General features: G+C 37.3%; 96 protein-coding genes, 4 pseudogenes and 1 other annotated feature (2 of these 101 cut by a window edge). Of the genes and pseudogenes, 84 read left to right on the forward strand and 16 right to left on the reverse strand.

Translation table 11 applies throughout. The features are described from left to right. From recJ to thiI, 7 genes are all read left to right on the forward strand, one after another. Window positions 1-67: the end of a single-stranded-DNA-specific exonuclease RecJ gene (recJ, locus tag HOY35_RS01325; RefSeq protein ID WP_172210217.1), read on the forward strand. 2,192 nt of this gene lie to the left of the window's left edge; only the last 67 of its 2,259 coding nucleotides appear in the window; the start codon falls outside the window, past its left edge; it ends in the stop codon at window positions 65-67. A 41-nt stretch (window positions 68-108) separates the two neighbouring features. After that, a complete protein-coding gene (locus HOY35_RS01330; protein ID WP_172210218.1) occupies window positions 109-621 on the forward strand; it encodes an adenine phosphoribosyltransferase in 513 nt (170 codons plus the stop codon). A gap of 216 nt (window positions 622-837) precedes the next feature. Beyond that, on the forward strand, window positions 838-1,779 hold the full coding sequence (metA, locus tag HOY35_RS01335; RefSeq protein WP_172210535.1) for a homoserine O-succinyltransferase: 942 nt from the start codon (window positions 838-840) through the stop codon (window positions 1,777-1,779). Between the two features lie 217 nt (window positions 1,780-1,996). Beyond that, window positions 1,997-2,629, forward strand: a complete 633-nt coding sequence (locus HOY35_RS01340) for a DnaD domain-containing protein (protein WP_172210219.1) — start codon at window positions 1,997-1,999, stop codon at window positions 2,627-2,629. Window positions 2,630-2,641: 12 nt separating this feature from the next. After that, window positions 2,642-3,295: an endonuclease III gene (nth, locus tag HOY35_RS01345; protein ID WP_172210220.1), complete on the forward strand. Its 654-nt coding sequence runs from the start codon at window positions 2,642-2,644 to the stop codon at window positions 3,293-3,295. A 280-nt stretch (window positions 3,296-3,575) separates the two neighbouring features. Continuing rightward, window positions 3,576-4,724, forward strand: a complete 1,149-nt coding sequence (locus tag HOY35_RS01350; protein WP_172210221.1) for a cysteine desulfurase family protein — start codon at window positions 3,576-3,578, stop codon at window positions 4,722-4,724. Between the two features lie 15 nt (window positions 4,725-4,739). After that, window positions 4,740-5,948, forward strand: coding sequence for a tRNA uracil 4-sulfurtransferase ThiI (gene thiI / locus HOY35_RS01355; RefSeq protein ID WP_172210222.1), 1,209 nt, complete (start codon window positions 4,740-4,742; stop codon window positions 5,946-5,948). A 63-nt stretch (window positions 5,949-6,011) separates the two neighbouring features. Here thiI and HOY35_RS01360 read toward each other — a convergent pair whose 3' ends face one another. Continuing rightward, window positions 6,012-6,569, reverse strand: coding sequence for a CYTH domain-containing protein (locus tag HOY35_RS01360; protein ID WP_172210223.1), 558 nt, complete (start codon window positions 6,567-6,569; stop codon window positions 6,012-6,014). Between the two features lie 132 nt (window positions 6,570-6,701). On the opposite strand from HOY35_RS01360, the gene HOY35_RS01365 reads away from it, so the two are divergent. From HOY35_RS01365 to HOY35_RS01375, 3 genes are read left to right on the forward strand one after another with little or no spacing between them, the layout of a single operon-like run. Further along, window positions 6,702-7,385, forward strand: coding sequence for a GTP pyrophosphokinase family protein (locus HOY35_RS01365; protein ID WP_172210536.1), 684 nt, complete (start codon window positions 6,702-6,704; stop codon window positions 7,383-7,385). Further along, window positions 7,360-8,190, forward strand: coding sequence for an NAD kinase (locus tag HOY35_RS01370; protein WP_172210224.1), 831 nt, complete (start codon window positions 7,360-7,362; stop codon window positions 8,188-8,190). The genes HOY35_RS01365 and HOY35_RS01370 overlap by 26 nt, the downstream gene beginning before the upstream one ends. Continuing rightward, window positions 8,180-9,079: an RluA family pseudouridine synthase gene (locus HOY35_RS01375; RefSeq protein WP_172210225.1), complete on the forward strand. Its 900-nt coding sequence runs from the start codon at window positions 8,180-8,182 to the stop codon at window positions 9,077-9,079. The genes HOY35_RS01370 and HOY35_RS01375 overlap by 11 nt, the downstream gene beginning before the upstream one ends. 116 nt (window positions 9,080-9,195) lie before the next feature. Here HOY35_RS01375 and HOY35_RS01380 read toward each other — a convergent pair whose 3' ends face one another. Then, on the reverse strand, window positions 9,196-9,771 hold the full coding sequence (locus tag HOY35_RS01380) for a TetR/AcrR family transcriptional regulator (RefSeq protein WP_172210226.1): 576 nt from the start codon (window positions 9,769-9,771) through the stop codon (window positions 9,196-9,198). Between the two features lie 159 nt (window positions 9,772-9,930). On the opposite strand from HOY35_RS01380, the gene HOY35_RS01385 reads away from it, so the two are divergent. Next, the gene (locus HOY35_RS01385) at window positions 9,931-11,160 is read left to right on the forward strand and encodes an aminopeptidase (RefSeq protein WP_172210537.1); all 1,230 of its coding nucleotides are present in this window, start codon (window positions 9,931-9,933) and stop codon (window positions 11,158-11,160) included. A gap of 269 nt (window positions 11,161-11,429) precedes the next feature. Here HOY35_RS01385 and HOY35_RS01390 read toward each other — a convergent pair whose 3' ends face one another. Beyond that, window positions 11,430-11,873, reverse strand: a complete 444-nt coding sequence (locus HOY35_RS01390; RefSeq protein ID WP_172210227.1) for a flavodoxin — start codon at window positions 11,871-11,873, stop codon at window positions 11,430-11,432. Window positions 11,874-12,126: 253 nt separating this feature from the next. Between HOY35_RS01390 and map the strand changes: the two genes are divergently transcribed. Genes map through HOY35_RS01405 form a run of 3 tightly spaced genes read left to right on the forward strand, consistent with a single transcriptional unit; the run spans window position 12,127 to window position 14,246 of the window. Continuing rightward, a complete protein-coding gene (gene map / locus HOY35_RS01395) occupies window positions 12,127-12,891 on the forward strand; it encodes a type I methionyl aminopeptidase (RefSeq protein WP_172210228.1) in 765 nt (254 codons plus the stop codon). 55 nt (window positions 12,892-12,946) lie between these two features. Beyond that, complete coding sequence (locus HOY35_RS01400) at window positions 12,947-13,855, forward strand: YihY/virulence factor BrkB family protein (protein WP_172210229.1); 909 nt, start codon at window positions 12,947-12,949, stop codon at window positions 13,853-13,855. Beyond that, complete coding sequence (locus HOY35_RS01405) at window positions 13,836-14,246, forward strand: hypothetical protein (protein WP_172210230.1); 411 nt, start codon at window positions 13,836-13,838, stop codon at window positions 14,244-14,246. Before HOY35_RS01400 ends, HOY35_RS01405 begins: the two co-directional genes overlap by 20 nt. Before the next feature lie 573 nt (window positions 14,247-14,819). Here HOY35_RS01405 and HOY35_RS01410 read toward each other — a convergent pair. Together HOY35_RS01410 and HOY35_RS01415 are read right to left on the reverse strand one after the other, a co-directional pair. Continuing rightward, a complete protein-coding gene (locus HOY35_RS01410) occupies window positions 14,820-15,224 on the reverse strand; it encodes a hypothetical protein (protein WP_172210231.1) in 405 nt (134 codons plus the stop codon). Between the two features lie 16 nt (window positions 15,225-15,240). After that, the gene (locus HOY35_RS01415) at window positions 15,241-15,696 is read right to left on the reverse strand and encodes a YueI family protein (protein ID WP_172210232.1); all 456 of its coding nucleotides are present in this window, start codon (window positions 15,694-15,696) and stop codon (window positions 15,241-15,243) included. A 184-nt stretch (window positions 15,697-15,880) separates the two neighbouring features. On the opposite strand from HOY35_RS01415, the gene HOY35_RS01420 reads away from it, so the two are divergent. Next, window positions 15,881-17,050, forward strand: coding sequence for a pyridoxal phosphate-dependent aminotransferase (locus HOY35_RS01420; RefSeq protein ID WP_172210233.1), 1,170 nt, complete (start codon window positions 15,881-15,883; stop codon window positions 17,048-17,050). Window positions 17,051-17,106: 56 nt separating this feature from the next. Here HOY35_RS01420 and HOY35_RS01425 read toward each other — a convergent pair whose 3' ends face one another. Both HOY35_RS01425 and HOY35_RS01430 read right to left on the reverse strand, forming a co-directional pair. Next, a complete protein-coding gene (locus HOY35_RS01425) occupies window positions 17,107-17,412 on the reverse strand; it encodes a DUF1827 family protein (RefSeq protein ID WP_172210234.1) in 306 nt (101 codons plus the stop codon). A 145-nt stretch (window positions 17,413-17,557) separates the two neighbouring features. Further along, the gene (locus HOY35_RS01430) at window positions 17,558-19,798 is read right to left on the reverse strand and encodes an ATP-dependent Clp protease ATP-binding subunit (protein WP_172210235.1); all 2,241 of its coding nucleotides are present in this window, start codon (window positions 19,796-19,798) and stop codon (window positions 17,558-17,560) included. A gap of 360 nt (window positions 19,799-20,158) precedes the next feature. On the opposite strand from HOY35_RS01430, the gene HOY35_RS01435 reads away from it, so the two are divergent. The 12 genes and pseudogenes from HOY35_RS01435 (at window position 20,159) to HOY35_RS01485 (ending at window position 33,143) form a co-directional block, all read left to right on the forward strand. After that, the gene (locus tag HOY35_RS01435; protein ID WP_172210236.1) at window positions 20,159-20,425 is read left to right on the forward strand and encodes a phosphocarrier protein HPr; all 267 of its coding nucleotides are present in this window, start codon (window positions 20,159-20,161) and stop codon (window positions 20,423-20,425) included. Then, the gene (ptsP, locus tag HOY35_RS01440; protein ID WP_172210237.1) at window positions 20,425-22,155 is read left to right on the forward strand and encodes a phosphoenolpyruvate--protein phosphotransferase; all 1,731 of its coding nucleotides are present in this window, start codon (window positions 20,425-20,427) and stop codon (window positions 22,153-22,155) included. The genes HOY35_RS01435 and ptsP overlap by 1 nt, the downstream gene beginning before the upstream one ends. Before the next feature lie 661 nt (window positions 22,156-22,816). Further along, entirely contained in the window at window positions 22,817-24,169 is a 1,353-nt protein-coding gene (dnaB, locus tag HOY35_RS01445) for a replicative DNA helicase (RefSeq protein WP_172210238.1), read from the forward strand. Window positions 24,170-24,193: 24 nt separating this feature from the next. Continuing rightward, window positions 24,194-24,907: a 16S rRNA (guanine(527)-N(7))-methyltransferase RsmG gene (gene rsmG, locus HOY35_RS01450; protein ID WP_172210239.1), complete on the forward strand. Its 714-nt coding sequence runs from the start codon at window positions 24,194-24,196 to the stop codon at window positions 24,905-24,907. Between the two features lie 561 nt (window positions 24,908-25,468). Next, a complete protein-coding gene (glmU, locus tag HOY35_RS01455; RefSeq protein WP_349627485.1) occupies window positions 25,469-26,851 on the forward strand; it encodes a bifunctional UDP-N-acetylglucosamine diphosphorylase/glucosamine-1-phosphate N-acetyltransferase GlmU in 1,383 nt (460 codons plus the stop codon). 51 nt (window positions 26,852-26,902) lie between these two features. Next, window positions 26,903-27,427, forward strand: a pseudogene (locus HOY35_RS13370) (nucleoside triphosphate pyrophosphatase); the annotation flags it as partial. Window positions 27,428-27,436: 9 nt separating this feature from the next. After that, window positions 27,437-27,898 carry a peptide-methionine (R)-S-oxide reductase MsrB gene (msrB, locus tag HOY35_RS13375; protein WP_213173239.1) on the forward strand — a complete coding sequence of 154 codons (462 nt, stop codon included), beginning with the start codon at window positions 27,437-27,439 and terminating at the stop codon, window positions 27,896-27,898. Between the two features lie 2 nt (window positions 27,899-27,900). Further along, entirely contained in the window at window positions 27,901-28,485 is a 585-nt protein-coding gene (ruvA, locus tag HOY35_RS01465; RefSeq protein WP_172210241.1) for a Holliday junction branch migration protein RuvA, read from the forward strand. 11 nt (window positions 28,486-28,496) lie between these two features. After that, window positions 28,497-29,510: a Holliday junction branch migration DNA helicase RuvB gene (gene ruvB, locus HOY35_RS01470; RefSeq protein WP_172210242.1), complete on the forward strand. Its 1,014-nt coding sequence runs from the start codon at window positions 28,497-28,499 to the stop codon at window positions 29,508-29,510. A 2-nt stretch (window positions 29,511-29,512) separates the two neighbouring features. Next, on the forward strand, window positions 29,513-29,977 hold the full coding sequence (locus tag HOY35_RS01475; protein WP_172210243.1) for a low molecular weight protein-tyrosine-phosphatase: 465 nt from the start codon (window positions 29,513-29,515) through the stop codon (window positions 29,975-29,977). A gap of 309 nt (window positions 29,978-30,286) precedes the next feature. Then, window positions 30,287-31,303 (forward strand): tryptophan--tRNA ligase, encoded by a 1,017-nt coding sequence (gene trpS / locus HOY35_RS01480; RefSeq protein WP_172210244.1) that lies wholly within the window; start codon window positions 30,287-30,289, stop codon window positions 31,301-31,303. 67 nt (window positions 31,304-31,370) lie between these two features. Further along, window positions 31,371-33,143, forward strand: coding sequence for a hypothetical protein (locus HOY35_RS01485; protein ID WP_172210245.1), 1,773 nt, complete (start codon window positions 31,371-31,373; stop codon window positions 33,141-33,143). 458 nt (window positions 33,144-33,601) lie between these two features. Here the strand turns inward: HOY35_RS01485 and HOY35_RS01490 are convergent, their stop codons facing one another. After that, window positions 33,602-34,240, reverse strand: a complete 639-nt coding sequence (locus tag HOY35_RS01490) for a YigZ family protein (protein ID WP_216656306.1) — start codon at window positions 34,238-34,240, stop codon at window positions 33,602-33,604. A gap of 104 nt (window positions 34,241-34,344) precedes the next feature. On the opposite strand from HOY35_RS01490, the gene HOY35_RS01495 reads away from it, so the two are divergent. The 8 genes from HOY35_RS01495 (at window position 34,345) to HOY35_RS01530 (ending at window position 45,260) form a co-directional block, all read left to right on the forward strand. Beyond that, a complete protein-coding gene (locus HOY35_RS01495) occupies window positions 34,345-35,628 on the forward strand; it encodes a DEAD/DEAH box helicase (RefSeq protein WP_172210246.1) in 1,284 nt (427 codons plus the stop codon). Between the two features lies 1 nt (window position 35,629). Continuing rightward, on the forward strand, window positions 35,630-36,310 hold the full coding sequence (locus tag HOY35_RS01500) for a ComF family protein (RefSeq protein WP_172210247.1): 681 nt from the start codon (window positions 35,630-35,632) through the stop codon (window positions 36,308-36,310). 139 nt (window positions 36,311-36,449) lie between these two features. Further along, window positions 36,450-36,995 (forward strand): ribosome-associated translation inhibitor RaiA, encoded by a 546-nt coding sequence (gene raiA / locus HOY35_RS01505; RefSeq protein ID WP_172210248.1) that lies wholly within the window; start codon window positions 36,450-36,452, stop codon window positions 36,993-36,995. Window positions 36,996-37,469: 474 nt separating this feature from the next. Continuing rightward, entirely contained in the window at window positions 37,470-38,417 is a 948-nt protein-coding gene (manA, locus tag HOY35_RS01510; protein ID WP_172210249.1) for a mannose-6-phosphate isomerase, class I, read from the forward strand. A gap of 220 nt (window positions 38,418-38,637) precedes the next feature. Next, window positions 38,638-41,229, forward strand: coding sequence for an ATP-dependent chaperone ClpB (gene clpB, locus HOY35_RS01515; protein ID WP_172210250.1), 2,592 nt, complete (start codon window positions 38,638-38,640; stop codon window positions 41,227-41,229). Between the two features lie 442 nt (window positions 41,230-41,671). Further along, window positions 41,672-42,838 (forward strand): nucleotide sugar dehydrogenase, encoded by a 1,167-nt coding sequence (locus HOY35_RS01520; protein ID WP_172210251.1) that lies wholly within the window; start codon window positions 41,672-41,674, stop codon window positions 42,836-42,838. 216 nt (window positions 42,839-43,054) lie between these two features. Beyond that, window positions 43,055-43,972, forward strand: coding sequence for an aldo/keto reductase family oxidoreductase (locus HOY35_RS01525; protein WP_172210252.1), 918 nt, complete (start codon window positions 43,055-43,057; stop codon window positions 43,970-43,972). 625 nt (window positions 43,973-44,597) lie between these two features. Then, a complete protein-coding gene (locus HOY35_RS01530; RefSeq protein ID WP_172210253.1) occupies window positions 44,598-45,260 on the forward strand; it encodes a CPBP family intramembrane glutamic endopeptidase in 663 nt (220 codons plus the stop codon). On the opposite strand, the gene HOY35_RS01535 is transcribed toward HOY35_RS01530, so the two are convergent. Further along, window positions 45,238-45,453 (reverse strand): ferredoxin, encoded by a 216-nt coding sequence (locus tag HOY35_RS01535; RefSeq protein ID WP_172210254.1) that lies wholly within the window; start codon window positions 45,451-45,453, stop codon window positions 45,238-45,240. The genes HOY35_RS01530 and HOY35_RS01535 overlap by 23 nt on opposite strands. A gap of 259 nt (window positions 45,454-45,712) precedes the next feature. Between HOY35_RS01535 and HOY35_RS01540 the strand changes: the two genes are divergently transcribed. From HOY35_RS01540 to rpoN, 22 genes are all read left to right on the forward strand, one after another. Further along, on the forward strand, window positions 45,713-46,237 hold the full coding sequence (locus tag HOY35_RS01540) for an SAG1386/EF1546 family surface-associated protein (RefSeq protein ID WP_172210255.1): 525 nt from the start codon (window positions 45,713-45,715) through the stop codon (window positions 46,235-46,237). A 300-nt stretch (window positions 46,238-46,537) separates the two neighbouring features. Beyond that, window positions 46,538-47,212, forward strand: coding sequence for a (d)CMP kinase (cmk, locus tag HOY35_RS01545; RefSeq protein ID WP_172210256.1), 675 nt, complete (start codon window positions 46,538-46,540; stop codon window positions 47,210-47,212). A gap of 39 nt (window positions 47,213-47,251) precedes the next feature. Then, window positions 47,252-47,385: a sequence feature (ribosomal protein L20 leader region), on the forward strand. A 48-nt stretch (window positions 47,386-47,433) separates the two neighbouring features. Beyond that, on the forward strand, window positions 47,434-47,988 hold the full coding sequence (gene infC, locus HOY35_RS01550) for a translation initiation factor IF-3 (protein ID WP_172210257.1): 555 nt from the start codon (window positions 47,434-47,436) through the stop codon (window positions 47,986-47,988). 83 nt (window positions 47,989-48,071) lie between these two features. Further along, on the forward strand, window positions 48,072-48,272 hold the full coding sequence (gene rpmI / locus HOY35_RS01555) for a 50S ribosomal protein L35 (protein ID WP_172210258.1): 201 nt from the start codon (window positions 48,072-48,074) through the stop codon (window positions 48,270-48,272). Window positions 48,273-48,345: 73 nt separating this feature from the next. Next, window positions 48,346-48,705, forward strand: a complete 360-nt coding sequence (rplT, locus tag HOY35_RS01560) for a 50S ribosomal protein L20 (RefSeq protein WP_172210259.1) — start codon at window positions 48,346-48,348, stop codon at window positions 48,703-48,705. A 244-nt stretch (window positions 48,706-48,949) separates the two neighbouring features. Continuing rightward, window positions 48,950-50,002: a heat-inducible transcriptional repressor HrcA gene (gene hrcA / locus HOY35_RS01565; protein WP_172210260.1), complete on the forward strand. Its 1,053-nt coding sequence runs from the start codon at window positions 48,950-48,952 to the stop codon at window positions 50,000-50,002. An 82-nt stretch (window positions 50,003-50,084) separates the two neighbouring features. After that, the gene (grpE, locus tag HOY35_RS01570; protein WP_172210261.1) at window positions 50,085-50,639 is read left to right on the forward strand and encodes a nucleotide exchange factor GrpE; all 555 of its coding nucleotides are present in this window, start codon (window positions 50,085-50,087) and stop codon (window positions 50,637-50,639) included. A gap of 43 nt (window positions 50,640-50,682) precedes the next feature. Then, complete coding sequence (dnaK, locus tag HOY35_RS01575) at window positions 50,683-52,521, forward strand: molecular chaperone DnaK (RefSeq protein ID WP_172210262.1); 1,839 nt, start codon at window positions 50,683-50,685, stop codon at window positions 52,519-52,521. 340 nt (window positions 52,522-52,861) lie between these two features. Next, window positions 52,862-54,007: a molecular chaperone DnaJ gene (dnaJ, locus tag HOY35_RS01580; RefSeq protein WP_172210263.1), complete on the forward strand. Its 1,146-nt coding sequence runs from the start codon at window positions 52,862-52,864 to the stop codon at window positions 54,005-54,007. 216 nt (window positions 54,008-54,223) lie between these two features. After that, on the forward strand, window positions 54,224-54,643 hold the full coding sequence (mraZ, locus tag HOY35_RS01585) for a division/cell wall cluster transcriptional repressor MraZ (RefSeq protein ID WP_172210264.1): 420 nt from the start codon (window positions 54,224-54,226) through the stop codon (window positions 54,641-54,643). A 39-nt stretch (window positions 54,644-54,682) separates the two neighbouring features. Next, window positions 54,683-55,648, forward strand: coding sequence for a 16S rRNA (cytosine(1402)-N(4))-methyltransferase RsmH (gene rsmH / locus HOY35_RS01590; RefSeq protein ID WP_172210265.1), 966 nt, complete (start codon window positions 54,683-54,685; stop codon window positions 55,646-55,648). Continuing rightward, window positions 55,641-56,015, forward strand: coding sequence for a cell division protein FtsL (gene ftsL / locus HOY35_RS01595; RefSeq protein ID WP_172210266.1), 375 nt, complete (start codon window positions 55,641-55,643; stop codon window positions 56,013-56,015). Before rsmH ends, ftsL begins: the two co-directional genes overlap by 8 nt. Then, window positions 56,015-58,288 (forward strand): penicillin-binding transpeptidase domain-containing protein, encoded by a 2,274-nt coding sequence (locus HOY35_RS01600; RefSeq protein ID WP_172210267.1) that lies wholly within the window; start codon window positions 56,015-56,017, stop codon window positions 58,286-58,288. The genes ftsL and HOY35_RS01600 overlap by 1 nt, the downstream gene beginning before the upstream one ends. A 163-nt stretch (window positions 58,289-58,451) precedes the next feature. Further along, complete coding sequence (mraY, locus tag HOY35_RS01605) at window positions 58,452-59,420, forward strand: phospho-N-acetylmuramoyl-pentapeptide-transferase (protein WP_172210540.1); 969 nt, start codon at window positions 58,452-58,454, stop codon at window positions 59,418-59,420. Between the two features lie 257 nt (window positions 59,421-59,677). Beyond that, on the forward strand, window positions 59,678-60,898 hold the full coding sequence (locus HOY35_RS01610; RefSeq protein WP_172210268.1) for a pyridoxal phosphate-dependent aminotransferase: 1,221 nt from the start codon (window positions 59,678-59,680) through the stop codon (window positions 60,896-60,898). Between the two features lie 241 nt (window positions 60,899-61,139). Then, window positions 61,140-63,950 carry a sigma-54-dependent transcriptional regulator gene (locus HOY35_RS01615; RefSeq protein WP_172210269.1) on the forward strand — a complete coding sequence of 937 codons (2,811 nt, stop codon included), beginning with the start codon at window positions 61,140-61,142 and terminating at the stop codon, window positions 63,948-63,950. Between the two features lie 213 nt (window positions 63,951-64,163). Continuing rightward, window positions 64,164-64,604 carry a PTS sugar transporter subunit IIA gene (locus tag HOY35_RS01620; RefSeq protein WP_213173234.1) on the forward strand — a complete coding sequence of 147 codons (441 nt, stop codon included), beginning with the start codon at window positions 64,164-64,166 and terminating at the stop codon, window positions 64,602-64,604. Then, window positions 64,601-65,089 carry a PTS system mannose/fructose/N-acetylgalactosamine-transporter subunit IIB gene (locus HOY35_RS01625; protein ID WP_216656307.1) on the forward strand — a complete coding sequence of 163 codons (489 nt, stop codon included), beginning with the start codon at window positions 64,601-64,603 and terminating at the stop codon, window positions 65,087-65,089. Before HOY35_RS01620 ends, HOY35_RS01625 begins: the two co-directional genes overlap by 4 nt. Before the next feature lie 21 nt (window positions 65,090-65,110). Beyond that, window positions 65,111-65,911 carry a PTS mannose/fructose/sorbose transporter subunit IIC gene (locus HOY35_RS01630; RefSeq protein WP_172210271.1) on the forward strand — a complete coding sequence of 267 codons (801 nt, stop codon included), beginning with the start codon at window positions 65,111-65,113 and terminating at the stop codon, window positions 65,909-65,911. A gap of 18 nt (window positions 65,912-65,929) precedes the next feature. Continuing rightward, window positions 65,930-66,757, forward strand: a complete 828-nt coding sequence (locus tag HOY35_RS01635) for a PTS system mannose/fructose/sorbose family transporter subunit IID (RefSeq protein WP_172210272.1) — start codon at window positions 65,930-65,932, stop codon at window positions 66,755-66,757. A 102-nt stretch (window positions 66,758-66,859) separates the two neighbouring features. Beyond that, entirely contained in the window at window positions 66,860-70,213 is a 3,354-nt protein-coding gene (locus HOY35_RS01640; protein WP_172210273.1) for an S-layer homology domain-containing protein, read from the forward strand. A gap of 433 nt (window positions 70,214-70,646) precedes the next feature. After that, the gene (rpoN, locus tag HOY35_RS01645) at window positions 70,647-71,924 is read left to right on the forward strand and encodes an RNA polymerase factor sigma-54 (RefSeq protein WP_172210274.1); all 1,278 of its coding nucleotides are present in this window, start codon (window positions 70,647-70,649) and stop codon (window positions 71,922-71,924) included. A gap of 415 nt (window positions 71,925-72,339) precedes the next feature. On the opposite strand, the gene HOY35_RS01650 is transcribed toward rpoN, so the two are convergent. Both HOY35_RS01650 and HOY35_RS01655 read right to left on the reverse strand, forming a co-directional pair. Further along, complete coding sequence (locus HOY35_RS01650; RefSeq protein WP_172210275.1) at window positions 72,340-73,080, reverse strand: amino acid ABC transporter ATP-binding protein; 741 nt, start codon at window positions 73,078-73,080, stop codon at window positions 72,340-72,342. 41 nt (window positions 73,081-73,121) lie between these two features. Next, window positions 73,122-74,486, reverse strand: a pseudogene (locus tag HOY35_RS01655) (amino acid ABC transporter substrate-binding protein/permease); the annotation flags it as partial. Window positions 74,487-74,933: 447 nt separating this feature from the next. Here HOY35_RS01655 and uvrB point away from each other — a divergent pair. From uvrB to HOY35_RS01710, 11 genes and pseudogenes are all read left to right on the forward strand, one after another. Beyond that, window positions 74,934-76,913 (forward strand): excinuclease ABC subunit UvrB, encoded by a 1,980-nt coding sequence (gene uvrB / locus HOY35_RS01660; protein WP_172210543.1) that lies wholly within the window; start codon window positions 74,934-74,936, stop codon window positions 76,911-76,913. Window positions 76,914-76,941: 28 nt separating this feature from the next. Beyond that, on the forward strand, window positions 76,942-79,758 hold the full coding sequence (gene uvrA / locus HOY35_RS01665; protein WP_172210276.1) for an excinuclease ABC subunit UvrA: 2,817 nt from the start codon (window positions 76,942-76,944) through the stop codon (window positions 79,756-79,758). Between the two features lie 106 nt (window positions 79,759-79,864). Then, a complete protein-coding gene (rapZ, locus tag HOY35_RS01670; protein ID WP_172210277.1) occupies window positions 79,865-80,749 on the forward strand; it encodes an RNase adapter RapZ in 885 nt (294 codons plus the stop codon). Further along, complete coding sequence (yvcK, locus tag HOY35_RS01675; RefSeq protein ID WP_172210278.1) at window positions 80,746-81,708, forward strand: YvcK family protein; 963 nt, start codon at window positions 80,746-80,748, stop codon at window positions 81,706-81,708. The genes rapZ and yvcK overlap by 4 nt, the downstream gene beginning before the upstream one ends. A 36-nt stretch (window positions 81,709-81,744) precedes the next feature. Further along, on the forward strand, window positions 81,745-82,665 hold the full coding sequence (whiA, locus tag HOY35_RS01680; protein ID WP_172210279.1) for a DNA-binding protein WhiA: 921 nt from the start codon (window positions 81,745-81,747) through the stop codon (window positions 82,663-82,665). Window positions 82,666-82,838: 173 nt separating this feature from the next. Then, window positions 82,839-84,122, forward strand: a complete 1,284-nt coding sequence (tig, locus tag HOY35_RS01685; protein ID WP_172210280.1) for a trigger factor — start codon at window positions 82,839-82,841, stop codon at window positions 84,120-84,122. A gap of 194 nt (window positions 84,123-84,316) precedes the next feature. Continuing rightward, window positions 84,317-85,642, forward strand: coding sequence for an APC family permease (locus HOY35_RS01690; protein WP_172210281.1), 1,326 nt, complete (start codon window positions 84,317-84,319; stop codon window positions 85,640-85,642). A 52-nt stretch (window positions 85,643-85,694) separates the two neighbouring features. Then, complete coding sequence (locus HOY35_RS01695; RefSeq protein ID WP_172210282.1) at window positions 85,695-86,771, forward strand: Mbeg1-like protein; 1,077 nt, start codon at window positions 85,695-85,697, stop codon at window positions 86,769-86,771. A gap of 87 nt (window positions 86,772-86,858) precedes the next feature. After that, window positions 86,859-87,178, forward strand: a pseudogene (locus tag HOY35_RS01700) (inorganic diphosphatase). A gap of 233 nt (window positions 87,179-87,411) precedes the next feature. Continuing rightward, window positions 87,412-88,923: a DEAD/DEAH box helicase gene (locus HOY35_RS01705; RefSeq protein WP_172210283.1), complete on the forward strand. Its 1,512-nt coding sequence runs from the start codon at window positions 87,412-87,414 to the stop codon at window positions 88,921-88,923. Window positions 88,924-89,230: 307 nt separating this feature from the next. Continuing rightward, the gene (locus HOY35_RS01710; RefSeq protein WP_172210284.1) at window positions 89,231-91,069 is read left to right on the forward strand and encodes an acyltransferase family protein; all 1,839 of its coding nucleotides are present in this window, start codon (window positions 89,231-89,233) and stop codon (window positions 91,067-91,069) included. Window positions 91,070-91,082: 13 nt separating this feature from the next. On the opposite strand, the gene HOY35_RS13420 is transcribed toward HOY35_RS01710, so the two are convergent. Both HOY35_RS13420 and HOY35_RS01715 read right to left on the reverse strand, forming a co-directional pair. Further along, window positions 91,083-91,352 carry a GIY-YIG nuclease family protein gene (locus HOY35_RS13420; RefSeq protein ID WP_249641444.1) on the reverse strand — a complete coding sequence of 90 codons (270 nt, stop codon included), beginning with the start codon at window positions 91,350-91,352 and terminating at the stop codon, window positions 91,083-91,085. Beyond that, window positions 91,342-92,091 (reverse strand): tRNA1(Val) (adenine(37)-N6)-methyltransferase, encoded by a 750-nt coding sequence (locus tag HOY35_RS01715; protein ID WP_249641445.1) that lies wholly within the window; start codon window positions 92,089-92,091, stop codon window positions 91,342-91,344. Before HOY35_RS01715 ends, HOY35_RS13420 begins: the two co-directional genes overlap by 11 nt. A 214-nt stretch (window positions 92,092-92,305) precedes the next feature. On the opposite strand from HOY35_RS01715, the gene HOY35_RS01720 reads away from it, so the two are divergent. The 4 genes from HOY35_RS01720 (at window position 92,306) to HOY35_RS01735 (ending at window position 99,453) form a co-directional block, all read left to right on the forward strand. Further along, the gene (locus HOY35_RS01720) at window positions 92,306-92,923 is read left to right on the forward strand and encodes a 1-acyl-sn-glycerol-3-phosphate acyltransferase (protein WP_172210285.1); all 618 of its coding nucleotides are present in this window, start codon (window positions 92,306-92,308) and stop codon (window positions 92,921-92,923) included. Window positions 92,924-92,990: 67 nt separating this feature from the next. Further along, complete coding sequence (locus HOY35_RS01725; protein WP_172210286.1) at window positions 92,991-93,971, forward strand: nucleoid-associated protein; 981 nt, start codon at window positions 92,991-92,993, stop codon at window positions 93,969-93,971. Between the two features lie 64 nt (window positions 93,972-94,035). Beyond that, on the forward strand, window positions 94,036-94,923 hold the full coding sequence (locus tag HOY35_RS01730; protein WP_172210287.1) for a deoxyribonuclease IV: 888 nt from the start codon (window positions 94,036-94,038) through the stop codon (window positions 94,921-94,923). A gap of 174 nt (window positions 94,924-95,097) precedes the next feature. Further along, on the forward strand, window positions 95,098-99,453 hold the full coding sequence (locus tag HOY35_RS01735) for a PolC-type DNA polymerase III (protein WP_172210288.1): 4,356 nt from the start codon (window positions 95,098-95,100) through the stop codon (window positions 99,451-99,453). Between the two features lie 155 nt (window positions 99,454-99,608). Here the strand turns inward: HOY35_RS01735 and HOY35_RS01740 are convergent, their stop codons facing one another. The 3 genes from HOY35_RS01740 to HOY35_RS01750 form a co-directional block, all read right to left on the reverse strand. Next, complete coding sequence (locus HOY35_RS01740) at window positions 99,609-100,256, reverse strand: FusB/FusC family EF-G-binding protein (RefSeq protein ID WP_172210289.1); 648 nt, start codon at window positions 100,254-100,256, stop codon at window positions 99,609-99,611. A gap of 287 nt (window positions 100,257-100,543) precedes the next feature. Next, the gene (locus HOY35_RS01745; RefSeq protein WP_172210290.1) at window positions 100,544-101,908 is read right to left on the reverse strand and encodes an MATE family efflux transporter; all 1,365 of its coding nucleotides are present in this window, start codon (window positions 101,906-101,908) and stop codon (window positions 100,544-100,546) included. Window positions 101,909-102,502: 594 nt separating this feature from the next. Further along, window positions 102,503-102,703, reverse strand: coding sequence for a cold-shock protein (locus HOY35_RS01750; RefSeq protein ID WP_172210291.1), 201 nt, complete (start codon window positions 102,701-102,703; stop codon window positions 102,503-102,505). A 159-nt stretch (window positions 102,704-102,862) separates the two neighbouring features. Between HOY35_RS01750 and HOY35_RS01755 the strand changes: the two genes are divergently transcribed. The 12 genes and pseudogenes from HOY35_RS01755 to HOY35_RS01810 form a co-directional block, all read left to right on the forward strand. Next, entirely contained in the window at window positions 102,863-103,387 is a 525-nt protein-coding gene (locus HOY35_RS01755; RefSeq protein WP_172210292.1) for a 5-formyltetrahydrofolate cyclo-ligase, read from the forward strand. A gap of 91 nt (window positions 103,388-103,478) precedes the next feature. After that, the gene (locus HOY35_RS01760; protein ID WP_172210293.1) at window positions 103,479-104,162 is read left to right on the forward strand and encodes a rhomboid family intramembrane serine protease; all 684 of its coding nucleotides are present in this window, start codon (window positions 103,479-103,481) and stop codon (window positions 104,160-104,162) included. Window positions 104,163-104,208: 46 nt separating this feature from the next. Further along, window positions 104,209-104,406: a YqgQ family protein gene (locus HOY35_RS01765; protein WP_172210294.1), complete on the forward strand. Its 198-nt coding sequence runs from the start codon at window positions 104,209-104,211 to the stop codon at window positions 104,404-104,406. A gap of 4 nt (window positions 104,407-104,410) precedes the next feature. Then, window positions 104,411-105,385, forward strand: coding sequence for an ROK family glucokinase (locus HOY35_RS01770; protein WP_172210295.1), 975 nt, complete (start codon window positions 104,411-104,413; stop codon window positions 105,383-105,385). A 45-nt stretch (window positions 105,386-105,430) separates the two neighbouring features. Then, entirely contained in the window at window positions 105,431-105,823 is a 393-nt protein-coding gene (locus HOY35_RS01775; protein ID WP_172210296.1) for a rhodanese-like domain-containing protein, read from the forward strand. Between the two features lie 210 nt (window positions 105,824-106,033). Then, window positions 106,034-107,707 carry a formate--tetrahydrofolate ligase gene (locus HOY35_RS01780; protein WP_172210297.1) on the forward strand — a complete coding sequence of 558 codons (1,674 nt, stop codon included), beginning with the start codon at window positions 106,034-106,036 and terminating at the stop codon, window positions 107,705-107,707. Between the two features lie 126 nt (window positions 107,708-107,833). After that, entirely contained in the window at window positions 107,834-108,610 is a 777-nt protein-coding gene (locus HOY35_RS01785; protein ID WP_249641446.1) for a DNA/RNA non-specific endonuclease, read from the forward strand. A 232-nt stretch (window positions 108,611-108,842) separates the two neighbouring features. Then, window positions 108,843-110,933: pseudogene (gene pnp / locus HOY35_RS01790) on the forward strand (polyribonucleotide nucleotidyltransferase); the annotation flags it as partial. Window positions 110,934-111,311: 378 nt separating this feature from the next. Next, a complete protein-coding gene (locus HOY35_RS01795; RefSeq protein ID WP_172210299.1) occupies window positions 111,312-111,764 on the forward strand; it encodes a hypothetical protein in 453 nt (150 codons plus the stop codon). A gap of 20 nt (window positions 111,765-111,784) precedes the next feature. Next, window positions 111,785-113,833: an InlB B-repeat-containing protein gene (locus HOY35_RS01800; RefSeq protein WP_172210300.1), complete on the forward strand. Its 2,049-nt coding sequence runs from the start codon at window positions 111,785-111,787 to the stop codon at window positions 113,831-113,833. 21 nt (window positions 113,834-113,854) lie between these two features. Continuing rightward, on the forward strand, window positions 113,855-114,838 hold the full coding sequence (locus HOY35_RS01805) for a glycosyltransferase family 2 protein (protein ID WP_172210301.1): 984 nt from the start codon (window positions 113,855-113,857) through the stop codon (window positions 114,836-114,838). Between the two features lie 23 nt (window positions 114,839-114,861). Beyond that, window positions 114,862-115,343 carry the start of a glycosyltransferase gene (locus HOY35_RS01810; RefSeq protein ID WP_172210302.1) on the forward strand. Its footprint extends 502 nt past the window's final position, so 482 of the gene's 984 nt are visible here — the first part of the coding sequence; the start codon lies at window positions 114,862-114,864; its stop codon lies beyond the right edge, outside the window.

Here is a 115,343-nt window from a genome sequence, read left to right on the forward strand (position 1 = left end):
AAAATTTTTTGCACTAGAGGATGTTCAAATCATTTATAAAAAAATAGTAGATGGATTAGAAGATTAATGCCTTATTAATCTGAAAATTATCATAAGGAGAATTTATTAATGGATTTAAAGAAATATATTGCGACAATTAAAGATTACCCTGAAAAAGGCATTTTATTTCGTGATATTACGCCCTTAATGGCAAATGGTGAGGCATTTTGCCAAGCAACACATGAGATTGTTGAATATGCTAAGGAAAAACAGATTGATATGGTTGTTGGTCCAGAGGCGCGTGGCTTTATCGTTGGCTGCCCAGTTGCATATGCGCTTGGGGTTGGCTTTGCGCCAGTTCGTAAACCGGATAAATTGCCAAGAGCAACTGTTCAAGCAGAGTATGAAAAAGAGTATGGAACAGATATTCTTACCATGCATCAAGATGCGATTCAACCAGGCCAGCGTGTCTTAATTGCTGATGATTTATTGGCAACTGGTGGTACGGTTGTCGCAACGATAGAGATGATTGAAAAATTAGGTGGGATTGTGGCAGGCTGTGCCTTTTTAATTGAATTAGATGAATTAAAGGGCCGTGAGAAAATCAAAAATTATGATATCAAGACATTAATGCACTTCTAAATTTTGATATAGTTATTTACTATGGCGAGCAATAGAATAATACTTTTTGTCATTGGCTAGCAAACATCATAGAATGTTAGTATGGCAGTTTTATATCCAGAAAAAAGAGATTAAAAAGCTGTATAACTTGTGAACAATGGATTTTTCCTTTATAACGGTTAGTACGGTTTTTTTTGGATTAGCTATAGTTTTAAATAAGAGAAATGAGGAATGCAAATGCCAATTAATGTGCCTGCTGGCTTACCAGCAATTCAAGAGTTAAGAAAAGAGAATATCTTTGTAATCAGCGGTTTAAGAGCGCAGCATCAAGATATTCGGCCTCTAAACATTCTAATTTTAAACTTGATGCCAAGAAAGTTAGTGGCAGAAACTCAGCTGCTGCGTTTATTATCAAATTCGCCTTTACAGATTAATATTGATTTACTTTATATGGAAACACATGAAACCAAAAATACAGCCAAAGCACATTTAGATAGTTTTTATTACGGCTTTGATGAAATAAAGGATAAATCATACGATGGTTTAATTGTGACTGGTGCACCTGTTGAAAAGCTTGATTTTGAATCTGTTGATTATTGGAAAGAGCTTACTCAGGTTTTTGAATGGCGGAGGACCCATGTTTATTCGACACTTTATATCTGCTGGGGCGCGCAAGCAGGTCTTTATTATCACTATGGTATTGACAAGCATCTGAGAAGAGACAAGCTTTCTGGCATTTATTCGCAAAAAATTGAGCCGATTGCTACTAATATCGAGCTGTTTAGAGGCTTTGAAGAACAGTATTTTTCACCACATTCTCGGTACACAGAAGTAGTTGAATCAGAGGTCAGGGAAAAATCAAATTTAGAAACTTGGGTTAAGGATGAAAAAGCAGGCTTATCAGTAATTGGCTCAAAGGATTTAAGGGAAATCTACGCCTTTGGTCACCTTGAATATGACAAAGATACTTTGGCATATGAATATTGGCGTGATCAAGCCGCTAATTTAAAGCCAGATATTCCGGAAAATTATTTTATTGATGATCAGCCAGAGAAGGGAGCCAGCTTTAAATGGAGTATGGCTGCCTCACTATTTTTCAATAACTGGCTTAATTATGCAGTTTATCAGAATACACCCTTTGACTTAAATCAGCTTAATCAATGGAATGCCTATTTATAATTTGTAGCTCTTATTTTTTCCATATTTAATTAACGCTACGAATCAAATGCTTTATTAATAAAATAGACTTGGTGATGTATATTGCATCACCTTTTTTGGTCTGGGCCAAAGCAATTGATTTCTGTTCAAATTTATAATAATGTATTGAACAGCAAACTTAGGTATAATGAATTAAGAATGACAATAATATTTTTGAGATAGAAGGTAGGTAAAGTAAATGAGCTATAGCAGTATTTTTTTGCACGGCTTTTCAAATATCCCGAACGAATTATTTAAACAGTTTTCAAATCTTCAATTTACGGCGGATAGCTTTTTAATTTGGTTATTTTTATATCAAACAACTGACAAGGGAGAAACAGTTTTAGATATTGAACAAATTGAAAAGGATACTAACATTTCGGAAAAGGCAATCTATGAATCAATTAATTCACTTTTAAATCAACAATTAATTAGACTCAAGACGACAGAGGACGTTTTTCATAAAATTCAAACAATTGTTGATTTAACGCCAACGTTTGAAAAATTAGATCAGCTTGTTAAACGACCAATGCTTAAATTAAGTGGACTTGGTCAGCTTAGTCAATTATTTGAACAGGAGCTTGGACGACCGCTTTCGCCAATTGAACTTGAGGAACTACAAAAATGGGTTGATGAGGAAAATATAGCGCCCGAGTTGGTCGAGCTTGCCCTTAAAGAAGCTGTTTTAAATCAGAAAAAGAATTTTAAATATGTCGGCGGTATTTTAAGAAATTGGCAAGGCAAGGGTTATCAACGTGTAGCCGATGTTGAAAATGATAAATCAACATTAAAAAAGGGGAAAATACTGGATATTCAAATTCCATTAGATTAGTGAGGTCATTTTATGTTAAGTAAGGCAAACTTAATGAAGGTACTCGAAATAATTGGTGAGATGTTTCCAAACGCAAAGGGAGAATTAAATTCGACGACTCCTTTTCAGCTATTAATTGCCGTAATTTTAAGCGCTCAAACAACGGACAAGGCAGTTAATCTTGTCACTCCTGCTTTATTTAGCGCCTATCCAACACCAGAGAAATTAGCGATAGCGCCGATTGAAGATGTAATGGAAAAGATTTCACGAATCGGTCTTTATAGAAATAAAAGTAAGAATATCATCCAAACGGCAAGAATAATACACGAGCAATTTCAAGATGAAATCCCTAGAACACATCAAGCGCTCGAAACATTGCCTGGCGTAGGCAGAAAGACAGCTAATGTTGTTCTGGGAGATGCGTTTGGTATTCCTGGAATTGCGGTTGATACTCATGTTGAACGTGTGTCAAAGCGCTTGAGAATTGTCAAAAAAAGTGCCAGCGTCAAGGAGGTTGAGCTTGCATTGATGGCTAAAATTCCTCAAGACCGCTGGGTTTTAACGCATCATCAATTGATTTTATTTGGGCGCTATCATTGCACAGCTAAAAAGCCAAAGTGTGAAATTTGTCCAGTCTTTTCATATTGTGGCGAAGGTCAGCTTATTTTAAAAAATAGCTTAAATTGACATTAAACCGACCTGAGTGTCGTTTTTGTGCGAAAACGGTATTGTTTCTGCGAAACAAATCCAAATTCACGCGTTAGGTGCTGTTTTTGTGCGAAAACGGTATTGTTTCCGCGAAACAAACCCAAATTCACGTATTAGGTGTTATTTTGTTGCAGAGCCTATTTTTGTTCAATCATCTTTTTTTATTTACTGCCCCCTAGTCGTCTGATCAGTTTTTTATGCTATAATTATTAGTCGAAACGAAAAATGATGAATAAAATGATTAATAAAGGAAAATGGAATGATTTATTTTGATAATTCAGCAACTACTCAAATTTACCCAGAAAGTCTAAAAGCCTATATGGACACCGCCAGCAAGGTTTTCGGTAATCCTTCAAGCCTGCACCGATTAGGCAGTCAAGCACATCGATTGTTGGAAATGGCGAGAGAACAGATTGCAGATTTATTTGCGGTTCAGCCGAAGGAAATTTATTTTACAAGTGGTGGCACAGAAGGCAACAATTGGATTATTAAGGGAACAGCGCTGGCAAAGCATCAATTTGGCAATCATATTATTATTTCAAATATTGAGCATGCCTCCGTTCGCAATGCAGCAGAAAGCTTGTCGGCATTAGGCTTTGAAATTGATTATTTACCTGTTGATGCCGATGGCTTTATTCAAATAGATCAGCTTGAAGGGCTTATTAAACCGACTACAATTTTAGTCTCAGTCATGGCGGTCAATAATGAAATTGGCAGTATTCAACCAATTGAAGCAATTTCTGAAATTTTGAACGATTATCCAAAAATCCAGTTTCATGTTGATGCAGTGCAAGCGATTAGTAAATTGTCTGTTAATGAATATTTGAATTCACGAGTTGATTTTTTAACCGTGTCTGCTCATAAGTTCCATGGACCAAGAGGGGTGGGCTTTATTTATGCTAAGTCGGGTAAAAAGTTACAGCCATTACTTGATGGTGGTGGGCAAGAATCAGCACAGCGCTCAACAACTGAAAATTTAGCAGGCATTGTGGCGATGGCCAAGGCACTTCGGCTCTCATTTGAACGTCAAGCAGATTTTATGGATAAGGTTACCAAGCAAAAGCAATTGCTTGTTAACGCACTTAGCGATTTTGATAAAGTAAGAGTTTTTAGTCCAGCCACAGCGGGCTTTATTCCAACAATTTTAACACTTGGCTTGCCGGGCGTTAGAGGTGAGGTTTTGGTGCACGCATTAGAGGAACGTGAAATCTTTGTTTCGACGACGAGCGCTTGCTATTCTAAAAGAGGTAAGATGCCTTCAACCTTAGGTGCGATGGGCGTTAGACAAGAAATTGCAGAGAGTGCAATTCGGTTGAGCTTTGGTGAACAAAATACTATTGCTGAAGTAGAACAGTTTATGCTTGCCTTTCGTCAAGCGTATGTGCAATTTGAGAGAGTAACTAAATAGGAGAGACTAAAACTAATGGAATATTCAGAGATATTAGTGCGCTATGGTGAACTATCGTTAAAGGGCAAAAATAAAAATCGGTTTATCGGCCGCTTGGTTGCCAACTTACAGGCAAGCTTAGCACCCTATCCGAATTTAAAAATTTTTGCAGATCGAGATCGAACACATATCTTATTAAATGGCGAAAATGCCCAAGCAGTAATGATAGATTTAAAAAAGGTTTTTGGCATTCAAAATTTTTCACCTGCTTTCAAGGTTGATAAGGATATTGATGCTCTAAAAGCCGCAGTTAGAGAGATTATGCTTAATATTTTTCAAACAGGCATGACCTTTAAAATTTCGGCTAAGAGAAGTGACCATAGCTTTGAATATGATACCAATCAGCTACATCAAATTTTAGGGAATGCTGTCTATGATGTTTTGCCAAATATTCAGGCTAAAATGAAAAAACCAGATGTTAATTTACGTGTCGAAATTAGAAAAAATGCGGCTTATCTATCTTATGAAACGATCAAGGGTGCGCTAGGATTACCCGTGGGTACAAGTGGTAAGGGAATGCTAATGCTCTCTGGCGGGATTGATTCACCGGTTGCCGGCTATTTAGCCATGAAGCGTGGCGTTGAAATTGAAGCGGTCCATTTTGCTTCACCACCCTATACGAGTGAGGGCGCACTTCAAAAGGCTAAGGATTTAACACAAAAATTAACGGCGTATTCTGGTAAAATTCGTTTTATTGAAGTACCATTCACAGAAATTCAAGAAACAATCAAGGCGAAAGCACCAACTGCATACTTAATGACCTTAACACGCCGATTTATGCTGCGAGTGGCAGATGAAATTCGTAAAGAACGCAAGGGCTTAGTAATTATTAATGGGGAATCACTTGGTCAGGTCGCTTCACAGACCTTGGAATCAATGCAGGCAATTAATGAAGTGACGAATACACCAATTATTCGACCAGTTGTGACAATGGATAAGACAGAAATTATTGAAATCTCAGAAGCGATTGATACCTTTGCTATTTCGATTCGTCCGTTTGAGGATTGCTGTACCATATTTGCCCCACCAAGTCCTAAGACCAAACCTAATTTGGATTTGGTACATCGCTATGAGGCGCGAATGGCAGTTGAGGAATTGGTTGAGCGCGCAGTTCGTGGTATTAAGATTGAAATGATTGAGCTGAATAGTAATATAGAAACTGAAATGTTTAGTGAGTTGCTGTGAAAGCTTATGATGGCGATAATAAAAAAGGAGGACTTATGTCGTATCTCCTTTTTTTTATTAAAATTATTTTCCACTCGCCCGTTCAATTTTATTTTTAGCAGGCTTAAAGTTAATCTGATTTTTGTTTAATAAGCTTTGAAAAGCTAGCTTGCCTTTTTGAAAGTTTTCAACTTCAAGTTCAACTTCAAAATCATGACCAGTGCCATACCAGCTTTCATCGAGTGCTAATAGACCTTCTGGAATTTCAAATTCTGCCCGCTTTGTTGTAAGCTGTGCAAAGCAGCTTAATTGATTCGTTTTAATGTCTTCAATTGCTAAACGTTGACTAATTTCACTATTGGCAAAGTAGTCAATCTTTGGGTTATAGTTATCCCTTGTTAACTTAAGTGGCACATTATATTCTAAATGTCCATTATTTTCTGGTACCTTTAAGGTCATCTCTGTTCGATTTTCATAAAAGCGAATTCTTAAGCCAAGGTGAAGCGTTTTTAGTCTTTGATCGCTAGTATCAAAGTAGTAGTTTGTTTGTATGTTGAAGTTTTCAACCTTATAGGTTTGGATTAACCTGTGATATTCTATTTCGGTGAGTAAACTTTTAAACTCAATCTCTAGGTTTTGCATGTCGACTCCTTATCTCTTATTGATTTAATTATAGCACCTTTAAACAATTTTGTATGGCTTCAATTTATGCTAAAATAAGCTTAGCGATACATTAAGTAAAAATGAAGTGATGATAGAGGAAAGCTTATGGCTATAGATTTTGATTTCGATTTGTTTTTAGACCCGTATGTTCAAGCGGTCAGTGAGTTAAAGGTAAAACTACGAGGTATTCGTAAGCAATACCGTAAGCAAGGCTTATATTCTCCAATTGAGTTTGTTACTGGACGAGTAAAGCCAGTTGATAGTATTATGAAAAAAGCGGATCTTCGCGGGTTTCCGCTAGATAAATTGGAAACAGATATGCAGGATATTGCCGGTTTACGGATTATGGTGCAATTTGTTGAAGATATCGATGATGTTGTAGAGCTACTTCGTAATCGGACAGATTTTACAATTGTGCAAGAGCGCGATTACATTACGAATAAAAAACAAAGTGGCTATCGGAGTTATCATGTGATTATTAATTATCCAGTAGAGACGATTGATGGTGAAATTCACGTTTTCGCTGAAATTCAAATTAGAACGTTAGCAATGAATTTTTGGGCGACAATTGAGCATTCTTTAAATTACAAGTATCAAGGGGATTTTCCAGATGAGTTAAAGGCGCGTTTGGAGCGCACCGCTGAGATTGCCTATATGCTGGATAATGAGATGTCGAAAATCAAGGATGATATTCAAGAAGCTCAATTAATCTTTGACCCGCCCAGCCGGAAGCAGCATCGTCAAGAAAAACTAAGGAATGTGGACGAAAATGGTTTATCAAGAAAAAATGAATAAAAAAATAGCGATTGTTTCCAATCGTCAAAGCCAATCACAAATGGTTTCTAAGATTTTAACAGAAAAATTACTTAAGAATCATTTTCCAATTAATGAAAGTAATCCAGATATCGTGATTTCAGTTGGTGGTGATGGCACCTTATTGAAGGCCTTCCATCAGTTTGAAGCGCAATTAGATAAGGTTAAATTTATCGGTGTGCATACTGGTCATTTGGGCTTTTATACCGATTGGCGTGACTATGAAATTGCGCAATTAATTGAAAATTTATTGAAGGATGAGTCTAAAAGCGTTAATTATCCAATTCTAGATATTGAGATTGAGTTTTTTAATGGTGAGCGGGCGAATTTCAAGGCTTTGAATGAATCAACGATTCGTCGTGTCAATCGAACTCTAGTTGGTGATATTTATATCTCTGGTAATAAATTTGAGAAATTTAGAGGCGATGGACTTTCTGTTTCAACGCCAACTGGTTCAACGGCATATAATAAGTCTGTTGGTGGTGCGGTCATTCACCCAAGCATCAAAGCAATTCAGCTGACAGAAATTGCCTCTTTAAATAATATCGTTTTTAGAACATTAGGATCGCCGATTATTATTGGTGAAAAGGATTCGATTGAAATTTTCCTAGAAGAGATGGAGGATTATACGATTACCATTGATCAGCTCGCTTTGCAAAATGAAAAAATCAGGCTAATCAAATATAAAATATCCAAAGAACAAATTCAATTCGCTGGTGGCAAGCACACACATTTTTGGGAACGGGTGCGCCAATCCTTTATTGGTGATGATGACGATGAAATTTGAATGGATATACCAAGGCGATTCGCCAGCTTCTCTAAAGCATTTCCTGCATGAAAAAGGCATATCCAAGGCTTTGCTAGCGAAAATAAAGTTTCAAGGTGGTAAGCTATTCGTCAATCAAAAAATAGAAAATGTTCGTTTTGTTTTAAAGAAAAATGATTGCATTATGGCTATTATTCCGGATGAATCAGCTCATGAAACGTTGATTTCCGATCATTTACCATTAGACATTATCTATGAAGATGAGCATTTTTTATTAATTAATAAACCGGCGGGGTTTGCCTCTATTCCATCTCAGTTTCATCCTAGAGGAACAATGGCTAATTTTGTAAAGGGCTACTATCAAATGCAAGCTTACCCAAATCAAGTGATTCATATTGTGACCCGTTTAGACCGTGAGACGTCAGGCATTATGCTTTTTGCCAAGCATGGCTATGCTCACGCCATGCTGGATAAGGCGCTTAGAGGTGGTTTGGTTACCAAAAAATATCAGGCAATTGTTGCTAATAGTAATCAATTATTAACGTGTGGTGAAATTATTGCACCGATTGGACGTAATTTTGCTTCATTAATCGAACGTCAGGTGATTGAAACTGGCAAATATGCCCATACCTCATATCAAATATTAGCTGAATACCCAATCTATTCTTTAGTGGATATCCAATTGCACACTGGTAGGACTCATCAAATCAGAGTTCATTTTAGCTATTTAGGTGCACCACTTTTGGGAGATGATCTTTACGGCGGTTCTAAAGCTTTGATTAATCGACAGGCGTTGCATTGTTATTCGCTTTCTTTTTATCATCCATTTTTAGAAAAAGAAATGAGCTTTGAAATTAAACTACCTGAGGATATGCAAATTTTAATCAGCTCGAGGAGCTTAGTTGTATAAATGAAGCGTAAAGAAAAAGACCCATCGGCTTGATACTGATCCAAGGGTTAGATTTTTGGTCTAACCTTTGGAGCGCAACAGCCTATAGGTCTTTTATTTATATATAGATTTTCACATTATGACTTCAGGTCAGAGAATGTCTCTTTTTTGGTGAGAATTAAGTTAATGGTCTCCGTAATAATCGCTCTTTGAGCTTCGATATCTGCAACAATAGCTCCAGTTGAGCCTAATGTTGCCAGTCCAGTTGTTACAATCCAAATCCCATTTAATAATGATGCAACAGCCTCCTGATCACAATCTTTATATTTAGGATTATTAGTGATTACTTTTTCAAACAGCTGATATGAAAAATCATGTAGCTGCTTATCGGCTATATTGTCATCGATTAGTAATGCCTGATATAATTTAGGCTCAACTTTGGAAAATTGAATAATATTTAGGGCGAGGTCAGTTAATGTGCTTTCTGCTGAGTCGCCTAGGTAGCTTTGATTCTCTAAATTTTGATAAATTTGAGCATACAATTCTTTTTTGAGATCGCTCATATTTTGAAATTCTAAATAAATTGGCTGTGTGGAAGACCCGATATGAGCTGCTAAGCTGCGTGCTGTAAGATTACTAAAGCCATTTTTGGAAACAAAATCATAGGCACCATTTAAAATCTGCTCTTTTAAAATTGTTTTTTTTCTAGCCATGAGAGTCCTTTCTTGTTTTCGTCTTGATAGTTAGATAAAATAAAAGATAATATAATCTCAACTTACCGATTGATAACGCCTTTTATTCTAGCAGAGGCCTTTATTTTTATCAATTTTAATGCTTGGGCAAAATGCCTATTATATCAATGATTAGGAGTAATTATGACCAATTTTTCAGAGCAATTAGCACGCTACGCAGACTTGATTGTGACCACAGGTATTAATGTCAAAAAGGGTCAAACAGTCGTTTTAAGCATTGGCGTTGACCAGGTTGAATTAGCACATTTAATTGTTAAGTCGGCTTATTTACATGGCGCAAAAGAGGTACTTGTCAAGTGGCAGGATGATAAGATAACTCGCTTATTTATTGAAAATACAACCGATTTAACAACGATTCGACCATCGGTTATCTTAGAAAATGATGAAATCGTAGCTGAAAAGGCTAGCCGAATCAGTGTAGTTTCAAGTAATCCAGCTGCCTTTGCAGGTGTTGATAGTCAACGGATTAAGGCGAGACAGCAAGCGGTTATGAAGGCCAGACAAAAGGTGATGCAGGCAACACAAAACAACGATCTTTCTTGGACAGTGGTAGCAGCTGCGAGTCCAGAATGGGCAAAGGTAGTTTTCCCAGCCTTGTCAGCTGAAGCGGCACAGGAAAAGCTATGGCAAGCGATTTTTAACAGTGTGCGACTTGATGCTAAAGAGCCAAATCAGGCTTGGGAGCAGCACAATGACTTTTTAGCTCAAAAGGCAGCATGGCTAAATCAATATCAATTTGATGCGTTGCACTATCAAGCACCGGGAACAGATTTAGTGATTGGCTTACCTAAAAATCATCTTTGGGAGGGTGCTGGTGCTGTTAATAGTCAAGGCCAGTCCTTTATGCCTAATATGCCGACAGAAGAGGTTTTTACGGCACCTGATGCTAAACGTGTTGATGGCTTTATTCGGGCGACCAAGCCTCTGAGCTATGCGGGTACAATTATTGAGGGTATGACCTTTCAGTTTAAGGCTGGTGAAATCATCTCTTTTACTGCCGAAGCTGGCGAGGCAGTATTAAAGGATTTAATACAAACGGATGAAGGTGCAAAAAGAATTGGTGAGGTGGCGCTTGTACCGCATTCAAGTCCAATATCACAATCAGATTTAATTTTTTTTAATACGCTTTTTGATGAAAATGCATCCAATCATCTAGCAATTGGGGCGGCCTATTCATTTTCAATTAAGGGTGGCACCGAAATGAGTGAAGCTGAATTAATGGCTAATGGCTTAAATCGTTCACAGGTTCATGTTGATTTTATGGTAGGTTCTGCAGAAATGTCAATTGATGGTATTTTGGAAAACGGTGAACGGATGCCTATTTTTAGAAATGGTGAGTGGGCGAATTAAGCAAATAAAAAATGATTATCAATAATGTTTACTTATTATTGATAATCATTTTTTATCATATCCGATGTTTCTCGGAAACATTGGATTATTTGTAGATATAAGTGAGTTTTTGTGCAGATTTCCCGATTTCTCTCGGAAAGATTGGCTTATCCACAAATATAAGAACGCTTTTATCTTAGTGGGACAATCTAGCGTTTGTGTCATTTTAAGACAAATAAAAATTGGACTGAAAGATTTATCAGTCCAATTTATTGTAGCACTTTTTATTATTAGCCTAGCTTTTCAACTAATGCTTTGGCGAAAGCTTCAAGCTTTTCTATGTCTTCATCTTCAGCAGCTAAATCAACCTTAACGCTTTCTGAGCCTTTTGTAGCACCAGTTTTGGCAAAAGCCTCATCAAACTCATCAACGGATTTACAGAATTCATCATAAAAAGTATCGCCACTACCAACGACGCCATAGATTTTACCAGATAAATCTAAATCCTGTAAGTCATCATAAAAATCAACAATTTCGTCAGGTAATTCACCATCACCGTATGTGTAGGTTGCAACAATATTAATATCATAGTCCAACAAGTCTTCGGCTTCTACAGAAGTACATTCATCAACCTCGACTTCGATATCTAAGTTTTCCAATGCTTCAGAAACAATGTCTGCAATTTCTTCTGTGTTACCTGTCATACTTGCGTACACAATTTTAGCGGTTGCCATATTATTTTCTCCTTTTAAATACATAATCAATAAGATTAGTCATCAATAATTAACTAATCTGTTAGAATGCATTATATCAAAGCTGGAAATTTTTTAAAAGTATCTGAACAGGAGAAATATAAAAACTTTATTTATTCATCGGTTTTCTTTACACAGGCTGGTTGAAAGTGCTAAACTCTAATAAGTAAACTGTAGGTAAATAGTGACTTTGAACAATTTGAGAGAAGCGTTAAGCGTAGCAAGGAGATTATAATTGATTACTTTAAAATCAACAAGAGAAATTGAATTAATGGATGAATCAGGTGAAATTTTAGCAGATGTTCATCGTCATTTGCGTGATTTAATTAAGCCTGGAATTGATATGTGGGAAATTGAAAAGTTTGCTAGGGGCTTTATTGAGTCACATGGTGCAAAGGCAGCCCAAATTGGTTTTGAGGGCTATGAATATGCTACTTGCTGTTCGCTAAATAATGAAATTTGTCATGGCTTTCCACGCCATCAAAAATTAAAATCTGGCGATTTAATCAAAGTTGATATGTGTGTTGATTTCAATGGTGCCATTTCAGATTCTTGTTGGGCATATGCAGTTGGCGAGGTTTCAGCTGAAGTTCAGCGCTTGATGGCTGTTACTAAAAAATCGCTTTATTTAGGAATTGAGGCAGCTAAGGTTGGTAATCGAATTGGTGATATTGGTCATGCGATTCAGACCTATGTTGAGGGTGAAGGCTTTTCTGTTGTCCGTGATTTTGTCGGTCATGGTATTGGGCCAACCATTCATGAGGAGCCGATGATTCCACATTATGGTGAAGCAGGACGTGGCTTACGCTTAAAGGAAGGCATGGTCATTACAATTGAGCCGATGGTTAATATTGGTGATTGGCAAATGGTGATGGATTATAAAGAAATGAGCGGAGAAATTGCGCCTGCCTACACCAAGGATGGCTCAATTTCTTGTCAATATGAACACTCGCTAGTTATTACCAAGGATGGTCCTCGTATATTAACTGAACAAGATTAATTTTATTCTAAATCATATTAATCTTGTATAGAAGCTATAAAGGATGTATAAATAATTGAAAAATAAAGACATCAAAGCAGAAATTGTCAATTGGGTAAAGGTATTTCAATCGTATTATCAAAATGCAGATATTGGTATGTCAAGTGCGGCAGTATCTTATTATTTTCTACTTTCTCTTTTTCCAATTATTTTAACAATTGGCAGCTTACTCCCATTTTTAAATTTAAATGTTTCAGAAATTATGAACTATGTGGAACAGGTGCTCCCAAAGGATATTTATGATCGAATTTCAGATGTAATTATCAGTCTTTTAACTAATAAATCAAGTGGTCGTTTATCAATCGGGTTAATTTTTACGCTGTGGGCTGCTAGTCAGGGTATTGGTGCCCTGCAAAATGCCATGACTAAGGTCTACCAGGTGAAAAAGGTTCCAAATCTATTATTGAATCGATTATTTGGAATGCTCATCTTAATTGCTTCAATGATTTTATTTGTTGCCAGTATTGTTTTTGTAACCTTTGGGCATAAATTATTCGTCATTGTGAATGATTATTTTGATTTACCAGTTAATGTAATTCAAATTGTTAGTGGTCTGGTTTTACCATTATCTATTGTTGGAATGTTTATCTTGATTGTTCTGTTGAATTACTTGTTGCCAGATGTTCGATTTAGGCAGCTCAAGTTTTTATTGCCAGGTAGTATTTTTACATTACTCGGTTTTTTGATTCTATCGAAGGCCTTTGATATTTATCTTCAATATTTTGGGAGTCGAATTAGCTCCTACCAAATCATTGGCACTGCAATTATATTAATGGTTTGGTTGACAATTATTGCGCAAATTTTATTATACGGTGCGGTAATCAATGCAGCTTATATAGAGAAGTCTACAGGTAAAAAGCCAGAGGTTCGTCAAATTAGAAAATGGATTAAAAGAAAGGTCAAAAATGAAAAAGAGAAATCCTAATTATTATTTTAATGATTTAAATGAATTATTAACTAAAAGTGAAGCAATTTCTGAAGAAATGCACCCGTTTTTTGAACAAGCAGATCTATTTTTTAAAGAGGGAGGGGAATTTACCGAGAAAACAGCAGTAATTGCGGGGTTTGAAAAAGGTATGGTTGATTATAATGAAATTTCAAATCAGCTTTCTGCATTAGTACCTAATGTTAGAGTAATCGGTATGCATAAAAAATTAGTTAAGCAATTTGAAGAATATGTTGAAGCCTGTCAAGCAATGGTTGAAGCAACCAAAGCAGAAAATGAGTCAGCTTTTAGGCTGTCTGAAAAAAATCAAGAATTACTTTCTGAGGTACTTGGTAAAACGATTAATCGAATTGTTAAATTAGCGATGTAAACAAAGGTGCTTAATGCGCTTGCTAGAAACTCGAGCATAAGGCAAAAATAATTGTAGTGACGCTTTTTGTCACGAATTATTTTAATTTATGCCGAGCGTTTCTCGCGCATTAAGCCCGTCAATAAGCAGGTAACGATAAAATTCAATTACGCTAAACCGTTTCTCGCGCATTAAGCCCGTCAATAAGCGGGCAACGATAAAATTCAATTACGCTAAACCGTTGCTTAATGCGCTTGCTAGAAACTCGAGCATCACAAGCATTAATCAAATCGGTGTGACTTTTGTGGCAGCACATTTTGTGCTGCTTTTTACGTTGCTCAAGACTGCTTTAAATTTTGTAGTTTTATTGTGAATCCAGCAATGTTTCTGGAAAGCAAATCCAAATTCACGCTTTAGATATCGATTTTTTGTGAAAATGGTATTTTTCGATAAAAAAAGCAAATTCGACTTATAAAGAATGGATTGAAATCTTTATTAGTCTAATTTATTGTAGAGCAAAAAGACAAACCATACTCTGAAAGTATACTTTGTCCACATTCTGAGAGGTGTGACTTTTGCCGCACCTCTCTACTGTTAAAAATTAAAGTTCTTATCCTCAATTGTTTGCTTGCCTTCACTCAAAATAACATCTTCTGTTTTTTGCCACCAATTTTTTAACTGCTTCGCATAGGTCATAGGATAGCAATCTGCGTATTCAATCAAGGGTTCGCCAAATAATGTTTCATTTGGAAATAAAAATTCCAAATTATACTTTAATTCACTAATTAAATTATAGGCCTCAAAAAGTCTTTTTTTATTTATCTCTAAATCATCAGTAACCAATATTTTAGGTAACGGCTTCAAAATATTTGATAAGCTTTTAAGGATAAAAGCTGTGATTTCAAAAGAATCGTTATCTATTTTTTCAAATTGTGCTAGAAATTGGATATGATGATTGAGTATTTTTTCCGCTTCTCTTTGTAAATCATGATTATTCATAAGTGCTCCAATCTTTTTAATCATTATTTTTTAATAATTTAGAGAAAAAATTTCTTTTTGGGTTTGGTTTAAAAGTATCATCAGTAACGTCTAACATTTGATGAATATCAATAACTTCTTTATTTACAGCTTGATTGCTATGAACGACAACAGCACAGCCTTCTGGTGCGATTGAATTATTTTTTGTGACAACGGTCGAGCTTATTGTTAATTCATTGGCTAATTTGATAAATTTCATTTTTGTAGCATCATCGAGTAAGTCGTTTATTTTCATTGATAATTGAGCTGATTCATTAACATTTTCATTCAGCTTCTGGCTGAATATCTTTTGATAGAAAGCTTGACTAGCATCCTGATTTGTAATAATTAAAATAACACGTTCTCTGAAAGTACCCAAATACTTTTTTTGTTCAGCTGGCTTTAATTCTGGTTTGCCATAGAAGCCCTGCTCTAATTTTTCTTCAATTCCCATAATACCTCCTAGCTATCTCACTGTCTTTATTCTACTAGATTTATACAGTGAATGCGAGAATTCACTTAATAATTAAATTGTAGAAATATCTTAAAAGAAGTGAATGCTAAATTTTCTGAAAATTTACAATTAATTATGGTAAACTATTTTTAAATCGATAATTTATTAAATGGAGGCAATAGCAATGAGTTTAATCAATCGTTTTAATCCACAAGTTTCAAAAATTGAGATTTCTAAAATACGACAATTTGACCAAGAGGTTTCAAAAATTGATGGTATTTTAAAATTGACGCTTGGTGAGCCTGATTTCACCACACCTGATCATGTTAAGGCGGCTGGTATTCAGGCGATTAATGATAACCAAACCCATTATACTGGGATGAGTGGTTTACTAGAATTACGACAAGAGGCCAGTCGTTTTATGTCTGAGAAATATCATGTTGATTATGATGCGAACGATGAGATTTTAGTAACTGTCGGTGCAACAGAGGCAATTTCAGCTACCCTGATGGCAATTTTAGAAAAGGATGATATTGTTTTATTACCCGCTCCTTTATATCCGGGCTACTCTCCGTTAATCACCTTAGCAGGTGGTCGTATTGTTGAAATCGATACGACTGAGAATGCTTTTGTTTTGACGCCAGAAATGGTAGAGTCAGCAATGGCTAAATATGGTGATAAAGTTAAAGCAATCATTTTAAATTATCCAAGTAACCCAACGGGGATTACTTACAATCGAGAGCAAATTCAAGCCTTGGCAAAAACCTTGGCTAAATATGATATCTTTGTTTTGAGTGATGAAATTTATTCTGAATTAACCTATACTGAAGCAGGTCATGTTTCAATTGCTGAATATATTCGTGAACAAACAATTTTATTAAATGGGCTTTCTAAGAGTCATTCGATGACTGGCTGGCGTCTTGGTTTTATTTATGCGCCGCGTGAATTGACGGCAGAAATTATTAAAACGCATCAATACTTTGTGACAGCAGCGTCAACAATTTCACAGGTTGCGGGGATTGAGGCATTGAAAAATGGTCGAGCTGATGCTGAGCCAATGAAGGCAGAATATGTTAAACGCCGCGACTACATTATCGAAAAAATGAGCGCACTCGGCTTTAAAATTATTGCACCGGATGGCGCATTTTATATTTTTGCTAAAATTCCAGCTGAGCTGAATCAAAATTCATTTGAGTTCCTTGTTGATTTTGCGAAGAAAAAACAGGTTGCCTTTATTCCAGGTAGTGCATTTGGTGATTACGGTGAAGGCTACATCCGATTAAGCTATGCTGCAAGTATGGCGGTGATTGAAACAGCTATGCAACGCCTTGCTGAATATATTAATGAACAGTAATTAGCTTAAGCTAAAATAAAAAACCAAAATCGATTATTTCGATTTTGGTTTTTTGGTTAATTAACAGGATCAAGGATTGGAATGGAAACCTCAACTAAGTTTGCAGTTTTGATTGTTTTTAGTTCTGGTTTCTGGTTGTCTAATTGAAGCTTCTTGACAAAGAAGCTTTTAATTGCATCTAGCTCGCCATCACGGAGATTTCTTCTCTTATTAGTGATTAAAATTTCGTGATGCTTTGGCGCTTTTGTGTAAATAATTGTAGTGCTACCAGTTGTATAAACCTCAACGAGCTCAGCGTCGGTATTGTCCAATTGACCCCTTACAAGTTCGCCATGGGTGTTTGTTACGTTGATTAGTTTCATCAAATCACCTCTTCATCAACATTATATCAAATAAATAAAAATTTATTAAATAATTTACCTTAAATCCCTGATAAAAAAATGTTATCACAGTGATTATTTTTTGTTTAATTAGTGAAAATAGTATTAATTAAAATTAACTTGATTCTTACACGTTATCGATGCTGTCGGTTTGGACAGCAGTTTGTGCTGGGATTGCTTCATTAGACTCAATAATAATTTGATCATCCTTAAGCTTGGCAATTAATTGATGTGTCTCTGGATGCTCTAAATAATAATCAGCAATCTGATCTTCGATCGTATCTTGGATGGTTCGATTGAGTGGTCTAGCCCCCATTGCTGGATTGTAGCCTAGCTCAACGATTTTTTCCTTGACGGAGTCCTCAACTGCGAGGTGTAATTTTTGAGCCCTGAGCTGTTGATTAACCTCGTCTAAAAGAAGCGAAACAATACTTAAAAGATTGGTTTTGTTTAACGATTGGAACTCAACAATACTATCAAAGCGATTCAAAAATTCAGGATTGAAAAAATCTCCTAAATGATTTAAGACTGATTTTGTAGTACCTGCCTTGGCTGCCCCAAAGCCCACGCTTGCTTCAACATGGCTTGTCCCAGCATTACTGGTCATAATAATAATAGTATCTTTAAAGCTTACGGTTCTGCCTTGTGCATCGGTTAAGCGCCCGTCGTCTAGTATCTGTAAGAATAGGTGCATCACATCAGGATGCGCCTTTTCAACTTCGTCTAATAGAACAAGGCTATATGGATTACGGCGAACCTTTTCAGTGAGCTGTCCAGCCTCATCATAGCCAACATAGCCCGGTGGTGAGCCAATTAGTTTAGCGACACTATGTTTTTCCATATATTCACTCATATCAAAACGAATCATTGAATTTTCTGAGCCGAAGAGCTCCTTTGTAAGCTGCTTAGCTAATTCAGTCTTACCAACCCCTGTTGGTCCAACAAAGAGGAAGGAACCAATTGGACGTGAGGGCTTACCGAGACCGATTCGATTACGGCGAATGGCTTTGGCGACTTTATCAATTGCCTCGTCTTGACCTTTAACGTGCTTTTCCAAGTCTATCGCAAGATTAATTAGCTGTGTTTGCTCTTTTTGCTTCAAATCACCGACAGGAATGCCTGTTTTTTGCTCAACAATTCTTTCGATTTCTTTTTCGGTAATCACCGGTGTATTTTGCTCGTTGACTTCCTTTTTTTGCATTTCTTGGAGCTTAGTAATTTGATCCCGATAGTACGCAGCTTTTTCAAAGTCCTCGGCACGTGTGGCCTGCGTTTTTTGGGCTTCGGCAGCTTTAATTTTTTGCTCAATTTCCTTTGGATCAATAAATTGTAAGGTAAGATTCATTTTAGAGCCAGACTCGTCTAGTAAATCAATTGCCTTATCTGGTAAATAGCGATCTTGGATATAGCGATTGGAGAGGATAGCGGCTCCTTTAATCGCATCATCAGAATATTTAACATGATGATAATCCTCATAACGCTTTTGAATGCCTTTTAAGATTGTAATCGTTTCTTCAACACTAGGCTCATTAACCCGAACTGGTTGCATCCGACGTTCAAGTGCCGCATCCTTTTCAATGATTCGGTATTCATTAAGTGTTGTTGCACCGACTAGCTGCAATTCACCTCTTGCGAGTGCCGGTTTTAAAATATTACCAGCATCCATACTGCCATCGCCAGAGGCACCAGCACCAACAATTTCGTGAATCTCATCAATAAATAAAATCACATCATTACGTGCCTTGATTTCTTCGATTAGCTTTTGAATTCGCTCTTCAAATTGACCACGAATACCTGTACCTTGTACTAAAGAAGCAACATCCAGTCGGATTACTTCTTTATTTTGTAATTTTTGTGGTACATCACCATCCACAATCTTTTGTGCTAAGCCTTCTACAACAGCAGTTTTACCAACACCGGGCTCACCAATCAAAACTGGATTGTTCTTGGTACGGCGATTTAAAATTTCAATTACCCGTTTAATTTCTTGATTACGGCCAATTACTGGATCAATCTCACCTGCACGAGCTGATTCGGTAATATTGATGCCATATTCATCCAGAAGTCCATTTTTGTTGTTGCCATTATTAGGACGGCGAGGTGGTTGACCACCGGATTGTGTTGGTGGTGTTTGTGGATTACCATAGCCCCCTAAGGATCTTAACATTTGGTCGAAATTTTCTAAATTGAATGGGTCGTTAATATTATTGTTATTAGCCATATTTTGATTATTAAAATTTTGTGAACCATATTCGCGTTTTAGCTCTTGATAGCAGGACTGACATAAATCAGTTTGCTGCTTTTGACCATTAACGCTGGTAAACAGGTGAATCGTCGCTTCATTAGTATTGCAATTTTGACAAATCATAAATTCACACCTTTCCTGTGAAAGCCGAGAGAATCACATACTAAGCTTTGTATAAGCATTAAAATACCCCTTTTGATTCTCATGACCAGAATAACTATAAATCAGCAGTGATGAATCAATAAAATTATTGACCAATACTGACCTTTGATATTTTGATTATAAATGCTTCCTCTAAAATGTGCAAGGATTTTGTTTGCAATAAGTAAGTTACCAATCATAAAATTAGAAAATCATTTAGAGACTTTTTTACTGATTTTCTTCACTATCGGTTGTCAAAAACGTTTTATTTTGTTACAATCTCTTAATGTAAGGGTTTTTAAATAACTCTAAAATTCTACTTTACTAAAGGAGACTATAATTATGGCATCAAAGGATTTTCACATTGTAGCTGAAACAGGGATTCATGCACGTCCAGCAACTCTATTAGTTCAAACTGCAAGTAAATTTACTTCAGATATTAACTTAGAGTATAAAGGTAAATCAGTAAATCTTAAATCAATCATGGGTGTAATGTCACTTGGTGTTGGTCAAGGTGCTGACGTTACAATTTCTGCTGAAGGGGCAGATGCAGATGACGCACTTACTGCAATCTCAGAAACAATGGCGAAAGAAGGTTTGGCTGGATAATGACAGAATTGCTTAAAGGAATTGCAGCCTCAGACGGTGTTGCAGTTGCTAAAGCTTATCTGCTTGTTCAACCTGACTTATCTTTTACTACTGAAAATGTAGAAGATACTGATGCACAAGAAGCTCGCTTAGATGCTGCCTTAGCAGAATCTAAAAGCGAGCTTAGTGCTATCCGGGAGAAAGCAGCTAAAAGCTTAGGGGAAGAAGAAGCACAAGTTTTTGATGCACATTTAATGGTTTTATCAGATCCTGAAATGGTTAATGGGATTAAAGAAAATATTCGCGCTAAAAAAGTTAATGCGGAAGCAGCCTTGAAAGAAGTAACTGATACTTTTATCACGATTTTTGAAGGTATGGATGACAATCCTTATATGCAAGAACGTGCAGCTGATATTCGTGACGTAACAAAGCGCATTTTGGCACACTTATTAGGTGTTACTTTACCAAATCCTGCAATGATTAACGAAGAAGTAATTGTTGTCGCGCATGATTTGACACCTTCAGATACTGCACAGTTAAATCGTGAATTTGTTAAAGCATTTGTGACTGATATTGGTGGTCGAACTTCTCACTCAGCGATTATGGCACGCTCACTAGAAATCCCAGCGATTGTTGGGACAAACAATGTGACTGCACTTGTTTCGGCTGGCACAATTCTTTCTGTAAATGGGATTACAGGTGAGACAATTATTGAGCCAACTGCTGAACAGATTGCTGATACTGAAGCTGCTGGTAAAGCCTTTGCTGAACAAAAGGCAGAATGGGAATTATTAAAAGACGCTGAAACGGTTACTGCTGACGGTAAACATTTTGAGCTAGCTGCAAATATTGGTACGCCAAAAGATGTCGTCGGCGTTAATAATAACGGTGGCGAAGCAGTTGGACTATATCGTACTGAGTTTTTATATATGGAATCACAAGATTTCCCAACAGAAGACGAGCAGTATGAAGCCTATAAGGCTGTTTTAGAAGGTATGAATGGCAAGCCTGTTGTCGTTCGGACAATGGATATTGGTGGGGATAAAGAGCTACCATACTTTGATTTACCAAAAGAAATGAATCCATTCTTGGGCTATCGTGCTTTACGCATCTCTATTTCTGAAAGCGGCGACCAAATGTTTAGAACACAGCTGCGTGCTTTATTACGTGCTTCAGTTCACGGTAAATTACGTATTATGTTCCCAATGGTAGCGTTGCTAACAGAATTCCGTCAAGCTAAGAAGGTTTATGACGAAGAAAAGGCAAAATTAATTGCTGAAGGTGTTACTGTTGCTGACGATATTCAAGTCGGTATTATGATTGAAATTCCGGCTGCGGCTGTTTTAGCAGATCAATTTGCTAAAGAGGTGGATTTCTTCTCAATTGGTACAAATGACTTGATTCAATATACAATGGCTGCTGACCGGATGAATGAACAAGTATCTTACCTCTATCAGCCATACAACCCATCTATTTTGCGTTTAATTAAAAACGTGATTGATTCTGCTCATAAAGAAGGTAAATGGGCTGGTATGTGTGGTGAAATGGCTGGTGATCAAACGGCTGTGCCATTATTAGTCGGTATGGGCTTAGATGAATTTTCAATGAGTGCGACTTCAATTTTGAAGACTCGTAGTTTAATGAAGCGTTTAGACACATCTAAGATGAAAGAGCTAGCTGATAAGGCATTGACTGAATGTGCAACGCTTGAAGAGGTTGTTGCTTTAGTTGATCAATATGTTGGTGAATAAATAATTTACAATTAGCAATGAGTGCTTGTCTTTAGATGAGTACTCATTGTTTTTTGTTTTTTAAACATCTACCCTTAATCCTTAATCGTTGATCGTTAATTGTTAATTGCGCCATGATATAAGACTTCACAGGCTAGAAAGGTGCGCTATAAGCTGATAAATAGACAGGCAAAATGCGCCTTTACTATTTCTCAGACTTATGTCAACTTTCCTAAACGAGCCTACTTAAGCCCCTTTTTTGAATTCTGGCTGCGCCAGAAGAATGCTTACACATTCGTTTACTCTGTAAACCTCAAACCATGTCGTAAAAACACACGCTCCAAGAAAAGGCGTTGAGGTTGATCAGCTGGATTAGCTGGAAGGCAAGTCCAGACGTCTTAGTACTTTAGTGCATAGAAGTCGTGGATGCGAATCGTAATTTATCTTTGCGATGCTAATCGCTTAGAGAAATAAGATGTAGCCTTTCTCTAAAGCACTCGCACTGAGCTGTGGCTTTGGCCCAGTGATTGCGAAGCGTGCTTGATGTCTAAAAATGATTTAGCAAATCATTTTTAGACCGATTCCGCTTAGTGTTTTTGTTAATTGTTAATTGTTCCCTGTTCATTGTTAATTGGATAAATGCTATAATAAGACTATTGAATTTTGGTAGGAGGAAAAGTGAATGGCAGAGGAACTTATTGAGCGTAGTATGCCCAGTGATCTTGAAGCAGAGATTGCAACGCTAGGCTCGATCATCTTAGATTCGGAGCGAATGATAGAAGTCAGGGAATTTGTTTCAACGGATGATTTTTATAAATACAGTCACCGAATCATTTTTCAAGCGATGATGGATTTGTCGGATCGAAGAGAGCCTGTTGAAGCCATTACCTTAATTAATCAACTTAAGCAAAGTGGTCAATTAGAAGAAATTGGTGGTGTGTCGGCGGTTACTGATTTAGTAGCAACCCTGCCAGGGACGGCTGCCAATGCAGTTTATTATGCAAAGATTGTTGAGGAGAAAAGCCTTTCAAGAAAATTAATTCGTGCGCTTACTGAAACGACAACCAAGGTCTATGATGGTGAGGGGAAGATTGATGATTTAATTAGTGATACAGAGGCCAAGCTTTTATCCATCAATGATAAGCGTAATGGTGCTGGTTTTCGAGCAATTAGCGATATTTTAAACTTGAATTTTGATGAAATTGAACGGCTTTCAAGGCAGAATGATACGATAACTGGTATTGCAACTGGTTATCGTGATTTGGATAAAATGACAACAGGCTTGCATGAGGAGGAATTAATTATTTTGGCGGCACGACCTGCTGTTGGTAAAACGGCCTTTGCCTTAAATATTGCCCAAAATATTGCAACAAAGCAGGATAGAACGGTAGCCATTTTTTCACTTGAAATGGGTGCGGAATCATTGGTAAATCGGATGATTGCCGCTGAGGGTAGTATCGACGCCTATGCGTTACGTACAGGCTCCTTGACCGAAGAGCAATGGCAGAGCTTAACGGTGGCTATGGGTACCTTATCAAGAGCGAGTATCTATATTGATGATACGCCCGGGATAAAAATTACCGAAATTCGCTCAAAGGCGCATAAATTAGCCCAGCAAACGGGCAATTTAGGCTTGATTTTGATTGACTACCTACAGCTGATTTCTGGTACGGGACGCGAAAACCGACAGCAAGAGGTTTCCGAAATTTCGCGTCAATTGAAAATTTTGGCAAAGGAGTTAAAGGTACCAGTGATGGCTTTATCGCAGCTTTCTCGTGGAGTAGAGCAGCGTCAAGATAAGCGCCCGGTTTTATCTGATATCCGTGAATCAGGTTCAATTGAGCAGGATGCAGATATTGTCGCCTTTTTATATCGTGAAGATTATTATCGAGGCGAGGATGGTGAGGAACCGATACCGAATGACACAGTTGAAGTCATTATTGAAAAAAACCGAAGCGGTTCACGGGGCACGGTAGAATTATTATTCAAAAAGGAATTTAATAAGTTTACCAATATTTCTAAGCGTGAAGCGTAAAATCAATCAATTGAGTGAGGCGAGATGAAACCAGAAGAATTTATTGAACAATTAAAAAAAGATGGCTTTGCTTTAAGTCAGCAGCAGCTTCAACAATTTAATGATTACTTTCATTTATTAGTTGAATGGAACCAAAAAATTAATCTAACAGCAATTGTTGAGCGAAATGAGGTATATTTAAAGCATTTCTATGATTCAATTGCACCTGTTAGTCACCAGCTCATTTATAATCAGCCATTGCGTTTATTGGATGTTGGCGCAGGTGCCGGCTTTCCAAGTATTCCGATAAAAATTATTTTTCCCGAAATGGAAATTCATATTTTGGATTCCTTAAATAAGCGTTTAACCTTTTTAACAAACTTGATTGAAAAATTAAACTTGAAAAAAGTCTATTTACATCATGGTCGTGCCGAGGATTTAGGTCAGGATATGAGCTATCGAGGTAGTTTTGACATCGTCACTGCACGTGCTGTGGCCAGATTGAATGTTTTAGTTGAGCTTACCTTGCCCTTTTTAAAAAAGAATGGGCAGCTAATTGCTCTTAAAGCAGCGCAATCGCCAGAAGAATTGACGGAAGCACGTCAGGCAATTGCCCTATTAGGCGGTAAGCTCAGCAAAGCAATTGATTATCAGTTACCAAATGGAGATGCTCGATTTATGCTGGTAATTGATAAGAAAAAAGAAACGCCTAAAAAATATCCAAGGCGCGCTGGTGTGCCAAATAAAAAACCTTTGTAAACAATTAACAATTAATAATTAATAAAAACACTAAGCGGAATCGGTCTAAAAATGATTTGTCAAATCATTTTTAGACATCAAGCACGCTTCGCAATCACTGTGCCAAAGCCACAGCTCAGTGCGAGTGCTTAAGAGAAAGGCTACATCGTATTTCTTTAAGCGATTTGCATCGCAAAGAGAAATTACGATTCGCATCCACGACCTCTAAGCACTAAAGTGCTAAGACGTCTGGACTTGCTTTCCAGCTTATCAACCGCAACGCCTAGTCAACACCTAAGCGGAAAATCCGCTAAGGCACGTTGCCACTAGCTTTTCCGTAAGCCACTAAAGTGGCAACTTCAATGCCATAGCAAATTAGATAAAATATAGTTGAAATAAAACCCATTTCAGCTAAATTTTTCTAAATTTGTACGGCGCTGAACGCGGTGGAACGCCTTTTCTTGGAGCGTGTGTTTTGTGGCATGATATTGAGTTTTACAGCGTTAATGAATGCGAAGCATTCTTCTGGCGTAGGCAGAACTCAAAACGTTTTGTAATTAATAAGACTAGAGGAGAATAACTGTGAATCGTTATGCAATTATTTTAGCAGCGGGTAAGGGTACCCGTATGCAATCAAATTTATATAAGGTGCTTCATCATGTCGCTGGTAAACCAATGGTTGTTCATGTTTTAGAGGCTGTTGAAAATTTAAAGCCTGAGAAGATCATTACGGTTGTCGGTCATGGTGCCAATGAGGTCAAGTCAGCACTAGGCAATCAGACTGAGTTTGTTTTACAGGCTGAGCAGCTTGGCACTGGTCATGCAGTCATTCAAGCCGAGGCCTTGTTAAAAGATTTATCAGGTCATACCTTAGTGACGTATGGTGACACGCCACTCTTAACTGCTGAAACACTAGACTTAGCCTTTCAATTTCATCAGGATAATCAAATGAAGGCTACCGTATTAACAGCGATTGCACCAGATCCTTTTGGTTATGGTCGAATTATCCGAGACGAAGAGCAAAATGTTGTGGCAATTATTGAGCAAAAGGATGCTAATGCTACTGAAGCAGCGATTACTGAAATTAATACAGGTACCTATATTTTTGATAATCGTCTTTTATTTGAAGCCTTAGCACAGGTTGATACCAATAATGCACAGGGTGAATTTTATGTTACTGATGTGATTGGTATACTCAAAGCGGCAGGTGAAAAGGTCGGTGCATATATTATGCCTGATTTTAATGAATCACTAGGTGTCAACGATCGTGTACAGCTAGCCTTTGCTGAAAAGGTGCTACGAAAGCGGATTAATGAACAGCATATGCGCAATGGTGTGACTTTAATTGATCCAGCAACAGTCTATATCGAAAGTGATGTCAAAATTGGTCGCGATACGATTATTGAAGCAGGTGTGCGCTTAAAGGGTCAAACGGTGATTGGTGCTAATAATTTTATTTCATCAGGCACAGAAATCATTGATTCGACAACAGAGGATTCAGTTTCAATTCGCCAGTCGGTGATTGAAGAAAGCTTTATCGGTCGAGGCAGTGATGTTGGCCCATTTGCGCATTTGCGTCCAAAATCAAAGCTGCTAGAGAATGTTCATGTTGGTAATTTTTCAGAAATTAAAAATGCAACTCTAGGCAATGGGACTAAGGTTGGTCATTTAACTTATGTTGGAGATGCTACGGTTGGCAAATCAGTTAATTTTGGCGCTGGTACGATTTTAGTCAATTATGATGGTAAAAATAAATTCCAGACAGAAATTTCGGATTACGCCTTTATTGGTAGCAATTCTAATCTTGTTTCACCATTAAAAATCGGAGCAAATGCTTTAATTGCAGCTGGTTCAACAATCACCAAGGATGTTGCTGCTGATGATTTGTCAATTGGACGTGCTAAGCAAGTCAATAAAACAGCTCGTGCTAAAGGGAAGCCACACTACCATAATTTAGATAATTAATTTAAATAATTATTAATAACCTTTATGATATATAAAAGAAAGGAGGCATTGATGTTAATTCTTGCTTCAAGCTCACCAAGACGTCAAAAATTATTGAGAAGAATTACAAAAGATTTTGAAATATTGCCGGCAGATATTGATGAAGCAGCTCGAAATGGGGAATCACCTAGAGATTATGTTCAACGGATGAGTGTTGAAAAGGCAGCCGTAATTCAACAAAAACGACCAATCGATATTGTGATTGCCGCCGATACGATTGTGGCGACAAAAACAGAGATTCTAGGTAAACCGGCTAATCGTCAGGCTGCCAAAAGAATGCTAAGTCAGTATAGTGAGTCATCACATTATGTGCTGACTGGCGTCACGCTTCAATTTAAAAAGCAAATTAAAACCTTTGTGGTTGGGGCAAAGGTACATTTTTATCCAATGTCTGAGCAAGAAATTGAGCATTATTTGGATACGAATGAGTGGCAGGATAAGGCAGGTGCTTATGCCATTCAGGGTGCGGCTTCATTATTTATTAAGGGCATTGAGGGGGACTATTTAACGATTGTGGGCTTTCCAATTGCCAAAATTTATCATGAGCTGCCACCGTTTTTTGAGGCAGAAAGTCAGTATCAAGCAAGCTTAGATAAAAAAGCAGCCGAACAATTAGAACCGACTGCTTATCAGGTGACGAGGCAAGCTGCAACAGAGCGCCCGTTTAGTGGGAAATACGACCAATTTAATGACGAGGGCATCTATGTTGATCCTTTGTCTGGCGAGGTTTTATTTTCTTCAACGGATAAATTCGATGCAGGCTGCGGTTGGCCAGCATTTGCCAAACCAGTTAGCGATTTAAGAGAGCTAACGGATAGCTCTCACCAAATGGTGCGAACAGAGGTTAAAAGCTTATCAAGTGATGCGCATCTCGGTCATGTTTTTGATGATGGTCCAAAAGCATTGGGTGGATTAAGATATTGTATTAATTCGGCAGCCTTAAAATTTATTCCTAAAGACGAAATGGAGGACAAAGGCTATGGCAAGTATCTCAGCCTTTTTAATTAATTATGTATGACTATTTTATTGGAAAGATTACAGAAATTACCCCTTATTACATTGTCGTTGAAGTGAATCAGATTGGTTATTTAGTCCAAGTTGCCAATCCGTATGCTTTTTCAAGTCGGTTAAATACTGAAGCTAAAATCTTTATCCATCAGGTTGTCAGAGAGGACAATGAGAGCTTATTTGGCTTTAAGTCAATGGCGGATAAGGCATTATTTCTTAAATTAATTGCGGTAACAGGCATTGGTCCAAAGTCGGCCTTAGCCATTTTAGCGGCTGAGGACAATGATGGCTTGCTTTTTGCAATTCAAAATAACGATATTAAGTATTTAATGAAATTTCCGGGTGTTGGGAAAAAAACGGCTGGTCAGTTAGTGGTAGACCTGCAGGATAAGCTAAAGGCATATCAAATGACAACTGCTGCTAAGACGCCAATTGCTAACAGCCGATTGGATGAGGCGATTGAGGCATTGATGGCACTTGGGTATAAGCAAAGAGAGATTGAAAGAGTAAAAAAAGGGCTAGAAGCTATGCAGCTGGATTCAACGGATGCCTATATTTCAAGCGCACTAAAATTATTGATTAAATAGAGGTGTTAGCAATGGATGACGAAGGAAGAATTATGGATGGCGATGCCAAGAATGAAGATATTTTTGAAAAGAGCTTACGTCCTCAGCTATTAAGTCAATATATTGGTCAAGATAAGGTTAAAGAGCAATTGGATGTTTTCATCCAAGCTGCTAAGGCACGTGAGGAGGCAATGGATCATGTGTTGCTATTTGGACCTCCTGGGCTTGGTAAAACAACGATGGCTTTTGTCATCGCCAATGAGCTCGGTGTTAACCTGAAACAAACCTCCGGACCTGCGATTTCAAAGCCGGGTGATTTGGTGGCAATTTTAAATGAGCTTGAGCCAGGTGATGTCTTATTTATTGATGAAATCCACCGATTACCACGCGAAGCGGAAGAATTACTTTATTCGGCGATGGAGGATTTTTATATTGATATCATGATTGGTCAAGGTGATACGGTCAGACCTGTGCATTTTCCATTACCACCTTTCACCATGGTTGGTGCAACAACGAGAGCTGGGATGTTAAGTGAGCCGTTACGCGCACGCTTTGGAATTATTGAGCACATGGAATACTATGAAATCTCTGACCTTGAAGAGATTGTAAAACGAACAGCATCTATTTTTGAGATTGAAATTTTAGAGGATGGTGCACACGAAATCGCACGCCGTAGTCGTGGTACACCGCGAATTGCCAATCGATTATTAAAAAGAGTTCGTGATTTTGCACAAATTAAGTTTGATGGCGTGATTAATCAAGAGGTTACTGATTCAGCGTTATTGATTTTAGGAGTTGACCATGCGGGTTTAGATTATGTTGACCAAAAATTATTAAAAACATTGATTGATTTATATCATGGTGGCCCAGTTGGTTTAGGTACACTTTCAGTCAATATTTCAGAAGATCAGGAAACGGTTGAGGATATGTACGAACCTTTCTTAATTCAACAAGGCTTTATGATGCGGACACGTCAAGGTCGTATTGCAACGGAAAAGGCATATTTACATTTTGGTTATGAGCCAAATCAGATTTTTGAGGTGTAGTGATGGTTAAAGTATTATTTATCTGCTTAGGTAATATTTGCCGAAGCCCGATGGCTGAGTTTATTTTTCGTGATTATGTTGCGCGGCACGGTGCACAAGACGATTTTGAGATTGCCAGTGCTGCCACAAGTAACTGGGAGCATGGTAATCCTGTGCATTCAGGCACAGTTAAAATTTTAAAGTCGCTTGGCTTGAAGACTGACAATAAGACTTCTCGGCCGGTAACCCGTAATGATTTTTATGATTATGACTGGATTATCGGCATGGATTTGAATAATGTTACCGATTTAAAGCAAATTGCGCCTTGCGATGCCACTGCTAAAGTGGCTTCATTTTTAAGTGTTGTGCCTGAGTTGGCAAATACCGGTGTCCCTGACCCTTATTATTCTGGTAATTTTAAGCAAACCTATGAATTAGTTCAGCTTGGAACGGTTGCTTGGTTTGAAAAACTGCAGCCTGAAAATTGATAACTTTATTTTGAATTTAAAGATAGCATACATATAAATATAGACAAAGTGTGGCGAGTTGCACTTTGTCTTTTTGAAGAGGGATGGCATGCGTGTGAATTCGGAATTGTTTCCCGGAAAGAATACCAAATTCACCAAGTAATGCCTGTTTTTCTGCGAATTCGGAATTGTTTCTGCGAAAGTCCCTTATTTGTTTGATGCTTATTCTCAATTTCATTGTGCAGACTAGCGTCAGGTTTGCTATAATTAAGAAAGATTTTATCTGGGATAACAGTATGAAATGAATCTAGCAAGTATTGGAGTAAGATAATGACAAAATCAGTAATTTTAACAGGTGATCGTCCAACAGGTAAATTACATATTGGGCATTACGTTGGTTCTTTGAAAAATCGAGTAAATTTGCAAAATGAAGGCAAGCATCAGCTGTTTGTTTTCTTGGCGGATCAGCAAGCCCTGACCGATCACGCTAAAGAGCCCGAAAAGATTCGTCAAAGCATTGGTGAGGTAGCTTTGGACTATCTAGCAGTAGGTTTAGATCCGACCAAGACGACAATCTTTATTCAAAGTCAAATTCCTGAAATCGCCGAATTAACAATGTACTATATGAATTTGGTAAGTGTTGCAAGGCTCCATCGAAATCCAACTGTTAAAACAGAAATTGCACAAAAGGGCTTTGGCGAAGGTGTTCCGGTTGGCTTCTTTGTCTATCCTGTTTCTCAGGCTGCGGATATTACGGCATTTAAGGCCAATTATGTACCGGTTGGTGAAGATCAAGCACCAATGATTGAGCAAACAAGAGAAATTGTTCGTAGCTTTAATCACGCCTATAAGACGGACACGCTTGTTGAACCAGAAGGCATTTATCCAGCCAAAAATGCTGGTCGTTTACCAGGTATTGATGGTAATGCTAAGATGAGTAAATCAATGAATAATGGTATTTACTTATCAGATGATGCGGATACCGTTCAAAAAAAAGTGATGAGTATGTATACAGATCCAGAGCACATTCGCGTTGAGGATCCGGGTAAGGTAGAAGGTAATATGGTATTTTATTATCTAGATGTTTTTGGTAAGGATAAAACGAAAATTGCAGAGCTAAAGGCACACTATCAAAAGGGTGGCTTAGGTGATGTTAAGGTTAAACGTTATTTAGATGAGGTTTTGCAGGCGGAGCTAGAACCAATTAGAAATCGTCGATTGGAATATGCCAAGGATATGGGCGCCGTTTATAAAATGCTTGAAGAAGGTAGCGAAAAAGCGCGTCAGGTTGCAGCTCAAACATTAGATGAAGTTAAATCAGCAATGGGCTTGAATTACTTTAAATAAAAACTAAAAGGTATCAACGATTAGGTAATCCTATCAATAGAAGTAATCAGCTGGTGGATTAGTTTAATTGATTGTTGAAAAGGGAGAGGTAAGTAATTTGGAAGAAACAGTTATTTCAGGTCGGAGTAGAAAGCATAGACGAGAGGCTCATACTAATAATAAAATACTGCCACCGTTTTTTACTTCATTTTCTTTGTTAATTGTAAGTATGATTTTGAGCTTGACCTTATTTGCAAGTCCGTTAACACGTCAATTACCAACCTCTGAGGCGAGCTTTGCTCGTTTTGCAGCGATGATGATGAATAAGGGTGGGGTACCCTATCTAGATTTTGTAACCGATAAGGGCATTATCTATTTGCTAATCAATCAGCTTGGAAACATTCAAATTTTTAATGTATCATTATCGTTATTTATTCAAATTTTTATTTATTTTTTTGTCGGATTATTAATTAATGCCAGTATTCAGCGAGTAGTAAAGCACGATAAAATTAGTCTTATCATTACTATTTTTTCAATGCTTACCTTGGCTAGATTAACTCTAGGTGGAGAGACTGCAGCTCTTTATGCGATGCCTTTTCTTACTTTAGCGTTTTATCTCATGTTTAACCGAATCATGAATTATGAGCATACTAGCGATGAAGCAATGATTCTTTTCGGACTTTCAGGTGCCATGCTTGCGTTTATTGATGCCAGTCAGCTTGTACTTTGGTTGCTATTGGCGGTGACATGGCTTATCGTAAGCATCTCAGGGAAAAGTTTTAAGCAGTTTGTTTATCAATTGCTTTGCTTGATATTTGGTGCGCTTTTAATCATTTTTCCAATTATTATTTTTACTTCGGTGTCTGGAAATCTTAATGGTATGCTACAAAGCACTTTCAGTAATCGTCTACTTAATTTATTTTCGACCAATCAAAGCAGCTTGTTGGATAATGTGATTAGTGGTGGCTTTATTTTATTAGTCTATGGCTTGTTGATTTCGGTCATGCCATTACTTATCAGCTTGTTTAAGCCAACGAATCAACGCTCATTACATTTTTTCCTATTTATCTATAATGCTGTCGGTTTAGCCATTTATCTCTTTTCGACCACTAACCAGCTTAATATATTAGCTGCTGTTATACCGAGTTTGGCAATTAGCACAGCCTTATGGTTAAGAACATTGATTTCATGGCGAATTTTACCGCAGCTGTCAATTCAAAAGATTTCTGTGTTGGGGGTTTTATTGTTATTTATTATTGGTAATATTTTCTTACCGATAGTTGGATTAGTGAACTATGGTAATAATACCTATCGTTTAATGCAGACCTCGAAAAAGGATCAGCAGGCAGAATTAATTGCGGATTATATTGCCGATAATTCAAAGACACAGGCCTTAATTTATGTCTGGGAGGCTGATAGTAATATTTATTATCTTGCAAATCGCCGCCCAGCAGCAAATTATACCTTGCAATCAACGATTGATTTTAATAATTATCGAAATAGAAATACTAAAATTGTGTCGCAAATTAAGGATAGTCAGCCTAAATATTTTGTTATTCCTACCAATATTGTTAAGAATGGAGAGCAGCTGAAAGGCTGGTCAAAAACCTTGTATCAATATGTGACGGACAATTATCAATGGGTAACAATTGATCGAGTTTCCAAGGATAGCTATTATGTTGGAGAGCTAAAAGAGAGTGCGGCAGCAGAAAGCACTGAAGAGGGCGTTGAAGAATCTATGACCGTACCTGATGAGAGCGTGACTGAAAGCTCAAGTGAAGAAGGACAGACAGCAACAGATTCAACAGAAGCCGTGGTAGCAGATTCGACGACAACAGATACTGTTGAAGAGGGCTATTAATGGCTTAATTGAAAAAAGCTGAGCTAAAAGACAGTTATTTAATGCCATCACAAAAGTGATCTGTGAGCTTTTATTCAAGCTTATTATGCTGGACAGGCGACTATTTTAAAACATTATTGATAGTTCTAAAGAGAATATTCACAAAGGACCTTAGTTAAAGCAGCTGAAGTCTTGTAAAACGAAGATTTTGAGGGAGCTTGCAAAGTGTATGTCAGCATGACAAATTGAAGATATTGCTTGTAAACGCTTGGGAATTTATCTATTTGTTGATGGTAGTAGCTACCATCTTGGTGACATACGGAGAAGCTATGACGGCGTGATTTAGCGGATTTTCCGCTTAGGCGTTGACTAGCTGCTGGTGCATTGTCCACCGTAAATTACGAAAATATGAAAGGAGGTAGGACTTTTGTCCCACCTCCTTTTGTGTCATTTTATCAGAAAATTGCTTTTTTCATGCTCTATTTTTGTGGTAGATAATCTACTTCTCGATATGTTTGTTCGCCGGTTTGAATTGTGATCTTGCCATTCATTCGATTATTGAGTGCGTTGATAAATGAAGCAGAATCGGCTATTCGAATATAAATGTCGGCACTCACCCTGTCAGTAAATACTAAATTTTCAAGCTGATATTGATAAAGCTTAGCATCATTTTCAAGCTGATTATAGAGCTGGTAGTCGATTAAGATGCGGATTCCTTGTAGCAAATGACTTTCAACAATGCCGATATGTTGAATGGTTTCCTTAGCGCTATTGCCATAAGCACGGATTAGACCACCAGTACCAAGCTTGATGCCACCAAAATAACGCGTCACAAGCACTAGACAGTTGACCAATTCTAATTTTTTTAGAATTTCAAGCATTGGAATGCCAGCTGTACCGCTTGGCTCACCATCATCAGAAAATCGCTGAATTTCTTGCTTTAAGCCGAGCGTATAGGCCGAACAGTTATGATTTGCCCGATAATGTTCTTTTTTGATTTCATTGATGATTTCCTTTGCTTCAATTTCGGATGAAATGCGATAGGCATGGCAAATAAATCTTGATTTTTTTATGACCATCTCCAAGCTACCATTTGCTTTAATTGTTTTATAATCCATAAGTATTCTCAGCCGAAGTGATTTCGTCTGTTAAGCCTCCAATTTTTCATTATTATAATAGTCATTATAGCAATTTTTTTACGAAATAAATAATGGGGAATTTAATGGAAAAATATTATGGGCGTCGTTTAGTGAAAAAGGAGCTACCAGATCAATTTTTGACTCAGCTAGAGAAAATGCCGAGTATGATTGAAAGGGGCACAAAAATCCAATGTCAGCGCTGTGGTGCGTTATTGGATAAGGCACTCGTTAAGCTACCGGATCATAGCTTTTACTGTCCTGCTTGTATTGTCATGGGAAGGGTGAAAAGTAGTGAGTCATTATATTACTATCCAGAGCTACCAAAGCAAGCAATATCAGCCTCAGTTTTAAACTGGCAGGGTCAATTAACAGCGCCGCAATCAGTAATTTCTAAAGCATTGGTCTCGTCAACCTCTGATATTTTAGTCCATGCAGTGACTGGTGCGGGTAAGACTGAGATGATTTATCAGCGTTTAGCTAAGGGATTAATGGCTGGAGAGCATATTTGCTTGACGTCACCTCGAGTAGATGTTTGTATTGAAATTTATCAAAGACTGACAAGAGATTTTAAGGTGCCAATACGTTTACTCTATGCTCACGGTGATGAATACGAACACTCCAATTTAGTCGTTTGCACGGTTAATCAGCTAATGCGCTTTTATCAAAGCTTTGATTTGATTATTGTTGACGAGGTTGATGCCTTTCCATTAGTAAATAATCCCAATTTAATGTGGGCAATTGATAAAGCCAAAAAAAGTGGTGCTCAAACCATCTATTTGACTGCGACACCAACTGTGACCTTAAAAACTAAAGTAGCTAGTGGTGAGCTTGAAGCGCTAGTTTTAGCTAAACGGTTCCACGGCTTTCCGCTGGTTCTACCAAAATTTAAATGGTGTTCTAACATTTTAGGATTAATTCAAAAGGGCAGCCTACCAAGAAAAATTCATAAATGTATTTCCAAACAGCGTCTGACTCGGTTTCCCTTATTAATTTTTATGCCGGAAATCAAGCTTGGCAAGCAGCTACGACAGATTTTACAGGGGGCCTTTCCAAGTGAAACGATTGGTTTTATTGCTTCGGAATCTGAGAATCGCAAGGCCATTTCCCAGCGATTTAAGTCTGGGGAATATACGATACTAATTGCTACCACTGTTTTAGAGCGTGGTGTGACCTTTTCCAAGATTGATTGTCTTGTAATTGCGAGTCATCATCGAATTTTTACAACTGAAAGCTTAGTGCAAATTGCAGGTCGTGTCGGTCGGGACAAGCGCCGCCCAACAGGACAATTGATATTCTTTCATCAAGGAAGGACTCGGGCAATGAAGCAAATGTATCGCGAGATTCAACAAATGAATCGAGAGGTCTAAGATGGTTTGTCTAATTTGTTCAAAAAAAGTTTATTCTTATTATTTGACACGTCAATTGGTTAATTTGGTCTATCAGCAGGCACCAGTCATTTGTGAGGTCTGCTTGGCTCAATTTGAAAAAATAACTGGCAATTGCCAAAGATGTGGTGGTATTGATTCACTTAAGTCATCTATTTGTCAGGATTGCTTATACTGGGAAAAGCAGGATTATCTGGTTAGCCATCAAGCGATATTTTGCTATAATCAGGCAATGCAGACCTATTTTTCGAATTATAAGTTTAGTGGTGATTATCGACTGCGTTTTGTATTTGCAAAACAGCTAGCAGAAATTATCAACATGCGTTATCGTGACTTTCTGGTGGCTCCAATTCCGATTTCAAAAGGACGCATGGCAATTCGTGGCTTTAACCAAGTCATCGGTTTATTAGAGGCAGCTGAAATAAAATATACTTGCTTATTAAATAAACCAAATGAGGCATTAGCTCAGTCAAGTAAAACCAAGGAGGATAGATTAAAAATCACTCAGCCCTTTGAAATAAATCCTACTGTTAAAATTGATAATAGGCAAAAAATATTATTAGTGGATGATATTTATACCACAGGTAGTACGCTCTACCAAGCAACTAAATGCATTAAACAGGTGGGGGTTAAACAAATTTCTACCCTTTCACTTGCCAGATAATAATTGTTGAATTTCAATTGTTAGTTTTTTATTAAGATAATTTATAGAGATATTGTTGGGAAATTATTAGAAGTTTGGTATAATTAATTTAAGAAAGGGAAGCGATTTCTTTTCTATGTTGCAGAAAGAGGGTTTTATTATGATTAGATACAATGTACGCGGAGAGAACATCGAAGTAACAGAAGCAATTCGAGATTATGTTGAAAAGAAGGTCAGCAAAATCGAAAAGTATTTCGGGGAAAACATTGAAGGTACGGCTCATGTCAATCTAAAAGTCTATCCTGAGAAAAAGGCCAAAGTTGAAGTGACCATCCCACTTCCAAATATTGTTCTTCGTGCAGAAGACACCTCGCAAGATTTATATGGTAGTATTGACTTAGTAACTGATAAGTTAGAACGCCAAATTAGAAAGCATAAAACAAAATTAAATCGCCGTCACAGACAAAAACAACCAGCAGGTGAAATCTTTATTGCTGATTCTGTTGAGGCATTGCCAGAGGAAGATAATGAAATAATTGTTAGAACAAAACGTGTTTCATTAAAACCAATGGATGCAGAAGAAGCTGTTTTACAAATGGATATGTTAGGGCATAGTTTCTTTATCTTTACTGATGCTGAAACAAATGCTACGAATATCGTCTATCGCCGTGGTGATGGTAATATTGGATTAATTGAAACTGAATAATAAAAGCATTGGAGTTGGCAGTTGGTCAACTCCTTTTTTCTAAGCAAATATCATTGATATTAAAAATGAATTGCAATTTTTTGAGGTGTGGATGGGATGTCTGTGATTTTGGTATTGTTTCTCGGAAACAAATCCAAAATCACGCGTTAGGTGTTGTTTTGTTGTGTAATCGATATTGTTTCTCGGAAACAAATCCAAAATCACGCGTTAGGTGTTGTTTTGTTGTGTAATCGGTATTGTTTCCCGGAAACAATTCCAAATTCACGCGTTATGTGCTGTTTTCATGTGAAAACGGTATTGTTTCCCGGAAACAATTCCAAATTCACGCGTTATGTGCTGTTTTCATGTGAAAACGGTATTGTTTCCGAGAAATAATTCCAAATTTGGTTTGAGTTGTTAATTTTCTGATTATAGGATAAAATGAACACGTTTACAAAATTAAATTAGCTAGTTAATATATAAAGGAGTTTATCAATGAGTGAGCCATTATTTTTAAAACCTGTTTTTCATGAAAAAATTTGGGGCGGCAATCGTCTTAAGACAGAGTTCGGCTATTCGATTCCAAGTAATCATACAGGAGAATGCTGGGCGATTTCTGCACATCCAAATGGGGTCTGCCAAGTTGAAAATGGTCAATATGCCGGTCAAAAATTAGATACCCTATACCAAAATCAGCCTGAACTATTTGGGAATCCATCCAAGCCTGTTTTCCCATTACTTACTAAAATTTTAGATGCGGATGATTGGTTATCTGTTCAGGTTCATCCAGATGATGCCTATGGTCTTAAGCACGAGGGCGAGCTTGGAAAAACGGAGTGCTGGTATATTATTGCAGCGGAAGAGGGCGCAGAAATCATTTATGGTCACCATGCGAAATCACGTCAGGAGCTAGCAGAAATGATTGAGCAAAAGGACTGGGATCATTTACTCAAAAAGGTTAAGGTAAAAGCAGGCGACTTCTTTTATGTGCCGAGTGGTACAATGCATGCAATTGGCAAAGGTATTTTAATTTTAGAAACGCAGCAATCGAGTGATACGACTTACCGAGTATACGATTTTGATCGAAAGGATAATGCTGGTCATTTACGTGAGCTACATTTACAGCAGTCGATTGATGTAATGACGATTGGTGAGGTTCAAAATTCAAAGCCTGAAATGCTTTCTGATGATAATGCTGATATTACAACCTTTGTATCAAACGATTTCTTCACCGTTTATCAATGGCAAATTCATGGTGAAAAACTATTTACTAAAAATGCTGACTATACGCTAGCTTCTGTCATTAGTGGTCAAGGTGAGCTATTGGTAGATGGCGTTATCTATCCATTAAATAAGGGACAGCATTTTATTTTACCTGCCGATGTAACAAATTGGACAATCTCAGGCAATTTAAATCTGATTGCTAGTCATGACGGGAAATGATTGATTAATTCAATAAAGCGTTTATGGGTTATTTGCATAAATGCTTTATTTTTTTATATTTTAAGAACGGTTTTCGTTTAACAAAATTAATAATTTATCTTATGATAGAATTGTGAAAGGCAAAAGGTCAAAAAAAGTCAAACTATTTTATTGACCTTTACTGACCTTTGTGGTAAATTATTATTAACAGCAAGAAGCTGTGTATTGAGGAGGTCATTAAATGAATATTGAAAAGATGACAACAACTTTGCAACAGGCGCTTTCAGAGGCACAAAATATTGCAAAGGTTAGAAAAAATCAAAATATTGAAATTGAACATTTATGGAAATTTTTAATTCAACCTGGAAACTTTGCTCATGATTTTTATCAAGACTTAGGCGTTAATGTAAAAGATTTTGACAAAGCGATTGATGCTGCAATTGATAAAATATCGGTTGTTGAAGGCGAGAATGTAACCTATGGTGCGAATATCAGTCAAAATTTATTTAAGCTATTTCAGGATGCCGAAACGATTGCAAATGAATTTAAGGATGAATATCTCTCGACTGAAGTCGTTTTGCTTGCGCTTTTTAAACAGAAAAGTAATGCCCTAACGATTTATCTTAAAAATCATGGTATTTCAGAAAAACAAGTTAAACAGAAAATTGAATCAATGCGGGGAGGGGCTAGTGTGACGAGTCAAAATCAAGAAGAACAATATGAAGCACTAAAAAAATACGGTACAGATCTAGTTGAAGCAGTTAAAGCTGGCAAAATGGATCCGATTATTGGTCGGGATGAGGAGGTTCGTGACGTTGTCCGAATTTTATCTCGTAAAACAAAAAATAATCCAATTTTAATCGGTGAGCCCGGTGTTGGTAAAACAGCAATTGTAGAAGGCTTGGCTCAACGTATTGTGAAAAAAGATGTGCCCTTAAATTTGCAGGATAAGACGATCTTTAGCTTGGATATGGGTTCTTTAATTGCTGGTGCCAAGTATCGAGGCGAGTTTGAAGAGCGTTTGAAAGCAGTGCTTAATGAAATTAAAAAATCAGATGGTCGGATTTTATTATTTATTGATGAAATTCATACCATTGTTGGGGCTGGTAAGACCGAGGGCTCAATGGACGCTGGTAATTTATTAAAACCAATGCTTGCCAGAGGTGAATTGCATTTGATTGGTGCAACAACCCTAGATGAGTATCGTCAAAATTTTGAAAAGGATAAGGCTTTAGAGCGTCGTTTCCAAAAGGTAATGGTTAAAGAACCGACTGTTGAGGATACGATTTCAATTCTTCGTGGCTTAAAGGAACGCTTTGAGGTGCATCACGGGGTTAAAATTCATGATAACGCTCTAGTGGCAGCAGCAACGCTTTCTAACCGCTATATCACAGATCGTTTTTTACCAGATAAGGCGATTGATTTAGTCGATGAAGCTTCAGCAACTATTCGGGTAGAAATGAATTCAGCACCGACTGAATTAGACCAAATTTCACGAAAGCTAATGCAGCTTGAAATTGAAGAGGCAGCTTTAAAGAAAGAAACGGATGCAGCAAGTAAGAAACGGCTTGAGCTACTACAAGAAGAGCTTGCCAATACCCGCGAAAAAGCGAACAGCTTGAAAATGCGCTGGGAAACAGAAAAGGAGGCTGTCGAAAAAATTCATGCTAAACGTGCTGAGCTAGAGCAAGCGCGTCATGCTTTGGAAAACGCCGAATCTGAATATGATTTGGAAAAGGCAGCTGTTTTACGGCATGGTACGATTCCAAATCTTGAAAAGGAAGTATCAGCTTTAGAGAATGCTCAAATACAAAATGATAGTACCTTAATTCAAGAATCGGTTACCGATCAGGAAATTGCCGAGGTTATTGGTCGGCTAACAGGGATTCCAGTTACAAAGCTTGTCGAAGGTGAAAAAGAAAAGCTGCTTCATTTAGCAGATACCTTACATCAACGTGTTGTCGGTCAAGATGAGGCGGTCAATGCAGTTAGTGATGCGATTATTCGTAGCCGTGCTGGCTTGCAGGATCCAAATAAGCCTCTAGGAAGTTTCCTATTCTTAGGACCAACTGGTGTTGGCAAGACCGAGCTTGCGAAAAGCTTGGCTGAAGATTTATTTGATTCTGAATCGCATATGGTGCGCATTGATATGAGTGAATACATGGAAAAGCATTCAGTCAGTCGTTTAGTTGGTGCGCCTCCCGGCTATGTTGGTTATGATGAGGGCGGTCAGTTGACTGAAGCAGTTCGACGCAATCCTTATACGATTATTCTTTTGGATGAAATTGAAAAGGCTCATCCAGATGTCTTTAATATCTTACTACAGGTTTTAGATGATGGTCGTTTGACAGATTCAAAGGGCGTTGTGGTCGACTTTAAGAATACCGTTTTAATCATGACCAGTAATATTGGCTCAAGAACCTTATTGGATGGCATAAAATCTGATGGCACGCTTGAAAATGAAACTAAAGAAGCGGTGCTTAACGAATTAAAATTACATTTCAAACCTGAGTTTTTAAATCGAATTGACGATACCGTTCTCTTTACGCCACTAACCTTAGCGACCGTAAAAGAGATTATCGATAAAATTGTTAAACAGCTATCTGCCCGTTTAGAGCATCAAGCAATTAGCTTGGAATTAACAGATGAAGCTAAAACGTGGATTGCTGAGAATGCTTATGAGCCTGAATACGGTGCAAGACCAATTAAACGTTTTGTAACCAGATATCTTGAAACACCATTGGCTAAGGAATTAGTAGGTGGTAAGATTTTACCTGATTCTGTAATTTTAGTTGGGGTAAAGGCTGACCATTTAATTTTTGATATTAAATAGTTGTGGGTAGTTTAAGCTAAAATTAATAATGCGTTATTTAATTTATTGATCTCAGAAAGTGGAGTTCTAAATTCTACTTTCTGAGACGGTATTTTAATTAGCGTTTTTTTTATTCGTTATTTTAGAAAATGTACTACAGTAATGATTGCAGTTTAGAATTATTTTTATTGTCTGAAAAGGGCCATTTAAAAAAATGTTTATCTTTTTGATTAGGAAAAGTGTTTCTATTTTTGCTAGAATAAGCTATAAAATATTTTATTTGTCAAACGAATTATATTTTTTTAATTTTCTTAATATTACATTAGAATTTAATTGAGTATCAGATATATGTTTTATACAAAGCGGTTAAATGAATAAATATGCTTGTCCTATGTGGTATTTAGGTCTTGATCTTTATTTTAGTTATACTATCAATTTACTAAGTTAGCTGGAGGTCAATTTAATGAAAATTTCAATTTTCGGTTTAGGCTATGTTGGTTTAGCCAATGCTTTATTATTAGGTCAACATGAAGAGGTAGTAGCTTTTGATATTTCAGCTGAAAGGATTAGGCGGCTTCAAAAAAGGGAGAGCCCTTTGCTAGAGGCTGACATTATTGAATTTATAACGCAGGCGAAAAGCCATGTTGAGTACACTGCTGATTTTGAATACGCAGTTATGCATGGTGATTTTTTATTGATTGCAACGCCAACGGATTATAATTCAACGGATCATTTTTTTGACACCTCTTCTATTGAAACAGTGATTGAGCGTGCTCTAGCTATTAAACCATCATCGATATTTATAATTAAATCAACCATTCCTGTCGGCTATACTAAAGGCCTTAAGCATAAATATCAAACCGATAATATTATTTTTTCACCAGAGTTCCTAAGAGAAGGCAAAGCGCTTTATGATAATTTATATCCATCAAGAATAATTATAGGTGAATGCTCTGAACGTGCTGAAGTAATTGCCGAATTATTTAAGCGTGGTGCTTTAAAGGCTGCTGTCGATGTTCTTTTTACAAATTCGACCGAAGCTGAAGCAATCAAGCTTTTTTCAAATACTTATTTAGCCTTGAGGGTTGCCTTTTTTAATGAATTGGATACCTACACAGAAATCAAGAATTTGGATACAAGGCAGATTATCAAGGGTATTTGTTTAGATCCAAGAATTGGTGATTATTATAATAATCCAAGCTTTGGCTATGGTGGCTATTGCTTACCAAAGGATACGAAGCAATTAGAAGCAAATTACCATGCAGTGCCAGAGGCTTTAATTTTAGCTGTTGTTGCATCAAATAAAATACGTAAAGATTTTATCACCAGCCAAATTTTAGCAAGCAATCCTAAAATTGTTGGTATTCATCGTTTAACGATGAAAACGGCTTCTGATAATTTTAGATTTAGCTCAATCCAAGGTATTATGAGGCGAATTAAGGCTAAAGGAGTTGAAGCTGTGATTTATGAACCATTGATTTCTGATGCTTTTTTTAACGATTTTCGTGTAATTAAGGATTTTGACGAGTTTAAACGGATTTCTGATATCATCGTTTCTAATCGTTTTGAGGCTTCACTTAACGATGTTATTACTAAAGTTTATACTCGTGATTTATTTCAGAATAATTGATTGGACAAGGAAATAAGAGCAGCAATACTTAGTGGCTGAAATTGTAGTTCAAGTCTGCTGTTTTGAGGTTTTAGCCAGTGCTTTTTAGTAGCTATTTTAACGACTGCTCTGTTTTTAAAGGCAAAATATTAAAAATCGAGCATTTGAAAGGGTTTTCAACAAAAGTATAAAGGCGTATAATGAATACGATTATACTTTGTTGGAAAGAGGTACTGAATGAAGCAAATTAAACTAGGTAATACTGAGGAATTAGTTTCGCAGGTTGTGTTAGGCTGTATGCGAATCAATGAAGCGGGCAAAGAACCAGTTGAGGTGATCAATGTCGCTTACGAAAATGGTATCAATTTTTTTGACCATGCTGATATTTATGGCGATGGTGAATGCGAGCGTATTTTTGCTAATGCTTTTCGTCAAACGGGAATTGATCGGAACGACGTTTTTATACAATCTAAATGTGGTATTGTACCAGGAAAGGCGTTTGATTTTTCTACTGAACACATTATCCAATCGGTAGAGGGCAGTCTTAGACGTTTAAAAACCGATTATTTGGATAGTCTTTTATTACATCGTCCGGATACTTTGTTTATACCTGAAGAGGTTGCTGAGGCCTTTTATCAATTAGAAAAGGCGGGCAAGGTGAAATATTTTGGCGTTTCAAATCAAAAGCCCCTACAAATCGAGCTTCTCAAAACGGCTGTCAAGCAGCCCTTGGTTGCAAATCAATTACAATTTGGTTTAGGCCATACAGGGATGATTGATTCAGGCATCTATGTGAATATGAAAAAAGAAGCAGCCCTTGACCGTGATGGCTCAATCTTAGAGTATTCGAGAATTAAGCAAATGACGATTCAGGCATGGTCGCCCTTTCAATATGGTTTTTTTGATGGTACATTTATTGGTAACAATAATTTTCCAGTCCTAAATCAAAAATTGAATCAGCTTGCCGTTAAATATCAAGTGTCTCCAGCTGGCATTGCAACAAGCTGGATTAATTCGCATCCAGCAAATTTTCAAACGGTTATTGGCACAATGACCACCAAAAGAATTATAGACATCACAAAGGGTGCCGATATTCATTTATCACGTGAGGAATGGTATGATTTATACCAAGCTGCGGGTAATCTCTTACCATAAAACAAGGTGCCAAATTACCTTGCTTAGAAAATCAAAAAACAAGCTAAATTCGCATATATTTACTTTGGCGATTTATGCCAAAGTGCGAAATATACTTGTTTGAGATTTTTTAGGTAATTTAGCCTGTAATATAAAAGCTCAGTGTGATTGCTTACCAAACTCTAATCTGTCTAAAAAAATAGAAAGTTACACATAAATATACGCATAGTAAATCTGATGTTTCATTTTCTACTCGAATTCTTTTAGAGCTATGATGAAACGGTAAACAATAAATTTAAAACATAAGAAGTTAAACGCTTTAGCGTTCTAGTTGAGCTGTTGAAAAATTTTATTGTTCAAGGAGCGTTTCGATAAATCACTTGTGCTAGATTAACAAGGTGCTTTCTTTCTCCGATTAAAACGTCTGACCGGATGACGTATCTATTTGAACAGTTTTGAGAGAGCAAGCCCGTAAATTACGAACAATATGAAAGGGGTTAGGACTTCTGTCCCGGCCTCTTTAACTTATAATATAGGTAGAAAATTAAGATTTGGCAGTTAATAACGATACAAAATTACTTTTAGCTTTTTATCTGATATGATTTACGATACAATAAATGAGTTATGAATGGAGGCGTTTGTGCAAATGATAAAAAACCGTGTTAAATCGATTTTTGTTTTGATTATTTTATTTATATTAAGTCAAATTCCAATGACGATAACGACATTAGTGATTCAGATTAATCAAAATAAAAATTTAGCCTTTAATATTTTTGAGATTGCATTTGTATTGTCAATTATACTAATTGTCTTATATTTTTTCTTACTAATTGCTAAAAAACAGGACGTTATTGGTGGCGAACACTTTCCCAAACCAAAGGACTTTACCTTAATTGGTGTATCCTTTGTTGCTGTCATTATATTAAATATGATTGGTAATCTTTTAATTGGACTAAACGGTGGTGATACAACGGCGAATCAGGCGACTTTGAATAGCTTGTTTGACTACATGCCAATGGCTGTTGCAGTACCGCTTGTGGCCGTATGTGCGCCTGTGATGGAGGAAATTGTTTTTCGGGCAGCGATTATTCGAAAGATCTTTGCTGGACTCCCGCTTGTGGGCTGCTTTTTTTCCGTTTTAATCTTTGGTTTATTACATAGTCCGACTGATATTGGGAGTGCGGTTATTTATTTTGGTATGGGGATCGTTTTAACCAATGCCTATTATCGTACAAAAAATATTTATGTTAGTATTTCTTTGCATGCACTAATTAATTTCATGGGCATTATTGCAATTTATATGAGCTAATTTTTATTGCCTGTGTTGGGCACTTTCTTTGAGCCTCTGTTAAGCTTGCTGCTGCGTCAATTACAATTTCATTTGTTGGGCTTGCTATTAGGCAGACAATGCCATCGTCATCATAGTCAAATATCTTTGGGAAAAGAGCTGCGCAGATGCCACAAGCGATGCATTGTTCAGGCAATATTTGAATTTTTAACATTAGCTATCATTCCTTTTAATCGTTCTATTGATAAATTTTAATAAAAAATCATATAAACTGACAAAATCGACTTGTTTTTTGTTAATATGGTGTAAGATATTAATTGGTAATGCATAAGGCGGTTGGTCTTTTGCACTTATTAGTGCTTGGCGTTCAATTATCATTTTTTATAGTTTAACATAAATATAGATTGTTGCGCAGTGTGACGCCATACCAAATTAATTAAACAATTAATCATATCTATAATAGGAGGTTTATCGTGGCTAAAGACAAAAAAGAGCCTTGGGAACAATCAATTTACGATACACGTGAACAAGAGGTGCTTACTCGAAAGGGTTCAAAACAAAGAAATCAGGCTTCTAAGGTCTATATGATTCTTTTGGTGATTTGTTTATTTCTACTGATTAGCTTGCCAACAGGGTGGTATATCTATCAAAAGCTAAATCAAGAAGATACGAAATCAATTGAACAGTTTGCTTCATCCTCTGAAAGTAAGACAACAGCCTCTGAGAGTCAAGCTTCTTCCAGCTCGTCAGATGCTAGCGCTACAGATGCTAGCTCAACAGCTTCAGCCTCAACGACTCCAAGCTCGTCTGAGGATACGGCGGCATCGTCTAGTGAAGCTGCAACAGATGATAATACAACTGAGGTTGTGGCGGGTGAAGGTGTTAATCAAATTTCTGCTCGTACTGGTGTTCCGGTTGAAACATTATTGAAGCTAAATGGATTTAGTAGTATTGACGAATGGTTTGCAGTCCCAGGTCAAAAAGTTAAAATTAAATAGTTAATTGATCAGAATATAGCATTATCGTGTCTGATAATTATGAAATATTCTGGAGAGCTTCAAAAAATAAAAAATTTGCCTATGGCAAATTTTTTTTGAAAAGCATGGAATCACATGCTTCAATTGTCTATTTTGTATTATTAATTTAGTGATTAGCTTGAGTTTAATGGGCTTAAATATGTATATCGTAGACTTTACGCTTTTTCCAAAGCTTTTACTTGCGATTGCACTGTTACTAGCTGTTTTAGTTATCATCTTTGTAAAAAACAAAGATGCTTTTACCTTGAAAGGAATACTATTTTGTCAAAAATTATAATTGCAATTGATGGTCCAGCCTCCTCTGGAAAAAGTACAGTTGCTAAAATCATTGCAAAAAAACTGAATTTAATTTATTTAGATACAGGTGCAATGTATCGTGCAGTCACCTTTTTAGCCCTAAAGCATCAGCTTGAAAGTCCTTTAGCTATTTTGAAGCTTATAAAAGAGCAGCCTATTTCATTTCAAAATACATCAGATGGTCAATTAGTTTTTCTCGGTGACCAAGAGGTTACTCAGGTGATTCGTGAAAACGAAGTAACCAAAGCAGTTTCAAAATATGCGGCAATGAAGGAAATTAGGACAGCCCTTGTAGATTTGCAAAGACAATATGCCGATCAAGGCGGCGTTATTATGGATGGTCGCGATATTGGGACAGTCGTTTTACCGCAAGCTGATTTGAAAATATTTTTAGTTGCTTCTGTTGATGAAAGAGCAAAACGTCGCTATCAGGAAAATATTGAAAAAGGCATTGCAACTGATTTTGAAACCTTAAAGGCTGATATTGCTAAGCGTGATGAACTAGACTCAACACGAGCTGAATCACCTTTGAAGCAGGCGGATGATGCCATTTTATTAGATACAACAGGCTTGAATATTGAACAAGTTGTAAGCGAAATTGAAAGCTTGGCCAAGAAAAAAATATATAAATTAGCTTGACTTTAGAAGCTGATTTATAGTATTATATGAAAGTTGAGAAAATTAAAGTAGAAGCACCCGCTTCTCGCCTTAGCGAATACGTGTTCCTGGGCTGATAGATAAACAAAGCTTTACGATATGTAAAGTCATTTGAGCGGGTCTACGTTTTGGTAGAGTCGCTTTTTTGTTTGATTATGCTAAGATAATTGATAATCATTTTTACTTTATTTTTTTGGACATTGATGGCATATATATTTGAATTAAGTGAGGTGTTAAACATAGCAAAAGATTTGTTTATAAATGATGAGATTCGTGCTCGAGAAGTACGATTGGTCGGTGCTGAAGGTGAGCAATTAGGTATTAAGCCTGTTGCGGAGGCCCTGAAGATTGCTGAGCAAGCAAATTTAGATTTAGTATTGGTTTCGCCACAAGCTAAACCGCCTGTTGCTAAAATTTTAAATTACGGTAAATTTAAATTTGAACAACAGAAGAAATTGAAGGAGCAGCGTAAGAATCAAAAGGTTGTTAATATTAAGGAAGTACGTTTAAGTCCAAATATTGACGATAATGATTTTAATACGAAGCTCAAAGCAGCATTCAAGTTTCTTGAAAAGGGCGATAAGGTTAAGGTATCAATTCGTTTTAAAGGCCGTATGATTACCCATCGTGATGTTGGGCAACGTGTTCTTGAACGTTTTGCACAAGAAACTAAAGAGGTAGCTACTGTTGAACAGAGACCAAAAATGGATGGTCGTTCAATGTTCTTACAATTAGCGCCGATTCAAGAGAAAAAATAATTTTTAGTTGAAAATTTAGTTTTACTTTGAGATTCTATTTTCAAAAAAGCTTGATTTCATATAATGTAGGAGGATTTTATAAAATGCCAAAACAAAAAACGCACCGCGCGTCAGCTAAACGCTTCAAACGTACTGGTAAGGGTGGATTAAAACGTTTCCGCGCTTATACTTCTCACCGTTTCCACGGTAAGACTGTAAAACAACGTCGTCAATTACGTAAGGCAAGTATGGTTTCAAGCGGCGATTTTAAACGTATTCGTCAAATGTTAAGTGGCTTGAAATAATTAATAATTAATAATGGATAATTAATAATTGTTGATTAATAATTATTAATTGATTACATAGGAGGAAATATAAATGGCACGTGTTAAAGGTGGCGTTGTTTCACGCAAACGTCGTAAACGTATTTTAAAATTAGCAAAAGGTTACTACGGTTCTAAGCATACATTATTCAAAACTGCTAAAGAGCAGGTTATGAATTCTTATAACTACGCATATCGCGATCGTCGTCAAAAGAAACGTGATTTCCGTAAATTATGGATTCAACGTATTAATGCGGCTGCTCGTATTAATGGCTTGTCATATTCAAAATTAACTTATGGCTTGAAATTAGCAGGTATTGAAGTAAACCGTAAAATGTTAGCTGATTTAGCAGTTAATGATGCAGAAGCATTTTCTGCAATTGCGGAAGAAGCGAAAAAAGCATTAAATAAATAAGCCAATTATTAAAATAATTGAAAATGTCATCAAATACTTAATTTCTTTTAAGTTTTGCTGGCATTTTTTTATTTTTGCCTGCCAAAAATGCTTTTATACTAAGGATACACTACCGTTAGCACTCTTTTAAAAAGAGTGCTAATTTTTTGAGCAATATGCATTGACATTTGAAGAAGAACAATGTATATTAATAACAGGGTTAGCAATCGACGATGGTGAGTGCTAACTCATTAGAGGTGATAAAATGTTGACCGAACGACAGATGGCTATTTTAAACTTATTAGTTAAATTGTATACTGCCGAGGGCAATCCTATTGGTTCCAAGCGGATTGTTGCTGAAGGAATTAATGCAAGCAGTGCAACAATCAGAAATGACCTGTCTGCATTAGAAAAAAAAGGCTTGATTCAAAAGGAGCATACTTCATCAGGACGGATTCCTTCAGTTGCTGGTTTTCGTTACTTTGCTGAATTTATGATTGATTCAGTTGGTATTGATGAACATGATTTGAGAACAATCTATCATTCGTTTGAACCTGAATTTTTTAAACAGTCTGATATTTTAAAAGCTGCTGCTTCAACATTAGCAGATTTGACAGGCTTTACAGGCTTTGTCTTAAGCAGCGAGACTAAAGGTAGGGTTTTGACTGGTTTTAGTGTGATTCCATTGAATACACACTCTGCGATGGCAATTTTGATTACAGATAATGCCAACACATCAACAAAATATTTTAATTTACCGAAGACCTTGCTGTTAGATGATTTAAATCTTTTGGAACGTATTGTTCATGACCGCTTATTAGGCAATGATTTAATGTCTGTTCATTATAAAATTAGAACAGAGCTACCTCAGTTTTTACATCGTTACTTTAAGGTAACGGCCGGGGTGATGTCACTGTTTGATCATCTTTTTGAAGATTTATTCAATGAGGAGATTTTTATTAGTGGTAAGCTGAATGCATTAAATTATATTAGCCCCTCTGACAGTCAAACCTTAAAGGGCTTGTATCAGTTCTTTGGTGAGACAAAGGAAGTCGTTAATGTGCTTCGAGAGGTAAGTAAGGATAAATTGACGGTGGATATTGGTGATAACCGAAATGTACTTTTTAGAAATTTATCGTTAATCACCCAACCCTATGATATTCCCGGGAATAAACAAGGGATATTGGCAATTATGGGACCTGTCAATTTGGATTACATTAAAATTGTTGGCATGATGAGTGCAATGGGTAAGTTGTTATCGTTAAAGCTTTATGACTATAATCGATTCGTTGATTCAAATCATTATGAGATTGAGTAAGCTTTCAATTTAATGAAGTGATAAACGTAGCCACTTATTAAGTGCTGCTACTAATTATATATAGGATGGAAGAGGTGTGCTCTTGTCAAAGAAAAAAGATAAAGAAAAAGATGATCAACAGCCAAATGTAGCTGCTGCTGATCAAGCTGAAACCACAAAAAAATCTGAAGAAGCCGTTGAGACGGTAGATGAATTGACTCAGTTAAAACAGGAAATTGAGTCTAAGGAAGATGAGTTGCTTCGTGCGCGAGCAGAGATGTCAAATATGCATAAACGCTTTGCTGGCGAAAGACAAACCTTGCAAAAATATCGTTCTCAGGATTTGGCAACTAAAATTTTACCGAGCTTGGATAACTTAGAGCGTGCCCTGCAAAGTGAAGTTACTGATGAAGCTGGCGAATCACTAAAAAAAGGTATTCTAATGGTTCAAGAAAGCTTATTACATGCCTTGCAAGAAGAAGGTGTCGAGCTAATTGAAGCAGAAAATGCTGATTTTGATCCAAACCTACATCATGCTGTTCAAACGGTAGCTGCAAGTGATGAACAGCCAACGGATACAGTCGTTCAAGTTTTGCAAAAGGGTTATAAATTGCATGATCGTGTTTTACGACCAAGTATGGTTGTCGTGGCACAGTAAATGTAATTAAAAATTAAATATTAACTTACGGAGGAAATAAATTATGTCTAAAATTATTGGTATTGACTTAGGTACAACTAACTCAGCAGTCGCAGTTCTTGAAGGTGGACAAGCGAATATTATCCCAAATCCAGAGGGTAACCGGACAACACCATCAGTTGTTGCTTTTAAAAATGGTGAAATTCAAGTCGGTGAGGTTGCTAAGCGTCAAGCGGTAACTAATCCTGATACGATTATTTCAATCAAACGCCATATGGGTGAAGCAGGCTTCAAGGTAAATGTTGCTGATAAGTCATATACACCTCAAGAAATTTCAGCAATGATTTTACAATATTTAAAAGGCTTTGCTGAAGATTACTTAGGCGAAAAGGTTGATAAAGCGGTAATTACTGTACCTGCTTACTTTAACGATGCTCAACGTCAAGCAACTAAGGATGCTGGTAAAATTGCTGGTTTAGAGGTTGAACGTATTGTTAATGAACCAACAGCAGCAGCACTTGCTTATGGTTTAGATAAAACTGATAAGGATGAAAAAATCTTAGTATTTGACCTTGGTGGTGGTACGTTTGACGTTTCAATTCTTGAGCTAGGTGACGGTGTCTTTGATGTATTATCTACCGCAGGTGATAATAATCTTGGTGGGGATGACTTCGATAATAAGATTATTGATTATTTAATTGCTGAGTTTAAAAAGGACAATGGTATCGATTTAGCGAAAGATAAAATGGCAATGCAGCGTTTGAAGGATGCAGCTGAAAAGGCTAAAAAAGACTTGTCAGGTGTTACATCAACACAAATTAGCTTACCATTTATCACCGCCGGTGATGCAGGCCCACTTCACTTAGAAGTGAACTTAACTCGTGCTAAATTTGACGAATTAACAGTTGATTTAGTCGAACGTACTAAGAACCCAGTACGTCAAGCCTTAAAAGATGCAGGCCTTTCACAATCTGATATTGATGAAGTTATTTTAGTTGGTGGTTCTACTCGTATTCCTGCTGTTGTCGATGCAGTTAAAAAGGAAACTGGTAAGGAACCAAATAAATCAGTAAACCCTGATGAAGTTGTTGCAATGGGTGCAGCAATTCAAGGTGGTGTGATTACTGGTGATGTTAAGGATGTCGTTTTACTTGATGTGACACCTTTATCATTAGGTATTGAAACAATGGGTGGCGTATTTACGAAATTAATTGACCGTAATACAACGATTCCAACATCTAAGTCACAAGTATTCTCAACAGCTGCTGACAATCAACCCGCAGTAGATATCCATGTCTTGCAAGGTGAACGTCCAATGGCCGCTGACAACAAAACCTTAGGTCGTTTCCAATTGACAGATATCCCAGCAGCACCTCGTGGTGTACCTCAAATCGAAGTTAAATTTGATATTGATAAAAACGGTATTGTTAATGTTTCTGCCAAAGATTTAGGTACCAACAAGGAACAAACAATTACAATTAAATCTTCTTCAGGTTTGACTGATGAAGAGGTTGAACGTATGGTTAAAGATGCCGAAGCAAATGCCGAAGCGGATAAGACACGTAAAGAAGAAGTTGAATTGCGTAATGAAGCAGATCAATTAGTCTTTCAAGTAGACAAAACCTTGAAGGAGCTTGAAGGTAAGGTTGAAGAGGAAGAAGTTAAGAAGGCTGAAGCAGCTCGTGATGAATTAAAAGCTGCAATTGAGGCTAATAACTTAGAAGAAATTAAAACGAAGCGAGATGCTTTAAATGAAATTGTTCAAAGCTTATCTGTTAAGTTATACGAACAAGCTGCTGCCGCTCAACAAGCAGCACAGGGTGAAGCTGGCGCTGAAGCAGAAGCATCAACTGGAGCAGATGATGTTGTAGATGGTGATTTTGAAGAAGTTGACGATAAATAAGGTACTTATTCTGCTTGGTAGAAAGTTGAAATTAAGCTAAATGTACTTAATTGAAACTTTCTAGCGGAATAGGTCTGTCAAAGAAGGTGCGACTTTTTACATCTATGAATTGCTTGTACTTTGCTTAAAAAATGAGGCGACCTCTTTTAGAATGAATTGAGCGCGAGGAATTATTCCTTGCGCTTTTCTGTGAAAGTAATCTATTTTAATAATATGCTTTAAAAAAGTTACTTTCCATCCATAATAAATGGTAAAATATTAAAGTGCTTCATATTTGTTTTATTATTACTACTCTTAATAGAATAAATGATTGAATTAAAGATTTAATAAAGGAGAAAAAATGGCTGATAAACGAGATTATTATGAAGTTCTAGGCCTTTCAAAGGGTGCGAGTGAGCAAGAAATTAAAAAGGCTTATCGTAAACTCTCTAAGCAATATCACCCTGATATTAATAAGGAGCCGGGCGCAGAGGACAAATTTAAAGAAATATCAGAAGCCTATGAAATTTTAAGTGATGCCCAAAAGAAAGCAGCTTATGATCAATATGGCTTTGCAGGTACTGATCCAAATTACGGTGCGGGTGCTGGTTCAGGCTTTAATGGCTTTTCAGGCTTTGGCGGTGGCGGTTCGTCATTTGGTGGCTTTGAAGATATCTTTGAAAGCTTTTTTGGTGGCGGTGGTGGTCGTGCCAACCCAAACGCGCCAAGACAAGGCGATGATTTACAATATCGCATTAATTTGAGCTTTGAAGAGGCTATTTTTGGTACTGAAAAAACGATTAAATATAAACGTCAAGAAACTTGTCATACTTGTGATGGTAGTGGCGCTAAGCCAGGCACACAGCCACAGACCTGTTCAAAATGTCATGGTCAGGGGCGTGTTCAGGTAGCGCGTGATACCCCGCTTGGTCGTGTAATGTCACAACAGGTCTGCGATGTTTGTCATGGCACTGGTAAAGAAATCAAAGAACCTTGTCCAACCTGTCATGGTTCTGGACAAGAGCAAAAACAGCATGAGGTTAAGGTTAAAGTACCAGCTGGTGTTGAAACAGGACAACAAATCCGCTTAAGTGGACAAGGGGAATCAGGTAGTAACGGCGGTCCTTACGGTGATTTGTATGTGATTTTCCAAGTTACCGAAAGCAAACAATTTGAACGTGACGGCTCAGAAATTTATTATGAATTGCCAATTGAGTTTGTTCAAGCAACTCTTGGTGACGAAGTAGAGGTGCCAACGGTTCATGGTAAGGTTAAGCTGAAAATTCCTGCTGGCACTCAGACTGATACCAATTTTAGATTACGTGGCAAGGGTGCACCTAGATTGCGTGGGACTGGAAACGGTGATCAGCATGTTCGCGTCAAAATCAAAACACCTAAAAATTTAAATGAAGAGCAAAAGAAAACTTTGCGGGCCTTTGCTGTAGCAAGTGGTATCACGCCATCAGAGCATAAGGAAGGCTTTTTTGATAAATTTATAAAAAAGTAAATCATTTTTTTCGTTAATAATATAAGCAGTTGTCCTTTTGATAGCTGCTTTTTTGTGCTTCAATTAATGATTTTATATTAATTGTATTATGAAATCTTATTATTATTTAGTTATGAATGCTTAAAATTTTTTCTGAAATAGTGGAGTAAAGTGGAGCGATGTGGTAAGATATTGTTAATGTGTGGTAATTGAAATTTTCGGGGGAGGTGACCGAGTATGTTCATGGGTGAATATAAACATAATATTGATACGAAAGGTCGCCTTATCGTTCCTTCAAAATTCCGAGATGGATTGGCAAGTCGCTTTGTTATCACAAGAGGCTTGGATGGCTGTTTAGCGGGTTATTCACTAGAGGAATGGGAAAAAATGGAAACGAAAATTGAAGAATTACCATTTTCTAAAAAGCAATCTCGTAACTTTATTCGTTTTTTCTATTCAGCTGCAACGGAGTGTGAAATTGATAAGCAGGGGCGTGTTAATATTCCCCCCACTTTGAGAGAGTATGCTGGCATTAGCAAAGAATGTGTGGTAATCGGTGCATCAAAGCATATTGAAGTATGGGATAAAAATCGTTGGGAAGAATTGCAAAATACTTTTGATGATTTAGAAGATACGATGATGGATTTTGGTTTTTAGAAAATATTTAAAAAGTGTTTTGAACAATGGAGGCAGCGTGTGAGTGAATTTAAACATCAAACAGTATTATTAAATGAAACGGTTGATTCGCTCAACATTAAATCCAATGGAATATATGTTGATTGTACGCTCGGTGGTGCTGGTCACAGTGCTTATTTATTAAGCAAATTAAATTCTGATGGCCATTTATATGCCTTCGATCAGGATCCGGTTGCAATTGAAAATGCCAAAAATCGCCTGAAATATTACGTTGATTTGAATATGGTTACCTTCGTGCAATCAAATTTTAGTAAACTTAAAGAAAATATAACAAATCTAGGGGTTACAAGTGTTGATGGTCTAGTGTATGATTTAGGGGTGTCTTCACCTCAATTAGATATTGCTGCACGTGGTTTTAGTTATCATAATGAAGGACCGCTTGACATGCGAATGGACAGTCAGCGCGAATTAACCGCGGAAATTGTTGTTAATACATATAGCTATCAGCAGCTCGTCAAAATTTTTTATCGCTATGGCGAAGAAAAGTTTTCAAAACAGATTGCTAGAAAAATTGAAGAAGTAAGAGCAATCCAACCCATTCAGACGACAACAGAGCTAGCTGAAATTGTTAAATCAGCAATTCCGCAAAAAGCACGCCGGACGGGTGGTCATCCAGCAAAACGAGTCTTTCAAGCGATTCGGATTGAGGTTAATCAGGAGCTCGAAGTAGTTGAAACCTCTCTTGAACAGGCGATTGATTTATTGGCGGTTGGTGGTAGAGTCAGCGTGATTACCTTTCATTCACTTGAAGATCGAATTGTCAAAAATATCTTTAAAGAATATAGTGAAATCGGTGATTTGCCACCCGGCATTCCAGTGATTCCTGATGATAAACAGCCGATTCTGAAATTAGTTAATCGTAAACCGATTTTGCCAAGCGAGGCAGAGCTGACTGAAAATCGTCGATCAAGAAGTGCAAAACTAAGAGTTGCTGAAAAAGTAAGAGGAGTTGAACGTCGTGGTTAATATTAAAGAAGAACAATTTATAGAAGAAGATGTACAAAAAGTGAGCTCACCTAACGTTCAAGCTACGTCAAAAGCAAAAGCTTATTTGCCTAAATTGAAGAAGGTTTCATTATTAGAAAAATGTTTTTATGCTGCAGTTATTATTACAGCTATTTCATTAGCAGTTAGCCAGCTTTATGTAAAGTATTTGATTGAATCAACACAAAACGAGATTAATGCGGTGCAAACAACAATTGATGATAATGCTGCAAAAATTGCTGATTTGAAGCAGCAGCAAAATGAGCTATTACGCAGTGACCGAGTGAAGCAAATTGCTGAAAATGCAGGTCTAACTAGCAATACTGACAATTTAAGGAAGTTGAATTAATGCGTTTATTTGATAAATTAGTAAACAGAATAGAGCGTAAAAGAAGTGATAACCCGATTTATAATCGTCGAAAAGTAGGGAAATCACTCTTTTTGGCTACTGTTTTTATATTAGGTGTTTTTACGGTTCGTTTTGGGATGATTATCTCTACTGGAGAAATTAAGGGCACTGATTTGACAAAAAGTGCAAATAGCACCTATTATGGTACGACTGTCCAGCACGCAACTAGAGGTACAATTTACGATCGCTATGGCTATCCGATTGCAGAGGATGCAACAAGCTATTCAGTTATTGCAATTGTTTCAAAGTCCTATACCGGTACGGATTCTGAAACGGGTAAGACAATTAATTTATTTGTTGAAGAAAAGAATTATAATCGGATTGCCGAAATATTAAATCAATATTTAGGAATTGATAAGGCTGATGTTATTTCTACCTTAAAGAATAATAAGGCGAAGGATGGTACTGAGCTCTATCAGGTTGAGTTTGGTAATAAGGGTAAAAATATTTCATTAAGTACCAAAGAAAAGATTGTTGCTGAATTAGACAAAGAGAATATAAAAGGGATTGATTTTGAAGATCATCCAGCAAGAATGTATCCAAACGGTCAATTTGCCTCTCATTTTATCGGCTTGGCTCAATTAAAGGATTCTGACGATGATCAGAGCGGTTTGACTGGTAGCTTTGGGCTAGAAGCGGCATATAACAGTATCTTAAGTGGTACAGATGGCGTTTCGACTTATCAAAAGGACTCTAATGGTAACCCAATTGCTAATACCTATAAAGAAACCAAAAAGGTTGAAAATGGAGAAGATGTCTATACAACAATTGACACAGACCTGCAAACCTACTTAGAAACTTTGATGGATCAGCTTCAGGAATCGGTGAATGCCAAAGAGCTAACAGCAACTTTAATGACAGCAGATACTGGTGAGGTACTAGCAACCACTCAACGACCGACCTTTAATGCCGATACAAAAGAAGGCTTTGGTGTAGAGGGTTATGTGTGGAGTAATTTATTAATTCAATCTAATTTTGAGCCAGGCTCTACAATGAAAATTTTCACAACGGCAGCCGCCCAGAATGAAGGGAAATTTGATCCTAATGGGACTTATACCGCAGGTACGATTAAGGTGGCCGATACAGAAATTAATGACTGGGACTATCAAGAGGGAGCTAGAACGTTAACCTTTCAACAGGCGCTTTCAAACTCATCCAACGTTGGTATGGTAACGCTAGAGAAAAATTTAACTGATCCAACTTGGCGAGATTATTTAAGTGCTTTCGGTTTTGGTGTAACAACAAATTCTGGCTTAAATACAAATAAGGAGTCTGAAAATTCGGGTAGCCTGCCGACTGAAAATGTTGTCGATACGGCAATGAGTGCCTATGGTCAAGCAATTAACGTGACACAAATTCAGATGCTTCGTGGATTAACGGCCGTTTCTAATAATGGTAAAATGGTCGAGCCGCACTTTGTTTCTAAAATTGCCAATACCGAAGCTAATACTGAAAAAGTTGTGCAGCAGGAGGTTGTAGGTCAACCGATTACGGCAGATACCGCGGCTAAAACACGTGAATACATGATAAAGGTTGGAACTGATCCTATTTATGGAACGGCCTATTCTCATACGAAGGGCGGACCGATTTATGAAGCGGGTGGTGCAACGGTTGCGGTTAAAACTGGGACTGCTCAAATTGCAGGCTCAAATGGATATTTGGATATGTTGGATGCCAGTAATTTACTCTATTCTGTAGTTATTATGGCACCAAGTGACAATCCAAAATATATTATGTATCTGACAATGAAACAGCCAGAGCATGTTACGGGATTGTCAATGAGTGAAGTCACTAATCCATTATTGGCTCGTGCTATGGAAACTGACATTACACCTGTTACGGCTAGTAACGGTTCAAGTACTGCGCAAATCGAAATTGAAGATTATAGTGGTAAATCAGTTAATAATGTGGCAACTGAATTGAGACGATCAATGCTTCAGCCAGTAATTATCGGCAGCGGCTCAAAAGTAATGAGTCAGTCTGTTGCCAAGGGTAAAAAGCTTGATCCAAATTCTAAGCTACTGCTCTTAAGTGATGGTCAGTTGACCATGCCGGATGTTACTGATTGGAATAAAGAGACCCTTGCCGCCTTTGAAAAGCTGGCGGATGTTAAATTGAAAATTTCTGGCTCTGGCAAAGCAAATGGGCAATCTGTCAAAGCAGGCGCTGATATCTCAGCGGGTCAGACGATTGAGATAACCTTGGCTGAATAAAATTAGAAAGCCTTTAAAGGAGCACCGTTTTATTGTCTTGTCGCTAAGTAAAAGGCAGACAAGACAATATAGATGGCGTCTCAGAAATTGTTTGTTGAAAACTTAAATATCTGAAGATTAGTATTGGGACAAAGAACGGAGTAAAGTATTGGATTTATCATATATGTTTTTGGCATTAATTATTAGCTTTGCTATTACTGTCAGCACGATGCCATTATTTATTGGTTATTTTCATTTGAAAAAAATTGACGGTCAGCAAATGCATGAAGATGTAAAGCAGCATATTGCTAAGGCTGGTACCCCGACGATGGGTGGTGTTGTTTTTCTCTTTGCAATTATCCTCACGTCTATTGCTTGCGGCATACTGATGAATTTATTTTCGGTGGATACATTTATTTTACTATTTATAATTTTTTTATATGGTATTTTAGGATTTTTGGATGATTTTTTAAAAATTTTTAAGCATAAAAATGAAGGCCTAAAGGCGAACCAAAAATTAATTGGTCAAATAATTGGTGCGGTTATCTTTTTTCTTGTTTATCAAGGAGAAGCCTTTTCCAATCGCTTAAATATCTTTGGTCATCATATTAATCTAGGCTGGTTTTATGCACTTTTCCTTATTTTTTGGTTGGTTGGCTTTTCAAATGCAGTTAATCTGACTGATGGCATTGATGGTTTAGCGACCATCTCAGTAACGATTTCCTTAATTGCTTATGCTGTAATTGCCTATAAGCAAAAACAGTTTGATGTCTTATTAGTGATATTAACTTCAATCGGCGGCTTAATCGGTTTCTTTGGCTTTAATCGAAAACCAGCTAAAATATTTATGGGAGATGTTGGCTCGCTGGCATTAGGTGGTTTATTGGCGACGATTTCAATTTTATTACATCAGGAATGGACCTTATTGCTAATTGGCTTTGTCTATGTGATTGAAACAAGCAGTGTGATGCTTCAGGTTGCATCCTTTAAGCTGAGGGGAAAACGTATTTTTGCCATGAGTCCCATTCATCACCATTTTGAATTAGGTGGTTTTACTGGTCATGGAAAAAAATGGTCTGAATGGCGGGTTGATTTCTTATTCTGGACAGTAGGTTTGATTATGAGTTTAATCACATTAGCTATTCTTTATTAATTACTTTTTAAATTATACAATTGAGGTTTTAGTAGGTTAAACTTTGTTTAGCCTCTTTTTATATTCAGTGTTTAATGCGATTTTGTGATAGCTTCTGTGGGGCAAATGTCCGTTCACTTGAAAATTAGTGGCATGCTATTTTTCTATAAATTATCAAAGAGACTGATTGATAAATCGTAATTTTAAGCGTAAGATATAAATTAAGTTTCTAATTTGATTAAGCTAATTGAAAAAATTTTTTGATTTTAGGAGTAAATATGAGTAAATTTGTAGAGAAATCGACTAAGCTAAATGATGTTAGCTATGATGTCCGAGGACCTGTCTTAGATGAGGCAGAAAAGATGCAAAAATCTGGTGTTAATATTTTAAAGTTAAATATTGGTAATCCAGCACCATTTGGCTTTGAGGCGCCTTATGAAATCGTTAAGGATTTGATTGCTAATGTCCGAAATTCAGAAGGCTATTCTGATTCAAAAGGAATTTTTTCTGCACGAAAGGCCATTATGCAATACTGTCAGCTTAAGGGTTTTCCAAATGTCGATGTTGATGATATATACACAGGTAATGGTGTGAGTGAATTAATTAATATGTGTCTACAGGGATTGGTTGATAACGGTGATGAAATTTTGGTCCCAATGCCAGATTATCCGCTATGGACAGCCTGTGTATCACTTGCGGGTGGTAATGCTGTGCATTATGTATGCGATGAGGCGGCGGAATGGTATCCAGATGTTGATGATATTAAGAAAAAAATAACAAGTCGTACCAAAGCAATCGTTTTGATTAATCCAAATAATCCAACAGGTGCACTTTATCCTAAGGAAGTACTGGAAGCAATTGTCAAGGTGGCACGAGAAAACAATTTAATCATTTTTTCTGATGAAATTTATGATCATTTAGTTATGGATGGTAACGTACATGTACCGATTGCAACCTTGGCACCTGATCTCTTTGTAGTGACCCTAGGTGGACTTTCCAAGTCACATCGTATTGCAGGCTTTAGAGTCGGTTGGATGATTTTATCAGGTGATAAATCGAAGGTTAAGGGCTATATCGAAGGCTTAAATATGCTGTCATCAATGCGTATTTGTTCTAATGTCTTGAGTCAGCAGATTATTCAAACGGCATTAGGCGGTTATCAGTCAGTCGATGATTTATTATTACCTGGCGGTCGAATTTATGAGCAGCGTGAGTATATTTATAATGCGCTTAAAGAGATACCCGGTATTTCCGTTGTTAAGCCGAAGGCAGCCTTTTATATTTTCCCAAAATTAGATATTAAAAAATTTAATATTCGTGATGATGAACAATTTGTTTTAGATTTTTTACACCAATATAAAGTCCTATTAGTGCACGGTCGCGGCTTTAACTGGCATTCGCCAGATCATTTCAGAATTGTTTATTTACCTAAGATGGATGATTTAAAATATGCAATCGGTTCGATGGAGAAATTCCTAGCAACCTATAAACAAAAATAATTTTAATTAGTAATTGTGCCTGCTGAAATTTTCATCAGGCTTTTTATATGCCTTAATTTCTGGTTAATTCTTGTGAAAACGGTATTGTTTCCCGGAAAGAATACCAAAATCAGATGATAGCGGCATGGGTTGACTGAAATAATTAATTTAATTGCTAGTTATGATTGAAACCTGTATCAAAGTAGTATTAAAATGGTATAATTGAAGCAATTGAAGCGTAAGCTAGAAGGTGGCGAGTTAAATGAAAAGAATTGATAAGATTTATAATGCCCTTTTTCAAGCCTTAAATCATTTATCTAAAGAGGATTTAATGAAGGCTGAAGGGCTTTGTGCTAAGGAAGTTGAGGAAATGACCGGCATTACACGTTCAAATGTTTCAATGGAGCTTAATAAGCTAGTACGTTTGGGTCGAGTGATAAAGATTAAGAGTTTTCCAGTTAAATATCTGCCACAAGAGCTTTGTGAAGATGTGCTAGAAATTAATACAAATGGTATAAATGAGGTTGAAGCACTTTCTGAATTTTCTAATAAGGTAAATAATAATCTTTATGTTTATCCCCATGAGGATGCCTTCGCGCAAATGATTGGTTCAAGTGGCAGTCTTAAAAAAGCGGTTTCTCAAGCTAAGGCGGCGGTTTATTATCCACCGAATGGGCTTCATATCCTATTACATGGGCCGACAGGTGTTGGTAAAACCCTTTTTGGTAAGATGATTCATCAATTTATGGTTCAAGAAAAGCTACGTGATGCCGAAGCTCCCTTTGTGCAGTTTAACTGTGCTGATTACTATAACAACCCTCAACTATTAATGGCTCAGCTTTTTGGGTATGCTAACGGTGCTTTTACAGGAGCAGAGGGTGAAAGAGAGGGTCTCGTTGATATTGCTGATGGTGGTGTCTTGCTCTTAGATGAGGTCCACCGTCTGCCGCCAGAAGGGCAAGAGATGCTCTTTTATTTTATCGATCATGGTCGCTATAATCGCTTAGGTGAGAGTGGCAAAACGAGACATTCAAATGTCTTAATTATTTGCGCGACGACCGAGACACCTAGTAGCACATTACTTTCTACCTTTATGCGTCGGATTCCAATGATCATCCAGATTCCTTCTTTGCTTGAACGACCGGTTGAGGAACGTTTAAAGCTAGTGACATTTTTATTTGAGCAGGAAGCAATAAGGATTAATAAAGAATTGATGATTCATTCGGAGATGTTTCAGGCATTATTAGCGGCTTCAAATTATGGTAATATTGGTCAGATGAAATCTAATGTTCAATTAATTTGTGCTCAGGCTTATATTTCTAATTTTTCAAATGATCAGGCGGTAGAATTAACAGAAGAATATTTACCTGAGGTTGTTAAAAATGAATGGATTAATTCAGGGGGTAGCAGAGGTAATCGCCGAATCTTGGAGGAAAAGATATTGCCAGTAACGCGAATTTCTCCTTTTCAGCATGAAACAACCTTTTCAGAGGAACCAGCCTTTAATCTTTATCAAATTATTGAGCAAAAAACTAAGATGCTGCGAGAAAGTGGAATTGATGACGCCCAGATTGAAGAGTACTTGCGGACGGATCTCAATTTATATATTCAACGCTTCTCTGAAAATAAACCACTGGATTTAATGAAATTTGTTGACGAGGAAATTGTTTCCTTTACCGAAGCCATTAAAAAAACAATTGAAAAAACACATCAGATTAAGCTAGATAATCGTTTTGTCTCCTTTCTTTCAATGCATTTGGATGCTTATAAAAATCGTCGAGATGTTAAGGAGCTATTGAGTGCCACTGAGCAGGAACGAATCAGAACACAAATGAAACGTGATTTTGAAATTGCACAGCAGATTCGCTTGGCGTTACAGGATACGGGTATTTTGAATTTACCTGAGGATGAGGATTATTTTATCGCCCTGCTTTTGCAGTCAATTGAAACGCTTGAAGCAAAGAAAAAAGTCAGTGTTTTAGTTTGTGCACATGGCAATTCAACTGCGACTAGCATGGTTGAGGTTGCTGCTGAGCTATTTGGTTATGCACCCATTTTTCCACTTGATATGCCTTTATCGACACCGCCAGAGGATATTTTCATTCAAGCAGTTGAGCTGATTAAGCAAATTGATGATGGGAGTGGGGTCTTAGTTTTAATTGATATGGGCACTTTATCCTTACAGCAGGAGAAGCTAATTGAAGAAACTGGTGTGCCGATTGAGGTTTTAACCAATGTCACAACCTCAATGGTTTTAGATGTTGCCAGAAAGGTTAATTATTTAGATATTTCCTTACGCTCCTTGCGCGAATCAATTCAGGCAGATATTAAGCGTTATTTTGATGTTTATCAAGATAATGTAGGCAAACAAAAAGCAATTATTGCAATTTGTATGACGGGTTCAGGTACGGCAGAACGCCTGAAGACTATTTTGAATAATCTTGTTTATCATTATTCTAAGGAGCCTGTTAAAATTATTACACTCTCAGCATTAAAAATTGATGATGAGCTGCCGGGATTAATAGAGAAATATGATTGTATCTTTGCTTGTGGTACTAAGCGCCCTGATTTTGATCTACCGTATATCTCCCTGGATGAATTAATTTGTCAGGAGGGAGAGCAGCAGGTTAAGATTTTATTATCTAATGATCAGAAATTTAATAGCTTAGAGCTTTCAAGTCGTAATATTGTGACTGATGATTTAATAACAGATATGTTAAATGAGCATCTTGTCTTTTTTAATCCACAGTTAATGAGTAAGCTACTTGAAAATTGGATTGTTTCTCTCGAAAAGGCAATGAAATTAAAGTTTCCGAATGCAACAAAAATTAAGCTAGTGATTCATACTGCTTTTGCTGTTGAGCGGGTAATTCGGGATAATGCCTTGGTTTATGATGGTGAAATAACACCTTTAATTGAAAGGCTGCGTCTGATTGCTGAGGAGAATTTAAATAATCAGCTGCAGCGTCTTAATTTGACGATTTCGAGGGATGAAGCTTATTTCATTGCTAATATTATTGATGACGATTTAACAATTAGTATTAATAGTCTTGAGTTACCTGTTTCAAAATAAAAAAATTAGAATAAAAAGCTGTATTAAATTGTTCAAAACAATTTGATACAGCTTTTTTTGCTGGATTACCTGTATCAAAATACGCTTGAAAGGTTGATTTAGATGTAATTTTAAATTAATACAAGTACTTGGCACGCTTATTGCTAAATAAAAAGCGTAAGGAGATAGATGGATTTTGAAGGAAATGCATCTAAAGGAATAGGAGTTGGTTTGATGGTACAAATTATTTTAAGTGGTCATGGTCAAATTTCAACTGGTGTTAAAAGTGCAACCGATATGATTTTTGGTGCACAGGATCAATACACCGCAGTTGAATTTTTACCGGGAGAGGGTAAGGAAAATCTGAGCGAAAAGTTTAAAGCACTCCTAGATGGTTTTGATTCAGCGGAGGAGGTTTTGATTATAGTCGATGTCTTTGGTGGGACACCCTATAATACAGCAAGTGAACTCGTTTATGGAAAGCCAGAATGCGATGTAATTACTGGTCTGAGTTTGCCGTTGGTACTGGAAGCATTGAGTGCAAGGCTTGCAGGTGGTTTACCAGAGGTGATTGCACATTTAAAAAATGTCAGTCCAGAATTTGTTAAGATTTTTTCAGAGGAATTTGCAAAAATTCAAAGCGTTTCAGAGGATTTAGAGGAGGATGAATTATGAAAATTGTATTAAGTCGGATTGATGATCGTTTTATTCACGGCCAAGTATTAACGAAATGGATTAAACAATCACCAGCCAATCGCATTATCATTGTTAATGATTCGGTGGCAAATGATGAGGTTAGAAAAACCTTAGTTTTGTCAGTTGCGCCAGCTAATGTCAAAGCAAGTGCTGTTACGGTAGAGAAGATGGCAAAGGCCTTTCATTCACCACGCTATGAAAATGAAACAGCATTTCTATTATTTGATGGACCAGAGGATGTTGCACGTTTAGTGGAAGCTGGTGTACCAATTGATGTTGTGAATGTAGGTGGTATGCGCTTTGAACTGGATCGAAAGCAAATTACTAAATCTGTTTCGGTCAGAGATCAAGATATTGCGGCATTTAGAAAGCTAAAGGAACTTGGTGTGAAATGTGAACTACGTCAATTACCGGGGGATACATCACAAGATTTTAATGATATTTTAAACAATACATTGAAATAATATTATAAGGAGGAAAGAAACATGGGAATATTTCAAATTGTAGCCTTATTAATTATTGCGGCGATTACTGGTATTGGTTCAGTAGTAGATGAGGCGCAAACGCATCGACCATTAGTTGCATGTACTTTAGTTGGTCTCGCTTTAGGGGATGTTAAAACAGGTATTATTTTAGGTGGTACATTGGAAATGATGGCTTTAGGCTGGATGAACGTTGGGCTTGCGATGGCACCTGATACAGCAATTGCTTCAGTTATTTCTACTATTTTAGTTATTAATTCACATCAAGGTATTGGTGAAGGGATTGCAATTGCAGTACCTTTGGCAGCAGCTGGTCAAGCGTTAACAATTTTTGTTAGAACAATCACGGTATTCTTTATTCATAAAGCAGATGATATGGCGAAAACTGGTAACTTTAAAGGTATTGAACGGGCGCATTTGCTTGCAATGAGCTTACAGGCCTTGCGTGTTATGATTCCAACCTTAATTATTTGTTTAATTTCTGCTGAAGCGGTTCAAAACTTCTTAAGCTCAATTCCAGAAGTGATTACTAAGGGACTTCAAATTGGTGGTGGTATCATCGTAGTTGTTGGTTATGCAATGGTTATTAATATGATGGATGTACCATACTTAAAACCATTTATGTATGCTGGTTTCCTATTTGCTGCCTTTACAGACTTTAACCTTGTTGGTTTCGGTGGCTTAGGCTTAATTGCAGCTTTAATTTACTTACAATTAAAATATAACGGTCAACCACAGCAAGCAGCGGCGACTTCATCAGGTTCGACAACTTACGATGATGACGACGATGATTTAGACGCGTAGGCAGAGGAGGCAGAAAATATGGCAACTGAAAGAACATTAACCAAAAAAGAATTAAATAGTATGTTTCTTCGTTCAAATTTCCTATTAGGATCATTTAACTTTGAACGGGTACAATCATTAGGGTTTTGTTATGTAATTATTCCAGCCTTGAAAAAGATTTATCCAGAGGGTGAGGAAAGAAACGAAGCGTTAGCACGTCACTTAGAATGGTTTAATACACAACCGTGGCTGACTGCACCAATTTTCGGTGTAACGGCAGCAATGGAGGAAGAAAAGGCCAAGGGTAAGGATATCGATGGTTCAGCGATTCAAGCGATGAAAATTGGTTTGATGGGCCCATTAGCAGGTGTTGGTGATCCAATTTTCTGGGGAACTGCTCGCCCGGTTTTAGCGGCGCTTGGTGCTTCTCTTGCCTTAAATGGTTCAATTGCTGGTCCATTACTCTTCTTCTTCTTAATTAATATCGTTCGTTTAGCAACTAAATACTTTGGTCTTTTCTACGGTTACGAAAAAGGAATGGAAATCATCAAGGATATGGCTGGCGGTCGTATTAAGAAATTAACTGAGGGTGCATCAATTGTTGGTCTGTTTGTAATGGGTGCTTTGATTAACAAATGGACAACGATTAATATTGCTTTGCAGGCAACTAAGATTACTGGTGATGATGGTAAGGTAACAACTCAAACAGTACAGGATATTTTAGATAGTATTATGCCTGGGATGTTAGCCTTAGGCTTAACATTAGTGGTTGCTTGGCTCTTGAAGAAGAATGTAAATCCATTATTAATCATTTTAGTGATTTTTGTGATTGGTATTTTAGGCTATGCAGCAGGTATTCTTGCATAGTTCACACATTAAAAGGAATTGTTGAATAGTCATTATTTGGCAATTCTTTTTTTAAAGGTTTATGAAAACGTTTTCATGAAATTAAAGAAATAGGAGAGATTAATGAGAAGAAAGATTTTCACCAAAAAACTGAAAGTTGCATTAGTTGGGATGACTAGTTTATTAGCAGTATCCTTAATTGCACCAAGGGATGCTTTTGCAGATAGCTCGGCAAATGAAAACAGCTGGCAATATAATGAGCTATATCGCAATCAATTTCATTATTCAGCAGCTAAAAATTGGTTAAATGATCCAAATGGTTTAATTAAGGATGCAGCAGGTACTTATCATATGTATTATCAGTACAATCCTAATGGTAATGGCTGGGGTGATATGTCTTGGGGGCACGCCACCAGTACCGATATGATTAACTGGCAGGAGCAAGCGGTTGCCATTCCAATGCTGGAAAATCAAGCTGAAATGAAATTTGAATTTACAGCAACGAGTGGTGAATTTAAAGGTAAAACAGTTCGCTATTGGGGACAACCACGTTCAGACTGGGATGGTGGTAACGGTAAAAAATATATTTTCAGTGGTTCAACAGCAATTGATAAGGACAATGTTACAGGCTTAGGGGCTAATACAATTCTTGCCTATTATACGACCTGTTTCCAAATTCCAACACGTTTAGCGGATGATGGCGATAATGGGTTAGGCACATGGGTAGGCATTAGAGAAGTACAAGAACAGCACTTAGCATACAGTACCGATGGCGGGATGACCTTTAAGCAATATGATTACGATAATACAAAATCTGTTGCTGATAATGCAGCTGCTAATCTAAATGGTACGGCGAATCAACAAAGTCCCAAGGCGATTATTCCTGTGACGGCTATATCAGGTAAAGATGGTGTTGATGCGAAGGATTTCCGTGATCCAAAAGTCGTTTATGATGAGGTCAATAAGCAATGGTTGATGATTGTCGTTGCAGGACAGCAGGCACAAATCTTTAAATCAACCGATATGATTAACTGGACTTATGCATCAGAAATTCAACGAGGTCATGATATTGGCAATGGTGTTTGGGAATGTCCAGAGCTGATTCCGATGAAGGCTGATGATGGGCAAACCAAGTGGATTTTATCGATGAGTGTTCAGGATGGCGCCTATGCATCAGGCTCTGGTATGCAGTATTTTGTTGGTGATATTGACAAGAATGGTAAGTGGACACCAGCAACTGACCAAACCTTAGCGAATCCAAATTGGTTAGATTATGGTGAAGATTTCTACGCTGGCGTGACCTTTGGCAATACTGGCGATCGTAAGATTATGCTAGCGTGGCAAAGTAACTGGAAGTGGACTGGATTGCAAAAAACAACGCCTTGGTATAGCAATATGACGATACCGCGTGAGCTAAAGCTGGTTAAAGACGCAAGCTACGACGGTGGCTATAAGATTACTCAGGCACCGATTGAGGAGCTTGATAATAATGCCAAAGAAGCGATTGTACCAGCACTTGATAAGGGGAATGGTACAGCTGATAGTGGTGTTGTTTTAGATGGCGATATGCGTGATAATAATGCTGCCAAGGTGACGAATTATACGGGTACGACCTATAAGGTGGAATCTGAATTTTCATGGGCTAGTGACGGCACTAAACCCAATGCACTTGGTATTTATGTTCGTGGGACGGATGATTTAGCGAGAAAAGTCATGGTCGGCTATGACTTGAATGCAGGTCTAGCATATGTCAATATTTTAACGACGGGTGACGAGCAATTAAGTGGTAATGGTCGCGATCATACTAATGTTGCAATTGCTGATACTGGTAAAATTAAATTAACAGCACTTGTTGATGAATCATCTATTGAGGTTTTTGTTAATGATGGTGAAAAAACAATTACGCAGGTTTTCTATTTTAGACCTGAAATCATCGGTACTGGTGTCAAAACAAATAATATTGGTTTCTATGTTGAAGGTGGTAATACTAAAAAGGCTACTATTTCAAATGCTCAAATTACGCCATATCGTAGTATTTTTGGTGACATAGATATCACGGCCAATGATACCCCAATCACCTATGGTGGTGCGATTAATTTAGAAAGCCTAGTTGCTGCCAATAATACAAGTGGTACTGGTGCTGTGACTGCAATTGATTCTGTTAATATCGTTAAAGGTTTAGCAAGTAACGCAATTGGGACCCATGAGGTGGTTTATAGTGCTACCAATGCATCAGGCAAGTATCAAGAAAAAACAGTTCAAATTAAAGTAGTGGCTGATAAAACTGCCTTAAAGGCTAAGCTTGATGAGGCTGAGGCGATTGTTCCAAGTAAAGTAGCATATACTGAAGAATCGTGGTCAAGTTTTGCAGCTAAGCTTGAGGCTGCAAAAGCTAGTTATGATAGCACTGATGTCACTCAAACACAAGAAAGCATTAATACAGCTATCAGTGATTTAACTAACGCTATTGCTGGACTTGCTTTTAATGTTGATAAAACGGTCTTAAATTATCGAATTGCGGCAGTCAGCTCGCTAACAAATGATAATGAGTATACTGTTGGTAGCTGGGCTAATTTAATGACTAAATTGGAGCAAGCCAAAGTGATTAGTGCTAAGCTAGATGCGACGAAAAAGGAAGTTGATGATAGCTCAAAAGAGCTGTGGCAAGCAGTAACAAACCTTAAGGAAGTATCAAGTCAAATCCCTGCTGACAAAGCGCAATTACAGGAGCTATATGATAATTATAAGGATTTAGAGAATAATTATTACACTACTGAAAGCTGGAATGGCTTTAAATCTGCAGTTAAAATGAGTAAAACAATTATAGCAGAAGAAGATGTCACTCAAGCAATTGTTGATGCTACTAGAGAGCTTTTACAAAATGCAATCAATGGTTTAACACAAAAACCAATAATTGACTTTTCTGATATTGCCAATACTAGTGCAGAGGCTCAAGAAGCAATCAAATGGTTAGCAAGTGAAGGGATTACAACTGGCTACGGTATCGCGGATAATGATGGTAAGGTTAGCTTTGGACCAGCTGATAAAGTAACTCGGGCACAAATGGTGACCTTCTTGTATCGTTTGTCTGGAAGTCCAGTAGTGAGTAAGATTAATGATTTTGAAGATACAAGTCAATTAAGTTTAGAATTCCGCCAAGCTATTACTTGGGCGAAGGATAAGGGCATTACAACTGGCTACAATAATAAATCGTTTGGACCATCAGATACTATTACAAGAGAACAAATGGCGGCATTCTTCTATCGAATGGCTGGTAAACCAGAAATAGATTATAGTAATCACTTTAATGATGTTGCTAAAGATAGTGAATTTGCTGATGCGATTTCATGGTTATCTGCAAATAAAGTGACAACAGGTTACAATGAAACAACTTTTGCGCCAAAAAATGTTGTTATCAGAGAGCAAATGGCGTTGTTCCTAAAACGCTATCACGATAATATTTTAGCTAAGGATTAGCTTTAAAAGCTGATTTGAATAAATGATAGGGCTATCCAGTAGCTGATGTAAATTTGTATGTATTAAGTAAGTAGTCATTTGCGGATGGCTACTTTCAGAAGGTAGACAAGCGCTGGAAATATATTGAGCGTTTGTCTGTATCCTGTGGCAGCACATTTTGTGCTGCTTTTTGCGTTACTCAAGATTGCTTTGAACGCTGGCATTTTATTATGAATTTGGAATGGTTTCTCAAAAACAATCCCAAACTCACCCTTTAACAATCGATTTTGTGCGAAACCAGTATTGTTTTTCAAAAGGATTGGATTATTTGCAAATATAAAGGTAATTTCATTTTAAAATGCATTAGAGCCGATGTAATTAAGTATCGGCGGAAATTAAAAAAAGTAAGGCAAACATTTTAAAAATAATGTAAACTAGATTAGAGGTGATTCATTTGGAATTAAAATATAATCAACATCAAGCTCAAGTTCAAAAGCAAATTTTATCGCAAAAACAACAATTAGGTATTAATTATTTGAGTGGTAGTATTTCAGACATGACAGAGCTTCTAAACCAAGAATATGAAGAGAATCCTTTTTTAGAAATAAGGCTGCCAAGTATCAACCGGGTTGAAATTGTTGGGGATATTTTTAATCAAGAGATTACATCAAATATTTCTCTTGAAGAATATTTAGAGCGTCAAATTACGGCACAATATCGTGATACCGTTTTACGGCGATTAATGCTGAGATTTATAAATTATTTGGACGAGCAGGGCTATTTAAGGATTAGCAATGAAGTTGAATTTTGTTTGGCAGAAAAGGTAAGCGAAGTTCAATTTTTAGATGCCTTAACCTTGTTTCAGCAGTTAGATCCAGCAGGAATTGGGGCACGCAATTTACAGGAATCACTTTTATTGCAGTGTGAACGAGATAATCATTCGCCGAGTGTCGCCTATTATGTTTTGGAAAACGCTTTCTTTGAGCTTTCAAATCAAAGATGGCAAGCGGTTGCAGACAAATGTCAAATATCGTTAGTAGAGGTACAGGAGATTAGAGATTATCTAAAATTATTAACAGCTAATGTTGCTAAGGCATTTCAAATTTCAGAACGTATTGGGGTGATTCCTGAGATGCGAATTGCTGTCAATGGTAATGAGCTTGATGTCAAAGCCTTAAAGGGTAACGTGCCTCAGCTGTCGATTAATGAAGGCTATCTTCAAGAGCTATCTGAGCTTAAAAATTCAGATACTAAGGCGTATTTAAAACAAAAAACACAATTAATTCATCAGCTTTCTGAAGCAATTGAGCGCCGTGTGAGAACAGTTGAGAAAATAACTAGAATTATTGCAGATGTTCAGAGGGATTATTTTTTAGCCAAAACGGATCGGCTGAAGCCGATGAGCCAGCATGAGCTTGCACTGCAATTAGAAGTAAATGATTCAACGATTTCCCGTGCTGTTAATGATAAATATATTGATACACCGCAGGGGGTATTTGAATTAAAGCATTTCTTTGTTGCGGCAACCCTTGCTGACGAAACAACGACTGACGTTCTTGAGCGGGAAATTTTAGAGATTATTAATAGTGAAGATAAGCTAAAGCCCTTGTCTGATAGTAAAATTCAAGAGGAATTAGCAAAAAAGGGTATGACAGTTGCTAGACGAACTGTGGTTAAATACCGTCAAAAATTAAATATTGAATCCTCGACAAAGCGCAAGCGATTAAGCTGATTAAAAAGCATTGGCTGCCCAGCTAATAAAGGCTCTATAATAAATTGGACTGATAAATCCTTCGGTTCAATTTTTATTTGTCTTGAAATGATAAAAAAAAACATACTGTCCTATAATGAAGTTACCTTTATATTTATAAATAATCCAATCTTTACGATAAATAATACCGTTTTGACAAAAAAGTGATATCAAAAAGCCAAATTCATAATAAGACACCAGCGTTTAAAGCGGTCTTGCTGTTTGAGCCTTTGAACTAGGTTTTTAAAGCGACCTTTGGTTACTTGTAAAAATAAGTTCAAATGCATACCTTTGCCACTAACTGCCTTCATTTTTTTGAAAAACACAAAAAATGTCGGAGGGTAAGTGGTAATGGCAAAAAGCAGCACAAAATGTGCTGCCACAGGATATTTGTTTATTAGATATTTAATACTTTGTCTAGGAATTCTTTGGTACGACTATTTTTAGGTGATTCAAAAACCTGTTCAGGTGTACCATCTTCTAGAATTTTACCACCATCAATAAATAGTACACGGTCGGCAACCTGCTTTGCAAAGCCCATTTCGTGGGTAACGATTACCATCGTCATACCTTGGCTCGCTAAATCCTTCATTACCGCTAAAACATCGCCAACCATTTCTGGATCGAGTGCAGAGGTTGGCTCGTCAAAGAGCATGATGTCAGGATTCATTGCCAGACTTCTAGCTATCGCAACCCGTTGCTTTTGACCACCTGATAAATTATCAGGTCGTTGATCCTTTTTGTCCTCTAAGCCAACCCGACGCAGTAACTCAATTCCTTTTTGTTTAGCCTCCTCTGGTGATAATTTACCTAAATCAACCGGCGCTAATGTAATATTTTCCAAAACAGTTAGATGTGGAAATAAATTGAAATGCTGGAAAACCATTCCAATATGCTCTCGTATTTGATTCACATTGGTGCTTTTATCAGTCAGGTTAGCGCCATCAATTAAAATATCACCACTTGTTGGTTCTTCAAGCTTGTTTAAGGCACGAAGAAGTGTTGATTTTCCCGATCCGGAAGGGCCTAAAATAACAACGACCTCGCCTTCATGGATTGATAGCGAGATATCCTTTAAAACTTCATTTTTACCGTAGCTTTTCTTTAAATGTTCAACTAAAATTTTTTCATTAGTCATTTTCAGTTATTCCTTTCATTTCATAAATTCAGTCAAGTTAATTATTTTAAGCGTTTTTCTAAGACCTTAGAAAATCTTGTAAGGATTGTAATCACTACCAAGTAGATTAATGCAACAATGAAATAGACTTTAAAGGATTGTAAGTTTCGTGCAACAATAATTTTTGAGCTTTGAAGTAATTCTACCAAACCAATGGCTGAAATAATCGTTGTATCCTTTAACGAAATGACAAACTGATTGACGAACGATGGAATCATTATTTTAAATGCCTGCGGTAAGATGATTTTACGCATTGATTTACCGTAGGTCAGACCTAAGCTGCGAGCTGCTTCCATTTGACCTGTAGGGACTGCAACGATACCACCACGAACAATTTCAGCAATATAGGCGCTTGCATTAAGCGTTAATGCGATGATACCAGCAGTAAAATCGCCGAGCGGTGCTTCGGTACCTAAAATTGACTGAAGTAGGTTTGGAATTCCATAGAAAATAAAGAAGGCTAGTACCATTAATGGAATACCGCGAATAACATCTACAAAAATAGTGGCAAACCATTTTAAGCCTTTAATATTGCTGACACTAAATAAGCCGATAATTGTACCAAAGATTAATGAAAGACCGAATGAAATGAGTGTTAATAAAAGGGTATAGCCGAGTCCCTTTAATAATTGCTGCCAATTGTTAGAAATAATACCTGAAAATGAGGTTTCATCTGAAGCATTATTTTTATCAGATTGATCCTTTTCCATATAGTTGGCAATAATTTTATCGTAAGTCCCATTTTCTTTAATTGCTGCAAGTCCGCTATTAAATTTTTGGATTAATTCGGGATTTGAGCCTTTTTTAACAGCAAAGCCGTATTCTCCGATTTTTTCAGCAGGAACAGGTGTTTTAAATGCCTTACCTTGTACAATTGCGTATTTGATAACTGGCTCATCATCCATAATTGCTGAAACAGAACCAGAGTTTAAGGATTCGTACATTGTATCAGCGGCATCAAAGACCTTAATTGAGTAGCCATACTTATCTTGGTTTTTTTGCAAGAAGTCGTAGGAAGCTGAGCCATTTTTTGCGCCTACCTGCTTATCCTTTAAATCTTCGTAGCTCTTAATCGATGTGTTATTTTCCTTGACTGCAATTGTTGCATTTGCTGTAAAGTAGGCATCCGAAAAATCAAAGGATTTTTTTCGTTCGTCTGTGATGCTCATACCAGCAATCATTGCATCAGCTTGTCCTGCTTGTACTTGGTCAATCGCTGCTTGAAAGCCGATAAAGCTGATTGTATATTTAATATCTTCTTTCTTTGCAATTTCTTTTAAGATATCGACATCAATGCCGACATATTCATGGTTCTTATTTTGAAATTCAAAGGGTGCGAAGGTTAAGTCTGATGCAACCTTATAGGTTTTATCTTCCGCGTGTCCAACCGATGATAGCCCCATTATTGCTAAAATAAAAATTAAGCTAATCCACAATTTCTTTTTCACTATAAAGCCTCCTGATTATTTGTTATCTCCCTGTAAAAAGGTAGATTTGTAAAAATTCATGATTTAATCAATCAGTTTAAATGATTTGATTTATAAGATTTGATTGTAAAAATATGAACTTATATAAATGATATCATACATTAAAAATGAAATATTTCAATTAATTTTCATAAAATATGAATCCGTGTCACGTTTTGTAACATTGATTGTAAGAGGAATTTTTGGTGAAATAGCTACTTAAAGCTATTATTAAATTTATCATTATTCACTGAATTTAATTAATTATAATAATTCAGATAATTATAGGAAATTGTCGGGCTGTGTTAAAATAGAACAATGGAACATTTGAACAGATGAGGTGAAATGATGATTGAAAAAGATTTAAATAGGCAGTTTGAGCTCGTTTCTAAATATCAGCCTGGTGGCGATCAGCCGTTGGCAATTGAGGCGTTAACAGACGGTGTTATTGGTGGTGAAAAGGCACAGATTTTATTAGGGGCGACTGGGACAGGTAAAACATTTACAATTTCTAATGTCATCCAAGAAGTTAATAAGCCAACATTGGTGATTGCGCATAATAAAACGCTGGCTGGTCAGCTTTACAGTGAATTTAAGGAATTTTTTCCAAATAATGCAGTTGAGTATTTTGTCAGCTACTATGATTATTATCAGCCGGAGGCCTATGTACCAAGCAGTGATACCTATATTGAAAAGGATGCGAGCATTAATGATGAAATTGATAAGCTTCGACATTCAGCAACATCTTCATTGCTAGAAAGAAATGATGTTATTGTGGTTGCCTCTGTTTCATGTATTTTTGGTCTAGGTAGTCCGAAGGAATATCAGGAGCATGTTGTCTCACTACGTATTGGGCAAGAAATTGGTCGAAATCAGCTATTAAATCAGCTAGTGGATATTCAATTTGAACGCAATGATATTGATTTTCAACGCGGTCGTTTTCGTGTTCGTGGTGATGTTGTAGAGGTTTTCCCAGCGAGTCGTGATGAGCACGCTTTTCGGATTGAGTTTTTTGGCGATGAAATTGATCGAATTAGAGAAGTAGAAGCCTTGACGGGAGAAATCGTTGGTGAGGTTGATCACTTGGCAATTTTTCCAGCAACACATTTTATGACAAATGATGAGGGCATGGAGGAAGCAATTCAACGGATTCAAAATGAATTGGAGCTTCGTTTGGCTGAGCTAAATGGCGAAGGTAAGCTGTTAGAGGCACAACGATTAGCCCAAAGAACGAACTACGATATTGAAATGCTGCGTGAAATGGGCTATACCAGCGGGATTGAAAATTACTCGCGTCATATGGAGGGACGTAGTGAAGGCGAGCCACCTTTTACATTACTTGATTTCTTTCCAGAGGATTATTTATTAGTAATTGATGAAAGCCACGTGACGATGCCACAGATTCGTGGAATGTTTAATGGGGATAAGGCCAGAAAGGAAATGCTGGTGAATTATGGCTTTCGCTTGCCAAGTGCCTTGGATAATCGCCCTTTACGGTTAGAGGAATTTGAAGAACGTGTCCATCAAATTATTTATGTATCAGCGACGCCTGGACCGTATGAGGCGACGCAAACTGATACCGTGATTGAACAATTGATTCGACCAACAGGGCTTTTAGATCCAGAGATAGAAGTACGCCCAATCATGGGACAAATTGATGATTTGCTTGGCGAAATCAACCAACGAGCAGAAAAAAATGAACGTGTCTTTGTGACGACCTTGACCAAAAAAATGGCTGAAGATTTAACTGATTATTTAAAGGAAATGGGTGTTAAGGTAAAATATCTCCATAGTGATATTAAGACTTTAGAACGAACTGAGATAATTCGTGATTTACGCTTGGGTATTTTCGATGTGCTAATTGGGATTAATCTTTTACGTGAAGGTATTGATGTACCGGAGGTGTCCTTAGTTGCAATTTTAGATGCTGATAAGGAGGGCTTTTTGCGTAGTGAGCGTTCACTGGTTCAGACCATCGGACGTGCGGCTCGAAACGCTAATGGTAAGGTGATTATGTATGCCGATAAAATTACAGAATCGATGCGCTATGCAATGGATGAAACAACACGTCGGCGTACCTTGCAGATTGCCTATAATGAAGCGCATCATATCACCCCAAAAACGATTATTAAGGATATTCGTGATTCGATTGCGATTACGAAGTCTGTTGAAGAAGAGGTGAAATCAGCTGATTACTCTAAATTAACGGCAAAAGAGCAGCGTAATTTAATTAAAAAGCTTGAAAAAGAAATGCATAAGGCTGCCGAAATCTTAGATTTTGAATTGGCAGCAAGTATTCGAGATACGATTATGACGATTAAGAATTGATAATTGAGAATTGTGAAGGAGTGTAGTTTTGGCAAATGATAAAATCGTGATTCGTGGTGCACGTGCCCACAATCTAAAAAATATTGATGTTACTATCCCGCGTGATCAGCTAGTGGTTGTCACTGGCTTATCGGGTTCAGGGAAAAGCTCGCTTGCCTTTGATACACTTTATGCAGAAGGACAAAGACGTTATGTTGAGAGTCTTTCTGCCTATGCCAGACAGTTTTTAGGTCAAATGGACAAGCCAGATGTGGATAGTATTGAAGGCCTATCACCCGCCATTTCAATCGATCAAAAAACAACCAGTAAAAATCCACGTTCAACGGTAGGAACAGTAACAGAAATCAATGATTTTCTTAGGCTGATGTTTGCAAGAATTGGCGTGCCGATTTGCCCAAATGATCATATTCCGATTACGGCACAGTCAATCGAGCAGATGGTGGATAAGGTTTTAGAATTGCCTGAACGAACCAAAATTCAGCTTTTATCACCAATTATTCGTGGTAAAAAAGGTCAGCATAAAAAAATATTTGAACGGATTCAAAGTGAGGGCTATGTACGTGTCAACGTCGATGGCGAAGCCTATGAAATTACCGAGGTGCCTGAATTATCCAAGAGTAAAAAGCATGACATTTCAATTGTCATTGACCGACTTGTCATTAAAGACGGCATTCGTTCGCGGCTTTTTGATTCGATGGAGGCTGCTTTAAGGCTGGCTGATGGCTATGCGGAAATTGATGTGATTGACGGTGAAAATCTACTTTTCAGTGAACATTATGCCTGCCCTATCTGTGGTTTTACGGTACCTAATATTGAACCACGTCTTTTTTCTTTCAATGCGCCCTTTGGCTCATGTCCTGACTGTGACGGCTTAGGCATTAAGCTAGAAGTAGATGTAGATTTAATTTTACCAGATCGCAGTAAAACACTCAGAGAGGGTGTAATTGCGCCGTGGAATCCAATCAGCTCGAACTATTATCCGCAAATGCTTGAACAGGCGATGACCCATTTTGAAATTGATATGGATACCCCATTTGAAAAGCTGACACAGGCTGAACAGGATTTAATTTTATATGGCTCCAAGGGCAAAGAGTTTCATTTTCACTATGAAAATGATTTCGGCGGTGTTCGAGATATTAAAATTCCTTTTGAGGGAATTGTGACGAATATTGAACGCCGATATCGAGAAACCAATAGCGATTTTACCAGAGAACAGATGCGTAGCTATATGAATGAGTTACCCTGTGCAAGCTGTCATGGTTACCGTTTAAATCCGGAGGCATTGTCAGTAAAGGTAAATCAAAAAAGTATTGGTGAGGTCTGTGCCTTATCCATTGAACAAGCGCTTACTTTTATTTTCGATTTGACACTTTCTGAAAGTGAAACGATGATTGCTAGGCCAATCTTAAAAGAATTAGGTGAGCGGCTGACCTTTCTTAAAAATGTTGGTTTAAACTACCTTACCTTAAGTCGTTCGGCTGGGACACTATCTGGTGGTGAGGCACAGCGGATTCGGCTGGCAACGCAAATTGGCTCAAACCTATCAGGTGTGCTTTATATCTTAGATGAACCCTCAATTGGCTTACATCAGCGAGATAATGACCGTCTGATTGAATCACTCAAAAAAATGCGTGATTTGGGGAATACCTTGATTGTGGTCGAGCATGATGAGGATACGATGCGAGCAGCGGATTATTTAATTGATGTTGGACCGGGGGCGGGGCATCTCGGTGGTGAGATTGTTGCTAGCGGTACGCCACAAGAGGTCGCTGAAAATCCAAGCTCACTAACAGGACAGTATTTATCTGGTAAGCGTGAAATCGCTGTGCCAAAGCAGCGTCGTAAAGGCAATGGTAAAAAAATTGTGCTAAAGGGGGCAAGTGAAAACAATTTAAAAAATATTGATGTTACTTTTCCACTAGGGCAATTTATTGCAGTTACCGGTGTTTCAGGCTCTGGCAAATCAACTTTAATTAATCAAATTTTGAAAAAGGTGATTGCTCAAAAGATTAATCGAAATTCGGCAAAGCCCGGCAAATATAAAAGTATTTCAGGTATTAATCATATCGAGAGATTAATTGATATTGATCAAAGCCCGATTGGACGAACACCTAGAAGTAATCCTGCGACCTATACAAGTGTATTTGATGATATTAGGGATTTATTTGCTAAAACAAATGAAGCCAAAATACGTGGTTATAAGAAGGGGCGCTTTAGTTTTAATGTTAAAGGTGGCCGATGTGATGCCTGTAATGGTGATGGCATCATTAAAATTGAGATGCATTTCTTACCAGATGTTTATGTACCCTGTGAGGTTTGTCATGGCAAGCGCTATAATTCTGAAACACTCGAAGTATTTTACAAAGGTAAAAATATCGCTGATATTTTAGAAATGACTGTAGAGGATGGTTTAAAATTTTTCCAACATATTCCGAAAATTGAGCGGAAGCTACAAACAATTGTTGATGTTGGATTAGGCTATGTCACACTTGGTCAGTCAGCAACGACGCTTTCAGGCGGTGAAGCACAGCGGATGAAGCTCGCCAGTGAATTGCATAAAAAATCTGCTGGCAAGAGCTTTTATATTTTAGATGAGCCAACGACAGGCCTACATACTGCCGATATCGATCGCCTTTTAGCAGTTCTGACTCGCTTAGTTGATGCAGGTAATACTGTTCTGGTGATTGAACATAATTTGGATGTGATTAAGTCGGCGGATTATATCATTGATTTAGGACCTGAAGGTGGCGATGGTGGTGGTGAAATCTTGGCAACAGGTACCCCAGAAAAAGTGGCTAAAAATCCAAAAAGCTTTACCGGAAAATATCTCAAGGATAAGCTATAAAATTTAAAATTAATTTATGTTAAAGCAAAAAAAAGATAATTAGAATAAAATAAAAAATGGTAAAATGAAAGTGATAGCTTGATGACTTGCTTTTAAGGAGGGGAAAATGAGTCGAAAATTAAAACTTACAATTATTACAGGAATGAGTGGTGCAGGTAAGACGGTAGCTGTTCAAAGCTTTGAAGATATGGGGTATTTTGCGATTGATAATATTCCACCGACGCTTGTTCCAAAATTTATTGAATTAATTGAACCAAATGATCAATATAATAAGATTGCCTTGGTAATTGATATGAGAAGTCGTGCCTTTTTTTCAGAAATTCAAACGATTCTCAATGAGCTATTGGATGATGCGCATATTGAGCTCACTATTCTATTTTTGGATGCCAGTGATAAAGAGCTAGTGGCACGTTATAAGGAGACTAGACGAAGCCATCCTTTAAGCCAAAATGGCTTGGTTGTTGATGGTATTAATAAGGAACGTGAATTATTAAAGCCAATCCGACAATATGCAACGCTTGTTTTTGATACAAGTGAGATTTCACCAAGAGCGCTACGTCAAAAAATTCAAAATGAATTTAAGTCAAAGGATTTACAAAGCTTCAGAGTCGAAATGCTCTCGTTTGGCTTTAAATATGGTTTACCGTTAGATGCTGATATTGTAATGGACGTCCGTTTTTTGCCAAATCCATACTATCTAAAAGAATTGCGTAGTCAAACGGGACTCGACCAGCCTGTGTTTGATTATGTCATGTCTCAGCCAGCCTCAGAGGCCTTTTATCAAAGCCTAATTGGTCTTTTAGAGCCAATTATTCCCCAATATGAAAAGGAGGGAAAAAGCAGCCTCACAATTGCGATTGGCTGTACTGGTGGACAGCATCGTTCAGTTGCTTTTACCGAGCGTGTCGGTAATGCATTGGGAGAACACTTCCCGGTAAATATCACACATCGAGATATTAAAAAACGTAAAGAGGTGGTGAATCGCTCATGAGAACGCCCAAAATTGTTGTCATCGGTGGCGGTACGGGCTTACCTGTCATTTTAAATAGTCTTAGTCGCTACGATGCAGAAATCACGGCAATTGTTACAGTTGCAGATGACGGTGGCTCTTCTGGTGATTTACGGCAAGCAATGAATATTGCACCACCCGGTGACTTACGAAATGTCTTGATTTCGATGAGTGACTTACCAGCTTTTTACGGTAAACTATTTCAGTATCGTTTTAAGACAAGTGATAGTTATTTGGCGAATCATCCGCTTGGTAATTTAATTATTGCTGCGGTTGCGGAAATGCAGGATTCAACCTATAATGCAATTCAGCTTCTATCACATATGATGCACGCTCGTGGAAAAATCTATCCTTCCTCTGAGAGTGCTTTGACTTTGCATGCAGTTTTTCAAGATGGCGTTGAAATTGCTGGTGAATCTAAGATTGCTGGCTATGCTGGAAAAATTGATCATGTTTTTGTAACCAACACTTATGATAACCAAACACCCAAGGCTGCCAGAAAAGTGGTGCAATCCATTTTGGATGCCGACTTGATTGTGATGGGACCTGGGTCATTATTTACGAGTGTATTACCAAATTTAGTGATAGCACAAATTAAGGAAGCGATGCTTCAAACTGATGCCGAACGAGTCTATATCTGTAATATTATGACGCAACGTGGCGAAACAGAGCATTTTACGGATGCCGAACACGTTCAAATGCTCAATAAGCACTTAGGTGGCAAAATTGTAGATACGGTTTTGGTAAATATTGAGCCTGTCCCTCAGGATTACATGGATAATAATCAATTTGATGAATATTTAGTTCAAGTACGCCATGATTTCAATGGCTTACGAGAGGCAGGTAGTCGAGTGATTTCCGCTAATTTATTGAAGCTAGAAAACGGTGGTGCTTTTCATGATGGTGAAAAGGTGACTGCGGAATTAATGAAATTAGTTTAAGTTTAAAATAAATGACTAGATTAACGGTGGTGGCAGATGAGTTTTTCAACTGAGGTAAAAAAAGAGTTATCCCAAATCGAGACTTCTGGTGAACAGGCTCGAGCTGAGCTTAGCGCCTTGATTAGAATGCTTGGTAGCATTAATTTATCAAATAAGGGTCTCAGTCTAGTCATGCAAACCCAAAATTCAGTTGTTGCTAGACGGATTTTTTCATTAATCAAGCAGATTTATGGTCTTAAAAGCCAATTGATTGTCCAAACAAGGTCTCAATTTGGACGTCATCATGTTTATCAGGTGCAGGTTGGCGATGCTAGCACTGAACTGTTAAATGATTTAGAGATACTAGATGGCTTAGCTTTTAAAATCGGTGTAGCTGATGCTATCAAAAAAAGCACCAACAATATAAGAGCCTACTTGAGAGGCGTTTTTTTAGCGAGTGGCAGTGTTAGAAATCCCGAAAAGAGTCAATATCACTTGGAATTGTTTTCGGTTTATGATGAACAGGCTGTCGATTTATTAGAAATGCTTGAGGTCATTGGGATAAAGGGCAAGCAATTTGAGAAAAAAAATGGGACAATTGTGTATCTAAAAAATTCAGCTGATATTTCAGAATTTTTATTATTTACTGGCGCGACTAAAGCGATGCTTCAGGTTGAAAATGCCAAAATCATTAAAGAAATTAAGCGTGACGTCAATCGTAAGCTTAACTTTGAAACGGCAAATATGAATCGAACGGTGGATGCTTCAAGCCGTCAAATTGAAATGATTTTAGAAATGAAAGCGAATGGTACTTTCAATCAGTTGTCTGAAAAAATTCAAGAAATTGCTGAATTAAGACTGAAATTTCCTGAAAAGTCAGTCGCAGAAATTGCTCAGGTTTTAGGATTAACCAAGTCTGCTGCTAATCACCGCTTTAGGAAACTAATACAGATTTATGATGAAAGACATACCAAATAATATTTGAGTATTACTTGACTTTTCGATGATTAGCTTGATCCAGCATCGCTTTTCTATTTTCATCGTTTTATTATTTACTTTTTCATTATTTTTGGTTATGATAAACAAGTATGCAAAAAAACATATGGGCTTTATGTATTTGATAAGATAAAGTACCTTTTGGAGGGAATATAATGTCAGTAAATTTTGAAAAGCAAGGCACAAATGATGGTGTATTAACTTTTTCAATTGATCAAGCAACAATTCAAGAAGGTTTGACAAAAACTTTTAACAAAGCGAAAAAAAATCTTAATGTACCTGGTTTTCGTAAAGGAAAGGTTTCGAGATCAGTTTTCAATCGGATGTATGGTGAAGAAGCATTATATGAAGATACGTTAAATGCGATTTTACCTGATGTCTATGAAGCGGCAGTTAAGGCAGCAGAATTAGATGTTGTTGCGCAGCCTAAAATTGATATTGAATCAATGAACAAGGGTGAAGATTGGGTAATTAAAGCAACAGTGGTGACCAAACCAGAGGTTAAATTAGGCGAATACAAAAATTTAGCAGTTGAAGTACCTAGTGAAGAAGTAACTGATGAAGATATTGATGCTAAATTAAAGGTTGAGCAATCAAAATTAGCTGAATTCGTGATTAAAGAAGATACAGCTGCTGAAGATGGCGATGTCGTTGTGATTGATTTTGCTGGTTCTGTTGATGGTGTAGAATTTGAAGGCGGCAAGGCTGAAAATCATTCATTAGAATTAGGCTCAGGTTCGTTTATTCCAGGATTTGAAGCACAATTAGTCGGTCATAAGGCTGGTGAAACCTTAAATGTTGAAGTAACCTTCCCAGAAGAATACCAAGCAGCTGACTTAGCTGGTAAGGATGCTGTTTTTGTGACAACCATCCATGAAGTGAAGGCCAAAGAAACGCCTGAATTGGATGATGAATTTGCTAAAGATGTAGATGATGAAGTGGAAACCTTGGTAGAGCTAAAAGAAAAGTTTAAAGCAGAATTGACTGAGCAAAAAGCAACAGCTGCTCAGGAAGCTAAGGAAGAAGCAGCGATTCAAGCAGCTGTTGGTAATGCTGAGGTTGTTGATTTACCAGAAGAAATGGTACATGAAGAGGTTCATCGTTCAATGAATGAATTCTTTGGTAACTTACAACGTCAAGGTATTGATCCACAAACTTATTACCAAATTACTGGTACTTCTGAACAAGATTTGCATGATCAATACGCTAAAGATGCTGAAACTCGTGTTAAAACAAACTTAGTGATTGAAGCAATTGCTAAAACAGAAGATTTTGAAGTTAATGATAGTGAGATTGAAGAAGAATTGAAATCATTATCTGAACAATATAATATCCCTGTTGAACAAATTAAGACAATGCTTTCAACTGATATGCTTAAGCATGATATTTTGATGAAAAAAGCAGTTGAAGCAATTACTGAAACAGCAGTTGCTAAATAAGTCGACTAGTTAAATCATCAGGTTGCTATAACCAATTACTCATATCTCGAACCTCTCATAGTTGATGTTCGAGATTTTTTGTTTAAAAAAGAATCATAAAAATTTATAATTATGATAAGCTTGAATAATTGAATGCTATTTAAAATATAAATAGGCTGAGTTGCTAGATTAGGTCTATTGAAAGAGAGAATTAAATGAAAAATGACAGCTTAAAAAAGGAAATTGGTCTAATTGGTGCTTTTTCAACAGTTGTTGGAACGGTAATTGGGGCTGGTGTTTTTTTTAAAATTGCAGCGATGGTAAAGGTGACGGGCTCAGCAAATCTTGCCTTATTAGCTTGGGTTTTTGCAGGTATTTTTACGATTGCAGGTGGTCTTTGTGTCGCCGAATTAGCGACGGCGATACCAGAGACAGGTGGCGCCATTCGTTATCTGGATCATACCTATGGTAAGCTGTGGGGCTTTCTTTTTGGTTGGATTCAGATGCTCATTTACTTTCCAGCAAATATTGCAGCACTTGGCGTGATTTGGGCAACCCAGTGCATTAATTTATTTCATCTGTCCAATCATTTATTAATACCGATTGCTTTTATTGCCGCTTTAACAGTTTTAGGTATTAATTTATTGGGTACGAGACTAGCGACAGGTGCGCAGTCAATTTTTACCATTTTAAAATTGATTCCTCTTGGTCTGATTGTAATTGCTGGCTTATTTTCCAGGGGGCAGGTTAATGTATCGTTATTACCTATTAGCTCTGGTGAGCATATTACCATTATTGGTGGTTTAGGTGCTGCAATTGTTGCTAGCATGTTTGCTTTTGATGGTTGGCTTGGGCTAGGTAATGTCGCCGGTGAAATGAAACGGCCTGAAAAGGACTTACCGAAGGCCATTATTATCGGACTTTCTGCGATTGCTATTATTTATGTCCTCATTAGCTATGTTTTCTTAAAATTTATGCCAATCGATCAAATTTCAGGGAATCAAAATGCTGCAAGTGAGGTTGCACAGATGATTTTCGGTCAGCAGGGCGGAAAAATTGTTACGATAGGTATTTTGATTTCAGTATACGGTGCATTTAATGGCTACACCTTTACCGCCATTAGAGTGCCTTATGCTTTAGCCTTGCAAAATCAACTACCGTTTAGCAATAAGCTAAGACAGCTTAATCGTTTTGCCATTCCAACCTGGAGTGCGGTATTGATTATGGCGATTGCAATGCTTATGATGACGCTCGGTACCTTTGATTTATTATCAAATTTAGCGATTTTTGTGACATGGACCTTTTCATTGTTATTATTTTTAGCGATTTTTATTCTCAGAAAGAGAGAGCCTGACTTGATTAGGCCCTATAAGGTTAGTTTTTATCCGATTACCCCAATCATTGCGATTTGTGGCGCATTATATATCATGTTTTCAACTTTATTTCAAGAAACAATGCTGGCAATGATTGGCATTGGCGCAACGATTGCCGGGATTCCGATTTATTACTTTGTGCAGCATCGAGAGAAAAATAAAGGATAAACTGAAATTTTATTAGCCTAAACGCTGTAAGCCATTACTGAAGGAGGCAAATATGAATAATATGTTAGATTATATCAATCAGTACGGCGATTTATCATTTGCCAAAAATTCTTTTAATGAAATTGATGCCTTAATTCTAGCGCAATCTGCTTACTTTGATTTTTCATCCTTTGCTTATAAATCCACTTATCAGCTTAAGGATATTGTCGGCTCTGAAATGATTACAAAAATGACCGAAAAAACCTTTAATGCGCATTCCAATGCCAAGCTATTAAGTGCAATGATTAAAAGCCAGCGCTATCGCAATATTACTTTTCGTGATTTCATTGATGATAAGGATTTAAATCAGGAATTACAGTTCTCTGCGATTACTTATCAATTAACCTCAGCTTTTTCATATATTGCGATTCGTGGTACGGACATTTCTTTTTTAGGCTGGAAAGAAGATTTTAACATGGCCTTTCTACCACAAATTCCTTCACAGATTGCAGCCTTAGCCTATGTTCAGCAATTTTGCTTGCAGCATAAAGGTCAATTTGCAATCGGTGGTCATTCAAAGGGTGGTAACTTAGCGGTGTTTGCAGGTATAGAGTTGAGTGCTAAATCTCGTCAACGCTTGACTAAAATTTATAATTTTGATGGTCCGGGCTTTCGAAGTCATGAGCTAAGCTATAAAAGTCAGTTGTTAAGACGTTTAATTTATAAAGTAGTGCCACAGGGTTCAATAATTGGCATTTTGTTTGATTTAAGCGAATTAAACATTATTAGAAGCTATGCCTCGGGCTATTGGCAGCATGATCCTTTTAGCTGGTCAGTTAATAAAATGCATTTTGAAGGCGTGGCGCAGTTAGAGCTGCCTTCCAAATATTTACGTGAAACGATACCGGCTTGGCTTGAAAAGGTTGATAATGAAACAAAAGAAAGAGTGGTTAGTGGTCTGTATCAGCTTTTAATTGATACAGGCTATCAATCGGTATTGGAAATTGAGCCGTTTCGATTGCAAAATTTAAAATATATGGCGGATGAATTAAAAAAATTACCACCTGAAACGCAAAGTGCAACCTTGTTGTTAATCAAAAAATTATTTGAATCCTCCTTGGAACAATCTAGGAAGCGGCTTAAAAAATGATAAAAATAATCAGTTTTTGTTAATCATTTTTTCAATAAAAATAGGCTAATCTGAAAAAGTTGACCTATCAGAGAAGTGGATTGCAAAATGGAAAGCTACGATGCAATAATTGATCGACCAATCGGCTATAGTGATCAATTTGCTATATCTCCCCGCTTAACTATGGTTTTATTCCAAATCTTATCGCAGGCGATGGCAAAGAGCAGGACGTTTATATTATTTCTGATAAAATCAATGCGCCATTGAAAACATTCAAAGGCAAACTGATTGCCAAAATTCATCGGCACGATGCTGTTGAGGATAAATGAATTTTGACAATCGAAGATGAAATGTTTTCTAGTGCTGAAATCATTAAAAAAACTCATTTCATGGAACAATATTTTGATTCAGAGGTGGAGATGATTTAAAGCTAGTGAGACGAGCTATTTTTTTGAAAGAATTCTGAAAATTTTCAGGATAGTATTGTTAATCTTTTCGTTTCGTGATAAAATATTACAGTTGCCGAAAAGTTTCTCAAAATAATTTAGGATGATTTTTCGGTGGGTAGGCACACTTCGTTTTCATTTTCGGGAATTCGATTATTTTGTAAATAGTGCCTAGAGTAATTGTCGAAAAAGATACAGAAATTAGGAGAGATTTTTTGAAATTTAATGAACTAGGATTGTCAGAAGCTATTTTAGAATCAGTTGAGCGTGCCGGCTTTGAAGAAGCAACGCCGATTCAAGCACAAACGATTCCATTAGCTTTGGCAGGCAAAGATGTAATTGGTCAGGCGCAAACAGGTACAGGGAAAACTGCTGCTTTTGGTTTGCCGACCTTACAGAAAATTGATATCAAACGTGGGATTCAAACTTTAATTATTGCCCCAACTCGTGAATTAGCGATTCAAACACAAGAAGAGCTATTCCGCTTAGGTCGTGATAAGCGTGTTAAGGTGCAAGCGGTATATGGTGGCGCTGATATTAATCGCCAAATTCGTGCCTTAAAAAATGAACCTCAAATTGTTGTAGGTACGCCGGGGCGTCTTTTGGATCATATTAAGCGTAAAACGTTAAAATTAGATCATATTGAAACCTTGATTTTGGATGAAGCTGATGAAATGTTAAACATGGGCTTTTTAGAGGATATTGAAGCAATTATTTCAAAGGTACCAGAAACAAGACAGACCTTATTATTTTCAGCGACTATGCCAGATGCGATTAAACGTATTGGTGTGAAATTTATGAAGCAGCCTGAGCATGTTAAGATTAAAGCGAAAGAAATGACTGCCGATTTAATTGATCAATATTATATTCGAGTTAAGGAATTTGAAAAATTTGATTTAATGACTCGGATTTTGGATGTGCAAAAGCCTGAGCTGACAATTGTCTTTGGGCGTACCAAGCGTCGAGTTGATGAATTATCTCGTGGTTTAGAGGCGCGTGGCTTTAATGCAGAGGGTATTCATGGCGACCTTTCTCAGCAAAAGAGAATGAGTGTTTTACGTGATTTTAAAAATAATAAGCTAGATATTCTGGTTGCGACCGATGTTGCCGCACGAGGCTTGGATATTAGTGGTGTTTCTCATGTTATTAATTATGATATTCCACAGGATCCAGAAAGCTATGTTCACCGTATCGGTCGTACAGGTCGCGCGGGTAAAGATGGTGTCTCAATTACTTTGGTAACAGCAAATGAGGTCGGCTACTTACACGTGATTGAGGATTTAACTAAGAAAAGAATGTCACCAATGCGTCCACCAACCGAAAAGGAAGCTTTTGTTGGCTCATTGAAATCAGCCATTGATGAGATTGATGAAACGATTGAAAATCAATCTGAAGCCTTGGATAAATTCGCTAAGCCTGTCGCTCAGCTTTTAGAAGCTCATTCGGCAGAGGAACTGGTTGCTGTTTTATTGAAGCAATTGGCCAAGGATCCAGAAAATCAGATTAAGGTTGATATTACACCTGAACGCCCATTAAGCAACAAGCGTGGCAAGGGTAATCGTAGTAATAGTCGAAATAATAACCGCGGTCGAAGTGATAATCGTAATAATAAAGATAGAAATTTTAAAGATAAGTATCGCAAGGATAAAAAGTTTTACGATAAAAAGCGTGGTACCAGCTCAGAAAAAAAACAAGGATTTGTTATTAGAAACAAAGGTAATAAATAATTAAAAAAGCTTATTTTGGCATAATTGCTAAAATAAGTTTTTCTTATTGAATAATCAAAAAATGCAGTTTTGGTTATTAATAATAGTATTTTGTTATTTTTAGAAATAATAAGAAATCTTAGTGAAATATCTTTTGAATTGTTTCTTGTTTTGATTTAAACTGAATACAATGTCAAAAGTAATTTGATTTTCTGTTTTGGATAAGTGTAAAATATTCGCTTTTCTAATATGGAATTAATATAAGAAAAATAGGAGTTTTAGTGTATTATTCTAGATCGGAATAAACTTGCTAAGTGGGTGTGAAAAAGTGCAAAGACAAAAAGCAAGATATATTACAGGCTTCGATGGGATTCGAGCAATTTCTGTAATTGGTGTTATTTTATATCATATTTTACCCGAGATAATGAAGGGCGGTTATCTGGGAGTTGTCGTTTTCTTTGTTTTAAGTGGTTATTTAATTACTGATTTGATGCTACAAGAATATGAGCGAAATGAAGGTATCGATATTCTAGGGTTTTATCAAAGACGAATGCGGCGGCTCTTTCCTGCCTTGATTGCTGTTTTACTCGGTAGTTCGATTTACATGGTTTTCTTTCAACGAGATTTAATGACGAATTTTCGTGGTGTAACCTGGTCAACTTTGACTTATTTGAATAATTGGTGGCAAATTTTTAATGGTGCCTCTTATTTTGATCATTTTATCAATAGCTCGCCATTTACCCATATCTGGTCATTGGCTATTGAGGGTCAATTTTATTTTGTGTGGCCAATACTTTTTGTGCTCTTATTAAAATTGACTAAGAGTCGGAGAGGTATCTTTATATTTTTATTTGGCTTAAGCATTGCTTCGGCTGTTTGGATGGCAATTTTGTTTTCACCGAATGCTGATCCATCGAGAGTATATTATGGGACAGATACCCGAATTTTCAGTATTTTAATAGGTGTTGCCTTTGCCTTCATCATGCCTAGTAATCGGATGAAGCAGGAGCTAGTGCCAAGAGCTAAAAGAACACTTAATCATATCGGTTTAGGTGCACTTGCAATTCTTTTATTTTTATTTTTCTTTCTAAATGACAAAACACCTTTTATCTATTATGGTGGCATGTGGCTAGTGAGCTTGATTTCTATTATCTTGGTCTTAGTTTGTGCCCATCCGGGAAGTAGCTTGAATCGCTGGCTGACTAATCCCTTCTTTAGCTACCTTGGTAAGCGTAGCTATGGTATTTATTTATATCAATATCCAATTATGATTTTCTTTGAGACAAAGGTAAAGGATATTAATCGTCATCTAATGATTTATTCGCTAGTTGAAATTGTCTTGATTTTAATTGTTTCTGAGCTTTCTTACCGTTTAATCGAGCTACCACTAAAACGGTTTGATTATCGAAAATTGGCACCTAAAATTAAGCAATTTTTCAAAGAAAAACCTAATTTACATAAATTACCCGGCTATGTAATGACAGTGTTGGTTGTTATTGGTGTATGCGGCATGATTTTTTCGCCATCTAAGCAAAGTGAAGCAGCACTAAAAATAGAAGAAGAAATTAAAAAGAACGCTGAAATTTTGAAGGCACAAAAGAAAACTGAAACTGAAATAAAGAAGTTGGATCAGGCTCAGGTTGATGAGCTTCGCAATGAATTTCAATTGACAGATAAACAGATTGTTACAGCACATGAGCAAAAAATCACGGCATTTGGTGATTCAATTCTTTTATCAGCAAGTGATGCACTAACGAAAATTTATCCAGAGATGGTAGTTGATGCCGATGTTGGTCGCCAGCTGTATTCGAGTTCAGAAACGCTTCAAAATTTGGCAAAGGCAAACAAGCTAGAGGCTACTGTATTAATTAGCCTAGGAACCAATGGTTCCTTTACGGAAAGTCAGTTTGATGATTTTATGAAGGTACTTGGAGACAGGCAAGTGTATTGGTTGACTGTTCATGTACCAACAAAACGTTGGCAAGAGCCTGTTAATCAGCTCTTGGAAAAAATGACGACTAAATATTCTAATCTCAAGCTAATTGATTGGTATAATATTAGCCTAGCGCACCCTGATTGGTTTTACGAGGATGATGTGCATCCAAATGAGGCAGGGAAGGTAGAGTACGTCAAAGCAATCGTCAATCAAATTGATTCTGAAAAATAAAGAAAACACGGAATTAGGGCAGTTGCTCTGATTTCGTGTTTTTAAGATATTGGCATTTGGCAGTCCGAGTTAATTTTTTAAAGGCAGCTTCCGCTTTCATTGCTTCGCTCTTAGTTTCAAATGCTTCCAGATGAATCATCTGAACAGGTGTTCGATGTCGCGTGTATTTGGCACCAGTGCCTTGATTATGCTCTTTTAAGCGACGATTTGGCTCCGTTGTATAGCCACCATAAAAGCTCTTATCTGCGCACTTGAGGACATAGAAATAGGCCTTATTTTCCAAAATAGATTGTCCTCAATTCATCAGTGTAGTTACCTGCGTCATCGTGAACAATCAAGCTTGGCAAGAATTTTATGCCGCTTTCACCACCATCCTTAATTGCATCAATTAACAGGATGTTAGCTTCGCTATTGCGTTTTGGGTGGACGAGCTGGATTTTTTTAGGTGTTAATTTATATTTACGTAAGGTGTCAAATATTTCAGTAAAGCGATTTGGTCGGTGAACAAGCGCTAGATGACCACCAGTTTTGAGCAGCTGTTGACTCATGCTTAGTACCTCATCTAAATTTGTAGACAATTCATGTCGGGCAATTGCCAAATGCTGATTGCTTTTTTGCTTGGTAGATTCACTCAGCTTAAAATAAGGTGGATTACAAAACAATAAGTCAACTGAGGAGCGTTTAATGTAGTTAAGACTATTTTTTAGGTCATCGTTAATCATCGTCATCTGATTGGTAAGCTGGTTTAATTCAATACTGCGCTGTCCCATATCTGAAAGCTCAGGCTGAATCTCAATTTGAGTAATCGGGCAGTTAGTTTTTTGGCTGACAAATAAGCCAACAGCACCATTTCCCGCACATAAATCCACAATTGATGCCTTATTGTTTGGTATTTTAGGAAAATTGGCAAGTAGGACACTATCTATTGAATAGCTAAAGACTTTTTTGCTTTGAATTACTTTGACGCCTAGCGCATAAAGCTGGTCAATACGTTCATTTTCATTTAATAGTTGATTATTCATGTAGCTAGTATAGCACAGCTGTTTAGTAAATTTCAAAAAGCTATAATATTGTAAAAAAGGTGTAAAGAATGATGGAGTAAGGTATAATTAAAAAGGTGTTAAACTGCTTTGAAGGCTGTTGACTCAGAAATTAAGCAGAAGCCTTAACGGACAGACCTGTGTTTGATTATTGGCTCAAAGCTATATTTATTAAATTATTAAAAGGGAGCTCATTATGCTTTTTAAATTTTTAAGAATTGTCATTCGATTTTTTTTGTTTATTGTGAATGGTAATAGTAAGTACATGAATCGTGATCGTCTACCAAATGATGAAAATTATATTTTAGTTGCACCACACCGAACTTGGCTTGATCCTGTGTTTATGGTGATTGGTGCAAGACCTAAGATGTTTAATTTTATGGCGAAGCAGGAGCTGTTTAAAAATCCGTTTTTTGGCTGGCTAATCAAAAAATTAGGCGCATTTCCAATTAATCGTGAAAAGCCAGGTCCTTCTACAGTCAAGGTACCAGTTAAATTACTTAAGGCAACGGACAAATCTTTAATTATGTTCCCAAGCGGGACACGCCATTCAACAGAAATCAAGGGTGGTGTCGCTGTCATTGCTAAAATGGCAAGGGTGAGAATTGTACCCTGTGTTTATCAGGGACCATTGAAATTTTCACAAATTTTTCTAAGGAAGCGAATTACGCTTAATTTTGGTGAGCCCATTGATATCTCTGATATTAAAAAGCTAGATAAGGCGGGAATTGAAGCTGTTTCCCAAAGAATTGAGCAAGCATTTCAGGCCTTAGATGATGAAATTGATCCAAGCTATGTTTATCATGCCGATTAGGGTTTTGTTAGTCGTTTGATTATTGTTTATATTCAGTTTGAATAGGAGTTAGTAAGAGGAGTTTTCGTTGGATTTTTATATTAAGCAAGCAATTTTACATTTATACGATGCTGATCAACAGGCATTAAATATTTCAAAGCAATTATTAGATTTATCTCAGCCTGTTATTCACGATTATATTTTAAAAAAATTAGAGCGTGCTTATTCTGACAAGCTGAAAAGTGGTCGGCTGGAGGCTAATCATGAGCTTGTTGAATTAGTTAAGCAAGAAGATTTTATTCAATCTTCAGTTGAATTTTGTCAAAAGTGGCTAGAGGCTTATAAAATTGCTGAAAAGCAAGCGGCTAATGATTTAATTTGTATCCTATACGAGCAGGAGGGAATGGCTTATTTTGCATTTATCCGTGTTAAGCTTAATCGAGGCTTTGCCAATCAAACAGGACTTGAGAATAATCAAATTCAAGTGAACCCTTATCAGCTGCCGAGTGATTCACAGCTGCCGGATGAAGCATTTTTATTAAATTTAGAGACTGATGAATTTTTATTGCTTGAAAAACAAATCAAGTTTAATGGTGCCAATATAAAATATTTTTCTGAAAATATTTTAAAAGCCTCAACTAAGCCGTCTGTTAATGATCAGCTGAAGCAAATTAAGCAAACGGCGAAGAAAATTGGGAAATCATTCGATACAGAAGAATTTCAAATGGCATCGACGATTCAAAAGGCAGTGGTTGCTAGTCTGGATGAGGTAGAAACCTTTGATCCTAAAAAAATTAGTGAATCACTTTTTCCTGAAAATTTGACCGCCCAATTAGAATTTCAAGAGGCAACAAAGGCTTCAGCAAATCTAAAGATGGATGAAGCCATTAAGCATAAAACAGCACAAAAGCTGGCTACTCAAAAGCTTTCTTTGAGCTATGGCATTGAAATTACGGTGCCTAATGATGTCTATGATGATGCGGACCGTGTTGAATTTATTCAAAATGCGGATGGTACTTATTCCATTTTAATTAAAAATATAACGGATATTAAAAATAAGTTTATATAAATAACAATTAATAATTAACCCTAGGTCATAATTTTGAATTAGCTAAGATAGGAAGGGATTTTTTATGAAAATAGGTTCTCATGTCTCAATGAGTGGTAAAAAAATGTTGCTTGGGGCTGCTGAGGAAGCAGCAGGCTATGGCGCTTCTACCTTTATGATTTATACAGGTGCGCCGCAAAATACGCGTCGCAAGCCAATTGATGAAATGAATATTGAAGCCGGTCAAGCTTTTATGGCAGAAAATGGACTTTCTGACATTGTCGTTCACGCACCTTATATTATTAATCTTGGCAATACGATTAAGCCTGAAAATTTCCCCTTCGCTGTCCAGTTTTTGAGGGAAGAAATTAAGCGTAGTGAAGCCCTAGGTGCTAAGCAAATCACGCTTCACCCAGGTGCTCATGTTGGTGCTGGTGCTGAGGCGGGCATTAAGCAAATCATTAAAGGCTTGAATGAGGTGCTTGAAAAAGATCAAACAGCGCAGATTGCCTTAGAAACGATGGCGGGTAAGGGCACCGAGATTGGTCGAACATTTGATGAAATTGCTAAAATTATTGACGGTGTGACTTTGAATGATAAGCTTTCAGTAACTTTTGATACCTGTCATGTGAATGATGCCGGCTATAATGTCAAAGAAGATTTTGACGGTGTTTTGGCAGAATTTGATAAAGTAATAGGCCTAGAGCGCTTAAAAGTGGTTCATATAAATGACTCTAAAAATCCACAGGGCAGTCATAAGGACCGTCATGCAAATATTGGCTTTGGTACGATTGGCTTTGAGGCTTTAAATCGGATTGTCCATCACGAAAAATTAGTTAATTTATCAAAAATTTTGGAAACACCTTATGTTGGTGTGGATAAAAAAACAGCCTATGCACCCTATGGTAAGGAAATTGCGATGTTTAAGGCGGGCAAATTTGATGCGGCCGTCTTTCCTGAGCTAGTAGAATAATTTTTAAAGAATTCCCTAGATACAAAATCACAGTTGATGATCTTGTATTTAGGGTTTTATTTTGCTGACATTTTTTTAAGCGCTGAGATTGATTTTTCTAAAATAGATTATCTAGAATCAAGCTTAAAAAAATGATAGAATGGAAGTTGAGATTGTGGAAGGGACGTGAAATAAATGGCTGATAATTTGTTTGAAAAGCTCTTAGATCAGATGGCATTTGACCTAGAATTAAGACAGAGTGCGCTTTTTAAAACGGCAAATATTGAAAAGGTAGAAGTAAGCTTTGAAAATCATCAATGGCATTTTTTTATCCAATTTCCACAGATTTTACCTGTTGAGATTTACCGTAAATTTCGTTTTGAATTAGATCAAGCGTTTCAAGATAAGGCTGCAATTCGTCTAACTATTAAGGCTTGTGAAACCGATTTTTCGGAAGGCTTAATTCAAGAATATTGGCGTTTAGTCTTTGAAGAGGAAAATTGTGCGATTCCAATTGTTAATGGCACCTTTAAAATGTTTCTACCTGAAATTACTGCTGATGGTAAGGTTGTCATTCCAATGAACAGTGCTGGTAGCATTGATTCCTTACATAAAAAATATTTGCCAATAATTGCCAAGCATTTCAAGCATTATGGTTTTCCAGAAATTACCTTTCATCCAGTTGTGGACGAGGCTAAGGTTGCTGATTCAATCGAAAAACAAAATAGTCGACAGGAGCAATTAATGGAGATGGCAATCCAGCAAAATGCTGAATTTGAGAAACAAGCCAAAAAGGCGCCTTCATTAAACACTGCTGATAAATTTCAAATGGGTCGCTGGATTAAGGATGGCGAGCTTGTTTCACCGATGAAATCAATTATCGAGGATGAAAATCGAGTGATTTTTGAAGGTAATATTTTTGAGCTTGAGGTTAAAACGACACGAACTGGTCGTAAGTTTTTGTTATTTAAAATGACTGATTATACTTCTAGCTTTTCATGTCAAAAGTGGTCTCGAAATGATGAAGAAGCGGCCCTTTTTGAATTAGTAAAGAAAAATATGTGGGTTCGTGTTCGTGGTAATGTCGAAATGAATACCTTCCAAAATGATTATGTGATGAATGTGCAGGACATTCAGGAAATCAGTCATGCATCAAGGAAGGATCTCATGCCTGAAGGGGAAAAACGCGTTGAATTTCATGCTCACACTAATATGTCGACAATGGATGCCATTCCATCTGCCAAGGATTTAGTTACGAGAGCTGCAGAATTTGGTCATCCAGCGATTGCAATTACCGATCATGCCGGACTGCAAAGCTTTCCAGAGGCTTATCAATCTGGTAAACAGCATGGTGTTAAAATTTTATACGGTGTCGAGGTTAATTTGGTCGATGATCAGGTGCCAATTGTTTATAATGAAGCCTCTGCTAATTTAAAAGAAGCAACTTATGTTATTTTTGACGTTGAAACGACAGGGACATCAGCAGTATATAATAAGCTAATTCAAGTAGCCGCTAGTAAAATGTATAAGGGGAACGTGATTGATTCCTTTAATATGTTTATTGACCCCGGACATCGATTAAGCCAGTTCACCGTTTCGCTGACGAAAATTACCGATGATATGATTCAAGAGAATGCGGTACCTCTTGACGAGGTCTTAAAGGCCTTTCAAAAATTCTGTGAGGGCTCAATCTTAGTCGCGCATAATGCCACCTTTGATGTCGGTTTTATGAATGTTAACTATCGTCGCTATGATTTACCGGAAATTACCCAGCCAGTGATAGACACTTTAGAGTTTTCACGAAATATTAATCCGGATATTAAGCGCCATGGTCTAGGACCACTAACCAAGCGATTTAATATCGTTTTGGATAATCATCACCAAGCGGATGCCGATGCGCAAGCAACTGGACATTTACTTTTTCTATTTTTAGAAAAAGCATATGACCAATATCAAGTTACAGATTTAATATCGTTAAATGAAAAAGTGATTGATGCGCATTCTTATAAGCGTGCCAGACCCACGCATGCAACTGTTTATGCTAAAACTCAGGCTGGTTTAAAGCAGCTCTTTACTTTAGTTTCACAATCCAATGTTAAATATTTTGAGCGTGTGCCTCGTGTGCCAAAGTCACTTTTACAAAAATATCGCAAGGGCTTGATTGTTGGCAGTGCCTGCGATAAGGGAGAGGTCTTTGATACGATGCTATCAAAGGGGTACGAGGCAGCTAAAGAGGTCGCTAAATTTTATGATTTCATTGAGGTAATGCCGAAAACGGTGTATCAGCCATTAATTGAACGGGAGACCATTAAGGATGAGGCTGAATTAGAGCAAATCATTAAGGAATTGATTCGTCTTGCTGAGGAGTTAGATAAGCCTGCCATTGCCTCTGGTGATGTTCATTATATTGAAAAAGAGGATGGTGCTTATCGGGAAATTGTTGTACGTGGTCAAGGACCAGGTCAAGAAATCAATCGACCGATGCGAATGGGTGATGTTGAAAAGGTGATTTCTCTGCCAGAGGTTCATTTTAGAACGACTAACGAAATGCTAGATGAGTTTGCCTTTGTCGGCAAAAAAAAGGCTTACCAAATCGTGGTTCAGCAGCCTCAAGCGCTTGCTGAAAGCTTTGAATCGATTACGCCAGTTAAAAATGAGCTATATACGCCTTATATTGAGGGCTCAGAGGAACAAATTGTAAAAATGACCTATGAAAAAGCCTTTGAGCTTTACGGTAATCCATTACCTGAATTGGTTGATTTGCGGATTGAAAAGGAGCTGAAATCAATAATCGGTAATGGTTTTGCCGTAATTTATTTGATTTCTCAAAAATTAGTAAAAAAATCAAATGACGATGGCTACTTAGTTGGCTCTAGGGGGTCGGTTGGCTCTTCATTCGTGGCAACGATGACTGGTATTACTGAGGTCAATCCATTGGCGCCGCATTATGTTTGTCCAAATTGTAAGTATTCAGAGTTTTATGAGGATGGTACATATGGCTCCGGTTATGATATGCCTGAGAAAAATTGTCCAAAGTGTGACTCTAAAATGCACAAGGATGGTCATGATATTCCGTTTGAAACCTTTTTAGGCTTTTACGGCGATAAGGTACCCGATATTGACTTGAACTTTTCTGGCGAATATCAGCCGAGAGCCCATAACTATACTAAGGAAATCTTTGGTGAGGACTATGCTTATCGAGCTGGGACAATTGGTACAGTTGCCGAAAGAACGGCCTATGGCTTTGTGACAGGCTTTGAGAAGGATTACAATAAGCATTTTAATAATGCTGAAAAATCACGTTTAGCACTAGGCTCAATCGGTGTTAAACGAACAACCGGCCAGCACCCGGGCGGAATTATTGTTATTCCGAGCTATATGGATGTAAATGATTTCTCGCCAATCCAATTTCCAGCAGATGATGTTGATTCTGATTGGAAAACAACGCATTTTGATTTTCATTCAATCCACGATAATATTTTAAAGCTAGATATTTTAGGTCATGATGATCCGACGATGATTAGGATGTTACAGGATTTATCGGGCTTAGATCCAGCTGAAATTCCAGTCGATGATCCAGAGGTGATGAAAATTTTTTCTTCGCCTGAAGTATTAGGGGTAACAGAAGAGCAAATTGGATCACGCACAGGTACGCTCGGTGTACCAGAATTTGGGACCCAATTTGTTCGTGGTATGCTTGAGGAAACACACCCTAAAACCTTTGCCGAGCTGCTACAAATTTCAGGCCTATCGCATGGTACTGATGTTTGGTTGGGTAATGCGCAGGAGCTAATAAAAAACGATATTGCGAATTTAGCTAATGTAATTGGTTGTCGGGATGATATTATGGTTTATTTAATCCATGCGGGCTTAGAGAGTGGCATGGCCTTTAAAATCATGGAAAGTGTTCGTAAGGGAAAAGGGATACCAGATGAATGGCAGGCTGAGATGCGTAGTCAAAATGTACCTGAATGGTATATCGAATCCTGCTTAAAAATCAAGTATATGTTTCCAAAGGCCCATGCGGCTGCTTATGTAATAATGGCGTTGCGGGTAGCCTATTTTAAAGTACATTTGCCAATTTACTATTATTGCGCTTATCTTTCTGTTCGTGCCAGTTATTTTGATTTAAAGGTAATGGCGAGTGGTAAAGAAGCAGTTAAGGCTAAAATGAAGGAAATTAGAGATAAAGGCAATGAAGCCGCCAATACCGAAATTGGCTTGCTGGGTGTTCTGGAAATCTGTAATGAGATGCTTGAACGTGGCTTTACGATTTCTAAGCTGGACTTATACAAATCAGAAAGTGTGAATTTTGTAGTCGGCGAAGATGGCAAGAGCTTGATTCCGCCTTTTAGAGCGGTTGATGGCTTGGGCTTAAATGTTGCTAATCAAATTGTTGAAGCCCGAAAGTCTGGCGAATTTTTATCCAAGAATGAGCTAAAAAATCGCGCTAAGGTTTCTGTTACTTTGATTGAAAAATTTGAGGATTTAGGTATTTTAAATCATTTGCCTGAGGATAACCAATTGTCACTTTTTGATGATTTATTTTAATTGAGGAATTTTATTAATAACTATTTGTTATTATTAATAGCTTATAAAAAGGGCTGAGTCATAGGAAAAATTATTTAAAGTCGTTTTTTAACGAATTTTAAGTAATTAATTCTGTGGCTCAGCATTTTTGATTGAAGAAAGCTGGCTTTTGTCGATTAATTTGAAAAATTTTGCCAGAACTTTTCAAGATGCTCAAGCTGACTGATATGACGATTGCATTCAAAACTGTCAGTGCAAAGGTAATTTCCTTTTTTGGTATATGTTCCGTCACCAGCAGATTTTGTAGTTGCTAGAAAAAAGGCGACTGTGCTGATATGATTACAAATTGCGCAATGTCCTTTTTGAGCATCTGGGCTAAATTGACCGTAAAGGCCAATAAATTGCTGATTAACGTTCCGAATTAAGTATTTTCGATTATTATTGCCATCGTTAAAGCCTAAATAGCTTAATTCTCGAAAATCAATGCTTTCTGTCTCAAGATTAGGCAATTTTTTAACCTTACGAAAACATTTTTGAATTTGTTTGTGACTTGGTATCTTCATGGGCTGAACAAAGACCTTTAGGGCCTCAAAAATGACGAGAAATTGCTCTTTTGTCAGCGTTTGCACCATCAGCTTATCCAAATACGGATTTAACTTAGGAGCCCTTTTAAAATATGTCTCTATTTCGCCTTTTATTAGTGTCTGAAGTGCTTCGATTGTTTGCTTATCATTGACTGAATGATAGGCCTTGATTAGCTCAAAGGCTTGCTGTTTGATCAGCCAATATTCATGAGGCTGTAAAATTTCAATTGCTTTTGTCATTAACGAATCTCCTCTTTGATACCTTTGAGGCTTATTTTCGTCAAAGATATCTTTATGCGTATTTTGAGATAAATATTAATATTTTCCCGCGTACGATCAATGATGTGGCTTTCATCATTATCACCCCCAATTTAGTAACACTCTATGTTAAGTATAATTAATTCTCCTTTTTTGTAAATAAATTAATTTATAGGCATTATAAAAGCATACTTATGAATTATACATACAAAAAAGAGGAGTAGCTCAGCTATTATCCTCTCAATTTCGTGAATTTAAACGCTGCATGGCTAATAGGATTGCGAATCTAGCTGCTGCTTATCCTGTTCCCATTTTTTGAGCTGGCGAATTGAAATAATTGTGCTTGGTAAAAGAATCGCAACGCTGCCTAGCCAAGCTAGTGGATTTGCAGCAACGGTACCTGCAAAGCCAAAGAACATCGTACCAATAATGGCAGCAACAATCCGAGCAATTAATTCCATAATACCAGCCAAGGTTGGAATGAAGCCCTTTCCTAAGCCTTGAATCATGTATCTAAGAATGAATAAAATGGCAAGCAGCCAATACATTGAACCATTGATAAGATAATAAATATTAGCAAGTCTGAAAACCTCACCCTCTCCTTGATTAATAAACCATGAGGTAAAGAAGTTACCAAAGAGATTAATTACGATACCAGCGATAATGGCAAAGCTAACGGCAATCACTAAGGCTGCCTTAATGCCATCAATGATTCGCTGATATTCCTTTGCACCAAAGTTTTGAGCGGTGAAGGTTGCAATGGCAGTGCCCAGCGCAATTAATGGCAGCATTGCAAGCTGATCAATTTTGCTTGCTGCAGATTGGGCTGCGACTGCATCTGTTCCAAGGGTGTTTAGGGCAATTTGCATGATGACCGTGCCAATCGCAATGATTGAGGTTTGAAAGGCCATTGGAAAGCCAACACGAGCGTGCTCAATGAAGTCTTGCTTATCTAAACGGAAGTCGTCCTTTCTTAGGGTTAGGATTGGTATCCGCCGCTTAATATGAATAATGCCTAGTGCAACAGAGAGCGTTTGAGCGATGACGGTTGCAAAAGCAGCACCAGCAACACCCCATTTAAAATATAGAATAAAAACAAATTCCAAAATAATATTAACAATACTTGCAACAACCAGAAAAAAAAGTGGCGTTCTGGCATCACCAATGGCACGAATAATATTAGACAGTAAATTAAAGCCAATTGAGGCGAAGGTGCCGATAAATAAAATGCCGATGAAAATCTGAGCATCCCTTAAAATATCCTTTGGTGTTTGCATGACAATAAGTAATGGCTCAACAAATGCAAGTGACAGGATGGTAAGAATTACAGTGATGATTATTGAGTAGATAATACCGGTTGCAAAGCTTTTTTTGACGCCGATTAAATCGTTTGCACCGTATTTTTGTGCTGTAATAATTGAAAGTCCTGCTGTTAGTCCCTGTGCAAATCCCAAAATGAGAAATGAAAGACTGCTCGTTGAGCCAACAGCAGCCAAGGCCGTCTTACCCAAAGTTTTACCGACGATTAGTGTATCCATGGTTGTATACAGCTGTTGAAAAACATTGCCGACAATTAGTGGTAAGCTAAATGCGATAATGATTTTAAAGATATTGCCTTTAGTTAAATCTGTCATTTTCCGTCTCCTATTTTTTCAGTTTAATCATCGTATCAAAGGGAGCGGTTACATTCAAGACATATCTTGAATAAATTTTAATTTTTTTATTAATATTTTTAAGAAATAATCACTGTTATTTTAGAGCTCTATAATAAATTGGACTGATAAATATTTCGGTTCAATTGGAGGTGGAACAAAAGACGTTTAACGCCGTAAAAAAAGGTGCTTTCTCTCTGATTAAACTGTGAAAAATAGACGAGTCATTCGTTTATTTAGTCAGACGTTTTCTGTCTGACCGGATGACATATCTATTTGAACAGCTTTGAGGGAGAAAGCCTGTCAAAACAAGCCGTTTACGCTTTTCAGACAATCTAGCTTCAACGGCTTACGCAAAAGCTTATGACAACGTGCCTTAGCAGATTTTTTGCTTAGGCGTTGACTAGTCGTAGTCGCATTATCCTCTGTAAATTACGAACAATACAAAAAGGGGCTAGGACTTTTGTCCCCAACCCTGTCATCCATATTGATCATTTTAGCAGAATTTGCCCAATTTGAAATTGAGTTTATTTAGCAAAAAAAAAGCAATCCCGAAGGATTGCTTTAGCAACTAAATTAGTCTTTAGTAACGTTAGCTGCTTGAGGGCCACGAGCGCCATCTTCGATATCGAAAGATACAGCTTGACCTTCTTCTAAAGTTTTGAATCCGTCTCCGCCGATAGCTGAGAAGTGTACGAATACATCTTTACCATCTTCAGCAGTAATGAAACCAAAACCTTTTTCAGCGTTAAACCATTTAACAGTACCTTGTGCCATTATAGACATCCTCCTTGCGTTATACGCGTAAATTGTTGCAATTGTTGCCGATGAATCGAAGAATGTTTATAATGAAACGACCTACCGATAAATCTTAACAAAAACCACACTCATTATGTTAGCATAGATAATGGCGGAATGCAATAAAAGGAGAAAAAAATGAAAAAAAAATTAAGGCAACAAATCATTCGAGATTTGAAGAGGATGGATTTGGATGATAAAGTGTCCCAAGAAAATTCGATTATGGATCAGCTTATGCTTGAAAATAGCTATATTAATGCACAAACGATTGGTATCTATTTACCTTTTTCATTTGAATTTAACACGATGAAAGTCATTGAATCCGCTTTAAAAAATAACAAAAAAATCGTAATTCCAAAAACTTTTACTCAACGAGAGATAAAATTTTTCAAATATGATAAAAAAAATTTACAATTAAGCACCTATGGTATTCTTGAACCGACTAATCAAGGTGATGAGGTTAAAGCAATTGATTTACTAATTGTTCCTGGGGTGGTCTTCAATCCTGCAGGTTTTCGGATTGGCTATGGTGGCGGTTATTATGATATCTATTTAAATCAATTTCAAGGGAAAACAATCAGCTTGGTTTTTAGTCAACAAATTCAAGCCTTTAAACCAGAAAAGCATGATATTGCTGTTCAACAATTAATTATTCCTAAGTAAATTGTTATGATTAATAGTATGATATAGGTACCACTAAAAATTTAGATTTATGCCTTTCGGCTTATTTTTCAAATTAACTAATGGAGGATTTATGAATATTAAACGAATTAAAAATGAAAGCTATATGACCTTAATCTTTTTGACAATTCAAACAATTATTTTTGTACTAATGCAATCTGGTTTATTTGGTGATGGTCAAAGTGCGACAACAATTATTAATTTTGGCGGTTTATATGGATTGCAGGTGGTGGAAGATCCGACTAAGCTTTGGCATTTAATTTCGCCCATTTTTGTACATATTGGTTTTTCACATTTTCTTTTTAACTCGGTTGTGCTTTATTTTTTAGGGAAGCAAACTGAAGAGGTTTTCGGACATCTGCGATTTTCTATTATTTACTTGGGAAGTGGTTTACTTGGAAATTGTCTGACCTTCTATCTAGATACCTACTCGATTTCGGCCGGTGCATCTGGTGGTCTTCTTGGGCTGTTTGGTGCCTTTATCGTGCTGCGTTTTCTAGTACCCAACAATGCGATGATTCAAGGCTTATCTCAAAGCTATTTTATACTGATGATTTTGACCTTAGTTTCAAGCGTCATTCAGCCTAATATCGCTTTTTGGGGGCATCTTGGAGGGCTAATCGGTGGTGCATTGCTAACGGTTGTGCTAGGTGTCGGTCGGCAATCATTTAATAAGCATCTGCGTATCGTTAGTTTTATTTTTTATATTTTCCTAATTATTTCCACAATTTTCCTAACTTTTGCCAAATTTCATTAACACTCTTGAGTTGGTTTAACGTTTATGCTAATTTAAGGGAGGCTCTATGAAAACGTTTTATGATGTGCAACAATTATTAAAACAGTTTAATATTTATATTTATGTAGGCAAAAGAATTTATGATATTGAATTAATGCGGATTGAACTAAAAGGCTTGTACGATTCGCACGTAATTGATAAAGAAACTTTTTTTACGGCGGATTTAATTTTACGACGTGAGCATAGAATTGAAGAAAGTAGGTAAATAAATGGCAGAAAAAAAAGTAATTGGGATTGATTTGGGTGGTACAACAGTTAAGTTTGGTATTTTAACGACTTCTGGTGAGGTTCAAGATAAATGGGCAATTGAGACCAATATTTTAGATGAGGGAAAAAATATTGTGCCTGACATTATTGACTCAATTAATCATCGCTTAGAGCTGTATAATTTATCAAAGGGTGATTTTATTGGTATTGGGATGGGAAGTCCCGGCTCTGTTGATTTAGTTAATAATACGGTAACTGGTGCTTATAATTTAAATTGGGCAAAAACGCAAGCAGTTGGTGAAGCGATTTTTGAAGGCACTGGTTTAGAATTAGCAATTGATAACGATGCAAATGTTGCGGCACTTGGGGAACGCTGGAAGGGTGCAGGTGAAAATGATCCGGATGTTGTCTTTATGACCCTAGGTACGGGTGTCGGCGGTGGGATTGTTGCAGCTGGAAATTTATTACACGGTGCTGGTGGTGCCGCTGGAGAGATTGGGCATGTGACGGTTGAACCGATTGATGGCTTTGAATGTACCTGCGGTAAAAAGGGTTGTCTTGAAACGGTTGCTTCTGCAACAGGTGTTGTTCGTGTCGCGCGGAAATTAGCTGAGCAATGGGAAGGCGATTCAGTGATCAAGAGCGCGATTGATAACGGAGAGGCCGTAACAAGTAAGGATATTTTTTCAAAGGCACAGGCTGGTGATAAGTTTGCTGTCTTGGTTGTGGATAAGGTTTGCTTCTATCTCGGCTTAGCGGCGGGTAATCTAGGTAATACCTTAAACCCATCAGCAATCGTAATTGGCGGTGGTGTTTCGGCGGCTGGAGAGTTTTTACGTGGACAGGTTGAAGACTACTTTAATCAGTTTACCTTCCCACAGGTTCGTCAAACGACGAAGATCAAGTTGGCAGAGCTGGGTAATGATGCTGGTATTATCGGTGCGGCAAGTCTTGCATTGAAGTTTGAAAAGGCATAGTGTAATATATAAATAATAAAGAAGTTTTAAGTAAGGAGCAGGGTTTTGAATTTTTTTGTTATTAATATAATACTTATCATTATTATCATCTTATTATTTGTTTTTCCCTTTATTACGCGTTTTCGAGTAAAGCGAGCAGCGACGATTATTGATGAGCAGACCTTTAGAGAGGGGATGCGTTCAGCGCAGGTGATTGATGTCAGAGAGCCAGCGGAGTTTAAGCGTCGTCATATTATGGGCGCTAGAAACTTGCCTGCTAGTCAAGTTAAGGTTTCCTTAGCATCGGTTAGAAAGGATAAACCGATTTATCTGTATGAGAATGGTAAGCCTCAGGTTGCTGGTAATGTCGCATTGATTCTGAAAAAGAACGGCTATCAAGATATTTATATTCTGAAAAAGGGACTTGAATATTGGACAGGTAAGATTAAAGAAAAATAAGCAGAGGGCTAGGAAAATTTTCCTAGCTTTTTTGTGAGTGGACCTGTTAAGCTGTTCAGTGATTAATGCGATTATATTATAAATATTTACTTCATATTAAAATCCGTACTTTTACGAATATTTTTAAGACTTATCATGATAATGTTCACAAAAAATGACAGAGTAGGCTATAATAGTTAAGAATTGTTTTTTTGATTAATAGGAGGATATATGAAATCTGATATTGAAATTGCACAGAGTATAGAACTTAAACGAATTGAAGCAATTATTGAAAAAATAGACCTTAATGAAGACGAACTGGAAAAATATGGCAAGTACAAAGCGAAAATAGATTTTACTGCCATTAATCGTTTGAAAACGAAAGAAAATGGTAAATTAATTTTAGTCACTGCAATTAATCCGACACCAGCGGGCGAGGGCAAATCAACGGTGACTATTGGCTTGGGTGATGCGCTCAATCAAATCGGCAAGCAAACGGTTATTGCACTTCGTGAGCCTTCTTTAGGTCCGGTGATGGGCGTTAAGGGTGGTGCGACCGGTGGTGGTCTTTCACAGGTTTTACCGATGGAAGATATTAATTTGCATTTTACTGGTGATATGCATGCGATTACAACGGCGAACAATGCTTTATCTGCGCTTTTAGATAATCATTTGCAGCAGGGAAACGAACTAAATATTGATCAGCGTCGGGTCGTTTGGAAACGAGTCGTTGATTTAAATGACCGCGCGTTGAGACAGGTTGTTATTGGCTTGGGTGGTCCTTTCCAAGGCGTACCTCGCCAAGACGGCTTTGATATTACAGTTGCAAGTGAGATTATGGCGGTACTTTGCTTATCAACTGATATTCAAGATTTGAAAGCTAGATTAAGTAAAATCGTCGTTGCCTATGATTTTTCTAAAAAGCCAATCACGGTTGGTGATTTAAAGGTAGAAGGCGCACTGGCCTTGGTCTTGAAGGATGCCATCAAGCCTAATCTAGTTCAAACAATTTATGGTACACCAACGCTTGTTCATGGCGGTCCCTTTGCCAATATTGCGCATGGGTGTAATTCAGTTTTAGCGACTAGTACGGCTTTAAAATTAGGTGAATATACAGTGACGGAGGCTGGCTTTGGTGCAGATCTTGGTGCCGAAAAATTCTTAAATATCAAAACTCGTGCGCTTGGCAAAACACCAGATGCGGTTGTAATTGTGGCAACGATTCGTGCCTTAAAAATGCATGGTGGGGTTAAAAAAGACGAGCTGTCTAAGGAAAATATCGAGGCTTTGAAGGTAGGCTTTGCTAATTTAAAGAAGCATATTCAAAATATTCAAGGCTTTAACTTACCTGTAGTAGTCGCAGTTAACGAATTTATTACGGATACGGCGGCAGAGGTTGAAACATTAATTGCACTTTGTGAAAAAATTAATGTCCCTGTTGAATTAGCACAGGTTTGGGAAAAAGGTGCTGACGGTGGTGTGGCACTTGCTAAACGTCTAGTTAAAGTGATTGAAACGGCGGATACTTCTCATTTTGAAACAACCTATCAGCTTGATCAATCAATCGAAGCAAAAATTACAGCAATCGTGCAAAAAATATATGGTGGGCGTCAGGTGGTTTTTGAGAAGAAGGCGCTCAATCAAATCAAAGATTTTATTGCTAATGGCTGGGATAAATTGCCAATTTGTATGGCAAAAACTCAGTATTCACTTTCTGATGATCCGACCTTGTTAGGTGCACCAAGCGATTTTGAAGTAACGATTCGGGAGCTAGTCCCTAAACTGGGCGCAGGCTTTATCGTTGCCTTAACAGGTGATGTGATGACAATGCCGGGCTTACCTAAACAGCCCGCTGCATTAAAAATGGATATTGATGAAGATGGTAACGCAGTTGGGTTATTTTAGTTTTGAAAATTAATTTGATTAATAAATAGTTGTGGCTTTGGTCGCAACTATTTTTGATTTGGCTAAAATTTGATATAAATTAATAATTAATTTAAGTTATAATTACTTAATGAAAGGTTGGTCATCATGGCAAATTATCGAAAAATTAAACGGCAAGCTAAGCAATTTCAAAAAATGTCGACAACACAAAAATGGCTTTCAATATTTTTTGTCAGCATCTTGCTATTCTTGGCTTTCAACGATACAGCACTGCAAAAAGTTAATCAATTTGTGAATCAAGCTGAACCGACTAGTTTCAAAACGAAAGCATTAAAAAATCAAGCAAATGTTCAGCTAACTTACGCAGGTAATCCGGTTGTTACAATTAATCAGGGCGTACCAAATTTTGAAAAGTCTGACTTAGATTTATCTAAAGGGGCTTGGCAAGCCTTCAGCACGCTTGATCAATATAATCGTGTTGGCGTAGCCAATGCGATGCTTCATAAAAGCTTGATGCCCAAAAAGCAACGAGAAGCTATTTCAAATGTTTATCCTAGCGGCTGGCACCAAAAAAAAATCGATCAGGATACTTGGCTTTATAATCGCTCACATTTAATTGCACATCAGCTGACAGGTGAAAATGCGAATTGGCAAAATCTGTTTACTGGGACTCAGCAGTTGAATCAAATCTATATGGTGACATACGAGCAAGAGGTTGCGAGTTACTTAAAAACAACGAATCATCATGTGCGCTATCGAGTGACACCTTATTTTAAGGATGATGAGCTTGTTTGTCGTGGCGTTCAGCTTGAAGCTGAGAGTATTGAGGATCAGCAAATTTCATTTAATGTTTTTATTTATAATGTTCAAGCTAATTTTCAAATTAATTATACCAATGGAACGAGTCAAAAAGTACAAGGCTAATTTAGCTAGTCTTTTTATTGTCGTACAAATTAATATCGCTTTTTTGAGCTTTTTACGCTAAAATAAAAAGGTACGTGTACTATACTGGGTCAGCTTTAAACATAGATTGAGTTTAAAGTCGATTCAGTACTACTTGACAAGTCTAAGTCAGGCAAAAAATGAATGATTTAGATTTGTTTAGTAGCACGTATTAATAAAATCGATTGATTATTTCAATCTAAGAGGAGAGCAAATGTCAGATAAACAAATTTTTTCAACTGAATGGGCAGGGCGTCCATTAGTCGTTGAGGTTGGTCAGGTTGCCAAGCAGGCCAATGGTGCTGTTGTGGTACGCTATGGTGATACAACTGTATTATCAGCAGCGGTGATGAGCAAGGGAATGCGCGATGGCGATTTCTTTCCGCTAACTGTTAATTATGAAGAAAAAATGTATGCTTCAGGTAAAATTCCTGGTGGCTTTTTAAAGCGTGAAGGTCGTCCATCAACCGATGCAACCTTAACAGCCCGCTTGATTGACCGTCCAATTCGACCAATGTTTGCAGAAGGCTTTAGAAATGAAGTTCAAATCACCAATACTGTTTTGAGCTTTGATGAGGATAATAGCGCACCAATGGCAGCGATGTTTGGTGCTTCACTTGCCCTTTCCATTTCTGATATCCCATTTAATGGCCCAATCGCCGGTGTTGAGGTTGGTTATGTAGATGGCGAGTTAGTAATTAATCCAACAGTTGCCCAATATGAAAAATCATTGCTAGAGCTTTCTGTAGCAGGTACGAGTGAAGCAATTAATATGGTTGAGTCAGGCGCTAAAGAGCTATCAGAAGAAGTGATGCTTGAAGCTTTAATGGCTGGTCATGCAGCAATCAAGGCGCTCGTTGCCTTCCAAGAAGAAATTGTAGCTGCGGTTGGTAAGGAAAAATCAGAGGTTGAGCTGCTACAGGTGGATGCAGAGCTATCTCATGAAATTAATGATGCTTATTATGCTGAATTAGCTCAAGCAGTACAGGTTGAAGAAAAATTAGCTCGTGAGGATGCAACGAACGCTGTTCGTGAAAAAGTGATTGCGATTTATGAAGAAAAATTTGCCGAAGACGAAGACAAGGTTCGTAAAATGCGTGAAGTTGTCGAAATCTTGGAAATTATGGAGCATTCAGAGGTACGTCGTCTAATTACCGAGGATAAAGTGCGTCCGGATGGTCGTAAAATTGATGAAATTAGACCCTTGGATGCTGAAATTGACTTCTTACCACGCGTTCATGCCTCTGGCTTATTTACGCGCGGTCAAACACAGGCCTTGTCTGTTTTAACCCTGGCGCCTTTATCGGAAGCTCAAAGAATTGATGGCTTAGGTGAGGAGTATAAAAAACGTTTTATTCATCATTATAATTTCCCACAATATTCGGTCGGCTCAACTGGTCGCTCAGGCAGTCCGGGTCGTCGTGAAATCGGTCACGGTGCCTTAGGTGAACGTGCCCTGGAGCAAGTGATTCCATCACTAGAAGAGTTTCCTTATATGATTCGTTTAGTGGCAGATGTCTTGGAATCTAATGGTTCGTCTTCACAGGCTTCGATTTGTGCAGGCACACTTGCCTTGATGGCTGGTGGGGTTCCGATTAAAGCACCTGTTGCTGGTATTGCGATGGGCTTAATTTCTGACGGTGCAAATTACACGATTTTAACCGATATTCAAGGCTTGGAAGATCACTTTGGCGATATGGACTTTAAGGTTGCAGGTACCAAGGACGGTATTACTGCCTTACAAATGGACATTAAAATCGAAGGCATTACCGAAGAAATCCTCCGTGAAGCCTTAGCACAGGCTAAAACAGCACGTTTTGAAATCCTTAAGGTAATTACTGATACAATTTCCAAGCCAAGACCTACCGTTTCTGAATACGCACCTAAGATTGACTTTATTAAAATTGACGAAGATAAGATTAAAGTGGTTATCGGTAAGGGTGGCGAACAAATCAATAAAATTATTGATGAAACTGGTGTTAAAATTGATATTGATGAAGAAGGCTTGGTTTCAATCTATTCAGATGATGCCACTGGTATTGAACGTGCTAAGGCGATTATCGAGCGTTTAACAAAATCAGCTAAGGTCGGCGAAACCTATCTTGCCAAGGTTGTCCGCATTGAAAAATTTGGTGCCTTTGTTAACCTATTTGATGGAACAGATGCGTTGATTCATATTTCCCAGCTTGCCAATGAACGCGTTGGTAAGGTCGAAGATGTTGTTAAGCTTGGCGATGAGGTCTTAGTTAAGGTAACAGAGGTTGATGATCGTGGTCGTGTCAATGCTTCAAGAAAAGCACTATTAGAAAGTAAATAATTAAGTTAAATAACGTTAAATAAAACAAAAAAGGTAATTGAAATTTTAATTTCATTACCTTTTTTTGTTTTAATTTTTTTATAAATTGCTAACATTCATCATTTTTTGAAGGAATGAAGTTATCAGTTATCTTAGCTATGGAAATTGTAAAACTACCGTTATGGGATTTAAAATCGTTCAAACGTTTTTTAAAAATTTGATTACGATAAAATGAGCTTAAATTTACTTGTTTTAAAAAAATAAATATTTTCGTTGTTATAAAGCTGTTTTTGTATTAAAATTTAATTAGAATATAAAGCGAATATCTGGATAGTTCTAATAAAATGGGCTATAATTCTCGATTAAAATTTGACAAGGAGTGATAGTATGCACACAATCCAGCGATACTATTTAGGAGCGGCATCGAAAAGCTCGCTTTTTAGCGTAGCGATAATTTCTGTCTTAAAGAATTGTGCGAGCGCAGTGAGCAGGTGCGTCAGCACTCAAACGAAGTTTATCAATTCTTTAAGCACCGCACAGCACAGCACCGCACCGCACCGCACCGCACCGCACAGCACAGCACCGCACAGCACAGCACAGCACCGCACAGCACAGCACCGCACAGCACCGCACAGCACCGCACAGCACAGCACAGTCCGCAGTTCTTGGCGATTTATCGCCTTAGAGATGGGGATGCGTTTGTTCTGCCTCTTAACGCTTCAACGCATAGAGACAGAACAAGAGTTACAGCACATAATAGCGGGCAATTTTATTGCCTTTTTTATGATGACTCATAACCTGATGGCAGGCCATCAGGCTATTTATGTTGTATCTTTTTGAAAAGAGAAAGGGGAATAAATATGTTCGGATATTTCAAAAAATTAGGTGGGCTATTCTTAGTGCTCGGGATCATTTTTACCTTGAGTTTACCAAGCTTAGCATATGCAGCGGACACAGGCGGTATTGATCATTTTGAATTGACTGTTGCCGAAAACACGGCAAGCAAGTCAGGGCAAGAAATTGTTGATTTGACCATCAAAAATATTAGTGATAAAACAGGGAAAAACGTCAGCTTTGAAGCAGAGTTGCCATTAATCTTTCAAGATAACAATAATCAGAAACTGACATTCAATATCGGCACTTTGAAGGCTAATGAGAGTAAAACCTACCAAGTGAGCAGACAAGCAGACGGGACGGTCGCAGCTGTGCTCGTACCCGTAACTACTAAGAGCGATGTCATAACAAATAAGCTTCCGAAGACTGGTGAGACCAATAAAATGTTTCTATTGATAGTAGGCTTTGTTCTACTTCTAGGTGTCATCTATTTTGGAGTTAAGCATAATAAAACGACTAAAAAATTCATTGCAATTGGACTTTTAGTGACTGGTATAAGCGGTGTAGCAATTGTTAAAGCTGAGGTAGCCGATTATCACCATCGTGATGAGGTAAGAAATCTTGCTGTCAAGCTCTCTGGCGCAACTTACGTTTTTCAGTTGGCAGCTGAGGGAGATTTTGCTGGTCAGCCAACGAATGACGGCAATGACGGCAAAGACGGTCAAGATGGTAAAGATGGTGTTGATGGTAAAGACGGTGTTGATGGCAAAGACGGTGTTGATGGTAAAGATGGTGCCAAGGGCGACTCTGGTGTAGTCAATAGCTACACGATTACCTACTATATTGGTGGAGAACTTGTAGATAATCTTGACCCTGATGGTTATATCGCTGGCGTTAAGACAACTTATTTACCTCAGCCAACAATGCAGGATCAAACCTTTCTAGGCTGGTACACCTCTTCGTCCTATGAAGGTGAGCCAGTTACAGCTATTGCCAAATCAGAAACTGGTCACAAAACATTTTACGGCAAATGGGTAGTGGATGAGCTGATGGTTACGCTGAAGGATTATACAGGGACTACTACGCTTAAGACAGAGAAAGTTAACAAGGGGTCAAGCTATGAGATTCCTGAACAAGCAACAGATATTGACGAATTTTCAGAGGCTGACCATTATTTCTTGGGCTGGGCAACGCAAGCATCTGCCAGTAAATCCGAATCTCTTTACGTGTCTGAGGACTATGAAGATGGAGATATTCGTGAGTTGCTTAATGCTCCAGATCAAGCCTATCTGGGCTACAATGTCAAAGCTGACCATAGCTTGACTGTGACCAATGATATAACACTCTATGCGGTTTATTACAAAAAATTAAAAGCGACCTCACAGCCTAGCGAGGCAACGCCTACAGCACAAGAGTTTATCTGGTCGAATGCGATTTGGCGGACGCTTCAAGCAGTTGACAATCAACGGCTAGTGCTCAAGGTCAATGCCTTGCTTGTTGGAGAAACGACTGCTGATCCAGAAATTGATGCGGCTGAAGTTTGCTGGACAAAGTTGAAGGGCAGCGAATATTATTTTCATGATGGCAATGGAGGAAATGGTTATGATGGTGGAACTTTAAATCAATTAATTGACTATTACTATGCTAATAAGCTTCTAGCCGACGATAAAGCTGTTGTTTTAGCGGTTAATCTCAATATGCCAACAAATGCGTCAGCTTATAATAGCGATGCACCCAGCTCATTTGACCAAGACATACGATTTAAGACGACCATTGGCGATGCTGGCGCTAGTCAAAAAGCCTTTGCACTTAGTGTCGGTGATATTAATGCTGCGATGACTTTGCAAGACAAAACCAATGATCTATTAAAATTTGAGCAGACGACAACGAAAAAGGATGACCAAACGAGAAACGATACGGAGTATTTTTTAAGGTCGCCATCAGGAGGAAGTTGGAGTTTTGCAAGAGCTATCGTCAATGCTGGTGTGGTTACAACAACTACTGGTGGCTACGGTAGCCATTTGGCACCGATTCGGCCAGCGCTCTGGCTTACGACAGCGACTGCTGTAGATTAAAAATTGTAAATGAGGTAAATCATGAAGCTAGTCATTCAAATTCCTGCTTATAATGAAGCAAGTTCAATCAGAGAGACTCTAAGGCAATTACCTAAAAAAATAGTTGGGATTGCAACGATTGATATTTTATTGATTGATGATGGCTCAGCAGATGAGACAGTGGCCATTGCCAAGGCCTGCGGTGTCAAATATATTATGTCACATCTCAATAATCAAGGACTCGCTAAAAGCTTTATAGACGGGATAGATTTTGCCTTGCGCCTAGGTGCAGACATTATTGTGCAGACAGATGCGGATAATCAATATCAAGGGGCTGATATTGAAAAAATAATCCAGCCTTTACTTTTAAACCAAGCAGATATCGTCATCGGGAGACGACCGATTCAGTTTAATCCTTATTTTACAGCTAATAAGAAAAGATTGCAGCAAGCTGGTAGCTTTGGTGTCTCGAAACTCGCTCGTTTGAAGCTATCTGATGTGACGAGTGGCTTTCGGGCATATAATCGTTTAGCCGCACTACATCTCAATGTGATTAACGACTTTACCTATACTGTTGAAACATTGATTCAAGCTAGTCAACATAAATTAATGATTGTTGAAGTGCCAATTTCAGTCAATGAAACCTTAAGACCTTCAAGACTGGCTAAAAGTACCTGCTTTTATCTTAGGAAATCTTGTGTGGTGATTTTTAGAACAGTCCTGCTCTATCGACCATTATTTGTTTTTTTAATGATTAGTTTATTACTTGGTGGTTTTGGTTTGGTAATCGGCTGTTACTTTCTTTATTATTATTTTAGTGGTGATGGAGCAGGGCATCTTCAAGTTTTAATTCTAATGAGTATTTTATTCATTTTGAGCTTTATGACATTTATAATCGGATTATTGTCAGATTTATTAAAAGCGAATCGTAAAATTTTAGAAGAGGTTCAATTGAGGCTTCGACAGCTGGATTATGATATAGAGGTGCAGCGGGAGGACAGCAAATCTTTTAAAAGGAAAAGTTGAGGTGTTTTTATCTGTTAAAACAAATGCTTAAGCATCAGTCAATTCTATTTGTGACGACAAAAAATAAGGATTATATCAGAAATGTTCAAGAAATTAAACTGATTCAGAAGTTTGCCAAAGGTACTATTATCATCTCGGAAGCTAGCGACTTTTATCTGCTCAAGCTCTTGAAAATCTATTTTAAAGTTCTAATAAAATTATGCTTTGGGCGATTTCAGACGGTTTTTATAGGCTTTTCTCCACAATTATTAACACCATTCTTTCCTTTCATTAAAAAGAAGGTCTTGATTGTTGACTTTTTTATTTCACTATATGAAACCCTAGTGATTGAACGTCAAATCATAAAAAATAAGTCTTTTTTAGCTAAATGGTTTTTTTGGTTAGATGGCTATACGCTCAGACAGGCTCAGTGGATTATTGTTGATACTCAAGCAGATGCACTTTATTTTTCTAAAACTTTCCAAATACCACTTAACAAATTTGAAATTCTTTATTTGGAAGGAGA

The organism is Enterococcus sp. MMGLQ5-1, assembly GCF_013155265.1.
In the GTDB taxonomy this organism is placed as follows: domain Bacteria; phylum Bacillota; class Bacilli; order Lactobacillales; family Streptococcaceae; genus MMGLQ5-1.

Bases quoted from the DNA above. Each gene is read 5' to 3' on its own strand.
- HOY35_RS01635 (WP_172210272.1), top strand. From the start codon at position 65,930: ATGGCAACTGAAAGAACATTAACCAAAAAAGAATTAAATAGTATGTTT.
- HOY35_RS01500 (WP_172210247.1), top strand. From the start codon at position 35,630: ATGGTTTGTCTAATTTGTTCAAAAAAAGTTTATTCTTATTATTTGACA.
- HOY35_RS01715 (WP_249641445.1), bottom strand. From the start codon at position 92,091: ATGAATAATCAACTATTAAATGAAAATGAACGTATTGACCAGCTTTAT.
- HOY35_RS01535 (WP_172210254.1), bottom strand. From the start codon at position 45,453: ATGTTAAAAATTCAAATATTGCCTGAACAATGCATCGCTTGTGGCATC.
- HOY35_RS01690 (WP_172210281.1), top strand. From the start codon at position 84,317: ATGAAAAATGACAGCTTAAAAAAGGAAATTGGTCTAATTGGTGCTTTT.
- HOY35_RS01650 (WP_172210275.1), bottom strand. From the start codon at position 73,080: ATGACTAATGAAAAAATTTTAGTTGAACATTTAAAGAAAAGCTACGGT.
- ptsP (WP_172210237.1), top strand. From the start codon at position 20,425: ATGACAGAATTGCTTAAAGGAATTGCAGCCTCAGACGGTGTTGCAGTT.
- HOY35_RS01410 (WP_172210231.1), bottom strand. From the start codon at position 15,224: ATGAATAATCATGATTTACAAAGAGAAGCGGAAAAAATACTCAATCAT.
- raiA (WP_172210248.1), top strand. From the start codon at position 36,450: ATGATTAGATACAATGTACGCGGAGAGAACATCGAAGTAACAGAAGCA.
- HOY35_RS01755 (WP_172210292.1), top strand. From the start codon at position 102,863: ATGAAAAAAAAATTAAGGCAACAAATCATTCGAGATTTGAAGAGGATG.
- HOY35_RS01795 (WP_172210299.1), top strand. From the start codon at position 111,312: ATGCACACAATCCAGCGATACTATTTAGGAGCGGCATCGAAAAGCTCG.
- mraY (WP_172210540.1), top strand. From the start codon at position 58,452: ATGTTTTTGGCATTAATTATTAGCTTTGCTATTACTGTCAGCACGATG.
- HOY35_RS01370 (WP_172210224.1), top strand. From the start codon at position 7,360: ATGGTTTATCAAGAAAAAATGAATAAAAAAATAGCGATTGTTTCCAAT.
- HOY35_RS01805 (WP_172210301.1), top strand. From the start codon at position 113,855: ATGAAGCTAGTCATTCAAATTCCTGCTTATAATGAAGCAAGTTCAATC.
- HOY35_RS01735 (WP_172210288.1), top strand. From the start codon at position 95,098: ATGGCTGATAATTTGTTTGAAAAGCTCTTAGATCAGATGGCATTTGAC.
- ruvB (WP_172210242.1), top strand. From the start codon at position 28,497: ATGGATGACGAAGGAAGAATTATGGATGGCGATGCCAAGAATGAAGAT.
- HOY35_RS01530 (WP_172210253.1), top strand. From the start codon at position 44,598: ATGATAAAAAACCGTGTTAAATCGATTTTTGTTTTGATTATTTTATTT.
- metA (WP_172210535.1), top strand. From the start codon at position 838: ATGCCAATTAATGTGCCTGCTGGCTTACCAGCAATTCAAGAGTTAAGA.
- HOY35_RS01745 (WP_172210290.1), bottom strand. From the start codon at position 101,908: ATGACAGATTTAACTAAAGGCAATATCTTTAAAATCATTATCGCATTT.
- hrcA (WP_172210260.1), top strand. From the start codon at position 48,950: ATGTTGACCGAACGACAGATGGCTATTTTAAACTTATTAGTTAAATTG.
- HOY35_RS01780 (WP_172210297.1), top strand. From the start codon at position 106,034: ATGAAATCTGATATTGAAATTGCACAGAGTATAGAACTTAAACGAATT.
- HOY35_RS01360 (WP_172210223.1), bottom strand. From the start codon at position 6,569: ATGCAAAACCTAGAGATTGAGTTTAAAAGTTTACTCACCGAAATAGAA.
- dnaK (WP_172210262.1), top strand. From the start codon at position 50,683: ATGTCTAAAATTATTGGTATTGACTTAGGTACAACTAACTCAGCAGTC.
- HOY35_RS01740 (WP_172210289.1), bottom strand. From the start codon at position 100,256: ATGACAAAAGCAATTGAAATTTTACAGCCTCATGAATATTGGCTGATC.
- HOY35_RS01770 (WP_172210295.1), top strand. From the start codon at position 104,411: ATGGCAGAAAAAAAAGTAATTGGGATTGATTTGGGTGGTACAACAGTT.
- HOY35_RS01600 (WP_172210267.1), top strand. From the start codon at position 56,015: ATGCGTTTATTTGATAAATTAGTAAACAGAATAGAGCGTAAAAGAAGT.
- tig (WP_172210280.1), top strand. From the start codon at position 82,839: ATGTCAGTAAATTTTGAAAAGCAAGGCACAAATGATGGTGTATTAACT.
- HOY35_RS01695 (WP_172210282.1), top strand. From the start codon at position 85,695: ATGAATAATATGTTAGATTATATCAATCAGTACGGCGATTTATCATTT.
- HOY35_RS01760 (WP_172210293.1), top strand. From the start codon at position 103,479: ATGAATATTAAACGAATTAAAAATGAAAGCTATATGACCTTAATCTTT.
- HOY35_RS01415 (WP_172210232.1), bottom strand. From the start codon at position 15,696: ATGGGAATTGAAGAAAAATTAGAGCAGGGCTTCTATGGCAAACCAGAA.
- rplT (WP_172210259.1), top strand. From the start codon at position 48,346: ATGGCACGTGTTAAAGGTGGCGTTGTTTCACGCAAACGTCGTAAACGT.
- yvcK (WP_172210278.1), top strand. From the start codon at position 80,746: ATGAGAACGCCCAAAATTGTTGTCATCGGTGGCGGTACGGGCTTACCT.
- HOY35_RS01495 (WP_172210246.1), top strand. From the start codon at position 34,345: ATGGAAAAATATTATGGGCGTCGTTTAGTGAAAAAGGAGCTACCAGAT.
- HOY35_RS01610 (WP_172210268.1), top strand. From the start codon at position 59,678: ATGAGTAAATTTGTAGAGAAATCGACTAAGCTAAATGATGTTAGCTAT.
- HOY35_RS01430 (WP_172210235.1), bottom strand. From the start codon at position 19,798: ATGATTTGTCAAAATTGCAATACTAATGAAGCGACGATTCACCTGTTT.
- HOY35_RS01630 (WP_172210271.1), top strand. From the start codon at position 65,111: ATGGGAATATTTCAAATTGTAGCCTTATTAATTATTGCGGCGATTACT.
- HOY35_RS01475 (WP_172210243.1), top strand. From the start codon at position 29,513: ATGGTTAAAGTATTATTTATCTGCTTAGGTAATATTTGCCGAAGCCCG.
- HOY35_RS01390 (WP_172210227.1), bottom strand. From the start codon at position 11,873: ATGGCAACCGCTAAAATTGTGTACGCAAGTATGACAGGTAACACAGAA.
- HOY35_RS01330 (WP_172210218.1), top strand. From the start codon at position 109: ATGGATTTAAAGAAATATATTGCGACAATTAAAGATTACCCTGAAAAA.
- HOY35_RS01720 (WP_172210285.1), top strand. From the start codon at position 92,306: ATGCTTTTTAAATTTTTAAGAATTGTCATTCGATTTTTTTTGTTTATT.
- rsmG (WP_172210239.1), top strand. From the start codon at position 24,194: ATGAAACCAGAAGAATTTATTGAACAATTAAAAAAAGATGGCTTTGCT.
- HOY35_RS01435 (WP_172210236.1), top strand. From the start codon at position 20,159: ATGGCATCAAAGGATTTTCACATTGTAGCTGAAACAGGGATTCATGCA.
- HOY35_RS01350 (WP_172210221.1), top strand. From the start codon at position 3,576: ATGATTTATTTTGATAATTCAGCAACTACTCAAATTTACCCAGAAAGT.
- mraZ (WP_172210264.1), top strand. From the start codon at position 54,224: ATGTTCATGGGTGAATATAAACATAATATTGATACGAAAGGTCGCCTT.
- HOY35_RS01620 (WP_213173234.1), top strand. From the start codon at position 64,164: ATGGTACAAATTATTTTAAGTGGTCATGGTCAAATTTCAACTGGTGTT.
- ruvA (WP_172210241.1), top strand. From the start codon at position 27,901: ATGTATGACTATTTTATTGGAAAGATTACAGAAATTACCCCTTATTAC.
- HOY35_RS01520 (WP_172210251.1), top strand. From the start codon at position 41,672: ATGAAAATTTCAATTTTCGGTTTAGGCTATGTTGGTTTAGCCAATGCT.
- trpS (WP_172210244.1), top strand. From the start codon at position 30,287: ATGACAAAATCAGTAATTTTAACAGGTGATCGTCCAACAGGTAAATTA.
- HOY35_RS01525 (WP_172210252.1), top strand. From the start codon at position 43,055: ATGAAGCAAATTAAACTAGGTAATACTGAGGAATTAGTTTCGCAGGTT.
- HOY35_RS01380 (WP_172210226.1), bottom strand. From the start codon at position 9,771: ATGGCTAGAAAAAAAACAATTTTAAAAGAGCAGATTTTAAATGGTGCC.
- HOY35_RS01765 (WP_172210294.1), top strand. From the start codon at position 104,209: ATGAAAACGTTTTATGATGTGCAACAATTATTAAAACAGTTTAATATT.
- rapZ (WP_172210277.1), top strand. From the start codon at position 79,865: ATGAGTCGAAAATTAAAACTTACAATTATTACAGGAATGAGTGGTGCA.
- HOY35_RS01730 (WP_172210287.1), top strand. From the start codon at position 94,036: ATGAAAATAGGTTCTCATGTCTCAATGAGTGGTAAAAAAATGTTGCTT.
- rpmI (WP_172210258.1), top strand. From the start codon at position 48,072: ATGCCAAAACAAAAAACGCACCGCGCGTCAGCTAAACGCTTCAAACGT.
- thiI (WP_172210222.1), top strand. From the start codon at position 4,740: ATGGAATATTCAGAGATATTAGTGCGCTATGGTGAACTATCGTTAAAG.
- manA (WP_172210249.1), top strand. From the start codon at position 37,470: ATGAGTGAGCCATTATTTTTAAAACCTGTTTTTCATGAAAAAATTTGG.
- HOY35_RS01750 (WP_172210291.1), bottom strand. From the start codon at position 102,703: ATGGCACAAGGTACTGTTAAATGGTTTAACGCTGAAAAAGGTTTTGGT.
- dnaB (WP_172210238.1), top strand. From the start codon at position 22,817: ATGGCAGAGGAACTTATTGAGCGTAGTATGCCCAGTGATCTTGAAGCA.
- infC (WP_172210257.1), top strand. From the start codon at position 47,434: ATGGCATATATATTTGAATTAAGTGAGGTGTTAAACATAGCAAAAGAT.
- HOY35_RS01340 (WP_172210219.1), top strand. From the start codon at position 1,997: ATGAGCTATAGCAGTATTTTTTTGCACGGCTTTTCAAATATCCCGAAC.
- HOY35_RS01375 (WP_172210225.1), top strand. From the start codon at position 8,180: ATGAAATTTGAATGGATATACCAAGGCGATTCGCCAGCTTCTCTAAAG.
- HOY35_RS01490 (WP_216656306.1), bottom strand. From the start codon at position 34,240: ATGGATTATAAAACAATTAAAGCAAATGGTAGCTTGGAGATGGTCATA.
- HOY35_RS01420 (WP_172210233.1), top strand. From the start codon at position 15,881: ATGAGTTTAATCAATCGTTTTAATCCACAAGTTTCAAAAATTGAGATT.
- HOY35_RS01625 (WP_216656307.1), top strand. From the start codon at position 64,601: ATGAAAATTGTATTAAGTCGGATTGATGATCGTTTTATTCACGGCCAA.
- HOY35_RS01785 (WP_249641446.1), top strand. From the start codon at position 107,834: ATGGCAAATTATCGAAAAATTAAACGGCAAGCTAAGCAATTTCAAAAA.
- HOY35_RS01425 (WP_172210234.1), bottom strand. From the start codon at position 17,412: ATGAAACTAATCAACGTAACAAACACCCATGGCGAACTTGTAAGGGGT.
- HOY35_RS01405 (WP_172210230.1), top strand. From the start codon at position 13,836: ATGAAAAAGAGAAATCCTAATTATTATTTTAATGATTTAAATGAATTA.
- HOY35_RS01640 (WP_172210273.1), top strand. From the start codon at position 66,860: ATGAGAAGAAAGATTTTCACCAAAAAACTGAAAGTTGCATTAGTTGGG.
- clpB (WP_172210250.1), top strand. From the start codon at position 38,638: ATGAATATTGAAAAGATGACAACAACTTTGCAACAGGCGCTTTCAGAG.
- HOY35_RS01615 (WP_172210269.1), top strand. From the start codon at position 61,140: ATGAAAAGAATTGATAAGATTTATAATGCCCTTTTTCAAGCCTTAAAT.
- dnaJ (WP_172210263.1), top strand. From the start codon at position 52,862: ATGGCTGATAAACGAGATTATTATGAAGTTCTAGGCCTTTCAAAGGGT.
- HOY35_RS01800 (WP_172210300.1), top strand. From the start codon at position 111,785: ATGTTCGGATATTTCAAAAAATTAGGTGGGCTATTCTTAGTGCTCGGG.
- uvrB (WP_172210543.1), top strand. From the start codon at position 74,934: ATGATTGAAAAAGATTTAAATAGGCAGTTTGAGCTCGTTTCTAAATAT.
- whiA (WP_172210279.1), top strand. From the start codon at position 81,745: ATGAGTTTTTCAACTGAGGTAAAAAAAGAGTTATCCCAAATCGAGACT.
- nth (WP_172210220.1), top strand. From the start codon at position 2,642: ATGTTAAGTAAGGCAAACTTAATGAAGGTACTCGAAATAATTGGTGAG.